At 57.8% G+C, this 112,320-nt stretch carries 110 protein-coding genes (2 of these 110 running past the window's edge); 65 read left to right on the top strand and 45 right to left on the bottom strand.

All coding sequences use genetic code 11. The features are described from left to right. Window positions 1-524 carry the beginning of a hypothetical protein gene (locus CFB02_RS02270; RefSeq protein WP_088556701.1) on the bottom strand. Its footprint begins 541 nt before the window's first position, so 524 of the gene's 1,065 nt are visible here — the first part of the coding sequence; the start codon lies at window positions 522-524; its stop codon lies beyond the left edge, outside the window. Between the two features lie 204 nt (window positions 525-728). Next, on the bottom strand, window positions 729-1,388 hold the full coding sequence (locus tag CFB02_RS02265) for a TetR/AcrR family transcriptional regulator (protein ID WP_088556700.1): 660 nt from the start codon (window positions 1,386-1,388) through the stop codon (window positions 729-731). Between the two features lie 106 nt (window positions 1,389-1,494). On the opposite strand from CFB02_RS02265, the gene CFB02_RS02260 reads away from it, so the two are divergent. The 8 genes from CFB02_RS02260 (at window position 1,495) to CFB02_RS02225 (ending at window position 13,286) form a co-directional block, all read left to right on the top strand. Next, window positions 1,495-3,291 carry an acyclic terpene utilization AtuA family protein gene (locus CFB02_RS02260; RefSeq protein ID WP_088556699.1) on the top strand — a complete coding sequence of 599 codons (1,797 nt, stop codon included), beginning with the start codon at window positions 1,495-1,497 and terminating at the stop codon, window positions 3,289-3,291. A 149-nt stretch (window positions 3,292-3,440) separates the two neighbouring features. After that, window positions 3,441-4,307, top strand: coding sequence for an SDR family oxidoreductase (locus CFB02_RS02255; protein WP_088556698.1), 867 nt, complete (start codon window positions 3,441-3,443; stop codon window positions 4,305-4,307). Between the two features lie 10 nt (window positions 4,308-4,317). Next, window positions 4,318-5,934, top strand: coding sequence for an acyl-CoA carboxylase subunit beta (locus CFB02_RS02250; RefSeq protein ID WP_088556697.1), 1,617 nt, complete (start codon window positions 4,318-4,320; stop codon window positions 5,932-5,934). A gap of 510 nt (window positions 5,935-6,444) precedes the next feature. Then, the gene (locus CFB02_RS02245) at window positions 6,445-7,605 is read left to right on the top strand and encodes an acyl-CoA dehydrogenase family protein (RefSeq protein ID WP_064228612.1); all 1,161 of its coding nucleotides are present in this window, start codon (window positions 6,445-6,447) and stop codon (window positions 7,603-7,605) included. Window positions 7,606-7,627: 22 nt separating this feature from the next. Then, window positions 7,628-8,449: an enoyl-CoA hydratase/isomerase family protein gene (locus CFB02_RS02240; RefSeq protein WP_088556696.1), complete on the top strand. Its 822-nt coding sequence runs from the start codon at window positions 7,628-7,630 to the stop codon at window positions 8,447-8,449. A gap of 152 nt (window positions 8,450-8,601) precedes the next feature. Further along, window positions 8,602-10,572: an acetyl/propionyl/methylcrotonyl-CoA carboxylase subunit alpha gene (locus CFB02_RS02235; RefSeq protein ID WP_088556695.1), complete on the top strand. Its 1,971-nt coding sequence runs from the start codon at window positions 8,602-8,604 to the stop codon at window positions 10,570-10,572. Then, on the top strand, window positions 10,569-11,396 hold the full coding sequence (locus CFB02_RS02230; RefSeq protein ID WP_088556694.1) for an SDR family oxidoreductase: 828 nt from the start codon (window positions 10,569-10,571) through the stop codon (window positions 11,394-11,396). Before CFB02_RS02235 ends, CFB02_RS02230 begins: the two co-directional genes overlap by 4 nt. A gap of 63 nt (window positions 11,397-11,459) precedes the next feature. Next, window positions 11,460-13,286: a long-chain-acyl-CoA synthetase gene (locus tag CFB02_RS02225; RefSeq protein ID WP_088556693.1), complete on the top strand. Its 1,827-nt coding sequence runs from the start codon at window positions 11,460-11,462 to the stop codon at window positions 13,284-13,286. A gap of 402 nt (window positions 13,287-13,688) precedes the next feature. Here the strand turns inward: CFB02_RS02225 and CFB02_RS02220 are convergent, their stop codons facing one another. Together CFB02_RS02220 and CFB02_RS02215 are read right to left on the bottom strand one after the other, a co-directional pair. Next, the gene (locus CFB02_RS02220) at window positions 13,689-14,669 is read right to left on the bottom strand and encodes an NADPH:quinone oxidoreductase family protein (RefSeq protein WP_088556692.1); all 981 of its coding nucleotides are present in this window, start codon (window positions 14,667-14,669) and stop codon (window positions 13,689-13,691) included. Window positions 14,670-14,815: 146 nt separating this feature from the next. Next, window positions 14,816-15,382 carry a BLUF domain-containing protein gene (locus CFB02_RS02215; protein WP_088556691.1) on the bottom strand — a complete coding sequence of 189 codons (567 nt, stop codon included), beginning with the start codon at window positions 15,380-15,382 and terminating at the stop codon, window positions 14,816-14,818. Between the two features lie 193 nt (window positions 15,383-15,575). Between CFB02_RS02215 and CFB02_RS02210 the strand changes: the two genes are divergently transcribed. From CFB02_RS02210 to CFB02_RS02190, 5 genes are all read left to right on the top strand, one after another. Next, on the top strand, window positions 15,576-16,193 hold the full coding sequence (locus tag CFB02_RS02210; protein WP_088556690.1) for a trimeric intracellular cation channel family protein: 618 nt from the start codon (window positions 15,576-15,578) through the stop codon (window positions 16,191-16,193). 151 nt (window positions 16,194-16,344) lie between these two features. Then, complete coding sequence (locus tag CFB02_RS02205) at window positions 16,345-17,643, top strand: NCS2 family permease (RefSeq protein ID WP_088556689.1); 1,299 nt, start codon at window positions 16,345-16,347, stop codon at window positions 17,641-17,643. 30 nt (window positions 17,644-17,673) lie between these two features. Next, window positions 17,674-18,216: an adenine phosphoribosyltransferase gene (locus CFB02_RS02200; protein ID WP_008174054.1), complete on the top strand. Its 543-nt coding sequence runs from the start codon at window positions 17,674-17,676 to the stop codon at window positions 18,214-18,216. A 23-nt stretch (window positions 18,217-18,239) separates the two neighbouring features. Beyond that, complete coding sequence (locus CFB02_RS02195; RefSeq protein ID WP_088556688.1) at window positions 18,240-18,902, top strand: fumarylacetoacetate hydrolase family protein; 663 nt, start codon at window positions 18,240-18,242, stop codon at window positions 18,900-18,902. Between the two features lie 49 nt (window positions 18,903-18,951). After that, window positions 18,952-20,259 carry an ABC1 kinase family protein gene (locus CFB02_RS02190; RefSeq protein ID WP_088556687.1) on the top strand — a complete coding sequence of 436 codons (1,308 nt, stop codon included), beginning with the start codon at window positions 18,952-18,954 and terminating at the stop codon, window positions 20,257-20,259. Window positions 20,260-20,262: 3 nt separating this feature from the next. On the opposite strand, the gene CFB02_RS02185 is transcribed toward CFB02_RS02190, so the two are convergent. Together CFB02_RS02185 and CFB02_RS02180 are read right to left on the bottom strand one after the other, a co-directional pair. Continuing rightward, window positions 20,263-20,940 carry an SIR2 family NAD-dependent protein deacylase gene (locus CFB02_RS02185; protein ID WP_088556686.1) on the bottom strand — a complete coding sequence of 226 codons (678 nt, stop codon included), beginning with the start codon at window positions 20,938-20,940 and terminating at the stop codon, window positions 20,263-20,265. Continuing rightward, the gene (locus tag CFB02_RS02180; RefSeq protein ID WP_088559135.1) at window positions 20,940-22,343 is read right to left on the bottom strand and encodes an FAD-binding oxidoreductase; all 1,404 of its coding nucleotides are present in this window, start codon (window positions 22,341-22,343) and stop codon (window positions 20,940-20,942) included. Before CFB02_RS02180 ends, CFB02_RS02185 begins: the two co-directional genes overlap by 1 nt. 190 nt (window positions 22,344-22,533) lie before the next feature. Between CFB02_RS02180 and serA the strand changes: the two genes are divergently transcribed. After that, window positions 22,534-23,763 (top strand): phosphoglycerate dehydrogenase, encoded by a 1,230-nt coding sequence (serA, locus tag CFB02_RS02175; protein WP_088556685.1) that lies wholly within the window; start codon window positions 22,534-22,536, stop codon window positions 23,761-23,763. 66 nt (window positions 23,764-23,829) lie between these two features. Here the strand turns inward: serA and CFB02_RS02170 are convergent, their stop codons facing one another. Continuing rightward, window positions 23,830-24,477: an OmpA family protein gene (locus CFB02_RS02170; protein WP_227507921.1), complete on the bottom strand. Its 648-nt coding sequence runs from the start codon at window positions 24,475-24,477 to the stop codon at window positions 23,830-23,832. A 47-nt stretch (window positions 24,478-24,524) separates the two neighbouring features. Next, window positions 24,525-25,532 carry an alpha/beta hydrolase gene (locus tag CFB02_RS02165; protein ID WP_088556684.1) on the bottom strand — a complete coding sequence of 336 codons (1,008 nt, stop codon included), beginning with the start codon at window positions 25,530-25,532 and terminating at the stop codon, window positions 24,525-24,527. Window positions 25,533-25,626: 94 nt separating this feature from the next. On the opposite strand from CFB02_RS02165, the gene CFB02_RS02160 reads away from it, so the two are divergent. Continuing rightward, a complete protein-coding gene (locus CFB02_RS02160; protein ID WP_088556683.1) occupies window positions 25,627-26,520 on the top strand; it encodes an alpha/beta hydrolase in 894 nt (297 codons plus the stop codon). On the opposite strand, the gene CFB02_RS02155 is transcribed toward CFB02_RS02160, so the two are convergent. Next, window positions 26,498-26,752: a GIY-YIG nuclease family protein gene (locus CFB02_RS02155; RefSeq protein WP_088559134.1), complete on the bottom strand. Its 255-nt coding sequence runs from the start codon at window positions 26,750-26,752 to the stop codon at window positions 26,498-26,500. The genes CFB02_RS02160 and CFB02_RS02155 overlap by 23 nt on opposite strands. A gap of 13 nt (window positions 26,753-26,765) precedes the next feature. Next, window positions 26,766-27,671 carry a DMT family transporter gene (locus CFB02_RS02150; protein WP_008174034.1) on the bottom strand — a complete coding sequence of 302 codons (906 nt, stop codon included), beginning with the start codon at window positions 27,669-27,671 and terminating at the stop codon, window positions 26,766-26,768. 128 nt (window positions 27,672-27,799) lie between these two features. On the opposite strand from CFB02_RS02150, the gene dctP reads away from it, so the two are divergent. Next, on the top strand, window positions 27,800-28,921 hold the full coding sequence (gene dctP / locus CFB02_RS02145; protein ID WP_227519292.1) for a TRAP transporter substrate-binding protein DctP: 1,122 nt from the start codon (window positions 27,800-27,802) through the stop codon (window positions 28,919-28,921). A gap of 9 nt (window positions 28,922-28,930) precedes the next feature. Here dctP and CFB02_RS02140 read toward each other — a convergent pair whose 3' ends face one another. Then, window positions 28,931-29,770 carry a 23S rRNA (adenine(2030)-N(6))-methyltransferase RlmJ gene (locus tag CFB02_RS02140; protein WP_088556682.1) on the bottom strand — a complete coding sequence of 280 codons (840 nt, stop codon included), beginning with the start codon at window positions 29,768-29,770 and terminating at the stop codon, window positions 28,931-28,933. 192 nt (window positions 29,771-29,962) lie between these two features. Here CFB02_RS02140 and CFB02_RS02135 point away from each other — a divergent pair, with 192 nt between their 5' ends. From CFB02_RS02135 to CFB02_RS02115, 5 genes are all read left to right on the top strand, one after another. Then, complete coding sequence (locus CFB02_RS02135) at window positions 29,963-31,249, top strand: imelysin family protein (RefSeq protein ID WP_088556681.1); 1,287 nt, start codon at window positions 29,963-29,965, stop codon at window positions 31,247-31,249. Between the two features lie 2 nt (window positions 31,250-31,251). Next, the gene (locus CFB02_RS02130; protein ID WP_088556680.1) at window positions 31,252-32,658 is read left to right on the top strand and encodes a di-heme oxidoredictase family protein; all 1,407 of its coding nucleotides are present in this window, start codon (window positions 31,252-31,254) and stop codon (window positions 32,656-32,658) included. A 9-nt stretch (window positions 32,659-32,667) separates the two neighbouring features. After that, entirely contained in the window at window positions 32,668-33,702 is a 1,035-nt protein-coding gene (locus tag CFB02_RS02125; RefSeq protein WP_088556679.1) for an imelysin family protein, read from the top strand. A 13-nt stretch (window positions 33,703-33,715) separates the two neighbouring features. Then, complete coding sequence (locus tag CFB02_RS02120; RefSeq protein ID WP_088556678.1) at window positions 33,716-34,810, top strand: DUF1513 domain-containing protein; 1,095 nt, start codon at window positions 33,716-33,718, stop codon at window positions 34,808-34,810. 83 nt (window positions 34,811-34,893) lie between these two features. Further along, window positions 34,894-36,207 (top strand): MFS transporter, encoded by a 1,314-nt coding sequence (locus tag CFB02_RS02115; protein ID WP_088556677.1) that lies wholly within the window; start codon window positions 34,894-34,896, stop codon window positions 36,205-36,207. A gap of 13 nt (window positions 36,208-36,220) precedes the next feature. Here CFB02_RS02115 and CFB02_RS02110 read toward each other — a convergent pair whose 3' ends face one another. From CFB02_RS02110 to CFB02_RS02090, 5 genes are all read right to left on the bottom strand, one after another. Next, window positions 36,221-36,586 (bottom strand): DUF4870 family protein, encoded by a 366-nt coding sequence (locus CFB02_RS02110; protein ID WP_088556676.1) that lies wholly within the window; start codon window positions 36,584-36,586, stop codon window positions 36,221-36,223. Between the two features lie 68 nt (window positions 36,587-36,654). Then, complete coding sequence (locus CFB02_RS02105; RefSeq protein WP_088556675.1) at window positions 36,655-38,295, bottom strand: methyl-accepting chemotaxis protein; 1,641 nt, start codon at window positions 38,293-38,295, stop codon at window positions 36,655-36,657. Window positions 38,296-38,514: 219 nt separating this feature from the next. Then, window positions 38,515-40,527 carry a PhoX family protein gene (locus CFB02_RS02100; RefSeq protein ID WP_088556674.1) on the bottom strand — a complete coding sequence of 671 codons (2,013 nt, stop codon included), beginning with the start codon at window positions 40,525-40,527 and terminating at the stop codon, window positions 38,515-38,517. A gap of 179 nt (window positions 40,528-40,706) precedes the next feature. Then, entirely contained in the window at window positions 40,707-41,003 is a 297-nt protein-coding gene (locus tag CFB02_RS02095; protein WP_088556673.1) for a hypothetical protein, read from the bottom strand. A 90-nt stretch (window positions 41,004-41,093) separates the two neighbouring features. Next, on the bottom strand, window positions 41,094-41,345 hold the full coding sequence (locus CFB02_RS02090) for a hypothetical protein (RefSeq protein ID WP_041645413.1): 252 nt from the start codon (window positions 41,343-41,345) through the stop codon (window positions 41,094-41,096). A 183-nt stretch (window positions 41,346-41,528) separates the two neighbouring features. Between CFB02_RS02090 and CFB02_RS02085 the strand changes: the two genes are divergently transcribed. After that, window positions 41,529-42,797: an alkane 1-monooxygenase gene (locus CFB02_RS02085; protein WP_088556672.1), complete on the top strand. Its 1,269-nt coding sequence runs from the start codon at window positions 41,529-41,531 to the stop codon at window positions 42,795-42,797. 230 nt (window positions 42,798-43,027) lie between these two features. Here the strand turns inward: CFB02_RS02085 and CFB02_RS02080 are convergent, their stop codons facing one another. Both CFB02_RS02080 and CFB02_RS02075 read right to left on the bottom strand, forming a co-directional pair. Continuing rightward, window positions 43,028-43,807: a crotonase/enoyl-CoA hydratase family protein gene (locus tag CFB02_RS02080; protein WP_088556671.1), complete on the bottom strand. Its 780-nt coding sequence runs from the start codon at window positions 43,805-43,807 to the stop codon at window positions 43,028-43,030. Further along, on the bottom strand, window positions 43,807-45,609 hold the full coding sequence (locus tag CFB02_RS02075) for an acyl-CoA dehydrogenase (protein WP_088556670.1): 1,803 nt from the start codon (window positions 45,607-45,609) through the stop codon (window positions 43,807-43,809). The genes CFB02_RS02080 and CFB02_RS02075 overlap by 1 nt, the downstream gene beginning before the upstream one ends. 114 nt (window positions 45,610-45,723) lie before the next feature. On the opposite strand from CFB02_RS02075, the gene CFB02_RS02070 reads away from it, so the two are divergent. Beyond that, window positions 45,724-46,719 carry a GlxA family transcriptional regulator gene (locus tag CFB02_RS02070; RefSeq protein WP_088556669.1) on the top strand — a complete coding sequence of 332 codons (996 nt, stop codon included), beginning with the start codon at window positions 45,724-45,726 and terminating at the stop codon, window positions 46,717-46,719. Window positions 46,720-46,829: 110 nt separating this feature from the next. After that, window positions 46,830-46,994 (top strand): hypothetical protein, encoded by a 165-nt coding sequence (locus CFB02_RS18145; RefSeq protein ID WP_014577861.1) that lies wholly within the window; start codon window positions 46,830-46,832, stop codon window positions 46,992-46,994. Window positions 46,995-47,009: 15 nt separating this feature from the next. On the opposite strand, the gene CFB02_RS02065 is transcribed toward CFB02_RS18145, so the two are convergent. After that, window positions 47,010-48,032 carry a CNNM domain-containing protein gene (locus CFB02_RS02065; protein ID WP_088556668.1) on the bottom strand — a complete coding sequence of 341 codons (1,023 nt, stop codon included), beginning with the start codon at window positions 48,030-48,032 and terminating at the stop codon, window positions 47,010-47,012. Continuing rightward, window positions 48,029-50,083 (bottom strand): NADPH-dependent 2,4-dienoyl-CoA reductase, encoded by a 2,055-nt coding sequence (locus CFB02_RS02060; protein WP_088556667.1) that lies wholly within the window; start codon window positions 50,081-50,083, stop codon window positions 48,029-48,031. The genes CFB02_RS02065 and CFB02_RS02060 overlap by 4 nt, the downstream gene beginning before the upstream one ends. A 353-nt stretch (window positions 50,084-50,436) precedes the next feature. On the opposite strand from CFB02_RS02060, the gene CFB02_RS02055 reads away from it, so the two are divergent. The 15 genes from CFB02_RS02055 (at window position 50,437) to CFB02_RS01985 (ending at window position 64,286) form a co-directional block, all read left to right on the top strand. Beyond that, the gene (locus tag CFB02_RS02055) at window positions 50,437-53,238 is read left to right on the top strand and encodes a monovalent cation/H+ antiporter subunit A (protein WP_088556666.1); all 2,802 of its coding nucleotides are present in this window, start codon (window positions 50,437-50,439) and stop codon (window positions 53,236-53,238) included. After that, entirely contained in the window at window positions 53,238-53,606 is a 369-nt protein-coding gene (locus CFB02_RS02050; RefSeq protein WP_088556665.1) for a Na+/H+ antiporter subunit C, read from the top strand. Before CFB02_RS02055 ends, CFB02_RS02050 begins: the two co-directional genes overlap by 1 nt. Continuing rightward, window positions 53,603-55,120, top strand: a complete 1,518-nt coding sequence (locus CFB02_RS02045; protein ID WP_088556664.1) for a monovalent cation/H+ antiporter subunit D — start codon at window positions 53,603-53,605, stop codon at window positions 55,118-55,120. The genes CFB02_RS02050 and CFB02_RS02045 overlap by 4 nt, the downstream gene beginning before the upstream one ends. Continuing rightward, the gene (locus tag CFB02_RS02040) at window positions 55,120-55,608 is read left to right on the top strand and encodes a Na+/H+ antiporter subunit E (protein WP_088556663.1); all 489 of its coding nucleotides are present in this window, start codon (window positions 55,120-55,122) and stop codon (window positions 55,606-55,608) included. Before CFB02_RS02045 ends, CFB02_RS02040 begins: the two co-directional genes overlap by 1 nt. Then, window positions 55,605-55,874 carry a K+/H+ antiporter subunit F gene (locus CFB02_RS02035; protein WP_008173972.1) on the top strand — a complete coding sequence of 90 codons (270 nt, stop codon included), beginning with the start codon at window positions 55,605-55,607 and terminating at the stop codon, window positions 55,872-55,874. Before CFB02_RS02040 ends, CFB02_RS02035 begins: the two co-directional genes overlap by 4 nt. Before the next feature lie 15 nt (window positions 55,875-55,889). Further along, window positions 55,890-56,222, top strand: a complete 333-nt coding sequence (locus tag CFB02_RS02030; RefSeq protein WP_088556662.1) for a Na+/H+ antiporter subunit G — start codon at window positions 55,890-55,892, stop codon at window positions 56,220-56,222. 121 nt (window positions 56,223-56,343) lie between these two features. Beyond that, a complete protein-coding gene (locus CFB02_RS02025; protein WP_197694032.1) occupies window positions 56,344-58,653 on the top strand; it encodes a putative monovalent cation/H+ antiporter subunit A in 2,310 nt (769 codons plus the stop codon). Continuing rightward, entirely contained in the window at window positions 58,650-59,075 is a 426-nt protein-coding gene (locus CFB02_RS02020) for a Na+/H+ antiporter subunit B (protein ID WP_088556661.1), read from the top strand. Before CFB02_RS02025 ends, CFB02_RS02020 begins: the two co-directional genes overlap by 4 nt. A gap of 34 nt (window positions 59,076-59,109) precedes the next feature. Beyond that, on the top strand, window positions 59,110-59,457 hold the full coding sequence (locus CFB02_RS02015) for a Na+/H+ antiporter subunit C (protein ID WP_088556660.1): 348 nt from the start codon (window positions 59,110-59,112) through the stop codon (window positions 59,455-59,457). After that, a complete protein-coding gene (locus CFB02_RS02010) occupies window positions 59,454-60,968 on the top strand; it encodes a Na+/H+ antiporter subunit D (protein WP_088556659.1) in 1,515 nt (504 codons plus the stop codon). Before CFB02_RS02015 ends, CFB02_RS02010 begins: the two co-directional genes overlap by 4 nt. Further along, window positions 60,965-61,438 (top strand): Na+/H+ antiporter subunit E, encoded by a 474-nt coding sequence (locus CFB02_RS02005; RefSeq protein WP_088556658.1) that lies wholly within the window; start codon window positions 60,965-60,967, stop codon window positions 61,436-61,438. Before CFB02_RS02010 ends, CFB02_RS02005 begins: the two co-directional genes overlap by 4 nt. A gap of 9 nt (window positions 61,439-61,447) precedes the next feature. Continuing rightward, window positions 61,448-61,720: a monovalent cation/H+ antiporter complex subunit F gene (locus CFB02_RS02000; RefSeq protein WP_088556657.1), complete on the top strand. Its 273-nt coding sequence runs from the start codon at window positions 61,448-61,450 to the stop codon at window positions 61,718-61,720. Beyond that, window positions 61,713-62,123, top strand: a complete 411-nt coding sequence (mnhG, locus tag CFB02_RS01995) for a monovalent cation/H(+) antiporter subunit G (protein WP_088556656.1) — start codon at window positions 61,713-61,715, stop codon at window positions 62,121-62,123. The genes CFB02_RS02000 and mnhG overlap by 8 nt, the downstream gene beginning before the upstream one ends. A 69-nt stretch (window positions 62,124-62,192) precedes the next feature. Next, on the top strand, window positions 62,193-62,474 hold the full coding sequence (locus CFB02_RS01990) for a pyrimidine/purine nucleoside phosphorylase (RefSeq protein WP_014577877.1): 282 nt from the start codon (window positions 62,193-62,195) through the stop codon (window positions 62,472-62,474). Between the two features lie 168 nt (window positions 62,475-62,642). Beyond that, on the top strand, window positions 62,643-64,286 hold the full coding sequence (locus tag CFB02_RS01985; RefSeq protein ID WP_088556655.1) for a fatty acid--CoA ligase: 1,644 nt from the start codon (window positions 62,643-62,645) through the stop codon (window positions 64,284-64,286). A gap of 53 nt (window positions 64,287-64,339) precedes the next feature. On the opposite strand, the gene CFB02_RS01980 is transcribed toward CFB02_RS01985, so the two are convergent. The 4 genes from CFB02_RS01980 to CFB02_RS01965 all read right to left on the bottom strand — a co-directional run bounded on the left by CFB02_RS01980 (window position 64,340) and on the right by CFB02_RS01965 (window position 67,342). Beyond that, on the bottom strand, window positions 64,340-65,593 hold the full coding sequence (locus tag CFB02_RS01980) for a D-amino acid dehydrogenase (protein WP_088556654.1): 1,254 nt from the start codon (window positions 65,591-65,593) through the stop codon (window positions 64,340-64,342). Between the two features lie 143 nt (window positions 65,594-65,736). Next, window positions 65,737-66,093, bottom strand: coding sequence for a translation initiation factor Sui1 (locus tag CFB02_RS01975; RefSeq protein ID WP_088556653.1), 357 nt, complete (start codon window positions 66,091-66,093; stop codon window positions 65,737-65,739). 34 nt (window positions 66,094-66,127) lie between these two features. Continuing rightward, window positions 66,128-66,655, bottom strand: a complete 528-nt coding sequence (locus CFB02_RS01970; RefSeq protein WP_172835845.1) for a DUF4136 domain-containing protein — start codon at window positions 66,653-66,655, stop codon at window positions 66,128-66,130. An 81-nt stretch (window positions 66,656-66,736) separates the two neighbouring features. Then, on the bottom strand, window positions 66,737-67,342 hold the full coding sequence (locus CFB02_RS01965) for a YigZ family protein (RefSeq protein ID WP_088556651.1): 606 nt from the start codon (window positions 67,340-67,342) through the stop codon (window positions 66,737-66,739). 12 nt (window positions 67,343-67,354) lie between these two features. Between CFB02_RS01965 and CFB02_RS01960 the strand changes: the two genes are divergently transcribed. After that, complete coding sequence (locus tag CFB02_RS01960) at window positions 67,355-67,555, top strand: hypothetical protein (RefSeq protein WP_088556650.1); 201 nt, start codon at window positions 67,355-67,357, stop codon at window positions 67,553-67,555. On the opposite strand, the gene CFB02_RS01955 is transcribed toward CFB02_RS01960, so the two are convergent. Next, window positions 67,511-68,833 carry a sensor histidine kinase gene (locus CFB02_RS01955; RefSeq protein WP_088556649.1) on the bottom strand — a complete coding sequence of 441 codons (1,323 nt, stop codon included), beginning with the start codon at window positions 68,831-68,833 and terminating at the stop codon, window positions 67,511-67,513. The genes CFB02_RS01960 and CFB02_RS01955 overlap by 45 nt on opposite strands. Then, a complete protein-coding gene (locus tag CFB02_RS01950) occupies window positions 68,830-69,516 on the bottom strand; it encodes a response regulator transcription factor (protein ID WP_008173941.1) in 687 nt (228 codons plus the stop codon). The genes CFB02_RS01955 and CFB02_RS01950 overlap by 4 nt, the downstream gene beginning before the upstream one ends. 174 nt (window positions 69,517-69,690) lie before the next feature. Between CFB02_RS01950 and CFB02_RS01945 the strand changes: the two genes are divergently transcribed. Both CFB02_RS01945 and CFB02_RS01940 read left to right on the top strand, forming a co-directional pair. Then, a complete protein-coding gene (locus CFB02_RS01945) occupies window positions 69,691-70,857 on the top strand; it encodes a GNAT family N-acetyltransferase (protein ID WP_088556648.1) in 1,167 nt (388 codons plus the stop codon). Between the two features lie 48 nt (window positions 70,858-70,905). Beyond that, window positions 70,906-71,571, top strand: coding sequence for a hypothetical protein (locus CFB02_RS01940; RefSeq protein ID WP_088556647.1), 666 nt, complete (start codon window positions 70,906-70,908; stop codon window positions 71,569-71,571). Window positions 71,572-71,582: 11 nt separating this feature from the next. On the opposite strand, the gene CFB02_RS01935 is transcribed toward CFB02_RS01940, so the two are convergent. Beyond that, a complete protein-coding gene (locus CFB02_RS01935) occupies window positions 71,583-71,798 on the bottom strand; it encodes a dodecin (protein WP_008173934.1) in 216 nt (71 codons plus the stop codon). Between the two features lie 192 nt (window positions 71,799-71,990). On the opposite strand from CFB02_RS01935, the gene CFB02_RS01930 reads away from it, so the two are divergent. After that, a complete protein-coding gene (locus CFB02_RS01930) occupies window positions 71,991-72,761 on the top strand; it encodes a DUF3750 domain-containing protein (RefSeq protein ID WP_088559132.1) in 771 nt (256 codons plus the stop codon). Window positions 72,762-72,894: 133 nt separating this feature from the next. Here the strand turns inward: CFB02_RS01930 and CFB02_RS01925 are convergent, their stop codons facing one another. The 3 genes from CFB02_RS01925 to CFB02_RS01915 all read right to left on the bottom strand — a co-directional run bounded on the left by CFB02_RS01925 (window position 72,895) and on the right by CFB02_RS01915 (window position 75,347). Beyond that, window positions 72,895-74,211: a hypothetical protein gene (locus CFB02_RS01925; RefSeq protein ID WP_088556646.1), complete on the bottom strand. Its 1,317-nt coding sequence runs from the start codon at window positions 74,209-74,211 to the stop codon at window positions 72,895-72,897. An 88-nt stretch (window positions 74,212-74,299) separates the two neighbouring features. Next, on the bottom strand, window positions 74,300-74,611 hold the full coding sequence (locus CFB02_RS01920; RefSeq protein ID WP_008173928.1) for an AzlD family protein: 312 nt from the start codon (window positions 74,609-74,611) through the stop codon (window positions 74,300-74,302). Further along, the gene (locus tag CFB02_RS01915; RefSeq protein ID WP_088556645.1) at window positions 74,601-75,347 is read right to left on the bottom strand and encodes an AzlC family ABC transporter permease; all 747 of its coding nucleotides are present in this window, start codon (window positions 75,345-75,347) and stop codon (window positions 74,601-74,603) included. Before CFB02_RS01915 ends, CFB02_RS01920 begins: the two co-directional genes overlap by 11 nt. A gap of 371 nt (window positions 75,348-75,718) precedes the next feature. On the opposite strand from CFB02_RS01915, the gene CFB02_RS01910 reads away from it, so the two are divergent. After that, a complete protein-coding gene (locus CFB02_RS01910) occupies window positions 75,719-76,816 on the top strand; it encodes a Glu/Leu/Phe/Val family dehydrogenase (protein WP_088556644.1) in 1,098 nt (365 codons plus the stop codon). Window positions 76,817-76,906: 90 nt separating this feature from the next. After that, entirely contained in the window at window positions 76,907-78,319 is a 1,413-nt protein-coding gene (locus CFB02_RS01905) for a sodium-dependent transporter (protein ID WP_088556643.1), read from the top strand. 50 nt (window positions 78,320-78,369) lie between these two features. On the opposite strand, the gene CFB02_RS01900 is transcribed toward CFB02_RS01905, so the two are convergent. The 4 genes from CFB02_RS01900 to CFB02_RS01885 all read right to left on the bottom strand — a co-directional run bounded on the left by CFB02_RS01900 (window position 78,370) and on the right by CFB02_RS01885 (window position 82,550). Next, entirely contained in the window at window positions 78,370-79,272 is a 903-nt protein-coding gene (locus CFB02_RS01900) for an NAD-dependent protein deacetylase (protein WP_088556642.1), read from the bottom strand. A 15-nt stretch (window positions 79,273-79,287) separates the two neighbouring features. Continuing rightward, complete coding sequence (locus CFB02_RS01895; protein WP_088556641.1) at window positions 79,288-80,019, bottom strand: spermidine synthase; 732 nt, start codon at window positions 80,017-80,019, stop codon at window positions 79,288-79,290. Between the two features lie 209 nt (window positions 80,020-80,228). Then, window positions 80,229-80,783 carry a DUF1415 domain-containing protein gene (locus tag CFB02_RS01890; RefSeq protein ID WP_088556640.1) on the bottom strand — a complete coding sequence of 185 codons (555 nt, stop codon included), beginning with the start codon at window positions 80,781-80,783 and terminating at the stop codon, window positions 80,229-80,231. 180 nt (window positions 80,784-80,963) lie between these two features. Continuing rightward, on the bottom strand, window positions 80,964-82,550 hold the full coding sequence (locus tag CFB02_RS01885; protein WP_088556639.1) for an ABC-F family ATPase: 1,587 nt from the start codon (window positions 82,548-82,550) through the stop codon (window positions 80,964-80,966). A 183-nt stretch (window positions 82,551-82,733) separates the two neighbouring features. Between CFB02_RS01885 and CFB02_RS01880 the strand changes: the two genes are divergently transcribed. Together CFB02_RS01880 and CFB02_RS01875 are read left to right on the top strand one after the other, a co-directional pair. Next, window positions 82,734-83,012 carry a peptidylprolyl isomerase gene (locus CFB02_RS01880; protein ID WP_088556638.1) on the top strand — a complete coding sequence of 93 codons (279 nt, stop codon included), beginning with the start codon at window positions 82,734-82,736 and terminating at the stop codon, window positions 83,010-83,012. After that, window positions 83,012-83,962, top strand: a complete 951-nt coding sequence (locus tag CFB02_RS01875) for a succinyl-CoA synthetase subunit beta (RefSeq protein ID WP_088556637.1) — start codon at window positions 83,012-83,014, stop codon at window positions 83,960-83,962. Before CFB02_RS01880 ends, CFB02_RS01875 begins: the two co-directional genes overlap by 1 nt. Here the strand turns inward: CFB02_RS01875 and CFB02_RS01870 are convergent. Further along, window positions 83,959-85,140 (bottom strand): M24 family metallopeptidase, encoded by a 1,182-nt coding sequence (locus CFB02_RS01870; protein ID WP_088556636.1) that lies wholly within the window; start codon window positions 85,138-85,140, stop codon window positions 83,959-83,961. The two genes, CFB02_RS01875 and CFB02_RS01870, sit on opposite strands and share 4 nt — an antisense overlap. A gap of 97 nt (window positions 85,141-85,237) precedes the next feature. On the opposite strand from CFB02_RS01870, the gene CFB02_RS01865 reads away from it, so the two are divergent. After that, window positions 85,238-86,317: an MBL fold metallo-hydrolase gene (locus CFB02_RS01865; protein WP_088556635.1), complete on the top strand. Its 1,080-nt coding sequence runs from the start codon at window positions 85,238-85,240 to the stop codon at window positions 86,315-86,317. Here CFB02_RS01865 and CFB02_RS01860 read toward each other — a convergent pair. Then, on the bottom strand, window positions 86,289-87,119 hold the full coding sequence (locus CFB02_RS01860) for a DUF2059 domain-containing protein (protein WP_088556634.1): 831 nt from the start codon (window positions 87,117-87,119) through the stop codon (window positions 86,289-86,291). The genes CFB02_RS01865 and CFB02_RS01860 overlap by 29 nt on opposite strands. Before the next feature lie 99 nt (window positions 87,120-87,218). Here CFB02_RS01860 and CFB02_RS01855 point away from each other — a divergent pair, with 99 nt between their 5' ends. Further along, a complete protein-coding gene (locus CFB02_RS01855) occupies window positions 87,219-87,926 on the top strand; it encodes a lysozyme-like domain containing protein (protein WP_088556633.1) in 708 nt (235 codons plus the stop codon). Window positions 87,927-87,932: 6 nt separating this feature from the next. On the opposite strand, the gene CFB02_RS01850 is transcribed toward CFB02_RS01855, so the two are convergent. After that, complete coding sequence (locus CFB02_RS01850) at window positions 87,933-88,832, bottom strand: LysR family transcriptional regulator (RefSeq protein ID WP_088556632.1); 900 nt, start codon at window positions 88,830-88,832, stop codon at window positions 87,933-87,935. 148 nt (window positions 88,833-88,980) lie between these two features. Here CFB02_RS01850 and CFB02_RS01845 point away from each other — a divergent pair, with 148 nt between their 5' ends. Further along, window positions 88,981-89,175, top strand: coding sequence for a hypothetical protein (locus CFB02_RS01845; RefSeq protein ID WP_014577913.1), 195 nt, complete (start codon window positions 88,981-88,983; stop codon window positions 89,173-89,175). Window positions 89,176-89,292: 117 nt separating this feature from the next. Here CFB02_RS01845 and CFB02_RS01840 read toward each other — a convergent pair whose 3' ends face one another. Then, the gene (locus CFB02_RS01840; protein ID WP_088556631.1) at window positions 89,293-90,975 is read right to left on the bottom strand and encodes an AMP-binding protein; all 1,683 of its coding nucleotides are present in this window, start codon (window positions 90,973-90,975) and stop codon (window positions 89,293-89,295) included. Between the two features lie 341 nt (window positions 90,976-91,316). Then, window positions 91,317-91,745: an Lrp/AsnC family transcriptional regulator gene (locus CFB02_RS01835; RefSeq protein WP_088556630.1), complete on the bottom strand. Its 429-nt coding sequence runs from the start codon at window positions 91,743-91,745 to the stop codon at window positions 91,317-91,319. A 118-nt stretch (window positions 91,746-91,863) separates the two neighbouring features. On the opposite strand from CFB02_RS01835, the gene CFB02_RS01830 reads away from it, so the two are divergent. Both CFB02_RS01830 and CFB02_RS01825 read left to right on the top strand, forming a co-directional pair. Next, window positions 91,864-92,985 (top strand): arginine N-succinyltransferase, encoded by a 1,122-nt coding sequence (locus CFB02_RS01830; RefSeq protein WP_227519291.1) that lies wholly within the window; start codon window positions 91,864-91,866, stop codon window positions 92,983-92,985. Then, a complete protein-coding gene (locus tag CFB02_RS01825) occupies window positions 92,975-93,781 on the top strand; it encodes a DUF1338 domain-containing protein (RefSeq protein WP_088556628.1) in 807 nt (268 codons plus the stop codon). The genes CFB02_RS01830 and CFB02_RS01825 overlap by 11 nt, the downstream gene beginning before the upstream one ends. 22 nt (window positions 93,782-93,803) lie before the next feature. Here CFB02_RS01825 and CFB02_RS01820 read toward each other — a convergent pair whose 3' ends face one another. Continuing rightward, window positions 93,804-94,460 (bottom strand): protein-L-isoaspartate(D-aspartate) O-methyltransferase, encoded by a 657-nt coding sequence (locus CFB02_RS01820; protein WP_088556627.1) that lies wholly within the window; start codon window positions 94,458-94,460, stop codon window positions 93,804-93,806. 190 nt (window positions 94,461-94,650) lie between these two features. Here CFB02_RS01820 and CFB02_RS01815 point away from each other — a divergent pair, with 190 nt between their 5' ends. Next, complete coding sequence (locus CFB02_RS01815; RefSeq protein ID WP_088556626.1) at window positions 94,651-95,316, top strand: hypothetical protein; 666 nt, start codon at window positions 94,651-94,653, stop codon at window positions 95,314-95,316. 17 nt (window positions 95,317-95,333) lie between these two features. On the opposite strand, the gene CFB02_RS01810 is transcribed toward CFB02_RS01815, so the two are convergent. Then, complete coding sequence (locus CFB02_RS01810) at window positions 95,334-96,110, bottom strand: TSUP family transporter (protein WP_088556625.1); 777 nt, start codon at window positions 96,108-96,110, stop codon at window positions 95,334-95,336. A 96-nt stretch (window positions 96,111-96,206) separates the two neighbouring features. Between CFB02_RS01810 and CFB02_RS01805 the strand changes: the two genes are divergently transcribed. The 6 genes from CFB02_RS01805 (at window position 96,207) to CFB02_RS01780 (ending at window position 102,839) form a co-directional block, all read left to right on the top strand. Next, window positions 96,207-98,084 carry a methyl-accepting chemotaxis protein gene (locus CFB02_RS01805; RefSeq protein ID WP_088556624.1) on the top strand — a complete coding sequence of 626 codons (1,878 nt, stop codon included), beginning with the start codon at window positions 96,207-96,209 and terminating at the stop codon, window positions 98,082-98,084. 85 nt (window positions 98,085-98,169) lie between these two features. After that, the gene (locus CFB02_RS01800) at window positions 98,170-99,231 is read left to right on the top strand and encodes a PA0069 family radical SAM protein (protein WP_088556623.1); all 1,062 of its coding nucleotides are present in this window, start codon (window positions 98,170-98,172) and stop codon (window positions 99,229-99,231) included. Between the two features lie 63 nt (window positions 99,232-99,294). Beyond that, complete coding sequence (locus CFB02_RS01795; RefSeq protein WP_088556622.1) at window positions 99,295-100,983, top strand: L,D-transpeptidase family protein; 1,689 nt, start codon at window positions 99,295-99,297, stop codon at window positions 100,981-100,983. 32 nt (window positions 100,984-101,015) lie between these two features. Further along, a complete protein-coding gene (locus CFB02_RS01790) occupies window positions 101,016-101,468 on the top strand; it encodes a hypothetical protein (protein ID WP_008173883.1) in 453 nt (150 codons plus the stop codon). A 6-nt stretch (window positions 101,469-101,474) separates the two neighbouring features. Further along, the gene (locus CFB02_RS01785) at window positions 101,475-101,765 is read left to right on the top strand and encodes a SelT/SelW/SelH family protein (RefSeq protein WP_062781607.1); all 291 of its coding nucleotides are present in this window, start codon (window positions 101,475-101,477) and stop codon (window positions 101,763-101,765) included. Between the two features lie 288 nt (window positions 101,766-102,053). After that, window positions 102,054-102,839, top strand: coding sequence for a ZIP family metal transporter (locus CFB02_RS01780; RefSeq protein WP_008173877.1), 786 nt, complete (start codon window positions 102,054-102,056; stop codon window positions 102,837-102,839). Here the strand turns inward: CFB02_RS01780 and CFB02_RS01775 are convergent. Continuing rightward, window positions 102,826-103,734: a LysR family transcriptional regulator gene (locus tag CFB02_RS01775; protein WP_088556621.1), complete on the bottom strand. Its 909-nt coding sequence runs from the start codon at window positions 103,732-103,734 to the stop codon at window positions 102,826-102,828. The genes CFB02_RS01780 and CFB02_RS01775 overlap by 14 nt on opposite strands. 186 nt (window positions 103,735-103,920) lie before the next feature. Here CFB02_RS01775 and CFB02_RS01770 point away from each other — a divergent pair, with 186 nt between their 5' ends. The 3 genes from CFB02_RS01770 to CFB02_RS01760 all read left to right on the top strand — a co-directional run bounded on the left by CFB02_RS01770 (window position 103,921) and on the right by CFB02_RS01760 (window position 107,842). Beyond that, a complete protein-coding gene (locus CFB02_RS01770) occupies window positions 103,921-105,432 on the top strand; it encodes a CoA-acylating methylmalonate-semialdehyde dehydrogenase (RefSeq protein ID WP_088556620.1) in 1,512 nt (503 codons plus the stop codon). Between the two features lie 28 nt (window positions 105,433-105,460). Further along, entirely contained in the window at window positions 105,461-107,131 is a 1,671-nt protein-coding gene (locus CFB02_RS01765; RefSeq protein WP_088556619.1) for a GMC family oxidoreductase, read from the top strand. A gap of 90 nt (window positions 107,132-107,221) precedes the next feature. Then, window positions 107,222-107,842: a LysE family translocator gene (locus tag CFB02_RS01760; RefSeq protein WP_088556618.1), complete on the top strand. Its 621-nt coding sequence runs from the start codon at window positions 107,222-107,224 to the stop codon at window positions 107,840-107,842. Between the two features lie 5 nt (window positions 107,843-107,847). Here the strand turns inward: CFB02_RS01760 and CFB02_RS01755 are convergent, their stop codons facing one another. Continuing rightward, a complete protein-coding gene (locus CFB02_RS01755) occupies window positions 107,848-108,519 on the bottom strand; it encodes an NAD(P)H-binding protein (protein WP_014577933.1) in 672 nt (223 codons plus the stop codon). Window positions 108,520-108,656: 137 nt separating this feature from the next. Between CFB02_RS01755 and CFB02_RS01750 the strand changes: the two genes are divergently transcribed. Together CFB02_RS01750 and CFB02_RS01745 are read left to right on the top strand one after the other, a co-directional pair. Next, a complete protein-coding gene (locus tag CFB02_RS01750; RefSeq protein ID WP_088556617.1) occupies window positions 108,657-109,448 on the top strand; it encodes a M48 family metallopeptidase in 792 nt (263 codons plus the stop codon). 69 nt (window positions 109,449-109,517) lie between these two features. Then, window positions 109,518-110,030: a DUF2244 domain-containing protein gene (locus CFB02_RS01745; RefSeq protein ID WP_008173864.1), complete on the top strand. Its 513-nt coding sequence runs from the start codon at window positions 109,518-109,520 to the stop codon at window positions 110,028-110,030. 23 nt (window positions 110,031-110,053) lie between these two features. Here CFB02_RS01745 and CFB02_RS01740 read toward each other — a convergent pair whose 3' ends face one another. Further along, window positions 110,054-110,836, bottom strand: coding sequence for a substrate-binding periplasmic protein (locus CFB02_RS01740; RefSeq protein ID WP_088556616.1), 783 nt, complete (start codon window positions 110,834-110,836; stop codon window positions 110,054-110,056). 211 nt (window positions 110,837-111,047) lie between these two features. After that, complete coding sequence (locus tag CFB02_RS01735) at window positions 111,048-111,956, bottom strand: diacylglycerol/lipid kinase family protein (RefSeq protein ID WP_088556615.1); 909 nt, start codon at window positions 111,954-111,956, stop codon at window positions 111,048-111,050. 79 nt (window positions 111,957-112,035) lie between these two features. Between CFB02_RS01735 and CFB02_RS01730 the strand changes: the two genes are divergently transcribed. Then, window positions 112,036-112,320, top strand: partial view of a haloalkane dehalogenase gene (locus tag CFB02_RS01730; protein WP_088559131.1) — the 5' end (the start) only. 606 nt of this gene lie beyond the right edge of the window; only the first 285 of its 891 coding nucleotides appear in the window; the start codon lies at window positions 112,036-112,038; its stop codon lies off the right edge, out of view.

Below are 112,320 nucleotides of genomic sequence, written 5' to 3'. Positions count from 1 at the left end.
GTGATTTCGTCCTGTTCGGTGAACAGAAAGGGGCACTCAAGGGGTTCAGCAGCGGGCTCAAACTCGTAGGCGGCCATCGCTCGTTTGAAGGAGGCATACCGGCGCTTCGCGGTCAGCGCATTCAATCGTTTTGCCACTTCCCTGGCGTCCTTGGCCGCTTCCACATCTCCCTCATAATCCGCTCTGAGATAGGCGAGCTCAGCCTCCCAGGCCTCGTACTCCGCACAATTGCCTGCCAGAAGCATCAAAAGAGAGCCGGTGCTGTCAGGTGCATCGGTGACCCGCGAGAAGGAATAGAGCAGCGGATCCACGCCCTCCCCCAGCGCACACGCCATCTGGGTGTCGGACATCTGCAACACGTAGGGCGTGGCTTCGCCCTCCGAATAATTGGAGAGCACAACGCCGGTGGTGGTGTAGATGGGGTTGGCCGAGCAACCTGTGAGTATGGCAACGGCTGCCAGCGAGAGAGCCTTGAGGCGAGCCGCAAAGACATGCGGTCCGAGCTTTGCCAGAGAGGAGATCATATTTCACCCTGCATCACGTTGTTTTTGTTTGCCCGATCTGAACTCGGTTTTTGTCAACGGGTGCAAGAATGCGGTGAAAACTGTCCTACAAAAATGGCTCGAATGCCGATTTTGTTATGCCGATCGGGCCAATGGCCCGGAAGGAAAGAAATTGGCCAGAATATTGTTGATATAAAACAATGACTTTTGAAAACGCCAATCCGCTTACAGAGCCATCATCGCCATTACCTGATCGGTCAGGCCATCCAGTGTCAGCCCTCCCCGCTCCGGTTTGTACCAGGTTACTGTCCAGCTGAGAGCGCCAGTCAACATCCGTCGAACAACGAAGGGATCCGCCTCCAGCGCGCCCTCGCGCTTCAATGATTCCAGCACATCCAGCCAAAGTTTCTCGTAGATGTCCCGAAGCTCCAGCACGTCGCCCTGGGACGGGGCCGACAGGCTCCGCCATTCAAATACCAGGACCGCCATCGCTTCGCCGGTCTGGCCATTGATAGATTCAAGTTCCGCGCGGATCAGTCCACGAAGCTTCTGCCTGCTGGTATCGGCGGCCTCCAAAGCCGCCTGCATGAGCCCGGTGTTCAGCCGGATGGTTTCTACCATCACTGCCTTGAGGATCTCTTCCTTGGTTCGAAAGTGGTGGAACAGGCTGCCAGACTGAATACCCACGGCAGCGGCAAGATCACGAACTGTAGTGCGCTCGTAGCCTTTTTCCCGGAAAAGCCGTGCAGCCTCAGTGAGCAGACGGCCGCGAGCGCCTTTGGGGTCTGACACAAGGTTTTCTGCGATCAGGGACTGGAGGATCTGGTTCTGGCTCACTACGGCTACCCGGTTGGCATAAGAGGCCTGTAATTCTACCTGAAACATGCTTGTTTACAAACCAAGCGCTTGCTTGGTATTGTCATCTCCATCATGTGGCAAAACCGCCACCGCTCCCGTTTTCAATCAGCAATCATTTACAGGGCACAGGAAGATGGCTGAATCCCCCAACACTGTTCGCATCGGATGCTCCGCCGCCTTCTGGGGCGACACGGAAACGGCTGCCGCGCAGCTGGTCCGCAAGGGCAATATCGACTATCTGGTAGCCGATTATCTGGCCGAAATCACCATGTCGATCATGGCGGGCCAGAAAATGAAGGACCCGTCCCAGGGGTATGCGCGGGATTTCGTACAGACGGTCATGGGCCCCTTGCTCGGAGACATCAAGGAAAAGGGCATTCGGGTGCTGGCCAACGCCGGCGGCGTCAACCCGGTGGCCTGTCGTGACGCCCTTCAGGCTCTCTGTGAAAAAGCCGGCGTGGACATGAAGATCGCCCTGGTTCTGGGCGACGACCTACTGATGAAGAAGAAAAATCTCGCCGATATGGGCGTCAAGGAGATGGGTTCCGGCCAACCGATGCCGGCAATGATGGTCAGCCTGAATGCCTATCTGGGAGCGCCAGGTCTGGTTGCGGCTCTGGAACAGGGAGCGGACATCGTTATTACCGGCCGGGTCGCGGACAGTGCCCTGGTATTGGCACCGCTGGTGCACGAATTCGGCTGGAGCTGGCAAGACTACGACAAACTGGCCCAGGGCAGCCTGGCCGGGCATCTGCTCGAGTGCGGTGCCCAGGCCACCGGCGGCAACTTCACCGACTGGGAAGCGGTAGCTGGCGGCTACGCCAACATGGGATTCCCGATAGCCGAAGTGAGTGCCAACGGCGACTTTTTTATCACTAAGCCCGAAGACACCGGCGGGCTGGTTAGTCGTGGCACAGTTGCGGAACAGCTGGTCTACGAAATCGGTGACCCAAGGGCCTACCTGCTGCCTGACGTTACCTGCGATTTCACAGGTGTAGAGTTGGAGGAAACCGGTAAAGACCGTGTACAGGTGCGGGGCGCACGGGGGCTGCCACCCACCGACAGTTACAAGGTATCGGGCACCTGGCCGGATGGTTTCAAGTGCACGGTCACCTTCCTGCTGGCAGGCATGAATGCCAGGGCCAAGGCCCAGACTGTCGCACAGGCCATTCTGGCCAAGACCTCACGCATGTTCAGCGAACGTGGCCTGCCTGATTACAGCGAAACCAGCATTGAGCTTCTGGGTACGGAAACGACCTACGGTGCACATGGCCGTGGCGAGGATTGCCGCGAAGTAGTGGTCAAGATCAGCACCGCCCATGCCAAGAAAGAGGCCCTTGTGCTGTTTTCCCGCGAGATTGCCCAGGCAGCCACGGGTATGGCACCGGGCATCACCGGGATTGTGGGTGGCCGGCCGACCGTGTGGCCGAAGATCCGGTTGTATTCATGCCTGGTGCCGAAAACGGAAGTCGATGTGTCCGTGGATCTGGGCGGCGAGCGGCAAACCATTGAGGTTGAGACAAGCGGCGGTTTCGATAAAAGCGACCTCCAGCCCCAATCGTTCACACACGAGACAGGCGACACGGATACCACTGTGCCGCTGGTGAAGCTTGCCTGGGCCCGCAGCGGCGACAAGGGCGACCACACCAACATTGGCGTGATCGCCCGCAAACCGGAATTTCTGCCGTTCATTGAAACCGCGCTAACGGAAGCGGCGGTTGCGGACTGGATGGCCCATACCCTGAATCCGGACACCGGCCGGGTGACCCGCTGGGCCATGCCCGGGCTGCAGGCCATCAATTTCCTGCTGGAGCACAGCCTTGGCGGCGGTGGCGTGGCCAGCCTGCGGATTGATCCCCAGGGAAAGGCGTTTGCGCAGCAGCTATTGGAGTTTCCGGTGCCTGTTCCGTCAAAAATCATCAACGAATAAACCATGGAGCACGCGCTCGGGCCGCTGGCCCCTCCCGGGACACGCTGTAAATACGTCCCTGTAAGCTTGATCGCAGCATCCCTGCTGCTCACAGTCCCGGGAGGGGCCAGCGGCCCGAGCGCCCGAAAATTGGGAAAGGTCTTCGAGATATGAGCTATCAATCTGTTTTTCATCCGGACCTGTTCAAAGGCCAGGTGTTTATTGTTACCGGCGGCGGTTCTGGCATCGGCCGGTGTACGGCCCATGAACTCGCTGCCCTGGGCGCGCGGGTTGCTCTGGTGGGCCGCAAGGCCGAGAAAGTGGAATCTGTGCAAGCAGAGATCACCGAGGACGGCGGCATTGCGTCCGCCCATGTCTGCGATATCCGGGAAGAGGAATCGGTCAAGGCCACGGTAAAGGCGATCATTGCCGAACACGGAGGCCTGAATGGTTTGGTGAACAATGCCGGCGGACAGTTCCAGGCGCCGCTGACCGGGATCAACCAGAAGGGCTGGGAGACGGTGGTTCGAACCAATCTGACCGGCGGCTTTCTGATGGCACGGGAAGCCTACACCCAGGCGCTGTCCAAAACCGGGGGCGCCATCGTCAATATTGTCGCCGACATGTGGGGCGGCATGCCCGGCATGGGACACTCTGGCGCCGCCAGGGCCGGCATGGTGAATTTTACCCAGACAGCTGCCGTTGAGTGGGGCGCGTCCGGGGTTCGTGTAAACGCGGTCGCTCCGGGCTGGATTGCCTCCAGTGGCATGGATAACTACCCCGTACACATGAAGCAGTGGATCCGCAGTCTCGGCGATAACGTGCCCATCAAGCGTATGGGCACCGAATCCGAAGTCAGCTCGGCAATCTGCTTTTTGCTCAGCCCGGGCGCGGCGTTCATTAGCGGGGATTGTCTGCGGATCGACGGCGGTGCGTCACAGGGAGGTCGAGTCTGGCCGCTACCGAAAGCCAAGAACAACGAACCCTACAACGGCTTTCACCGGGCCATCACCCCGAAAGTTCTGAGCGACGACTGAGGAGCCGACCATGCAGGTACTTGAATCCACGGTAAGCTCCACGTCCGAGGACTTCCGCACCAACGCCGAAGCCATGGACGCCCACATCACCACGTTCCGGAACGTTGAGCAAAAGGTTCTGGATTTGGCGGAAGCCGCCCGGGAGAAGTTCACCAAACGGGGCAAGCTGCTCCCAAGAGACCGTATTAACCGGTTGCTGGACCGCGGCACGCCCTTTCTGGAACTCTGCTCCCTGGCCGGCTACAAGATGCACGACGACAAGGACGGCAGCCTTGCCGGCGGCGGGATCATCGCCGGCATCGGTTATGTGAGCGGCATCCGCTGTCTGGTGGTGGCCAGCAACAGCGCCATCAAAGGCGGCACTATAACCCCTGCCGGCCTGGACAAGACGCTGCGCCTGCAGCAGATCGCCATGGAAAACAAGCTGCCGGTGGTATCTCTTTCCGAGAGCGGCGGCGCCAACCTGAACTACGCCACCGATATTTTCGTGCTCGGCGCCCGGGGCTTTGCCAATCAGGCGCGGATGTCGGCTGCGGGCATTCCCCAGGTCACCGTGGTTCACGGCAATGCCACTGCCGGCGGCGCCTATCAGCCCGGTCTGTCCGACTACGTCATCGTGGTGCGCGAGCAGGCCAAGATGTTCCTTGCAGGCCCGCCACTGCTCAAGGCGGCGACCGGCGAAGTCGCCACCGACGAAGAACTCGGAGGCGCCGAGATGCACGCCACTGTTGCGGGCACCGCCGAATACCTGGCCGAAGACGACGCCGACGGCATCCGCCAGGCCAGAAATATCCTCGAAGCCCTGCCCTGGAACGAGCAGCTGCCGCCCCGGCGCGAGCTTCAATGGGAGGAACCGCTCTACCCGGCTGACGAACTGTTGGGCGTGATTCCGGCAGATTCCAAGAAGCCCTACGACGTTCGGGAAATTCTTGCCCGAATCGCCGACGGTTCGAAGTTCATGGACTTCAAGAACGATTTCGACGACCAGACCGTGTGCGGCACCATCCGCATCGAAGGCCACTCGGTTGGCATCATTGGCAACAACGGCCCGATTACACCGGCAGGCTCCGCCAAGGCCGCCCAGTTTATCCAGCTCTGCGACCAGGCCGGAACGCCCCTTTTGTTCCTGCATAACACCACCGGTTTCATGGTGGGAACTCACTCGGAGCAGAACGGCATCATCAAACACGGTTCGAAGATGATCCAGGCGGTGGCCAATTGTCGGGTGCCAAAGGTCGCAATTGTCATCGGCGGTTCCTATGGTGCAGGTAACTACGCCATGTGCGGGCGGGGTCTGGACCCGAGGTTCATCTTCGCCTGGCCCAACAGCCGAACCGCAGTTATGGGGCCGGCGCAGGCAGGCAAGGTGATGCGTATCGTAGCCGAAGACAAGCAGCGCCGCGGCGGCATGGAGCCGGATCCGAAGACACTGGATTTTCTGGAGCAGGCCACGGCGAAGAAACTGGAGGAAGGCTCAACGGCGCTGTTTGGAACGGCCAGATTGTGGGATGACGGGCTGATCGACCCGCGGGATACGCGGCGCGTTCTGGCACTGGTTCTGGACGTTTGCCGGGAAGCCGAGGCTCGGCAGTTGCGGCCCAATACCTTTGGTGTGGCCCGCCTGTAGGTCTGCTTGTTTTGCGGGAGGAACCGGTTGGGACACCCTGTCCAAAAAACGCTACGAGCACATCCATGTGCGCTTGGCGTCGGCCATCCATGGCCGCCGACATTTTTGGACAGGGTGTCCCAACCGATTCTTCAGGATTCGGAGTTAACGCCTTCAGTGAGAGCGCTTTTCAGAAGTATGCGAGAAACAAACGTAGGTCGGATTAGCCAAAGGCGTAATCCGACAAAAAAAGCCAGGCCACCCCGCCAATCTGTCGGGTTACGCCTTTGGCTAACCCGACCTACAAAAACAACAAAACTGCCAGCAGGCAGCAACCAGTTTGCAGACATAAGCGGCTGTGTGGGATCGGTTTCAGAAAATGTCGGCGGCCAAGGATGGCCGACGCCAAGCGCACATGGATGTGCTCGTAGCGGTTTTCTGAAACCGATCCCACACAGCCGCGTTCCAAGCTAACAAACGTGCACCAACACCAAGAAGGCACGGACTCTCTACCAGCAGGAGAACAAAAACGTGAAATTCACAGCCGAACACGAAGCCCTTCGAAAAACCGTCCGCGATTTCGTGGAGAAGGAAATCAATCCTCACTGCGACGAATGGGAAGCCGCCGGGGAATTCCCGATTCATGAACTGTTCAAAAAGCTCGGAAACCTCGGAATCCTGGGTATCCAGAAGCCCGAAGAATACGGCGGTATGGGGCTGGATTACAGCTACAACCTGGTGGCTGCGGAAGAGCTTGGCATGGCCCATTGTGGTGGTGTGCCGCTGGCCATCGGGGTCCAGACCGATATGTGTACCCCGGCCATTTCCCGGTTTGGTTCCGATGAACTCAAACGCAGCTTTCTCGCGCCGGCCATTGCCGGCGACATGGTGGGATGTATTGGCGTCAGTGAAGTTGGCGCAGGTTCTGATGTGGCGGGCATGAAAACAACCGCCAAGAAAGACGGCGACGACTACATCATCAATGGCTCCAAGATGTGGATTACCAACAGCCCCAAATCCGACTTCATCTGCTTGCTGGCCAACACCTCGGACGACAAGCCCCACAAGAACAAGTCTTTGATCATCGTGCCCACGAAAACGCCGGGCATCTCCTTCAGCCCGCATCTGAACAAGCTCGGCATGCGCTCTTCCGAAACCGCCCAGATCTTCTTTGACGACGTCCGTGTGCCCCAGCGCTACCGGATCGGCGCCGAGGGCACCGGTTTCATGATGCAGATGTTGCAGTTCCAGGAGGAGCGGATCTGGGGTGCTGCAAACGTGATCAAGGCGCTGGAGAACTGCATCACCAAGACCATCGAGTATTGCCGCGAGCGGAAGACCTTCGGTCAGCCACTGATCGACAACCAGGTAATACACTTCCGACTGGCCGAACTGCAAACCGAAGTCGAGGCACTGCGAGCCCTCACCTATCAAGCCTGTGAGCTGCACGTTGATGGAAAGGATGTCACCCGCTTGGCCTCCATGGCCAAGCTCAAAGCCGGGCGTCTTGGACGTGAGGTTACAGACAGCTGCCTGCAGTATTGGGGCGGTAACGGTTACATGTGGGACAACCCGATTTCCCGAGCACACCGGGATGTTCGGCTGGTGTCCATTGGCGGTGGTGCCGACGAAATCATGCTCGGGATTATCTGCAAGATGATGGGGACTCTTCCCGGTAAGAAGCGCGACTAACAAATGGACGGTGGAGTCACTTATGGACCAGGTACCGCATTGCGAAACACTGCTTCTGGAAAAACAGGGTCCCACCCTGTTTATCACCATCAACCGACCGGACGTACGCAACGCCATGAGCCTCGAGATGGTGGCGGAACTGTCCGCGGTGTTCACCCAGATTGAAAACGACCTGCACATTCGCGCCGTCGTCATCCGGGGCGCCGGTGGGCACTTCTGCGCCGGTGGTGATATCAAAGACATGGCCGGAGCCCGCGGCCAGAAAGCGGCCGAGGGTGAGGCGGACCCGTTCTATCGTCTGAACCGCGCCTTCGGCCAGATGATTCAACAGGTCAACGAATCCTCGAAAGTGGTCATCGCGATCACCGAAGGCGCTGTCATGGGTGGTGGATTCGGTTTGGCCTGCGTTTCCGACGTCGCCATCGCCGGGCCGAGCGCCAAGTTCGGCATGCCGGAAACCTCTCTCGGCGTGATTCCCGCCCAGATTGCGCCGTTTGTGGTTGAACGAATCGGCCTCACTCAGGCCCGGCGACTGGCCTTGCTCGGTTTGAGAATCGATGCGAACGAAGCATGCAGTCTTGGCATCGTTCACCAGGCGGCTTCTTCAGAGGATGAACTGGAAGAGATGCTGACAAGCGCTCTGGATCGTGTCCGCCACTGCGCACCGGTTGCCACGGCAGAAACCAAAGCGTTGCTACACAGGGTTGGCCATGAACCTATGAGCGGTTTGCTGGACAGCGCGGCTGAAAAATTTGCGGAAGCCATCCGGGGAAGCGAAGGAACGGAGGGCACCATGGCCTTCATGCAAAAACGTCCACCAGCCTGGGCAGGCGAATCCGAATGATGCGGAGCGAGGTTGTGAGCCGTCTGGCTTCCAGAAAATGTAGAGGGCCATGGATGGCCCGAAACAAGCGCACATGGATGTGCTCGTAGCGGTTTTCTGGAAGCCAGACGGCTGCCGGCCTCGCGGCGAACTCCACAGGGGAAAACAAGAACATGCTAAAAAAACTGTTAATAGCCAACCGAGGCGAAATCGCAGTCCGGGTGATCCGCACTGCGAAAGCCCTGGGTTACCGCACCGTGGCCGTCTACTCAGAGGCCGACGCCAGGGCCATGCACGTGGAACTCGCCGACGAGGCCGTCTGCATTGGCCCGGCACAGGTATCCGCCTCCTACCTGAACAGCAATGCAATTCTTGAAGCCGCCCGCAAAACCGGCGCCGACTGCATCCACCCGGGTTACGGCTTCCTCTCCGAGAATGCCGGCTTCGCGAATGCCTGCAAAGACGCCGGTATGGTGTTTGTTGGCCCTCCCGCCTCGGCTATCGAGCTCATGGGCAGCAAGCGCCGCTCCAAAATCGCCATGCAGGAAGCCGGCGTGCCAGTGGTGCCTGGCTATGAAGGCGACAACGCCAACGACGACGAACTGATCGCCGCCGCCAAAGACATCGGCTACCCCCTCATGATCAAAGCCTCCGCCGGCGGTGGTGGCCGCGGCATGCGCCTGGTTGAGAGTGAATCCGAACTGGCCGACAACATCAAACGGGCCCGTTCCGAATCAAAACAGGCTTTCGGCGACGACGAACTGATCCTGGAGAAAGCCGTGATGGAGCCCCGCCACGTGGAAATCCAGGTGTTTGCGGATCGCCACGGCAATGCGGTCTACCTCGGCGAACGGGACTGCTCGGTACAGCGCCGACACCAGAAAGTAGTGGAAGAAGCACCCTCCCCCTTTGTCACGCCGGAACTCCGCCAGGCCATGGGTGAGGCTGCAGTCAAAGCGGCTCTGGCCTGCAACTACGAAGGCGCCGGCACCGTCGAGTTCCTGGTCGACAAGCACCGAAACTTCTACTTTCTGGAAATGAACACCCGCCTGCAGGTAGAGCATCCGGTCACCGAACTCATTACCGGTCAGGACCTGGTGGCCTGGCAGCTCAACGTGGCCGAGGGACGCCTGCTGCCGCTCGGCCAGGACGATATTCACCTAAATGGCCATGCCATTGAGGTTCGACTCTATGCAGAAGACCCTGCCCACGGATTCACACCCCAGACCGGACCGCTATACGCCTTTGAACCAGCCGAAGGCGAAGGTTTACGGTTTGATACCGGGGTACGATCTGGAGATGCTATCACTCCCCACTACGACCCGATGCTGGCAAAAGTAATTGCCTGGGGCCAGAACCGAGATGAAGCCCGCCGGCGGCTGATCCGCTCGCTTGAGGACACGACCGTGTTCGGTGTGACCACCAACCGCCATTTCCTGAGCCGGATTATCGCAGACGAAACTTTCGGGGCCGGCGGGGCGACCACGGCCTTCCTTCAGCAGGCCTTCAAGGACGATCCGTCCCTTCAGCCGCAAAACCTGACCATTCGCCAGTTGGCCCTGGCCGCCTGCGTGCTCGACCATGGCATTTCGGGCCAGAGCGCCTGGAGCAATGCGCCGGCCACCATGACGCCGATCAAGCTGGAAACCGGCGACACCACTGTCGAACTATTGGTGACCCGCAGCGGCAGCCGGTTGTCTGTGAGTATGGGCGAAACCCGGCATTCCCTGGTACTTGAAAGCCAGAGGGATGGCCATTTGTGCATTATCGACAACGGCGTTCGTCAGGCCTGCCAATATCACCGCCAGGGCGATTCCCTATATTTGCAGGCGTTCGGGCAATCCTGGTCGGTGCGCGATGTTACCCACCAACCAGCCAGGACTGCTGGCGGCGCGGGCAGCGGTCGCATCCAGGCGACCATGGATGGCGCCATCATTGATGTGTTAGTTGAGGCTGGTCAGAGCGTTCACCAGGGCGATACGCTGGTGATACTGGAAGCCATGAAGATGGAGCATCCGGTAAAAGCAGACCGCGACGGCAGAGTCGCCGAGATTCTTGCGAGCAAGGGCGACCAGGTGAAGCGCAGTCAGTTACTGGTCCAGATAACCGCCAACGAGACGGCCGAACAGGAGAACGAGGCATGAGTACCATGCGTGATCGTACCGTTTTTATCACCGGCGCCAGCCGTGGCATCGGCCGGGCCATCGCCCTCGCTGCCGCCCGTCAGGGCGCGAACGTGGTGATTGCTGCCAAATCAGACACGCCTCATCCGAAGCTGCCAGGCACGATCCATACGGTGGCGGAGGAAGTTCGGGATGCTGGAGGCAAAGCGCTACCGCTGGTTCTGGATGTCCGGGATGAAAAGCAGATCCGCCAGCGCATTGATGAGGCCGGCGAGCATTTTGGTGGCATCGACGCACTGGTAAACAACGCGGGCGCCATTCGGCTAACCGGTGTGGAAAACCTCAAGGTCAGCCGGTACGACCTGATGCATCAGGTCAATGCCCGGGCCGTCATGGCCTGCAGCCAGGCCGCACTGCCCTGGCTGAAACAGTCGGACCGGGCTCACATCCTGAGCCTGTCGCCGCCTCTGAATCTGAATACCCGGTGGTTCGCCCAATATGGCCCCTATACCACCACAAAATACGCCATGACCATGCTGAGCCTGGGCATGGCGGAGGAGTTCAGGCGGTACGGCATTGCGGTTAACACGCTGTGGCCAAAAACGCTGATTGCCACGGCAGCCATCGAATTTGAGGTTGGCGGGCCCCAGATGATGGCCCAGGGCAGGAAGCCGGACATCATGGCCGATGCTGCTGTCAGCATCCTCAACCGGTCGTCTGAGACCATGACTGGTCAGAACCTGATCGACGAGGAGCTGCTACGGCAGGACGGTATCACCGACTTCGATCATTACCGGTATGAGCCGGGCGATAAGCCCCTGATGCCGGACCTGTTTCTGGACTGAACCCGAGGCATGCGTTGTTCCGGGCTCAACGTCCACACAATAAAAGGGACCAATGGAAACACCATGAGCCAAGACAACGTATCCGCACTGGACATTGCCCGCAGCCTGCCCGGAATATTCCGGCGCTTGCCGGCCATAACCCGGGGGCTGTATTACTATGCCCTGAAAAACGAGAACCGTGAGCTTACGCTCGGCACACTCATCGAGAACAACGCCCGGAACCTGGGAAGCCGGCCCGCCATTCTGTTTGAAGACCGCTCGATCACATGGAGCGAATTGAATGGCTGGGCTAACCGCATCGCCCGCTACCTGCAGGACCAGGGGCTTGCCAAAGGGGATGCCATTGCGATCTTCCTTGAAAACCGCCCCGAATTGCTGGCCGTGGTAGCCGGCGCAGCCAAACTCGGCGTCGCCTGCGCCATGCTCAACACCTCCCAGAGAGGCAAGGTACTCGAACACAGCATCAACTTGATCGAGCCCAAAATGGTGGTGGTTGGCGAGGAACTGATCGAAGCGTTCGACGGCATAAAGACAGATCTCAAGACCGCCCATCCCCAGCCATTCCAGTTTCTGGCAGACACCAACACGCTGAACGCCTTTGGGGACGCACCGACCGGTTACGCCAACATGGCCGCGCAGGTCAGCACCTTCAACAGCGACGCCCCGGTTCTGAGCGATGCGCCGAAAATGGGCGATACCGCCATCTACCTGTTCACCTCCGGCACCACCGGCCTGCCCAAGGCCGCCCCGGGCTCACACCGCAAATTTATAATGGCCTACGGCGGATTTGGCCTGATGTCTCTGGCCATGAAGCCGGAGGACGTTCTTTACTGCACGCTCCCCCTTTATCACGGCACCGCACTGCTGGTCTGCTGGGGCTCCGTCCTGGCCGGCGGCTCCGCCATTGCCCTGCGCCGCAAGTTCTCCGCCAGCGCCTTCTGGGACGACGTTCGCTATTACCACGCCACAACCTTCGGCTACGTCGGCGAACTCTGCCGCTACCTGCTGAACCAGCCACCCAGCGAACAGGACCGGAACCACAGCCTCACCAAAATGATCGGCAACGGCCTCCGCCCGTCCATCTGGAAGGAATTCAAGCAGCGCTTCGGGATAGAGACAGTCGCAGAGCTCTACGCCTCCAGCGAAGGCAACATCGGCTTCAGCAACTTCTTCAACATGGACAACACGGTAGGCTTCTCTACCGCCCCCTACAAACTGGTGAAATTCCACGACGGCACACGGGATCCAGTTCGTAACGAAAAAGGCTTCATGCAGGAAGTGGCTAAAGGCGAGCCCGGCCTGTTGATCGGCGAGATCACCAAAAAATGGTCGTTCGAGGGCTACACCCAAAAAGAGGCCACGGAAAAATCCATCCTCCGCAACGCCTTCAAGAAAGGCGACGCCTGGTTCAACACTGGCGATGTCCTGAAGGAAATAGGGTGCGGCCACCTGCAGTTCGTCGACCGTATGGGCGATACCTACCGTTGGAAGGGCGAGAATGTCTCAACGACGGAAGTGGAAAACATCATCGACGGCTCGGGAATGGTCGAGGAAGCCATCGTCTACGGCGTCGAGATTCCGGGCACCAACGGCAAGGCTGGCATGGTGACACTGGTTCCCCACAGCAATGGCCGAGAGTTCGACGTGAACAGTTTGTTCGCCTATCTGAGGGACAATCTGCCGACCTATGCGGTTCCGGTATTCGTAAGGGTAACCCACGCCATCGAGAAAACGGGGACGTTCAAGTACCGGAAGGTGGACATCCAGAAGCTCGGGTATTCGCTTCGGGACGGCGAGGAAGTATACGCCTGGCTCCCCGGGGCTGACGGGTACACCTTGCTGACGCGGGAGCTGGTTTCCGAGATTGACACAGGTGGGGTCCGGTTCTGACTTTTTCGCTTGGCTTTTAGTCCTGACCTAGCCTTGAAGCTTTGAGGGCTGCATTGGTGGGGAACACCGCCCAAAAACCGCTACGAGCACATCCATGTGCGCTTGTTTCGGGCCATCCTTGGCCCTCTACATTTTTGGGCGGTGTTCCCCACCAATGCATTCGCACAGTCTAGATATCGCGTGAAAAGCCACCCGACTCATTCATGCTAATGCCTAAAAAACCCCTCGCCTATTTCTCCAAAGTTGGACGGCGAGGATGGGTGGCCCCTCCCAAAAATGTCGGCGGCCATGGATGGCCGACGCCAAGCGCACATGGATGTGCTCGTAGCGGTTTTTGGGAGGGGCCACCCATCCTTGCCACCCCCGGGTCTGGCAGGTTAGGGGCAGAGTGCGACCGATGCCTCAGGAGCCAACCTTTAGCACAACCTTCCCAGTCGCCTTGCGCTCGGTCAAAGCCCCCAAGGCCTGTGCGTAATCCTCAAAGTCATAGACAGCACTGATCTTCGGATCAATCTTGCCCTCTGCATAGAGCTTCATCAGTTCCATCATGTTCTGGGCACTGGCCTCCGGCTCGCGTTGTGTGAAACTGCCCCAGAATACGCCAACAACGGAACAACCTTTCAGAAGAGTCAAATTTGCCGGGATTCTTGGAATGTCGCCGGCGGCGAAACCGATGATCAGGTGGCGGCCATTCCAGCCCATGGCGCGGAGGGCCTGTTCGGTGAAGTCACCGCCAACGGGGTCGTAGATGACATCCACGCCTTTGCTGTGAGTGAGCTTCTTCACCGCGTCTTTGAGCGGCTCTTCGGCGTAATTGATCAGCTCATCGGCGCCTGCTTCCTTGGCAACCGCTAGCTTTTCAGCCGAACTGGCGGCTGCAATAACCTTCGCGCCCATGGCCTTGCCGAGCTCAACCGTTGCCAGGCCCACGCCACCGCTGGCGCCCAGAACCAGAAGCGATTCGCCAGGCTGAAGGTTGCCGCGCTGCTTAAGGGCGTAATAGGAAGTTCCATAAACCATGGTGAAGGCCGCAGCCTTCTCGTCGGACATGCCATCGGGGACGGGTAGAAGATTCTGCTCCGGCACGATGACTTCTTCAGCAAAGGCGCCATAACCCGTCAGCCCGGCCACACGGTCGCCTACCTTGAAGCGGGTTACCTTATCGCCAACCTCGATAACCTCACCTGCCATTTCGCCACCCGGAGAAAAAGGCAGGCTCGGCTTCAACTGATATTTGTTCTCGATGATGAGGGTGTCCGGAAAATTCAGGCCGGCGGCTTTAACGCGCACTTTGACACCGCGGCCTTTCACTTCGGGACTGGGGACTTCTTCGATGACCAGCTTCTCGGCCGGACCATATTCCTTGCAGAGGATGGCTTTCATGAGCGCTCCGTTTTTGTTTGATCGGATTCCAGGCGGCAGGCGCCTGTGATTGTTATCCGTCAAGCTAAACAGAGTCTTATCATGAAGCAAATAAAGTTCTTTTATCTAAACGCATAAGCGGCGCTTATTTCTCAGAGCGAGTCCATTCAGAGCATGGTTCCGCCGATCACCAGAGCGCCAACCAGAACCACCCCGGCCACAATCAGGCCCGTTTTCATTCCTGAGGAGAGTACCTGCGGCGCATCACCGACGGACTCGGAATCTGCCCGATTCACCAGATTCTGTTCCTGGCTGGAGTTGCGAACGAGCTCGATCATTTTCTCACACTGTTCAGAGGTGAACGCGGCCGGATCAAAGGATTCAAGTCCCTGATCATCCAGAAATGCCCGAACGTCCCTCGAAAGCGGCACGTATTTCATGGACCAGTTACTGAACGTTCGGCTCTTAAGGGGCTCCTCTATCAAGGTGACGATGTTGCGGTGGCGATCGTCCTTCAGGATCCTGTCATACGTGCGACGGACGGCGTCCTCTTCACCTTCCAGATACTGGAAAAACCGGTCGTTTCCGTAGTAGAGGCCACCGACCAACTGGTCTTTGGCATTGTTCTTACGGGAGGTCATCAGAATTCGTGCAACGTGGGGTTCAACACCCTTTTCCACCGGTTTGGCTTCAAACGTGGCTTCACTGGCATAGGCCAGGCGCATCAAGGACATAGCAACTCCGTACAACAGGATACAGGTAAGTTGAATGCAAGATACGTTCAGAACTGTCGCTATGGATCACAGTCCGGAGGCCCGCGCTTTCTAACACCTATCTGGCCTCAGGTGAAAGCCATCCGCTTTTTCGCTATCCTGCGCGCTTTGACTATAGGCATCCGGCCACTCCTGGCCTATCTCGGGGCTCGCCATGATCGACATCATCTACGTGCTTGAAATGGTTGGAATCGTCGCGTTTGCGATTTCCGGCATGATCGTGGCGCGCTCCAAAAATATGGATCCTGTGGGCGTATTTACCATCGGCTTCATCACGGCACTCGGGGGTGGCACCCTGCGCGATCTGATCATGGACAACCACCCTCTTTACTGGATCAAGCACGAAGAGCAACCGATGCTGATTCTGGCCATGGCGGTTGTCTTCAGTTATTGGAAAAAGGCAGAGCGGCTGCGGGAGTCAAGAATTGTGTTCCCCGACGCCATCGGGCTCGGCGTTTTTTCCATCCTTGGCGCCCAACTGGCCCTGGATCTGGGACATTCCTGGTTTGTCGCTTCCCTGCTGGGAGTGATGACAGGCACCTTTGGCGGCGCCCTGCGGGATACCCTCTGTAACGAGGTCCCGTATATCTTTCGCAAAGACCAGATCTACGCCTCGATCTCCTTTGCCGGATGCTGGCTGTATTTTGTCTGCCAGTGGTTCCTCGACAACGAGGTCCTGCCGCTGACCGTTGGCCTGCTTTTTATCGTCATCGTGCGGATGCTGGCGGTCCGCTTCGATATCCGGCTCCAGCGTGACTCTCACAGCAACTAACGCCTCATTCGCTTTGACGAAGTGTCAATCATCCCTTGGCCTCAGGAGGCTGAGCCGGTAATATTGCCGTTTTTTCACGCAATTCAAGAATTCCGTCCAGACCAGATCCCCAAACACAAACTTTCAGCATCCTGTGAGGCAGACACCCGTCATGCTTGAACGACTGTTCCAACTCCAGGCCCACGGCACCACTGTTCGTAAAGAAGTGGTTGCGGGCATTACCACCTTCCTGACCATGGCGTACATCATCGTGGTCAACCCGAGCATCCTGTCATCGACCGGCATGGATTTCGGGGCTGTCTTTGTTGCTACCTGCCTTGCAGCCGTGATCGGCACCTTGATTATGGGGCTATGGGCCAATTACCCGATCGCCATGGCACCAGGCATGGGGCTCAACGCCTTTTTCTCTTTCACGGTCGTCGGCAGCATGGGCTACAGCTGGCAGATAGCGCTCGGAGCGGTCTTCATTTCCGGCTTCCTGTTCTTCCTGCTGAGCATCTTCAAGGTGCGGGAATGGATCATAAACAGCATTCCCATGTCCCTGCGGTTCGGCATCTCTGCGGGCATCGGCTTTTTCCTGGCCCTGATCGCCCTGAAGAATGCTGGCATTGTTGTGGATCACCCGGCCACGCTTGTGGGCCTGGGCGAAGTGAAGGTTGCGGAGAGCCTGTTGTTTTTCGGCGGCTTCGTGCTGATTTGCGCACTGTCCTTCCGCCAGGTAACCGGCGCGGTCATGATTGGTATTATTGCGGTTACCGGCGTTGCCATGGCACTGGGAATGGTGGAGTACAATGGTCTGGTTTCAGCACCCCCGAGCATAGCGCCGACGTTCATGCAGCTGGACCTGGCGGGCGCCCTGAATATCGGCATGATCAGCGTGATCTTTGCGTTTCTGTTCGTGGATCTGTTTGATACATCCGGCACCCTGATCGGCGCCGCACAGCGCGGCGGCCTGCTCGACAAAGACGGCAAACTGCCGCGCCTCGGCCGGGCCCTGATGTCGGACTCGGTTGCGACCATGTCCGGTGCCGCCCTCGGTACCTCAACCACCACCAGCTACATCGAATCCACCGCGGGCATATCCGCCGGCGGCCGAACCGGCCTGACCGCTGTGGTTGTTGCCGCACTGTTCCTAGCGTGTCTGCTGCTATCACCAATCGCCAGCATCATCCCCGCCTACGCCACCGCCCCGGCACTGCTTTATGTGGCGGTTCTCATGGCCAGCGGCCTCAAACTGATTGATTGGGACGATGTCACTGACGCAGCCCCGGCTGTGGTCACCGCACTGATGATGCCTTTGACCTTTTCCATTGCCAACGGCATCGCGCTGGGATTCATTACCTATGCCATCCTGAAGGCACTCAGTGGCCGCTGGGCAGATCTGAACGCCAGTGTTGTTATCATTGCGGTTGTGTTTGTTCTGAAATTCATTTTCCTGGATGCGGCCTGATCCGCCTCCAGGGCATTAACCGGAACGTTTATGGATTATTTTTCTGAAAGCATCAAAAAGGCCATTCGCACGGTCCCAGACTGGCCAAAGCCGGGCGTGGCCTTTCGCGATATAACCACGGTACTGCAGGACAAGACTGCCTTCCGGAAACTGATTGATGCCTTCGTACACCGCTACCACGGCCACAAGATTGATGCCGTGGCCGCGGTGGATGCGCGCGGCTTTATCATTGGCTCGGCACTGGCCTATGAGCTCAACGCCTCCCTGGTACTGGTACGCAAGAAAGGCAAGCTGCCGTTCGATACGCTGGTGGAGGACTACGAGCTTGAATACGGTACCGCCTCCGTGGAGCTACACAAGGACGCTTTCAAGCCGGGCGACAACGTGGTTCTGGTAGATGATCTGATTGCCACTGGCGGCACGATGCTCGCCGCGACCCGTCTGATCCGCAGGATTGGCGCGGAAATTGTGGAAGTGGCAGCCATGATTGATCTGCCCGATCTCGGCGGCTCCCGCAAGCTGCAGGACGAAGGCCTTCAGGTTTATACTGTTTGCTCGTTTGAAGGGGAATAGTCGACAGCAATCAGGAGGCGACCATGCCGGATTACCAACACCACTGGAAGGATGGCACACCCATCCATCTGCCACTGGGAAAAATCGTCTGCATTGGTCGCAACTACGCCGAGCATGCCCGGGAGCTCAATAACCCGGTGCCGGATGAACCCCTACTGTTCATCAAACCCGCAACCTCGGCGGTGCATATCACCCGCCCCCTGGATTTTCCAAGGGACCAGGGGGCGGTTCACTTCGAGACCGAACTGGCGGTTCTGATCGGTCGACCCTTGACCCGGGCTTCAGCCAGCGACGCCGAATCCGCGATACTGGGCTACGGTCTGGCACTGGATCTGACTCTGCGGGATCTGCAGGGCAAACTCAAAGAAAAGGGCCAGCCCTGGGAGAGAGCGAAGGGGTTCGATGGTGCCTGTCCGCTTTCGCCGTTTGTCGCGGCCGATAAGTTTCCCGATGCTCCCATTCACTTCACAATGGACATTGATGGCAACCGCCAGCAAATCGGCGATACCGGCGATATGCTCAACCCCATTATTCCCCTGATCGCTCACATCAGCAGCCAGTTCACGCTGCTGCCCGGCGACGTGGTGCTGACAGGAACACCAAAAGGCGTGGGCCCGCTGATTTCTGGCCAGACCCTGTCACTTGAACTGGAAGACCTGCTGTTCGTGGAGACCAAAGTGGTTTAACGTGCAGGGCCGGCTAAACCCAAATCCGGTCAAAGGCGTACATCTGTTTATGACAAAGAAACCGGTAACCTCCCGACGTGGTCGCTTCTTCAAGCTCGCTGGCATGACTGCCTCTGTGGCAGGGCAATATGCCGGCCAGCGTGCGCGCCGCCTGTTCCGCTCAGAAAATGACGAGGGCGCCCAGAGCGAAAGCTATACCCGCATGGCCGACCAGATCGCCGATACCCTGGGCGAGCTGAAAGGGGCGGTCATGAAAGTCGGGCAAATCGCTTCCCAGACCCAGGACTTTCTGCCCAAAGAATTCTCGGACGCGCTCGAGAAGCTTCAGAAAGAAGCCCCACCCATGCCTTTTGAGGTCATTGTGGGGCAGATCGAATCGGAACTGGGCAAACCGGTCTCCGAGCTCTTCGAGTACCTGCAGGAGACACCCTACGCCGCGGCTTCCATCGGCCAGGTGCATCGCGCCCGACTCCACGATGGCACCGATGTCATTGTGAAAATCCAGTACCCCGGCGTGGACGAATCCTGCGATTCAGATCTCAAGCAACTGCGCATGGCACTGAGATTGGGCGGCCTGCTGAAAATGCCCAAGGAGTCGGTCGACCGGCTGTTCGCCGAAATCCGGGAGCGACTGAAAGAAGAGCTGGATTACGAGAACGAAGCACGAAATATCGAACTCTTTCGGGAGTTCCACAAGGATCAGCCCTGGGTGCTCATCCCATCCGTGGCGACGAGCCACTCAACCCGACGTGTCCTGACGATGGAACTGGTTGAGGGAGATCACGTCAGCAAGGTTACGAGAGACCGGTACGACCAGGACACCATTAACCTGATAGGGCACCGGATCTTCATGCTCATGGCGGACCAGCTTTTCCGCTTCCAGTGCATCCATGGCGATCCCCACGCCGGCAACTTCGCCTACCGGCCTGATGGCTCCATCGTGATGTACGACTTCGGCTGTGTAAAGAAGCTGAAACCGGAAATCATCGCCGCCTACCGCAACGCCCTGGTCTCTGCCCTGGAGGAAGACTATGAAGCGCTTGACCGTCATTTGATTGATCTGGGCGCGCGTGTCGGAAGCCAGCCAGCCGTGGATGAAGCCTACTACGCTATGTGGCGGGACATTCTGGTGGTGCCCTTCGAGGATCGGGAGGTGCCCTATAACTTCGCAGAAGCCGACATCCACAAGCGCGTGGCCGAGAAAACCAGCACCGTGTTCAAATACCTCGACTACTTCAAGCCGCCGGTGGAAAGCATCTTTATCGACCGGATGATTGCCGGTCATTACTGGATGCTGAAGCGGCTGGGTGTTCAGGCCGCTTTCAGGGAAGAACTGGAAAGGTACCTGAAAGCCTGAGCACTACAGGTAAGTGGCAACCCATTCGGCAACACCCTCGACGGCACCCTTGCGAATAAACCGGGCCCTCGACACTGACGCCGGCTCGCCCGGGTCAATCACGGTGATGGGGACATCTCTGTCCACTTCATAAACCAGCCCTGCAGCCGGGTATACCTGCAGAGACGTTCCCACGATCAGCAGGTGATCGGCCGTGCGGACAACTTCGGCAGCCTTGTCGAGCATGGGCACTTCCTCGCCAAACCAGACAATATGAGGACGAAGCTGGGCGCCACGGTCGCAGGTGTCGCCCGGGTTAATATCACGATAACCGATGTCATAAACCAGCTCCGGATATTTTGAACTGCGCGCCTTGGTAAGCTCTCCGTGAAGGTGAATAACGTTGCTCGCGCCACCCCGTTCGTGAAGATCGTCCACGTTCTGGGTGACCACGGTGACCCGGTAGCGCTGCTCAAGCTCCGCCAGGAGCTGGTGGGCCCGGTTCGGCTGGGCAGAGGCGAGCTGGCGGCGGCGGTCATTGTAGAACCGCAGCACCAGCTCCTGATTGCGCGCAAACGCCTCGGGCGTGGCCACATCGTAGACGCTGTGCTGCTCCCACAACCCACCGTTGTCCCGGAAGGTGGAGAGACCGCTTTCGGCGCTTATGCCCGCGCCTGTCAGCACTACGATATGATCCTGCATCAGTCGAAAATCTTGCCCGGGTTCATGATTCCGTTGGGATCGAATACCTGCTTGATACCTCTCAAGTAAGCGATTTCTGCATCGCTACGGGTGTACTGCAGATACGGCTTCTTGGTCATACCCACGCCGTGCTCGGCAGACACGCTGCCCTGGTAGCGCTCGACAATCTCGAAAACCCATTTGTTGACCTGCTGGCACTTCTCGAAGAAATCCTCGTTGGCCATGTCCTCTGGCTTGAGGATATTCAGGTGCAGGTTGCCATCGCCAATGTGACCGAACCAGATAATCTCGAAATCCGGATAGTGCTCGGTGACCACGGCATCAATTTCCTGCAGGAAGCCCGGCACCTTGGATACGACCACGGAAATATCATTCTTGTAGGGCGTGCGGGGTGCGATGGACTCGGAAATGCGCTCGCGCAGCTGCCAGAGGTTCTGGGCCTGGGTTTCGCTCTGGCTGATCACGCCATCCAGCACCCAACCGTTCTCCACGCATTGTTCAAACAGAGCCATGGCATCGTCCATCACCTGATCGGAGACAGATTCGAACTCCAGGAGCGCATAATACGGCGCCTCGGTTTCAAACGGCGCCTGAACCTGACCGTGGGCCAGCACGTGTCCCATGGCTTGATGGGAGAAAAACTCGTAGGCGGTGAGATCAATCTTTTTCTGGAAAGTCTGCAGCACATCCATGGTGTTGGTCAGATCATTCAGACCCAGCACCAGCACCGTCAGGTTATCCGGCTTCCGGGACAATTTCATGGTGGCTTCGGTAATGAAGCCCAGCGTGCCCTCCGCGCCGATGAACAGATGACGCAGATCGTAACCCGTGTTGTTCTTCTCCAGATCCTTGTTCAGATCCAGGATATCGCCCTTGCCGGTCACAACCTTGAGGCCGGCAACCCAGTCCCGGCTCATACCATAGCGAATTACCTTGATCCCGCCGGCGTTGGTAGAGAGGTTGCCACCGAGCTGGCTGGAACCGGCGGAGGCAAAATCAACCGGATAGTAAAGACCGTTGTCTTCAGCACAATTCTGCAACTGCTCGGTCACAACACCGGCCTGACACCGAACCGTCCTGTCGCTGGCATTGAAGTCCAGAATCTGGTTCATGTTGTCGAACGCCACAACCACCTCACCATTGGCGGCCACAGCACCGGCACTCAGACCTGTCCGGCCGCCAGAGGGCACAAGTGCCACCTGATTCTCGTTGGCGAACTTCACCAGCGCCTGAACCTGCTCGGTGGTCTTGGGTAACGCGATCGCCAGGGGTTTGGGCGGGTAGATCTTGGTCCAATCCTTGCCGTAGGTATCCAGATCTGCCGGGTCGGTCAGCACCTTGCCGGGCGCGTCGCCGGTGGCCATCAGGTCTTTGAGGGAAGCAATGATCTGTTCAGAATTCATGAATTTTTCGGTCTCGTCAGGTTTGGGCCGGAGCATCCTGCAACAGGAATCACAGACAGTTGATTCAGGCAAACCGGCGCGCTGTGAAAATCTTTGTTTATGGTATCATACCGCCCCTGTTCTGTGAGCCAGCCCCGACGATCACTGGCCACGGGTCATTTCACGTGACGAAAGGTTCGGAAGCAAGCCCATGTCAAATACGTCTCTTGAGAAGAGCAAAATCCGTATCCTGCTGCTGGAAGGCGTGCATCAATCTGCCATTGATACGCTGAATGCTGCGGGCTATACCAACATTGAGTACCTGTCTCACTCGCTGGCCGAGGAAGAGCTGATCGAGAAGATTGCCGATGCGCACTTCGTCGGTATCCGCTCCCGCACCCAGCTGACCGAGAAAGTATTTGAAGCCGCCAAGAAACTGGTGGCCGTGGGTTGCTTCTGTATTGGCACCAACCAGGTGGATCTGCAGGCGGCCACCCGGCGCGGCATTGCCGTTTTCAATGCGCCTTTCTCCAACACCCGGAGCGTCGCGGAACTCGTTCTCGCCCAGGCCATTCTGCTCCTGCGCGGTGTCCCGGAGAAAAACGCCAAGGCCCATCGCGGCGAGTGGCTGAAATCCGCCAAGGACAGCTATGAAATCCGTGGCAAAAAACTGGGCATTATCGGCTACGGCAACATCGGCACCCAGTTCAGCGTCCTGGCCGAGGGCCTGGGCATGGATGTGTATTTCTACGATGTCGTCTCGAAACTGTCGATCGGCAACGCCACCCAGGTAGGTACGCTCCAGGAGCTGCTCAACATTGCCGATGTGGTCAGCCTGCACGTACCGGAAACCCCGGCCACCAAGTACATGTTCAAGGCCGAGCAGTTCGCCCAGATGAAACCCGGCAGCATTCTCATGAATGCCTCCCGCGGCACCGTGGTGGACATCGAAGCCCTGGCCGATGCTCTGGGCAGCGGTAAACTGCTGGGTGCTGCCATTGACGTATTCCCGGTTGAGCCCAAATCCAACGACGAAGAATTTGTCTCTCCGCTGCGGGAGTTCGACAATGTCATCCTGACCCCGCATGTCGGCGGCTCCACCATCGAAGCCCAGGCAAACATCGGTCGGGAAGTGGCGGAAAAACTGGCCATGTACAGCGACAACGGCACTTCGGTTTCTTCCGTGAACTTCCCGGAAGTCGCTCTGCCGTCACACCCCAATCAGCACCGTCTGCTGCATATCCACGAGAACGTTCCCGGGGTGATGTCAGAGATCAACCAGGTGTTTTCAGAGAATGGCATCAACGTTTGTGGCCAGTATCTGCAGACCAAGGAAGACATCGGCTATGTTGTCGTCGACGTGGACAAAGAGTACGGCGAACTGGCACAGGAAAAGCTGCTCAAAGTAAAAGGGACCATTCGCTGCCGCGTACTGTTCTGATTCACTGACGGAAACAAAAAAACCGGAGCTTTTGCTCCGGTTTTTTTATGGCTGCGAACGCCCTGCTTACTGCATGGGCACCAGCGTCAGCTCAACACGACGGTTCTGCTCACGGCCGGCCGCGGTATCATTGGAGGCCACCGGGTAGCGTTCGCCGTAGCCAACAGCCCGAGTACGCTTCGGCTCGATACCCTGGTTCAGGAGGAAGTCACGCACTGAAGAAGCACGACGCTCGCTGAGCAGCTGGTTGTAGCTGTCTGAGCCGGAGCTGTCGGTGTGACCCTCGATCTGGATAATGGTCTTGTCATACTCCTTCAGAACCAGAGCCACAGACTCCAGCGTTCCGCTGAATGACGGCTTGATGCTCGATTCATTCAGATCAAAGGTGATATTGCCTGGCATCACCAGTTCAATCTCATCGCCGTTGCGCACCACGCGAACACCAGTGCCCTCCAGCTGGCGACGCAGCTCGGCTTCCTGTTTGTCCATGTAGTAACCAACGCCACCGCCAATGGCCGCGCCGCTGGCCGCACCAATCAGGGCACCTTTCCCGCGGTCACTCTTGCTGGAGGTTGCCGCACCGATAGCCGCACCGCCAATAGCGCCGATGATGCTTCCCTTGGTCGCATTCGAAGTCTTCTCTTCACCGGTGTAGGGGTCATAGGTCATACAACCGCCGAGACCGAAAGTTGCCACCATAAATACAAGAATCATCTTCTTCACAGCTTTCTCCTGTGCCTGGTTTCTTCAGCCAACCCGATTTAACGGGTCTTTTCCGCCGAGTTCGTGAATGTATCAATAATGGTATTGAATACGGTTGCCTGCAAATCCTGAGCTTCGTTCACAAGATGATGACGTCCGTCAGGGATTTTCCGTTCCTCAACCGAGGAAAATTTATTCCGGATAATACGCAAATTGTGTTGCCAGTCGACTGTCAGATCCTTCTCACCTTGCACGACGGTCACCGGAAAGTCGACCGGCCGCGCAGATTCGATATGGGGGACCCATTTTCGGAGTGCACTCACCCAGTCGACATGCACTGCCCTCGCCTGAAGCGGGTCGTACTCCCGCAAGAACCTGAGGAATCGACCGTTGCCACTGTTCTCTGCAAACACCCTGCGCCAGCGGGAAATAAACGGCTTCACCATGCTATGCAGAATTTTTGCGCCCAACCAGCCGGCCGGCCTCACCAGGGGAGCCAGAAGCACCACTTTCCGGAAGTCGGAGGTTTGCTGGCTGTGCTGGTTGGACAACAGGTAATCAATCAGGATCGCTCCACCGGTGCTCTGCCCAACCGCGAACCAGGGCTGACGCAACTTGTCCCTGACCTGAGCCATCACGTCTGACAGAACGCCCTGATACTCAAGAAAACTGCCAATGGCTGCGGGCGTGCCGCTGGAAAGGCCATGGCCGGGCTGATCGTAGGCCAGCACATCAAACCCGGCTCCCAGGCATCGATCGATCAACTGGCTGTACAACCCGACGTGGTCGAAATAGCCGTGCAGAATGAACACCGTCCCACGCTCTGTTGACTGGTCCGGCAATCGGAAATAATGCACCATGACTTCATGACCGCAGGCTTTGACGTAACCCTGATGATAAGCGACGTCAGGATGTTCCACCCAGAGATCCAGCCCATAAAAACGACAATAGGCCACCATCTCATCACTGAGATCACGCGAGCAGGTCGGGTCGAAGGGTTCGAGCCTGTCCAGGAGTGAGTGCCTGTCCCAATCCGGTATTTCTATGGTATCCGTTTTCCAGTACACGTAGAGTTAAACGCCTGTCATGAATGAGTTATCTATTTTGGGGCTTCAATCCTAACCTATAGCGGGCCTAACCCATAGCAAGGGAAAGACACAGATGTTGCAACACGTTTTAGAGAGTGCGTTGCGCCAAACCATGAACCGGCTGGTCAGACCGGTTCTCAACCCGGCGGTACCGGTGCCACTTCAGCGACGCATTGTGCGCCAGGCTTATCGGAGTTCGACACCACCGAGAGGCGCGAAATTCGAGAACATAACCATTGGGGGAGTGCCAGCAACCAGGACAACTTTCGGCAATGATCCCCGGGGCGCCGTTCTCTATCTCCACGGCGGAGGCTACATCATCGGGTCCTCGAGTACCCACCGTGGCATAACCGGGCATCTGGCGAAAACAACCGGCTGCGCCATCGTTACGCCGGATTACCGGCTGGCGCCCGAGTTTCCGTTTCCCGCTGCGCTGGATGATGCCGAAGCCTGTTGGAACGGGCTTCTGGAGGCTGGCCTGAAACCGGACCAGATTGCCGTCGCCGGCGATTCCGCTGGAGGGGGGCTCTCCGTTGCCCTCGCGATGCGACTGCGAGATAAGGGCCTGCAGCTTCCGGCATCGCTCACGGCGTTTTCACCCTGGATAGACCTCACTCAGGAGCAGCTTTATGCGCCGGAAATTGAGCCGGTACTTCAGGCCAGCTGGACCAGCAAGGCCGCCAGGCTGTACGCCGGAAAGGAACCCCTTACCAACCCGTTGATCTCGCCGATCTTCGGGGATTTGAGCGGCCTGCCACCCTTGTTGATCCAGGTAGGCAGCCAGGAAATCCTGCTGAACGACGCCGAACGGCTGGCCGAGGCCGCAAACCGGAACGATGTGGAAACCCGCCTTGAGGTCTATAACAGTCTTTGGCACGTTTTCCAGGTACACAGTGGTCAGCTGGATCGAGCCACTGCCGCGTTGGAAACCGCAGGCGAACACATCAAACGTCATCTGGCAGACTGAGCTCGCCCCGGGCCAGGGCCTCTTTCCTGGGCCGGGGCCATTGCTTGATGCGCCACTCCAACCGTGAAGCCCGGCTTCTGTCTCCGGCTGGCGCGCTGAACACCAGTTCCAGTGGCCCCTTCCCCCTCAGACTACGCGCCCCCCGGGGAGCGCCTACCTGATGTTCATTGAAACGCCGCCCAACGTCAGTGGTTATGCCGGTATAGAGCGAACCTTTGGCGGTTCGAACCATGTAGACAAACCAGTCAGCCAAGATTCAGGGCCTCTTCCCGATCCTTCACTTTTTTCTGCTGAATCCATAGCCCCATCATGATCAGAACCAGGCCAATGTATGTGGAGGGCAGGATATGCTCGCCCAGAATAAAGTAGATGAATACCAGCGAAAGGAACGGAGATATAAAAATCAGGTTGCTGACTTTCGAAGTGTTCTCCGCTTTTTTCATGGCATAGGACCAGAGCACGAAAGCGATGCCCATCTCGAACACGCCTACATAGAGCGCTGCAGCCAGCGACGTGCCCGGAGCAAAACTGAGCCCCTCTGTCCACCAGCAAATGAGCAGAATCACCGGCAATCCACACAGGAAATTAAGGAACAGGCCAACCACCGGATCCCGGGTATCCCGTGTGGCGATAATCCAGTAGGACGCCCAGACCACTGTGCTTCCGAGGGCGAGAGAAACGCCAAGTGGATCCTCGAAGCTCAGCGACGTGACAGCCCCGCGGGTGGCAATCACCACGACCCCGGCATAACAGATCAGGCCCGCGACAATATCCAGTTTGCGTAGCCGGTGCCCCAGAAAGGGTACCGACATATAGGCCAGCACCAGAGCCCAGGTGTAGTTCAGCGGTTGCGCTTCCTGGGCGGGCAGTCGGTCAAAAGCACCGAACAACAGGAAATAGTACAGACAGGGATTGATCAGCCCCATGCCAAAAGACTGGGCATACTGTTTGCGACTGAGCGAGAACACCAGGTGCCAGCGCCCCTGAAGCATCAGGATGACGGCCATCACAACCACCGACGCACTGCACGCAATCAGCAGCATCTGAACGGGCGCGAGCTCTCTGAGCGAGAGCTTGAACGCGGTTGCCACGGTAGACCACAACAGCACCGTGCCAAGGCCATAGAGCATCGCCTGCTTCTGGTTTGTCATTCCCGGCCTCCTGCCCACCACTGAAACTCCATGAACTGTCTCCTATATGCACTTGATCGTCTGGGTCGACAGTGTAATTCAATCCAACCCCGTAACCCACGGCAGTGCGCATTCTTGTGTTACCTTGTATGGCAATATCAACCAAGGATCGAGAAAACTGGAGTTCCCGTTATGCCCACCGTCCGTTTCAGGTTCTGGCCATTGAGCCTGGCATTGGCCATTGCACTGACCGGTTGTTCAGACAGCCAGACCAGCGGTGGGGACGAGACCGCCGATGTCCCGGCCCCCCCGATTACCCGGTTACCTGGCGTTTTGCCCTTGAGGAGATTGAGGGTAGCGTTCAGCATGCTTATGCCGAAGCGTTGAAGGAACGGATCGAGGAGCGTTCCGACGGCAGGATTGAAATCGATATTTTTCCCTACGGTTCTCTGGGAACCTCGGCCCAGCTTACTGAACTGGTCCGCAATGGTTCCATAAGCCTGGCGTTCGCCTCCCCCGGGCATCTTGCCAACACCATCCCGGAAGTCGGTCTCTTCACGCTGCACTATGTTCTTCCGGACGACGCCGAGGTTACACGAGAGATTCTGGCCAGTGCAGAATTGCTCGAATTGTTTGAATCACCCTATGCCAACCAGAACATGAAACTGCTGGGTTTCGTGCCTGAAGGCTGGATGGCCTGGACAGCTAACAAGGCGCTGCGGTCGCCGGAAGATTTCACCGGACAGCGAATCCGAACCATGACCTCCGACATGGCGGAAGAAACCTTCCGGGCCTATGGTGCCGAGCCCAGCCAGATCCCCTATTCCCAGGTATACAGTGACCTGCAGCTGCGCAAGATCGATGGCCAGAGCAATCCGGTTTTCGCCATCGAGGAAATGGATTTCTACGAAGTGCAGACCACCATGACCCTGGCGCGACCGGCCCAGTTCGTCGCTTCCGTGGTTTCAAATCTTGACTGGTACAACGCCTTGCCCGAAAACCAGCAACAATGGCTCGACAACGGGCTCAATGACGTCGCGCAGATCGCCTGGGAGACTCAGGAGGAGCTGAATCAGAGCCGGCTTGAACAAATGCTGGAAGGGGGTCACATGAAGGTGGTCCGCCTTACCGCTTCAGAACGCGAAGCGTTTCAGGAGGTCAGCATGCCCGTGCGCGACATCTATCTGGAACGCACAGGAGAAAGTGGCCGACTTATACTTGATCGGTTGCAGCAGCTGATCGAAGAGATGGAAGCCAACAAACCTGAGTAGGCTTCTGGATTACTCCGGCACCAGCCACCCGATATCATGGGCCAGATTCAGAACATCTAGCCCGGCAACATCGCTCATCATTGCGGCAAACCGGGAGTCAAAACCCCAGGGTGGGTTCACCACCAGCATGCCCGATCCGACCATGCCTCGCTCCGGCGGATTATTCAGGTGCACCTCACTGCAGAGTATCTTTCGCGCATCGGTGCCCCTGACCGCCTCTTTCAACTGTTCCTGCAGGCCACTGGTCAGGATCGGGTACCAGACAAGAAAAATGCCATGACGACACTTATGCCATGCTTTCCCCAGAGTTTTCGCCACTTCAATATAGTCGGTTTTGACCTCGTAGGAGGGATCAATCAGCGTCAGCAGGCGGGGCTGTCTGGGAGGCAACTGCCGTAGCAGACCTGCCAGGCCATCCTGTCTCAGCACACGAATCGAGGCTTCGGAAGCCCAGCCCGCCAGTTGCTCTCCCTCAGACGGATGAAGTTCAAAGAGCGTCAGCGCATCTCCAGCCCGGAGAAAATGCTGAAACCACGCAGGAGAACCGGGATAAACAGACAGCGCGCCACCGCCGGCATTGAATCCTGTCAGCACGTCCAGAAACGGTTTCCAATCCTCAGACAGCAGCCGATCTCTGGCGCCCCAAAGTCTCTGGACACCGTGGTCGGCTTCCCCTGTCTTACGGGCCCGCTCACTCCGCAAATCGTATATGGCACTCCCGGCATGGGTATCGAAACAGGCAATACCGGAGGCCTTCGCCCGCATCATGGTCTGGACCAGTGCCAGGGCTCCATGTTTCTGGACATCGGCGAAATTGCCGGCATGAAAGGCGTGCAAATAACTCAACATACAAGAATAGCTCCTGGTGACGGGGCCATTAAGCCCGATCACGGTTGCCCGGGGCAAGAGCACTATCGTCAATCCTGATCGATCGAGTCCGTTTCCCGCTTGCGTTTCGATAAAACGGAACTCATAATATTTAATGAGAATGTTTATTATTATTACTACTATTAACAGAACTTGGAGAAAGGAATGACGTCCATGTTTCGCCCAGCCCCCCTGGCATTGACAGTAACCGCTCTGCTCACTGCAGGCTGCGCTAATCATCCCTGGTCCACCAAGGATCATCAGCCGGCAACCAAAGACTCAGTGGTCGATCACTACGCCGATCTGGCTCATGCCAACTACGAAGATGCGCTGATCACCGCCCGCGCGCTGGACGAAGCAACTGACCGCTTGATCGCCAATCCGACCGAAGCCAATCTGGCGACCGCAAAAAAAGCCTGGCTGGCAGCGCGGGTTCCTTATCAGCAAACAGAAGTGTTCCGGTTCGGCAATGCTATTGTCGATGACTGGGAAGGCCAGCTGAACGCCTGGCCGCTCGATGAAGGCCTGATCGATTATGTGAAGGCAGACGGGTACCAGCACGAGCTGGGCAACGCCGGTGCCAACGCAAACATCATCGCAAGCAACAGTATCAATGTGGGTGGTGAGACACTGAATGTGGCATCTCTTTCCCCTGCACTGCTCGCAGATCTGAACGAAGTTGGCGGCTCTGAAGCCAACGTTGCTACCGGCTACCACGCGGTTGAATTCCTGCTGTGGGGTCAGGATCTCCACGGTTTTGAAAGCGGCGCCGGTGAGCGTCCGGTCACGGATTACGCGAAGGGCGCTGATTGCACCAATGGCAATTGTGAGCGTCGTGGCGAATACCTGGATGCGGTAACAGACCTTCTGGTATCCGACCTGGAGTGGATGGTGGCCCAGTGGGCGCCGGGCGACAGTGACAACTACCGGGCGCAATTGACCGCTGCAGACGCCAATCAGGGTGTTCAGAAAATGCTGTTCGGCATGGGTTCACTGTCTCTGGGCGAGCTGGCCGGCGAGCGAATGAAGGTTGCTCTGGAAGCCAATTCCTATGAGGACGAGCACGACTGCTTCAGCGACAATACCCACAATTCGCACTACTATAACGGCCAGGGTATCCAGAACGTCTACACGGGCACCTATCGTCGCGTGGATGGCAGCCTGGTGACCGGCCCTTCCCTGTCTGATCTGGTTCAGCAGAGCGACCCAGAGCTGGACGCCCGTCTTAACAACCAGCTGGACGCCTCCATGGAAGCCCTGGCGCTAATGAAGGCTCGCGCGGATAACAGCGAAAATCCCATGGCTTTTGACACCATGATTGCACCCGGGAATGCCGAGGGAACTCGTATCGTCAACGGCGCTATCATGGCGCTGGTCGCACAGACCGGTTCCATTGAGCAGGCTGCGCGCGACCTGGGTATTGAAGCCCTGTCTCCCAATGATGCCGGCCACGCGTTCTGAGCATGATGAAACCGCTTGCCTTAATCGGGGCGCTGGCGATTGCCAGCGCCCACGTTTGCGCCGAGACTCACGCGGGCTATCCGATCCAGACATCTCCGGCCTCCGGTGGTGAGGGCACCGTACAACAGTCAGATACCAATGCCTACTCGCTTCCCCAGGGCAATCTGTCCATGACCAAACGTCTGGATTTCAGTGTCGGCAACAGTTTCTTCCGGAACCCCTGGGTCGAAGCCCCGGCAAGCACTGACGCCCGTGACGGCCTGGGCCCGCTGTTCAATACCAACTCCTGCCAGGGATGTCATATCAAGGATGGTCGCGGACACCCACCCGGTGTCGACGAGTCGCCGGTCTCCCTGTTTTTGAGACTGGCAGTCCCTGCTGATCCGGAGCTGGACGCAGATATTCTGCGCAAACACGGTTTCAAACCGGCGCCAGTATATGGCAGCCAGCTCCAGACAGCCGCGCTTCCTGCAGCGAAACCAGAGGCTGATTTGATCGTCGAATGGACGTCAGTGAAGGAAACTCTTGCGGATGGGACGGTGGTGAAACTGCGCAAGCCTGTATACCGCATTGAGAACCCAAATTATGGGCCACTGCCGGAAAACCTGCTGGTGTCACCCCGGGTAGCACCCCAGATGATCGGAATGGGTTTGCTGGAAGCCATCCCCATCGAAGACTTACAAGCTCGCCATGACCCTGACGATGCGGACGGAAACGGCATCTCCGGAAAGCTTAACCAGGTCTGGGATCTGGCAACGGAACAGACAGTGCCCGGTCGATTCGGCTGGAAGGCAGCCGAGCCCGATGTCCACCAGCAAAGCATGGGAGCGTTCGCCGGAGATATGGGGCTGACCTCTACTCTGAAACCTAAAACCGACTGCATGCCCGAGCAGAATTGTGAGCGGTTTACCCATGGCGGTGAACCGGAGGTAAGCGACAAGGTCGCCAACTTCGTGACCTTCTACGCCAAGAGTCTGGCAATACCCGCGCGTCGAGATATTGGGTCTGAATCCGTCCGGCAGGGAGCAAGGCTGTTCAACGAAAGTGGCTGCGCTGGCTGCCATACGCCGAGACATCAGACCGGCGAGGTTTCCGATCGCCCGGACCTTAGCAACCAGACTATCTGGCCCTATTCGGATCTGTTGCTGCACGACATGGGTCCTGCCCTGGCCGACGGCCGCGATGAATTCCAGGCCAATGGCAATGAATGGCGAACCCCGCCGCTCTGGGGCATTGGCCTGGCCCAAGTGGTGAATCCACAAGCCGGGTTCCTGCACGACGGCCGCGCCCGCACTCTGGAAGAAGCCGTGCTCTGGCACGGAGGCGAGGCTCAGGCGGCCGCCGACCGATACCGCCAGATGTCGCCCGAAGATCGTTCCGCTCTGATCGATTTCCTGAATTCACTCTGAGGATCAGTCATGCAAGGGATCACCAGACTGCTGTGCACATCTATCCTGGCTCTAACCTCGCCCCTGGCGTGGGCAAGCGATGCCAACACCCAGGCCCGCCAGCAGTGGTATGAAGGCATTGCGACCGGCTATCAATCGTTGACCACAGAAGCGGGAGAGCTGGCTGAATCCGCCCGTGACTACTGCCAGAATCCAGCCGAGGGAAGCCGGGAACACGTGGAAGCCGCCTGGCTGAATGCCTTCCTGGCCTGGCAGAAGGTGCGCTTAGTCGATTTCGGCCCGGTCGAAAACAACAACCTTTCCTGGCAGTTCCAGTTCTGGCCGGATCCGAAGAATCTGATCGCACGGAAAGCGGCTTACCTGATCGGAAACGACGAACCGATCACCGCGAGCGTGATCAATCAGTCCGGTGTCGCTGTGCAAGGCTTCCCGATGATCGAATATCTGCTGTTCGACCAAGAGTTCAATGCCGGGGAAACTTCACTCCCAGTCGCCCGGACCTGCGAGCTGCTAACGAACGTCGCGGGACACTTGAAAAGCAACAGTGACGCATTGATGGCTGGCTGGCAGGCTTTCAGACCGCACTATCTGGAGACCGAGCAGTACTTCGACACCACTATCCGAGCGGGTATGGCAACACTGGAAATTCTGGAAGAAAGAAGGCTGGCCCAACCCATGGGTCTTCGCGGCAGTAACAAACGCAATCCTTACATCGCGGACGCCTGGCGCAGCGGCAAAAGCCTGCAGACTGTCGCGGCGACTGTCGACGGCCTGAACCGGTACTTTTTACCAGGGCTCGAAATTTCGCTGGAAGCAAAGGGGGCGTCCGACCTGGCAGACCGCATTCGCAAACAATTCAACGAGGTTCAGCAGAACTTTCCCGGAGCCCACCTACCCCTGGCAACGGCTTTGAAAGAAGAAGACCAGTTCCGGGCTCTGCAGAGCCTTTACGTTGATATTTCCCAGTTGACCACGCTGGTGAATGACCAGGCGGCAGTGGCACTTGGCGTAGTACGAGGCTTCAACTCGAGCGATGGCGACTGAGGAACCTGATCCTATGCTTTTGAACCGGAGAGCCCTTCTCAAGGTGTCCATTGCCGGCGGCGTTGCCGTGGGCCTGACCGGCTGTTCCCTGCTGCCCCGAAAAGCGTCAGTCCAACCTGATGGCTATGCCGGCGCCGTCGGGTTCCCGGATGGCAGTTTTGGAGTCAGCGCATTCAACCGCAACGGCCGGATAGTGTGGCAGGCGCCTGTCGATTCCCGCTGCCATAGCGGCTGCAACCGACCGCACCAGCAAGAGACCCTGTTTTTCGAGCGCCGCCCGGGTTGGTCATTCTACGTTTTCGATAGCACTACAGGTGCCCGGAAACACCATATTTCAGCCGAGCCGGGCGAACACTTTGTTGGCCACGGTGTGTTCTCGACCGATGGCCGACGCCTCTACGTCACCGCCAGCCGGTACGATCAGGGCGCGGGGATCATCGCAGTCTACGATGCCGAAAAGGGTTATCGGCGGACAAAAACCTTTGATCTGGCGGGAATCGGCCCCCATGAGCTGACCTTGCACCCCGACGGCGAAACCCTGGTGATCGGTCTCGGAGGCATCCTCACTCACCCGGATTACGACCGCATGAAACTGAATCTGGACACCATGGATCCAGCCCTGGTACTTGTGAATCGTCACTCCGGCAAAATCGTTGGCCGTTTCAGGCCGCCTCATCATCAGCAAAGCGCCCGCCATGTCAGCGTCAGCGGCGATGGCCGCGTGTATGTGGCCTATCAGCACCAGGGCCCACTCTACGAAACGCCGCCTTTGTTGGCACGTCTTGAAGAGGGAACTTTGCGGGAGTACCGGTTCGATGAGGACACCCGGACAGCGTTGGCCAACTATATTTCCAGCGTGGTTGCGCATCCGGAAAACGACCTCGTGGCTGCGGCTTCGCCGATTGGTGGAACGGCCATTATCTTTCGGGGCAAGACCGGTGAGCTGGTCAGCCGCGCACACATCGCCGATTGCGCGGGCATCCAGACCCTTGCCGGAGGGGATTTTCTTGTTTCCTCTGGACGGGGAAAACTTATCCGGCTCGGCGCCGGCAAACCCGCCAGAGAACTCGCAGATCTATCCGTTCACTGGGACCACCATCTGGTCTGATCGCTCGCAGTTGCCGTAATCCGGACTTAAGGATACCGCGCCACACTGGTATCCTTTCGACACATTTTTCGGAGGATAGCGGTTTGCCTGAGAGCAGAAAGGACACCATCGAACAACTTTATGGCCTGATTGCCAACGAAGAAGATGCCCGGGTCTGCAAGGATATTCCTGAGGAGGCCTGTCGCGAGGTACCCCGCAATTTTTTCCTCATTCTCGCCAGTAACGTACTGACCAAGCTGGGCGATCTGCTGATCAGCCCGAAAACCGTGCTGGCCTGGTTGATGAGTACCATAGGTGCTCCCGCCCTGGTGGCCTGGCTGGTTCCGATCCGCGAATCCGGCTCTCTCGTTCCACAAATGGTCATCGCGGCCTGGGTGCGCCGCAAACCGGTTCGCAAGTGGTTCTGGACGTTGGGCAGTTTCGGACAGGCCGCCAGCGTGGTGGCGATGGCAGCCAGTGTCTGGTTCTTCGAGGGTTATGCAGCCGGCTTCGGGATCATTGCCGCTCTCATTGTGTTTTCCCTGGCCCGCGGCTTTTGCTCCGTCTCCATGAAAGACGTTCAGGGCAAATGCATTCCCAAGACCCGCCGGGGAAGGCTTGGCGGACTGGCGTCCACCATCGGTGGCACGGCAACCGTCGTTTTAACCGGCCTTTTATTCTGGGAACGTGGCGACCCCACGATTGCCTTCTACACCGTGTTGCTGCTTCTGGCAGGGGCACTCTGGGTAATTGCCGGTTTTCTGTTTGCCGGAGTTCAGGAGCATGAAGGCGAAACCGGTGGCGGTGGAAACGCCATCAACGAGGCGTTTCAGAGCCTTTCTCTGCTCCGCGATGATGTTCCCTTCCGACATTTCGTGATCACCCGGGCCCTGCTTCTCTGCTCTGCCCTGGCATCTCCCTATTTCGTGGTCCTGGCACAAAAGGAGTCGGATATCGGCTGGATGCTGGGCATTTTCCTGCTCGCCAGCAGTCTCGCAAGTTCCCTGAGTGCCAGTTTCTGGGGCTGGGCGGCGGACACGTCCAGCCGGAGGGTGATGATCCGTGGCGCGGCAATGGCCAGTGGCACCTGCCTGATCGTCGGCACTGCAGCACTTACCCTGGGGCAAGACCTGGGCAGCGTGTGGTTTTATCCGGTGGCTTTCTTCGTGCTCAGCATCGCACATGCTGGCGTCAGGCTGGGGCGCAAAACCTATCTGGTGGATATGGCCGGGGGCAACAAGCGCACCGATTACACTGCCGTGAGCAACACGGTCATTGGCGTTTTGCTGCTTGTCACAGGCGGCCTGACCGCTCTGGTATCAATGATCTCCCCAGTCGCGGTCATTATGGTTCTCGGCCTGATGGGCCTGGCCGGGATGTTCAGTGCGATACGACTCAAAGAAGTTACGGAGGACTGATCGAGGCGCGCAGTCAGGAGGGCGCCTTGCCATCGTTCAGAGCGAGCGCCCCCTTTACAATCCGGTAGATAATCCAGATCGAAATACCGAGAAGAATAAACCAGCCTATGATCAGTGGCGTGGTAACAATACCGATCACGGTCCAGAGCAGGCCTATCCAGAACGTACGAATCTGCCAGCGGAAATGCCTTTCCACCCAGGTATTACGCACGTCATCCAGTTTGACGTAATTGATGATCACGCCCACCAGACCGGTAATGCCTCCAACAAAGAATGAAAGCGCCTGAAGGATGTAGACTACTACCGCCAGGTTCCGGGCAGGCTCTGAGCGACGGGACGCGGGGTCCGCGTCGGCAGGAATAAACTCCGGTTCAGTCAAAGCAGGTCTCCTATTTGACGATTAACCGGAGTCTACCACAGCGCCCATCGCCGGAAATCCGCGGGCGGTCAGTGATTGTCCGGACGATAACCCAAACGGAACCCACCCCAGTGTTTGCCATTCACATAGATTGGTACGGAGAGGTCATGCATGATTTCGCCGGTATCCCGACGGTAGGTTTGCAAGAGCATGGTCTCGGTATGCTGGCCACAGCGAATACCGGTACGGTCGTTGAACAGCCGCTTGCTCCTGCTCTTGACCAGATCCACCTTGGGATCGCCTGTTGGCGCGTGGGCGAAATCGCGGTTGTGGGTGGGCACGTATCCGTCGGGGGCAGCGGCAATGGCAAAGACAATGGCCTCGTGAGCATTTTTCACCTGCTCCTGAATAGCAGGCAGATATTGGTCGGTAAACTTGTCAAAGGTGCTGGAGTACTTTGGCGGATGAGTATTCGGGATCGGCGTACGGGACTTGTCGAACAGCGCGCTTTCGGAGAGTTTGCCGTCGCGGATGGCCTGCTCGAACATCTGACCAATCTGGTCCGCGCCGGCCCGGGCCTGATCGAAGAACGGCCGGTGATAACTGGCTTCGCTGTTCAATGCGAATGACGCGTTAGCTTTCTCTGCAAGCTCCATCAGCGTAGCCGCCTGCTCCGCAAGCGATGAAACGCTGGTATCACTCTCGGAGATCTGGTCGCGCACGGTTTCAATCGCGGAGAAAACCTGGGCCAGACTCTGCTCGTTGTTCTGGTCAATCTCGGCTATCCGTGCAACCTGCTGCTGTACACGTTCCGACTGATCGCTGATCTGTTCCAACCTCTCTCCAACGCTCTCCACAGAAGTCAGCCCCGCCTCGATGCTGCGGGCCAGGTCTTCAATACGGGAAACGATCAGCGTAGTGTCCGAGCGTATTTCCTCCAGGGTTTCTGCAACTTCACCGGTTGCCTGGGCAGTCCGACCAGCGAGCTGGCGTACTTCATCGGCGACGACCGCGAACCCGCGCCCCTGGTCACCAGCCCTCGCCGCCTCAATGGCGGCATTGAGTGCAAGCAGATTGGTCTGTTCAGCGATACCCTGGATGGTGGTGGTCACACCCTGGATCTTGTTGGACTTCTCGTTCAGCTCCTGGATCAGCCGCAGGTTTTCCCCGGACTGCTGGTGCACCTCCCTAACACTGTCGATGGCGGAGATCAGGGCTTCACGACCCTCGGTGCTTACCTGTTTGTTCTGCAGCGCCATGGTGGCTGCATCGGTGGCCTGCTCCGAGGATTCCCGCACGGTTTCGGTAATCTGCCCCGCGTAATCGGCCATTTGTGCAGTTTCTTCAACCTGGCGATCCAGCCGCAGCTTCAACTGGTCGGCCGCGAAAGACACCTGGGCGGCGGAAATCGCGTTCCTGTCAGCGCTACCGGAAAGCGTTTCGACGAGCGCGCGCCCCGCCCTCGCATCAGCTAGCAACTGATGACATTGCGCATGCAGTGGATGATCTTCAGCCAGGGTGCCGTTATTCAAGGCCTTGAGGCCACGCTCAGTCGGCTCCAGGACACGAACAATCATGAACCCGCCGGCAGCAACGAGACCTACGACAAGCCCGATGAGCATTGAGGTAATTTCAAGACCTAGCAACGGCGCCACCGCTGCGCAGACGACTGCAAGAAGTCCGGCAACCGCCATCCCCCATAAAACTGAAGCCCTATCCAGTAACCCCATGGAAACCTCTTCTTTTTTGTTGTTTCTGCAAGCATCTTGTTATTAAAGGCCATTGTGGAGACTAAAGAATTGACATGAGTTTATAACTCATACTTTAGTGTATTTAATAACCCTATCGGCGGGGAATAGCGTTTCTGAAACAAAAAACCGCAAACCCGACTCACTCTGTAACCGAGTGGGCCGGGTTTGCGGTGTTCAGATGACTACTTTGGCGTTGGCTCAGGCGCCGATCACGCCACCGTCGTCCTTGGTAACGATCACGGTTGCATCGCGGGGGCGAGGATCACTGGAGTCCGGCCAGTTACCTTCCGGATGCTGGATGTTGACGAACATGGTTTTCACATCCGGCGTGGAAACAACCCCCGTCACCTCACAACCCTGGGGACCTACGAAGAAACGCTTGATTTCGCGAGTCTCCGGATTGGCAGCCAGCATCATGTTGTTCTGGTAGGGTGCAGCGTCGGAGCCATCGGTCTGGATCCAGAGACGACCGTTGTAGTCGAACCAGAGGCCATCCGGGCTGTTGAAGATATTGTCGTCGGTCAGCGAAACGATAACTTCGTCACCCACTACGGTTTCCGTACCCTGCTCACCGGCAAAGACGAAAATGTCCCAGTCGAAACTGGTCGCGGTGTGATCATTACCCTCCTCGCTCCAGCGGATGATATGACCTGTACGGTTATTCGCGTTGGGGTTGGCCGCGTTAACCTGATCTTCAGTACGACGGGAATTGTTGGTCAGGGTGAAATAAACCTGGCCTGAATTCGGGTCAACCGCACCCCATTCCGGACGGTCCATCGGGGTTGCACCCGCGATATCGGCAGCCAGGCGTGTATTCAGGAGAACGTCAGCCTGGTTCTCGAAGCCGTCGAAGGCAATGTCGCCAACGGTCGTACCCACGGCAGCATCAACCTTGGCCTTGAATTCAGCATCATTGAGGTCCAGCGACAACCAGTCGCCGGAGCCGTCGTCATTGAAGCGGGCTACATACAGAGTGCCTTCGTCGAGGAGGTATCCACCGGCTGTGGCGGCATAGTAAGGCTTCGACGATACAAACTTGTAGATGTACTCGAAACGGGAGTCATCGCCCGAGTAACATACCACCGGCTCGCCTTCCTTGGCCGGCGCGAAGATGACACCCTCATGACCGAAACGACCCAGGGCAGTGCGCTTCTGCGGCTTGCTTTCCGGGGTAAAGGGATCAATCTCGACCATGTAGCCATAGGTATTGGCTTCATTTCGGTAATCATCGGCAGCGGATGCGCCGATAGAGCTTACATTGAGTCGAACGTACTGATCCTCACCACTATCAGCCAGTTCCCAGTCATAACGGCTGGAGCTTCCAACACCATGGCGGGTCTGCTCCCGGGGCTGCGTGGCGTCGCTGTTTGCAAAGTAGCCGTGCCAGTTTTCCTCAGCAGCCAGGTAAGTGCCCCAGGGTGTCGGCCCCATCGCACAGTTGTTAAGCGTGCCGCGGGTCTCGGTGGCGTCCGGGCTGTATTTGGTGATCAGCTTGCTGTAGCCACGAACCGGACCCCGAATGTCCATTTCGGTATTGCCGGTGATCCGACGGTTGAAGGGACTGCCAAAGACAATGTCCCACTTGCCGTTGGTGTCACGTTTGATGTGAACCACGGAAACACCGTGTGCTGCGATTTCCTTACGGACTTCATCCGCCGGACGTACGCCACCGTTATCCGATGCCTTGGTGGCACCATTGGCATGCAGAGCGCCCTGATTGATGTACTCATGGTTCATCACCAGAAGGCCTTCGGTTGAGCTGTTGCCGCCAGCCTTCTGGTCAATCGGGAAGAAGTGCACGCCGTCGTGGTGCATGCCCATCTGTTGTTCCTGCTCCGCACCGGTGTTCGTGCCATCCGGCTTGTAAGCAGGATAAGACCCGGTGATAGGAGTGCCCCAGGGGAGGAATGTTTCGGAGGAGTAGCCTTCCGGAACAACCACCTCGTTGGCCGTTGATGTCGGTACCGCCTTGAAGCCGATATCGGTACTTGAAACATTGCTGCTGGTGGTGCCGTCGTTGCTGTCGCTGCCACAACCTGCCAGGCCCAGTCCCATCACACTGGCAAGGGCAGCACCAACGCTGCCTTTCATCACGGTACGGCGCTGCATGCGAGCGGCAAGGACCTGGTGGAAGGGGGTGTTTTCAGTGTGGTTAACTACCGGCTCGTAGTTGGGATCCAGGTAATTGGGATCAAGGTCGTGCTTAGCCATGTTTTTGCCTCTCTCGAAGAACAGCGGGTCGATGTTGTTGAGAGGACAGTTTCGGCGGGAAATATGACAGTAAGGGTAAGTTTAAAAGACAAATTCGTTAACATTGCTTTACAAGGGCGGCCACTGGAACACCGACCGCCTCGCAAAGACTGTTGCTGCGAAGCGGTCAGCCCACCCGGTTACTGCTGGGTGGCTTCTTCGTAGCCTTCTTCAATGGAATCGCCGGCTTCTTCGGCGGCATCAGTCATGGCATCACCAGCTTCCTCTGCGCCTTCCTGCAACTCGCCCATGGCACTTTCATCCTGGCCGGTGGCTTCTTCCAGGGTTTCCTCGGTGGAATCCGCCGCGTCTTCCATCATCTCTCCGGCGTTATCCGCAGCCTGCTCGACATCCACGCCTTCGTTGTCTTCCGAACTGCAGGCTGCAAGGCCGAGCGTCAGAACCATCAAAAGTGCACTCAGTGTGAGCTTGTTCATACCATATCCCTCTGTTGGTAAGCATTTACAACGGTGCACAGGGTACGGCGCGGTTGGCCCCGGGGCAATTACCGGCCCATTACCCTTTCGTTAACCGGCACTGTCCGAGAGCAACTGGCCATCGATGGTAATAACGTGATCGAACGGGAGCATGGTTCCGCGCCCGAGCAGCAGAAAATCCTGCCCGGCGCGACTGAAAAGATCGCGAATAACATCATGAACCAGACAAATCTGACCGGCGCTGTCACGGTAAACAACTTCGGTAAGCCTGCCGGAAGACAAGTACTCCCGAATGATTCCCTGAACAGAATATGAGGCGGTCGCAGACGACGGATTGGGCATGGCTGATTCTTCCTTGTGATCAGACTCTTGTTGTTCAGATGAGTTTGGTCCAGAAACCGGCTTTCTGCCAAAGAAATGGTAATTGTCATTTTGAGCCAAGGTTCCAGACAGCTGTCGACGCCCGTTGCATTGTTGGATTGTCCGACATAAATTGCAGGTACGCGCACTGCAAGGGAGACAACAATGAACGCCAAAACCCCGGATAACCTGCAATCACACAAAATCTCGGCGCCCGCTGCAAAAGACGCCTCTGGCAACTGGAAAGACCCGAAGCGTTACATGTGGCTACTCGGTCCCGCACTGCCAGGAATCGGGCTGGCCGCACTGACCGGCTATGCCCTGGCTCCAAAAAAACTGAAAGCCCTGGCATGGACTGGCCCGGCGCTGGTACACGGCATCATTCCTGCCCTGGATCGGGCTATCGGCGAGGATAAGAGCAATCCACCGGAATCGGCGGTGAAGACACTCGAGCAGGACAAGTACTACGACCGGATTGTGAAAGCATTTATTCCGACCCAGTACGCCATGACCTTCATGGGTGCCTGGCTTGCCAGCCGCAAAAACACACCCCTGGATGACAAGATAGGGCTCACGCTGACGGTTGGCGCTATCAATGGCGTCGGGATCAATACCGCCCATGAGCTCGGCCACAAATCCAACAGACTGAACAAGCTGCTGGCCATGGCAGCCCTGGCGCCCACCGGCTACACCCACTTCGTTGTTGAGCACAACTTTGGTCATCACAAGCGGGTAGCCACGCCGGAGGATCCTGCCAGCAGCCGTATGGGCGAGAGTTTCTGGAAATTCCTGCCACGCACGGTGCTCGGTGGTATCAAATCATCCATCAAGATCGAGAAGGCGAGGCTTGCCCGCAAGGGCAAGAGCTTCTGGAGCCTGGACAACGAGCTGCTGCAGGGATGGGCCATGAGCGCCGGGTTCTTTGGCGCCACAACGCTGGTTTGCGGCCCGAGGGCGGTTCCGTTTCTGGCGGCCCAGGCGGTTTACGGTGCCAGTTTGCTCGAGAGTGTGAACTACATCGAGCACTACGGCCTGTTGCGCCAGAAAGACAAGAACGGCAAGTATGAGCGCACCCAACCAGAGCACAGCTGGAACAGCAATCACATTGTGACCAATCTGTTCCTGTATCAGCTCCAGCGGCATTCAGACCATCACGCGCATCCGCAGCGCAGTTACCAGGCTTTGCGGCATTTCGAGAAGGCTCCACAATTACCAGGTGGTTATGCCTCGATGCTTCTGCCGGCCTATCTGCCCCAGTGGTGGTATGAAACCATGGATAAGCGTGTGATTGATCACTACGAGGGAGATCTGAGCAAAATCAACTGGGATCCGGACCGGAAAGAGGAGCTGATGGCCAGGTATGCGGACTACGCTGCTGAGGTAGCTGCTGAAGCGAAAGCTCGCCGAGAATTCGCGAATTCCGAGGCTGCCTGAATATTGCCGCCTGCCAGCTCGGGCCCCAACCTTCAGGCTCGAGTGCAGGCGGCCGACCGGCGTCTTCCTTCCGGGAGACGCCGTGAACCCATCCATGGGGGCTTGATCGCAGCATCCTTGCTGCTCACACTCCCGGAAGGAAGACCCCGGTCAGCTGCCCTGAGCTCTGGCGATATAGTCAGGTTTCTTTATAAGCGCTAAAACCCGTGATTTCTGACCAAGCTGAGCCGTTACTTACCTTTGAAAGCGGCCTCTCGACGTTCCAGGAATGACTGAATTCCCTCCTTTACATCCTCACTGGCCATAACCGGCTGAAGGTCCGGGAACAAACGCTGCTTCGCAGCCTCCTGCCCTTCGCTGACAGCAATTTTTGAGGATTTAAGACTGCCCTGGACACCCAGTGGCGCCGCCCTGGCAATTTTCTCGGCAATTTCCAACGCGACGTTGAACTGCTCGCCGGGTTCCACCAGTTCCTGGATCAAACCCCACTGATACGCCTGATCGGCGGTCCACTCATCGCCGGTCAGCAGGTATCGCTGGGCATTACCCCAGCCAATTTCCCGTTGCAGGCGGATCGTGGCACCACCACAGGCGAAGATGCCCCGCTTCACTTCCAGTTGGGCGAAGCGCGTTCCTTTCGCAGCGACGCGCACGTCTGTGTTGAGCATCATCTCAACGCCGCAGGTGAAGCAGATGCCCTGTGCCGCAAAGACCACCGGTTTGCTCAGAGCCTTGCCAGTGATGTGAAACGGATCCAGTTCGCCTTCACCCGGCTCGATGCCCTTCCCGTTAGCGAACACGCCTGCCCAGTCGTCTAGTTGCAAGCCGCTGGTGAAGTGGTCGCCCTCGGCGTACATCAGCCCGACCCGTAGCTCCGGGTCGTTCTCGAGCTTGTAATAGGCTGCCGCGATCTGGTGGTACATCTCGCGGTTCATGGCGTTCATTTTTTCAGGGCGGTTTAGCCCGATCAGCAAGATGTGGTTTTTCTTCTCAACATTTACCAGAGCCATCAGAACCACTCCGATTTCATGTTCAGGCAGGTATCGTCCTGATTGCGCAGCAGAACCAGATCCTGAGCCACGGTTGGCAATTCCCAGTGGAAGAAGTACTGGGCCGCCTGCAGTTTGCCCTGGTAGAAATTGCGTTCATCATCGGTATTCGCGGAACCCAGGGCATGGGAGGCCGCATTGGCCTGACGCAGCCACATCCAGGCCACCATAATGTGCCCGAACAGGTGCAGGTAGCACGAGGCATTGGCCAGGGTTTTGTCGGGATCGCCTTCCATCAGGGATTTACCCAGGCTTTGGGTAACCTTCACTGCCTGCTGCAGGGTTTCACTCAGGGACAGGGCCCATTGCTGGCAACGATCGGTGGTGGCTGCCTGCAGATCCACCTGCATCTCCTGCATGAGCAGCTGCAAACCGTGGCTCTGATCCTGCCAGATCTTACGGCCCAGCAGGTCCATGGCCTGGATACCGTTGGTGCCTTCGTGAATCGGGTTCAGGCGGTTGTCACGCCAGCACTGCTCTACCGGATACTCTCGGGTATAACCGGCACCGCCGTAAACCTGGATAGCCAGGTCGTTAGCCTTGGGGCCGTATTCGGAAGGCCATGCTTTGATCACCGGAGTGAGCAGGTCCAGCAGCTTTCCGGCTTCCTGGCGTTTCTGCTCATCGGGATGGGTGTGCTGGTCATCCATCAGTCGGGCGCCGTAGAGGCACAAAGCCAGGCCTCCCTCACTGTAGGCTTTCTGGGCCAGCAGCATGCGACGGACATCGGCGTGATCAATAATCGGCACCTGCGGGCTTTCCGGATTCTTCTCGCTGGCCTTACGGCCCTGTAGGCGATCTTTGGCGTATTCGAGGCTGTGCATGTACCCGCGATACCCGATCACGGCGGCGCCGAAACCCACACCTACCCGCGCCTCGTTCATCATCTGGAACATATACTTCAGGCCCTGGTGGGGCTCGCCAACCAGATAGCCGTGACAGGGAGCATCATCACCGAAGCTCAGGGCGGTGGAGGTGGTGCCACGGTAGCCGAGCTTGTGAATCAGGCCAGCGAGGCTGACGCCATTGCGTTCAGTGGGATTGCCTTCGTCATCCACCAGAAACTTGGGCACGATAAACAGGGAGATACCTTTCACGCCCGCCGGCGCCCCTTTGATCTTGGCCAGCACCATGTGAACGATGTTGTCAGTGATGGACTGCTCGCCACCGGAGATATAAATCTTCGCGCCCTTGATCAGGTAGTGCCCTTCATCTGTGGGCGATGCCGATGTCCGGATATCCGCGAGGGAGGAGCCGGCGTGAGGCTCGGTCAGGGCCATGGTGCCGCTGAATCGACCGCTGAGCATGTTCGGAAGGAAGGTGGTTTTCTGCTGTTCGTTGCCGAAAACCCGGATGAGGTTGGCGGCAGCTGTGGTCAGAAACGGGTAGCCGGCGGTACCAGGGTTGGCAGCTGTGAAGAAACCGTTGCAGGCGGCCATGACCGATTCAGGCAACTGCATGCCACCCAATTCATAGTCGTAACGTCCTGCAATAAAGCCGGCTTGCGCATAGGCGTCGAAGGCTTCCTTCACCTGCGGCAGCATCTCGACCTGGCCGTTGACGAACTTTGGTTCGTCCTTGTCGGCGGCGCTGTTATGGGTGGCAAACTTTTCCCGGGCCATCTTGTCTGCGGTTTCAATGACGGCATCGAAGGTGTCGCGGTTGTGTTCGCTGAAGCGCTCGCGGGTGGTGAGGTTTTCGGTATCGAGAACTTCGTAGAGCTGGAACGCCAGGTCGCGGCGGTCGATCAGGGTGTCGGTCATGCTTGGTCTCCTGTTTGTTGTCGATAGCCTCTCACAACTGGTTTTTTCTGGAAACCGGCGTTTATGACATAATTATGGTCAATATTGCCACTGGTGGCCTAATTTGGAGAATGTATGCGAACGGTCTCTGTTATCGGTTTTGATGGCGCTTTAGCCAGCGCTATCACTGGCATTATTGATCTTTTCCGTCTTGCCGGCGTTACCTGGGCGCGGATTAACGATGAAGCCCCGACACCCCGGTTCACAACCCGGCTTCTGACGAAGGACGGAGCGCCCTGCCGTTGCATTAACGGACTGACCATTCAGCCAGACGGAGCCTGGAACGATTTGTTACCGGGTGGCAACGACAGCGATCTGGTGGTGATACCGACTATTGGTGGCCCTATCGAAGTCGTTCTGGCCGGGAATTCGGAGCTTATTGATTGGCTGAGCGAATTTCGGTCTTCAGACGCCGGGCAGGTCCGGGTAGCCAGTAACTGTACCGGTGCGTTCATGCTGGCCGAGGCGGGGCTGCTGGATGGTCGTCAGGCGACGACGCATTGGGGCTTCAGCCATCAGTTCCGCCAGCGCTTTCCGGCGGTGAACCTTCAGCCGGACAAGCTGGTAACGGTGGATGGTGACGTTGCCTGTGCCGGGGGCGGCATGGCCTGGTGGGATCTGGGGATCTATCTTGTCGAGCGTTACGCGGGGGCTCAGGTGGCGCGGGAGCTGGCGAAGGCGTTTGTGATTGATGCGGGGCGGACGAGTCAGGCGCCTTACAGCGCCCTGCAGGCGCGCCGCTACCATTCTGACGCAGCTATTCTGAAGCTGCAGGACTGGCTGGACAGTCATTACCGCAAACCTGTTACCCTGCAACGCCTGGCTTCACTCAGCGGACTCACCGAGCGTTCTCTGATTCGCCGATTCAAGGCAGCCACTGGTGACACGCCCACCGGGTATCTGCAACTTCTACGGATTGAGGTGGCACGCCAGCATTTGGAGAAATCGCGGTTACCGATTGATGAAATCACCCAGTTGGTGGGATACGAAGACGTGAGTTCGTTCACGCGTCTGTTCCGCAAGCATACCGGGCTTTCACCCGGTGCCTACCGCTCTCGCTTTGTCAGGTAATGTCCGGTCGGTCCTGCATGGCCCGGGTTATGCATCGGTTTCCAATCAAGGCCAATGTTCGGCCTTAAACGTAAAGAATACCGACAGGTGTCACTATGGGGAGGTCCGCCATGAATGCACCGATCAGACAAAGCCAGGCAGAGATTCTGAGCAGGCTGTACGACATGAAGCGCAAGCAGATCGAGCAGGCACTGCAACAGGGAAACAGCCTTCGAAGTCAGGTACTTGAAGCTGAAGCCGAGGCGATTTCAAATGCCTTGAAAGCCGCCCGCTAACCAAACTAAACCCTTCTATCCGGAGCCATACTTCTTCAGACGGCGGCTCCAGCGCTGCTTCGCATACCGGCGGAGGTTCGAGACATTATCGGTTTCATCCATGATTTCCGTGCCCAAAAGTGTCTCCAGTATGTCCTCCAGCGTCACTATTCCCAGCCAGGTTCCCAATTCGTCATAGACAACGGCCAGGTGTTGCCGCTCTCGCAGCATGTCTGAAAACAGGAATTCGATGTTGGTGTTGCCTTTCACTCGCTTGATCTTGCGCATGTGATCGAGCAGGTCGACATCGGAATCGAGGTTGATCAGATCTGCCCGATGCAGGTAGCCGAGCGCCTCGCCTTCCTCATCGATTACCGGGTATCGGGAGAACGGTGATTTTCTGACCTGCTCCCGGAACTGGTCGTAAGTGATGCCCGGATCAACGTATTTGCAGACCGTCCTTGGTGTCATCACAGAACTGACCTTGATCTCGTGGAATCGCAGGACGTTGTGAATCATGCGCCGTTCTTCTTCGTCCAGGGCCTGCTGATCCTTGCCTATCTCCGCCAGGGCGCTGATCTCCGCACGGATATCAACGTCGGCCTCACCAGACCCAATTCGGCGGGTGACCTGTTTGGACAACCAGATGAACGGCAGCAGCGCCTTGATCATGAACCCCAGAATAGCTGGCAGCCGTGGCGCAATACTCCGCCAGTATTTGGCGCCAATGGTTTTAGGAATAATTTCCGAGAATATCAGGATAGCCAGGGTCATTACCGCAGAGGCAATGCCGAGCCAGGCTTCCCCAAAAACCACAGTCACCTGGGCGCCAACGCCGGTCGCGCCCACGGTGTGGGCAACCGTGTTCAGTGTAAGGATTGCAGACAGCGGATCGTCCACATTATCTTTCAGTTTTCGCAAGCGCGCGAAAAGCTTCGGCTTCTCTTTTTTTAGTGAGGCGATATAGCTCGGAGTCACCGAAAGCAAGGCCGCCTCTAGAATGGAGCATAAAAAGGAGAAGCCAATCGAAAGCACTGCGAAGGCAATTAGTAATGTCATAATTTGGCTGCGACTTCCGTTCCCTGCCGGATGGCCCGTTTGGCGTCCAATTCTTCGGCGATGTCTGCACCGCCGATCAGATGCGCGGTCACCCCAGAGTCCGATAACTCGTCGAAAAGTTCCCGATAAGGTTCCTGGCCTGCACAAATAATCACATTGTCCACAGCCAACACCCGACTCTCCGTGACCTTGCCATCTTTGTCGGTCAGGGAGATATGCAGCCCCTGGTCGTCAATCCGCTCATAGCGACAGCCCCTCAGCATCTCGACTTCACGGTGCTTCAGGCTGTTGCGGTGCACCCAACCCGACGTCTTGCCCAGACCGCCGCCGACCTTGCCGGTTTTTCGCTGCATCAGGTAAATCTTTCGGGGCGACGGTGTTGGCTGGCGCTCGGCCAGGCCCCCGGGGCCATCGAAGTCCGGGTCGACGCCCCATTCCGCCTGCCAGTCGGCAACGCTGACCTGCTCGCCTTCGGGATGGTGGCTGAAGTCGTGTGTCAGGAACTCGCTGACATCGAAGCCTATACCGCCGGCACCAATAACCGCCACAGTCTCACCAACCGGTTTGTTGTGACGGAGCACATCGAGGTACCCGAGCACCTTGGGATGATCGATGCCTTCAATTGCCGGTGTTCTCGGCTTCACGCCAGTGGCGATCACCACATCATCAAATCCGTGGGCCTTGAGTGAGTCCGCGTCCACGCGTGTGCCCAGCTTCAGGTCGATCTCCAACAGCTCTATCTGGCGCTGGTAATAACGAAGGGTTTCGTAGAATTCTTCCTTGCCCGGGATGCGTTTGGCGTAGTTGAACTGACCGCCAATCCGATCGTCCGCGTCGAAAAGGGTCACCTTGTGGCCCCGTTTCGCGGCGGTGGTCGCTGCTGCCAGCCCCGCAGGTCCGGCCCCCACCACTGCCACCCGGCGCACAACCGGCGCTACCGTCAACACCAGCTCGGTTTCGTGGCAGGCCCTCGGGTTTACAAGGCACGATGCCCGCTTGGCCTGAAAGGCATGGTCAAGACACGCCTGGTTGCAGGCAATGCAGGTGTTGATTTCGTCACTGCGCCCCTGCTCGGCTTTGCGAACAAACTCACTGTCTGCCAACAGAGGCCGGGCCATCGACACCATATCCGCCTTTCCGGCGGCAAGAATCTCTTCTCCTTTTTCGGGGGTGTTGATGCGGTTGGTGGTACACACCGGGATATCCACTTCGCCGTAGAACTTGGCGGTGACATCGGCGAAGCCGCCCCGGGGAACCGAGGTAACGATGGTGGGCACCCGGGCTTCATGCCAGCCGATCCCGGTATTGATGATGGTGGCTCCTGCCTGCTCAATGGCCTTGCCCAGCGTCACAATCTGATCCCAGGTCTGGCCACCCTCGACCAGGTCCAGCATGGACAACCGGTAGATAATGATGAATTCAGGCCCAACAGCTTCGCGCATACGGCGGACAATCTCCACGGGCAGGCGCATACGGTTCTCGTAAGGGCCACCCCACTTGTCCGTTCTCTTGTTGGTCCGCTCACACAAAAACTGGTTGATGAAATAGCCTTCGGAGCCCATCACCTCGACGCCATCATAACCCGCAAACTTTGCAAGTTTTGCGGCATTGACGAAATCGTTGATCTGCCGCTCTACCCCTTTCGAGGAGAGGGCGCGGGCCTTGAACGGGCTGATCGGCGCTTTGGTTGCCGACGCCGAGACAATGAGAGGCTGGTAGCCATAACGCCCTGCGTGCAGGATCTGCATACAGATCTTACCGCCTGCCTCATGCACCGCGCCGGTCACATGCCGATGCAAAAGAGCCGTAGCCCGGTTGTTCATGGTGGAGGCAAGGGGGGCCAGCTGCCCAACCAGATTGGGCGAGAAACCGCCCGTCACCATGAGCCCAACGCCGCCTTCTGCGCGCTCGGCAAAATAGCGCGCGAACTTGTGGATGTTCCAGAACCTGTCTTCCAGGCCCGTGTGCATGGACCCCATCAGCACCCGGTTCTTGAGTTCAGTAAAGCCGAGATCCAGGGGTTTCAGAAGGTTGGGATAGGTATCGCTCATGGAAGTCTCTCAATAAATATTTATCGCGAGTATACACCTGATCAATGGCATGTTGACTTGACCTTACGAACGGGCCACGTATCATCGGCAATCAAGTTTGACTGACGGAGCAACCATGACCGCAAGGTCCTTCGGCTGCACAAGAGTTACCCGCCCACCTGTTACCGCTGACATCGCGCGGCACCGGGGCCGTTTACCGTACTTTCCGGACCCGCCTGCTCTCCGCTGATCCACCCCAACTTCGATGCCGAAGGAGCATCGGTGCTTAACAGGCAGGGTGGCCGGCCGGAGACTAGACTCAGGCAAACATGCCTTCGATACTCACGTAAAAGAAAACCAATAACGAGGTTGCGATGTCGCTACCGCTGGTTGTTTTACTGCCTTTTCTGGGTGCCATAGCCGCGCCCCTTTTCGCTCAAGGCGGCAGAACGGCGATTGCCGTTGCATCTTCTGTACCCGCGCTGATCGCGCTCGCAGCCCTTTTTCCTCATTGGGAAACACTGGCCGATGGCGGCGTGGTCCTGCATAGCTACGAGTGGCTGCCGGCACTTGGCCTGTCCCTGAGTTTCCGGCTGGACGGCCTCTCGCTACTGTTCGCGCTGCTGATCCTGATTATCGGGCTGCTGATCATTCTCTACGCCCGCTATTATCTGAAGGCATACGAGAACGTTGGCAAGTTCTATGCCCTGCTGCTCTGCTTCAAGGGCTCGATGCTCGGCATCGTGCTCTCAAGCAACCTGCTCCTGATGATGATTTTCTGGGAACTGACCAGCCTGACCTCGTTCCTGTTGATCAGTTTCTGGACCCATAAACAGGACGCCCGCCGTGGTGCCCGAATGGCACTCGCGGTAACCGGCGGCGGCGGCCTTGCACTGCTCGCCGGCATTCTGATCATCGGCAACATTGTTGGCAGCTTCGAACTTGATGACGTGCTGGCAGCCGGAGACCAGATTAAGGCTCATGCCATGTATCCGGTCGCTCTGACCCTGGTTCTGCTGGGCGCGTTCACCAAATCGGCCCAGTTCCCGTTCCATTTCTGGCTGCCTCACGCCATGCAGGCACCGACACCGGTCTCGGCCTACCTGCACTCTGCCACCATGGTCAAAGCCGGTATTTTTCTCATGGCCCGGCTATATCCCACCCTGGCAGGCACTGAACAGTGGTTCTACATGGTCAGCTTTACCGGCATGGCCACCCTGCTCATTGGTGCCTATGTGGCCATGTTCAAGCACGACCTGAAAGGCCTGCTTGCCCACTCAACGGTTAGTCACCTGGGCCTGATCACCCTGCTGTTCGGCATGGGCACCCAGCTTGCCGCCGTGGCTGCGGTTTTCCACGTAATTAACCACGCCACCTTCAAAGCCTCCCTGTTTATGGCCGCCGGTATCATCGACCATGAAACCGGCACCCGGGATATGCGGCGCATCAATGGCCTTTGGCGCTACATGCCACACACCGCAACCCTGGCCATGGTGGCCGCCTCATCCATGGCAGGCGTTCCACTGCTGAACGGCTTCCTGAGCAAGGAGATGTTCTTTGCCGAATCCCTGGAGCTGAACCTGCCAGGGCTCTGGGCCTGGCTACCACCGATCGTTGCAACACTCGCGGGTATTTTCGCTGTGGCTTACTCAGCACGTTTTGTCCACGATGTATTCTTCAACGGCAAGCCCGTGGATCTTCCCATTTACCCGCCGCATGAACCTCCCCGCTATATGAAATTTCCGGTGGAGATCCTGGTGTTCGCCTGCATTATGGTTGGCCTTTTCCCTGCGGTGGCGGTGGGACCGCTACTCTATATTGCCGCTTCGGCCACGCTTGGCGGCGATGTGCCCGAATATACCCTTTCTGTCTACCACGGCTTCAACCTTCCGCTGCTCATGAGTTTTGTCGCATTCTTTGGCGGCCTGCTCATGTACAGCCAACGTCAGCGCTTCTTCGATTTCCACGCCCGCTTCAAGGAAATCGATGAGAAAGCCGTATTCGAGAGCGTTGTCCTGAAGGTCGTCGACCTTGCCAACCGCCTCACATCGCGCGTTGAGAATGGTTCGCTGCAACGCTACGCATTACTGTTGTTACTCAGCGTGATCGTCGTTGCAGCCATGCCGCTGCTCGATCTCGGGATTTTTATCGGTGAAAACGGCTTGAGCCCGGTGGACGCCCCAACGGCGATTGCGGCCGCGGTACTGATACTCTGCGCTTTCGCCACAGCAGGACTTCATCGACAGCGCTTCTATGCACTGGTTCTCCTGAGTGTTGTCGGGCTAGTCGTGGCTCTGGCCTTCGCCCGCTTTTCGGCGCCGGACCTGGCTATGACCCAGCTCTCTGTGGAAGTTGTCACCATCGTCCTGCTGATGCTCGCAATCTATTACATGCGCCCCTGGACGCCCATCGAAGCAACGATTGGGCGTCGTATGCGGGATATTGCTATTGCGGCAGTCGCGGGTATTGGAATGACCCTTGTAACGCTTGCCATGCTGACTCAGCCATTCAGCTCTATCTCTGAGTTCTTCCTGGAGAACAGTAAACCCGGTGGCGGTGGCACCAATGTGGTCAACGTTATTCTCGTCGACTTCCGTGGCTTCGACACCCTGGGTGAAATTACAGTCCTCGCCATTGCCGCCCTTGGCATCTACGCCATGCTCAGGGACACCGCGTTGACGCCACCACCAAGCGACGGCGCCGGTCACGCATGGGCACGGGATGCTCACCCTCTGATGCTGAGTCTGATTGCCCGGCCAATGCTACCGCTTGCCCTGATGGTGTCCGCTTTCATTTTCCTGCGCGGCCACAACCTGCCAGGCGGTGGCTTTATCGCCGGTCTGATCACCTCCATTGCCCTGATTCTTCAATACATCGCCAACGGCATGGAGTGGACAGAGGATCGAATCCGACTCCGCTACCATAACGTCATCGGTCTGGGCCTGTTATTTGCAACGATTGCCGGTTTGGGCAGCTTCGCCTTCGGTTACCCGTTCCTTACCTCTACCTTCGATTACATAACCTGGCCGGTAGTGGGCAAATTCGAGGTCGCCTCAGCGCTGATCTTTGATCTGGGCGTCTATCTCGCGGTCATCGGTGCCACGCTGCTGTCACTGGTGACGGTCGGGCGTCTGTCTCCTCATTCTGCGATCAGGCCCAAACAGGAGGGTGCGTAATGGAGCTGGTATTCGCATTGGTGATCGGCGCACTGACAGCTTCCGGCGTCTATCTGATTCTGCGCGCTCGCACCTTCCCCGTGGTTGTTGGCCTGACGCTGCTGTCTTACGGCGTCAACCTGTTTCTGTTCTCCAGTGGCCGCCTGGCTACAGGCCAGCAGCCGATCATCGGTACTGCCAGCAGCTACGCGGATCCGCTGCCGCAAGCGCTGGTGCTTACCGCTATTGTCATTGGCTTTGCCATGACCGCATTTGTTGTCGTGCTGTCCCTGCGCAACCTGGCAGACAATGAGGACGATCATGTGGATGGCAAGCAGCCCTACAAATCACCCGCACCGGAGGAAGAATCGGAGGTTACCGGTAAATGAACCACTGGCTTACCGCTCCTATTCTTATTCCCCTGCTCGGCGGCATTCTCCAGGCCTTTATGGGCTACGCGCCTATCCGCCTGAGGCGGACGCTGGCTCTGGCCACAACGGTACTGATGCTGGTATCCGCCATCGTGCTCCTGGTCATGGCAAGCGATGACAGTTATCGGATCTATGCATTCGGCAACTGGCAGCCCCCGTTCGGGATCGTGCTGGTGCTGGACCGATTGGCTGCCCTGATGCTGATCATGACCGCCATTCTGGCCCTTTTCTGTCACCTCTTTGCAATAGGCGGTGCCGATGAAGGGAACCGCCAGTTCCACGGCCTGTTCCTGTTCCAGCTCATGGGGCTGAACATTGCTTTCCTCACCGGCGACCTGTTCAACCTGTTTGTTGCTTTCGAGGTTCTGCTCATCGCGTCATATGGTCTACTGATGCATGGCGGCGGAACAGTCAGAACGGTTCCGGGCCTGCACTATGTCGTGCTGAACCTGATCGGTTCTGCGGTGTTCCTGATCAGCGTCGGCATGATCTACAGCGTCACCGGCACACTGAACATGGCGGATCTCGCGGTGAAGGTTCCCCAAATCTCCGGAGAAGGCCTGAACATCGTCAAAGCCGGAGGCATGATGTTACTGGTAGTCTTCGGCCTTAAAGCCGCCATTCTGCCCCTTTGCTTCTGGCTCCCAAGGGCCTATTCAAAAGCGACGGCACCGGTTGCGGCATTGTTTGCGGTTATGACCAAGGTTGGCATTTACGCCATCTTGCGAGTCTATCTGCTGGTCTTCGGCGACGATGCAGGCAAGCTCGCCAACCTCGGCATGGACTGGCTGTTCCCGATTGCCCTGGCTACCCTGGCCATGGGCGTTATCGGGGCACTGGGGTCCGGCACTCTGAAGACACTGGTTGCCTGGCAGGTGATCATTTCGGTAGGCACCTTGCTGGCTCCAATTGCACTTGGCTCCGAAGCCGGACTGTCTGCCGCCCTTTTCTACCTTCTAAGCACGACCTGGACGGTGGGCGGCCTGTTCCTTGTTGCTGAGCTGGTCGCTAACCAGCGAGGTTCAGCGAAAGACCGCATTGTTACAGCGCCTAAAATGCAGAGCCGGACCTTCCTGAGTGTTCTGTTCCTGGTTGGTGCCGTCGCTGCGGCCGGTCTGCCGCCTCTGAGTGGTTTCTTTGGCAAGGTGCTGATTCTGCAGTCTGTTGAATCGGGAGCCGAGATGGCCTGGCTATGGTCAGTACTGCTGATCGGCAGCTTCCTGACCCTCATTGCCTACAGCCGCGCTGGTAGCATCGTGTTCTGGCGCACCGTGGATGGTCATCTGGAAAAACCGGATCCGCTCAATGGCCGAATTTCCGTGGCAGCGGGAGCACTCACTGCCATGGCCATTGTCATGGTTGTACTGGCCGGCCCCATTATGAACTATACCGATGCAACGGCAGCGCAACTGCACAACAGCGACGCTTACATCGAAATCTTGCAGACGCCCATGGTCGGGGAGGACAACTAATGCTTGATCGCCTCAGTTTTCCTCAGCCCTGGCTAAGCCTGACCCTGTTCGTCACCTGGCAGTTTCTGAGTGACGGCATAAGCGGGGGCAGTGTCGTAATGGGCATTATACTTGCCTGGGGGATACCCCAACTGACCCGGGGATTCTGGCCCGACCGCCCCGCTGTAATCAGGGGTTGGCGGGCGCCAGCCTACGCGTTGCGAGTTCTATGGGATATTATTGTTGCCAGTGTTGAAGTGGCAAAGCTCATACTCAGCCCCCGGCAGCCGCGCCCGATGTTCATCTGTTATCCTCTGGAACTGGATCACCCCCTCGCCATCAGCATTCTGGTCAGCACTATCTCATTGACGCCCGGAACGGTAGGTGCCGATGTCAGTGATGACAACAAACTGATCCTCATCCATTCACTGGACGCCGAGGATGAGCAGGAAGTCATCGATACGATTCGAGCCCGTTATGAGAAGCCACTGCTGGAGATGTTCCGATGATTCTTATTGCGCTCTACATCACCATCGCCATGGTCACGCTGGCAGCCTTGCTGAACGTTTATCGCGTGATCAAAGGGCCGGATGCGCCCGATAGAGTGTTGGCACTCGACACTCTTTACGTCAATGCCATCGCACTTATCGTGCTGCTTGGTATAACGCTACAAACACGGATGTACCTCGAGTCCGCCCTGCTCATTGCGGTGATGGGATTCGTCGGAACCGTTGCAATGGCAAAATACCTCAAGCGCGGCAGCGTCATTGAATAACCCGGAGAAAACCTGATGAGCACCTTCGCAGAATACGCCATTTCCGCTTTGCTGCTTGTCGGTGGCGCCTTTACTCTTATCGGGGCGATTGGCCTGGCCCGCCTGCCGGATTTTTACACCCGCTTGCACGGCCCGACCAAGGCAACCACCGTCGGCGTGGGCGCCATTGTTGTCAGCTCGGTGATTTATTTCAGTACCCTCGGCAAGGGCATCGGCGTTGAAGAGGTCCTGATCACTGCCTTTCTGTTCATGACAGCGCCCGTAAGCGCTAACTTCCTGGCCAAAGCCGCCATGCACCTGGAGGTCAAGACTACCAAAAACACCCGCGGCCAAACCTGGGATCAATGAAGCTTTCGCTGCCGCAACATGTTGTATCGATTTTCGCTTAGCAGCGTATGATCTAAGTGCAAAGGCCGGAGTCTGATAACTGCATAACACTGAGAACCGGGTTCTAACGGAGCACCCTTAAATGATGTTACTGGCTGTACTATCTGGTTTTTTACTGGCATTTGCGGTGCCGGCGCTCCGCCGCTTGGCCGGCCAGCACATCGGATGGCTTCTGGCGCTTCTGCCCGCCTCACTTACCGTTTATTTTGCCAGCCTGATTCCCGCAATCAGCGATGGTGAAAAGCTCCTGATCGAGTACCAGTGGATGCCTGGCCTCGATATAAGCCTCGATTTCATCGTTGACGGTCTGTCTCTGGTCTTTGCCCTGCTTATCAGTGGCATCGGTACGTTCATCCTGATTTATGCCGGCTCCTATCTGAAAGGTCACAAGGATCTGGGGCGGTTCTACGTCATCATGCTGTCGTTCATGGCGTCGATGCTGGGGCTGGTTTTATCCGATAACCTCATCGCGTTCTTTGTGTTCTGGGAGTTAACCAGCATCACCTCCTACATGCTGATTGGCTTCAACCACGAGGACGAGGAAGCACGCAAGTGTGCACTCCAGGGACTTTTCGTAACCGCCGGGGGCGGCCTCGTCCTGATGGCCGGCTTGATATTGCTCGGCTTTATGACCGGAAGCTATTCGTTCGCTGAGATCCTTGCTTCCGATCTGCAAATTCAAGAACACGCCCTTTACACCGCAGCGACAATTTGCATTCTCATCGGCGCTTTCACGAAATCAGCTCAGGTGCCGTTCCATTTCTGGTTGCCCAATGCCATGGCGGCCCCCACACCGGTCTCTGCCTACCTGCACTCGGCAACGATGGTCAAGGCAGGCGTTTATCTATTGGCCCGTCTCAATCCATCCATGGGCGGGGACGCGCTTTGGAGTGGCTCACTGATGCTTTTCGGGGCTGCAACTATGCTGACCGGAGCCTATCTGGCGTTCAGCAGCACTGGCATCAAGAAGGTGCTGGCCTACTCCACGGTGATGGCCCTCGGTACCCTGACCATGCTGATCGGTGTTGGTACCGAGCTGGCCATCACCGCTTTCATCTGCTTCCTGCTTGCCCACTCCTTGTACAAAGGCGCCTTGTTCATGCTCGCCGGTGCTCTGGACCACGAGACCGGCACCAAGGACATTACAAAGATGGGAGGTCTCAGGCAAAGCATGCCTCTTACCGCGGCAATCACCTGCCTGGCCGCACTCTCGCTGGCAGGCCTGCCACCCCTGTTTGGTTTCGTCGCCAAGGAACTGATGCTTGAGTCATTGCTCAAGGCGCCCTTGTGGTCCATGGGCCTGCTGGTCATGGCCGTCGCTTCTGCCATTCTGGTGGTCGCGGTGGCAGGTCTGGTTGCAATAAAACCGTTCTTCGGGGAAGTTCGCAGAACGCCGAAAAAACCGCACGAAGCCCCTTTTGGAATGCTGGTCGGCCCGGCAGTGCTTTCCCTGTTAGCGCTGATTTTCGGTGTCGTTCCCTTTGTACCCGCCAGCATTGTACTGGATTCTGCAATCTCCTCAGTCCACGGCGGCTCCGTCCAGACAGCCTTGGCGCTTTGGCATGGCATAAATATTCCGCTGATTCTTTCTGGGACCAGCCTTCTGATCGGGTCGCTACTGTTCTACAAATGGCAGCGGCTGCAGCCAAACCTTTACGCCATAAACAGCGCAGGCAGCCGGATTGGTCCGGAAGCAGGGTATTTCCGGTTTATGCTGGGAATCACGCAAGTTGCAGACTGGCAAACCCGGCTACTTCAAAATGGTGTTCTTGGCATTTATCTGCTGATCCTCGTGCTGGTTACTTTCGGCCTCACGGGCTACACCCTGTTCAGCCGGGAAGGATTTCATCTGGATTTTGATTTCAGCGACGGCTATTTCTACGAGTTCGGCATCGCCCTTCTGCTGGTCGCATCAACCATCTTCGCCTGCGCAACCAAATCCCGGCTGGGCTCCGTTGCCTCCGTTGGCGTGCTCGGTTTTGGCGTCGCCCTGATCTTTATCCACTTCAGCGCTCCGGACCTGGGAATCACTCAACTGCTCGTTGAAACGCTCACAGTCATACTTCTGGTCCTGGTGCTCTTCAAACTGCCTCCCTTCGTTAACCTTTCGTCACCGTGGGAACGCTACCGGGACCTGGCGGTCGCAGTGTTTGCCGGCATTGTAATGACATTCCTCATCCTCGCAGTGCTGGATATCCAGTACTTTGAGAGCATTTCCAGCTACTACGTCGAGAACAGCGCTGGACTGGCATTTGGCAAAAACATCGTCAACGTGATTCTGGTGGATTTCCGGCAGCTCGATACCTTGGGGGAAATTTTTGTTCTGGCCCTGGCTGCTGTCGGCGTCTACTCCATGCTCAAATTGAAGGCGGAGGATCAGAATAAATCATGAAGTCCAGCACCCTGATCCTGAACACCGCAGCACTGGCGATCGTCCCGCTGCAACTGATGTTTTCGATTTTCCTGCTTTTGCGCGGCCACGACGAGCCGGGCGGCGGTTTTATCGGTGGCCTGGTCGCCGCAAGCGCTTTCGTGCTCTATGCATTTTCCTTCGGCGCCGAATCAACCCGCAAACTTCTGCGGGTCACCCCTCGCGATATTCTGGCTGCAGGGTTGTTGTTCGCCCTGGCGTCGACGCTTCCCGCCCTTTGGTCCGGTCAGCCAATGCTTACCGCTCACTGGTGGGAACTTCCCCTGCCCGGCGAAAGCTATCTGAAACTGTCGACAGTATTGATCTTCGACATCGGCGTATACCTGACTGTGCTGGGAACGCTGATGACCTTTGTGATCGGCTTGATGGAGGCCGAAGAATGACTCGATCATTGATCTGTAGGGAGGGAGGCCACTAATGGCAACCTTGATGGCTTACGTAATCGGTCTGCTGTTTACCGCCAGCATTTACATGATGCTGAGGCGATCTATCGTGAAACTCGTCATAGGCCTGATCATTCTGAGCAACTCAGCCAACCTGCTGATTTTCGTCGTCGCAGGCCTGACACGAGGTGCCCCACCCCTGATTCCAGAGGGTGCAGACCAGATCGTAGGCGCAGTGGCAGACCCCCTGCCACAAGCACTCGTCCTCACTGCCATCGTAATCGCCTTCAGCGTTCTTGCTTTTGCCGTCGTTTTGATCCGGCGCGCCTACGAAGTGGTTGGAACCGATGACCTGGACAAGATGAAGGATACCGATACTTGAACCTGGCACCTGTTCTCCCGATTCTGATCCCCTTGGTGGCCGGGGCACTCTCCCTGGCCTTTTGGCGCTCCATACGCATGCAGCGGGTCATTGCCGTCGCTGGCACAGGATTGCTGCTGGCGGCGAGCATCTGGCTGATGCGCCTGACCGTCGAGCATGGCTTTCTGGTTGTTGAAATGGGCAGCTGGCCCGCGCCCTTCAGCATCGTGTTTGTCTCGGATGTGCTGGGCGCCATCATGATTTTGCTTACCGGCATCATCGGGCTGGCCATTGCGATTTATTCCCTGGCCTCGACTCCGGAAGGCCATGAAAAATTCGGCTATTATCCCCTGATGCATCTGTTGCTCGCCGGCGTCGCAGGCGCCTTCCTGACCGGCGACATATTCAACCTGTTCGTTTGGTTCGAGGTGATGCTGCTCGCTTCCTTCGCTTTGCTAACCCTTGGGGGAGAGCGCGCGCAAATGGAGGGTGCTATCAAGTATGTCACCCTGAACCTGTTCTCGTCGGCCATTTTCCTTTCGGCAGTGGGCTTGCTCTACGGCATGGTCGGCACCCTGAACATGGCGGACATCGCTCAAAAGGTAAACAGCGTCGATGACCCCGGCATGGTTACGGTGGTTTCCCTGCTGTTCATGGTGTCCTTTGGCATCAAGGCGGCAGCGTTCCCGCTGTTTTTTTGGCTTCCCGCTTCCTATCACACCCCTCAGGTTGCCGTTTCGGCACTGTTCGCAGGACTGCTCACCAAGGTGGGGGTGTACGCGCTCTATCGGGTTTTCACACTGATTTTCACGCAGGACGTCGGCTATACCCACACGATACTGCTCTGGGCGGCCGCCCTGACTATGCTGACAGGGGTGCTTGGTGCCGCGGCACAGTTCGAGTTCAGGCGCATACTCTCTTTTCACATCATCAGCCAGATCGGCTATATGATTCTCGGGCTAGCCCTGTTCACACCCCTGGCGCTGATCGGCGGGGTGTTCTACATCATGCACCACATCATCGTGAAAACGAATCTGTTCCTGGTCAGCGGCATTACCTATCGCCTGCTCGGCAGCTACGAGCTGAAAGATCTTGGAGGCGTTTATCGCCAGCGCCCCTACCTGGCTCTGTTATTCCTGATTCCTGCCCTGTCTCTTGCCGGGATTCCGCCCTTATCGGGTTTCTTCGCCAAGTTCATTGTTGTAAAGGCAAGCCTGGAGGCCAGTGAATACGTCGTCTCGGGGATCGCTCTGCTGGTTGGCCTGCTGACACTGTATTCAATGATCAAGATCTGGGCGGAAGTGTTCTGGAAGAAGCTGCCAGAACACGTGACCGATACGCGCAGGCTAAACGGCGAAGTCCGGGACAAGCAGAGCTGGGCTTTCTACGTGCCTGTTGTAGGCCTCGCGATATGTACGATGATTATCGGTCTTTATGGCCAGCCTATTTACATCCTGGCCGAAACGGCCGCTGACCAGTTAATGAACCCCCAATTGTATATTGAGGCGGTTCTGGGAGGGCAGTCGCAGTGATCGGTCTGTTCTGGAATCTGCTGTTGGCTCTGGCTTGGGTGACCCTGACCGGCAGCGTAACTGCGATGAACCTGTTGGCGGGTTTCTTGTTCGGATACGGCGCACTCATGGTGCTGCAGAAGCAGGTACCGGTTTTGAAGGGTTACTCTCGCAGGATTCCCCGCGTTGCCGCTTTCCTGATCTTTTTTCTGAAAGAACTGATCAAATCCAATTTTAAAGTTGCTTACGACGTTGCCACACCTGTCTGGCATATGAAGCCCGGTGTGATTGCATTTCCTTTACGTGCAGAAACGGACATGGAAATTCTGTTTGTCAGCAGTGTGATATCTCTCACTCCGGGCACACTGAGTCTGGATGTATCGGATGATCGGAAGGTTCTGTTCATCCATGCCATGTTTCTTCATGATGAGGAGCAGCTGAGGGATGATCTCAGAGAACTGGAACGTCGCATTCTGAAGGTTATGCGCTAGGGGATCGCCATGCTTGCCGTTTCGATTAATATCGTTTACTTCATGTTGTCGCTGGCGCTGCTTTTCGCCTTTATACGGCTAACCCGCGGCCCCTCCTTACCAGACAGGGTCGTTGCGCTGGAACTGATTGCATCCGTTGTCGTTGGCTATGTCGGAGTGCATGCGATTGAAACTGGCGTCGCCAGTCTCCTCGACGTTGCGATCGTGATCGCGCTTACGGCCTTCCTCGCAGCGATTGGCTTTGCCCGATTCGTGGAAAGAGGAGGAGTCAAAGATGACTGAGGTGCTGGTTTCCGTTCTGCTGCTTGCGGGCGCTTCTTTTATGGTTCTGGCAGCTATTGGGATTCTGAGGTTGCCGGACCTTCCCACCCGAATGCATGCCACCACCAAGGCGGGTGCTCTTGGGGCAATGCTGACCATGGGTGGCGTTGCATTCTATTTTGCAGACAGCACCGTGGTGGCAAGAGCGATCGCCATTGTCGTGTTTATTCTTCTGACTGCCCCTATTGCCGCTCATGTCATCGGCAGGGCCGGGTATTTCACCGGCATAGAACTCTGGGAAGGGACCGTAAAAGATGAGCTGCGCGAGCGCTATGACTCCGACAGCCATGAGCTCAGGAGTGGACTCGATACCAGCGAGGAAAAGATAGAGCCTCAGAAGGAGGAGGAAGACCGTCCCGGCTGATCATTTTGTCATTGGAAGTGCACGAAATTCCCGTATAGTAGGCTGCCCACTTATTCGAGGAGCCAGCATATGCTGCAAGTAAATGAATATTTCGAAGGCCAGGCCAAATCCATTTCCTTCCAGACCTCGACCCTGCCAGCCACCGTTGGCGTGATCAGCCCGGGCGAGTATGAGTTCGGCACCAGCAAGAAAGAAACCATGACTGTCATCAGCGGTGCGCTCACAGTCCTGCTCCCGGGCATGGAAGAGTGGATGACCTACGGTGCCGGCGAGAGTTTTGACGTAGCGGGCCAGGCCAGCTTCAAGGCAAAGACCGACATCGATACCGCTTACCTCTGCACTTACGAGTAATACTGCCGGCCTGACGGACACGTCCGCAGAGCGAAACGGAGCTTGCATCTAAGCCACCGTTCGCTCTGCATTTTTTCACTCTTACCGGTTCCTGTTTCAGCCAATCTGTGTCAGATTTATTCCTGTTTCTCGTGATAACACAAACAACTGGGAAAGAGGAAACAAGCAATGGCACAGACCCGCATTCTACCCCCGGCTGAAAACGCCTATGAGTACCCGCTGCTGATCAAACAACTCCTACTCTCGGGCCCCAGGTACAATCCCGACCAGGAAATTGTCTACTCCAACCGCAGCAAGTACACCTATACCGATCTCGTCGAGCGCATTCACCGCCTGGCAAACGCATTGACCGATGCCGGCGTGAAACCGGGCGATACCGTTGCGGTCATGGACTGGGATACCCCCCGGTACCTGGAGTGTTTCTTTGCCATTCCAATGATTGGCGCCGTTCTGCACACCGTCAACATCCGGTTGTCACCGGACCAGATCGTTTACACCATGAACCACGCCGAAGACGATGTTGTCCTGGTTCACGACGACTTCCTCCCGATCATCGAGGCCGTCAAAGACGAGATCAAAACGGTCAAGACCTGGATCCAGCTCACCGACAGCGATACCGCACAACAGGCACCCGTTGAGGCTGTCGGGGAGTATGAGGACCTTCTCGCCAGGGCCAATGACAAGTTCGACTTCCCCGATTTCGACGAAAACAGTGTAGCGACCACCTTCTACACCACCGGCACCACCGGCAATCCCAAAGGCGTCTACTTCAGCCACCGCCAGCTGGTCCTGCATACACTTGCCATGACGGGCACCGTGGCGTCGTTCGATGAGATGCCGCTGATGCGTTCCTCGTCCGTTTACATGCCGGTAACGCCCATGTTCCACGTTCATGCCTGGGGTGTGCCCTATGCCGCCACCATGATGGGCATCAAGCAGGTCTACCCCGGCCGATATGAGCCCGAGCTGCTGGTCGATCTGCTCAAGGAACACAAAGTGACTTTCTCCCACTGCGTGCCCACCATCATGCAGATGATGATGGCCACCGAATCCATCAAGACGGCAGACCTGAGCAACTGGCACGTGTTGATCGGCGGCAGCGCACTCACCAAAGGGCTTTGCGACGCCGGGGCCAAGCTCGGCATCAAACTTTACACCGCCTACGGCATGTCTGAGACCTGTCCGCTGCTCTGCGCGTCGCACCTGAAACCCGAAGACCTGGAACTGCCTCTTGAGCAGCAAACTGCGATCCGGGTGAAGACCGGTATTGCGACGCCCATGGTTGAGCTGGAAATTGTGGACCCCGAAGGCAACCCGGTCCCCCATGATGGCGAGGCCAAGGGAGAGATCGTGGCCCGTGCGCCATGGCTTACCCAGGGATACTTCAAGGAGCCCGAGAAAGGCGAACAGCTCTGGGAAGGTGGCTGGCTTCACACCGGCGACGTGGCTTCCATGGAGCCGGACAACACCATCACCATCAAGGATCGCATCAAGGACGTGATCAAGACCGGTGGTGAGTGGCTGTCTTCACTGGATCTGGAAAACCTGATCAGCCAGCATTCCGCTGTCGCCGGTGCTGCCGTGGTTGGCGTGCCCGATGAGAAATGGGGCGAACGCCCGCATGCTCTGGTCACCCTGAAGCCGGGCGAGCAAGCCAGTGCCGAGGATATCCAGAACCATCTGAAGCAGTTTGTGGAAAGCGGCGAGATCAATAAATGGGCGATCCCGGAGCATATTGATTTCGTGGAAGATATTCCGAAGACCAGTGTTGGCAAGATCAACAAGAAACTGATTCGGGATCAGTTGCAGTAATCAGTGAGGCGTTTGGGAAGGGGCCAGATGACACACCTCATCTGGCCCCTTTTTTATAGACCGGAGAACGTAAAATCCACCTCAGGATTGCGGCCGTCAATAATATCCGCAAGGGCCGCGGCGGAACCACAGGAATGGGTCCATCCAAGGGTACCGTGTCCGGTATTCAGGTAGAGGTTGGCGAAGTGGCTTTTTCCGATGTACGGCACGTTGGAGGGCGTCGCAGGCCGTAAACCGGTCCAGAACTCGGCCTGATCCCAATATCCTGCTTCGGGCATGACTTCTGCTGTGCGGCGCACGATAGCGCGGCAGCGGGTGTAGTTCAGTTTCCGGCTGTAGCCGTTTAGTTCGGCCGTGCCAGCCACGCGCATACGATCACCCAGGCGGGAATAAACCAGCTTGTACTCGTCGTCAGTGAGGCTGACATTGAACGCCGCCTCCTCGTTCTTCACCGGTACCGTAATTGAATAGCCTTTGGCCGGGTAAATGTTGAGGAAAATACCGAGCTGCCGGGCGAGCGCCGCGCTGAAGCTGCCCATGCTCAGGACATAGGCATCCGCGCGCAGCGTCTCATGATGGCCGTCACGGAGGGTCTGGATCCCAAGTACCCGCTCGCCGGCGCGTTCGAAGCTCAGGATTTCAGTGCCGTACCGGAACTCTACGCCGGCCTCCGCGCAGCGTTTTGCGAGGTTCTGGGTAAAGAGCCGGGCATCACCGGATTCATCTTCCGAGGTGTAGGTTGCCCCGGCAATCCGGTTGCGGATCGGCTTGAGTGCCGGCTCCAGCTCTACCGCCCGGTCTGCATCGATAATCTGACGGTCACATCCCAGATCCTGCATGATCCGGGTCGGCTCCATGGCACCGTCAAACTCTGCAGGATTGGTGTAGAAGTGCAGGATGCCCTTCTCGAGATGGTTGTACTCTATGCCCGCTTCCTTACGCAGGGCCTGCAACTGGCTGCGGCTGTAGGTGCCAAGATTTACCATCTGGCGAATGTTGTGGGCAGCCCGCGCCGAGGTGCACTGCCCCAGAAAAGAGAGCGCCCAGCGCCACTGGGCGGGATCCAGTCTTGGCCGGAACAGCAAGGGCGCGTCGGGCTGGAACAGCCATTTCATGACTTTCAGAGGGGCTGACGGGTTGGCCCACGGCTCAGCATGGGAAACGGAGATCTGACCGCCGTTGGCATAACTGGTTTCCAGGCCGGCCTGGTTCTGACGATCAACCACAGTTACCTGGTGCCCCTGCTTCTGCAGATACCAGGCCGTGGTAGTGCCCACAACGCCTGCGCCCAAAACCAGTATATGCATGCTTGCCTCCGGTCGAACAGAATCCGCCATCCAACGGCATAATTGCAGGGATTTCTGGCCAGATTCCGGTTGGTATGAAACTCGGGATTTGTTAATGCGGGCTCTATTGTAACGTGAGCGTGGGGGATTTGCGTGTTATACCATCAGCCACCGGCGCGCTTCACCGTCCACCCCTTTTGCTCAAGCAGCGGAACCAGAAGGTCCCGCTGGTCACCCTGGATTTCGACCACACCATCTTTTACTGTGCCACCGGTGCCGCATTTGGCTTTCAGCACCTTGGCATAGGCTTTCAGTTCTTTGTCGTCCAGTGGAATGCCGGTAATCAGGGTGACACCCTTGCCCTTGCGGCCCTTTGTCTCCCGGCTTACCCTGACAATGCCATCCCCGACAGGCCGTGATGATGTACCGCAGGTACATTCATTCACGGGGTTACGGCAATCCGGGCACATGCGCCCCTGCTCGGTCGAAAAAACCAGACCGCCCTCAGATCGCTTCTTCATTCTGTCTCCGTGCTATTCCTGCCTTGTAACGCCTTCAATCGAGACCAGGAGGATACTTGGTAAACATTTCGGCCACGACCTCGTCGATCAGTTCTCTTCGAGTCTCGGGTGACTGGTTTTCATTGAGATAGCGCCGGCTGGCGGCTCGCCAGACAACTTCTTTCGACTTGCTGTCTGCCAGCTCTACAACCAGCTTGCCCTCTTTAATTTCACGTACCGGTGGCGGCGCAGACAGGGCCCAGCCGAAATTCCCGCTACCAAAACCAAATCCGAGTCCCACCCCCGTCTGCTCAAGACGCTCTTCGGGCACGATCTGCCAGCTAACCAGCAAGTCGGCCTCTGCTTCAGGGACCTGTTTCAGCGCTTTGCGATTCAGCTCTCGCTCAACGGCACTGCGCACCCGAGTGCCGTCGAGTGAGGTAAAGGAAGACGAATCGGTGCCTCCGGCAAACGCCCAGGAGGAATAATTACCGAAAACTACGGAAGAGTTGTAGTCGGTCACCACGTTGCTGGCACAACCGGTCATGGCCAGTGCAACAACCGCTAACATCAGAAAACGCATCATGATTCCTGTCCTCGATTGAGACTCAGATTTACGAATAGTATACGCCTCGCAGACGCACAACGATGCCCCCGGGATCCGTCACCTTTCAAAACTGTAATCCAGTTTATGGGCATCGCAGAAAGCTCCGAATGCTTCGACCTGGTCCTCGGGAACCAGAACACCAGCCCGCACCGCGGCCCCGTAATCCACCGATTCAACCGATGCCCCGTTCATCTCACACCAGTGCCGCAGCGGTTGCTCGTCAGCAAAAGACAGGAGCACCAGCGCGTACACCAAGGGTTTCTGGACCACCCGGTCAACAGCCGACAGCACGCTCTCTGCAGCTCCGGCATAGGCTCGCACCAGGCCACCGGCACCCAGTTTGATGCCGCCAAAGTACCGGATCACCATCACCAGCACATCCCCCATATCCTTGTGCTGAATCACGTTGAGAATCGGCTTCCCGGCCGTTCCGGACGGTTCACCATCATCGTTCATGCCAGCTTCGGCGGCAGAACCGGGACGCCCGATCTGGTAGGCCCAGCAGATATGCCGGGCATCCGGATGGTCCCGGTGAGCCTGTTCCAGCCAGTCCTTCACCTCCTCCCGCGAACTCACCGGGGCTACCCGGGCAATGAACCGGCTTTTCTTCACTTCCGTTTCACGCTCAAGGTATCCTGCGGGAACGGGGTAATCTTTTTTCATGGACAACGACCTATGGCCTCTGAAGACGAATACAACAACCCGGGCACGGCAAAGCCCGCGAAGATTCGAAAAGCGGCCTGCGGAATCCGCTTTGACGAAGACGAGCTGCAGGAGGGTATCGACTTTTCCGGCGCCGAAAAACTGAAACCTTCCGACCCGGAGCCGGAGTCAGCCGCCCCCGAAAAACACCGGAAGGCGAATCGTCACCCGTAAGCCGCCAGTTTCTCCCGCTGCTGCCCCGATCATGCCATCGTGGGCCGCTACGATGTCTCTGGCAATGGCCAGGCCAAGCCCCCAGCCCGTGCCCCCGCGAGACTTGTCTGCGCGGAAGAACGGCTCGAAAAGCTGGCCGATCAGCTCATCCGGAACGCCCGGCCCCTCGTCATCAACCGCTAGCGTCAACCAGTCATCGGCCACCGTCACGGCCAGATGAACAGCCCTGCCAGGTGGCGTGTGGTCGAGGGCATTCTGCAGGATGTTGTCGATGGCTCGCTGTAAAAGCCCTTCATCACCCAGCACCGACGCCCTTGAACTTTCCGGCGACACCACGAGTTTGCAGTCCACACCCTGGTGTTCGGCATAGTCCGCTGCATCCTTGAGGACTTGATTGATCACATGCACCAGCCGGAGGGGCTCGCGCTCGATATCGCCGCCGGCTTCGGTAACCCGGTATAACGTCAGTATCTGACCAGTCATGGTTTCAAGCCGTTCGTTCTGGCGCAGAATGCTGGCCATCAGCTCTTCATCTGCACCGGCCTCGTTTGCCAGCTCAATGGCGATACGCTGGCGGGTGAGCGGCGTTCGCAAATCGTGGGAAATATCCCGAAGCAGATGTTTCTGGCGTTCCAGCAGACTGCAGAGCTGTTCGGTCATGGCATTGAAAGCCGTGGCCAGTTGCCCCACCTCATCCCGGCGTTGGGCGATCTTTTCGCTGACTCTCAGAGAATTATCACCGGCCGCAATCGCCTGGGCGGTGCTTTCCATGTGTTTCAACGGTCGCGATACCAGGCGGGCGATCCACCAGCACGCCAGTGAAATCATCAGCAGGGCCAGCCCGAGCTCGATGGCCCTGAAGAATCTCGGGTTGAGCCAGCCTGCGCCCTGCACCCGTGGCCAGGCCACCAACCGGTAACCGCCGCCAACGTCCAGTACCGCGGGTTTCTGCGGGTACCAGCCAGACTTCATGCGGTCGCGGATGAACGAGGGCAGCTTGCCATCGTTTTCATCCTGTTCGAGCAACACCAGAAACAGTTCAAGACGCTCGCCTTCGTCCCGCAGAAAGCGCCAGGCTTCGCCACGGTCGCCGGCGTCGCGGATTGCGATAGCTTCTTCGGCCAGATCCCTTAGACCTGCCTGGCGCTCTATGGCTTCCCGCTCCCGGTCCAGAAGCATCCTGGTTGCAAGGTTACTGGCCACCACGGTGACCGCCATAGCCAGCCAGATCGACAGGAAGATCCGCCAGAACAGAGGGAACATGGGCCGCTGTTTCATTCCGGCACCCTATAGCTGTAACCCAGCCCCCTAACGGTTTCGATACGGGGCGGGTCGTCGTTGCCCAGCTTTTTGCGAAGGTTACTGATGTGCATATCAAGGGTGCGGTCGTAAGCTTCAAGGCGTCGGCCCAGCGCCCATTGCATGAGATCGGTTTTGCGGACCACGCTGCCTGCATGTGCCAGAAGAACCTGCAGAACCTCGTACTCGGTGGCGGTCAGCTCCATCGCCACATCATTCTGGTAAATTCGGCGATGACCCGGCTCGACACGGAGGTCGCCATAGGTCCGGGCCGCATTGACTTCGGTTTTCTGGTCCCAGGCAATCCGCCGCAAAAGCGCCTGCAGCCGGGCCACCAGCTCGCGCGGATTACAGGGTTTGGGAATATAGTCATCGGCACCAACCTCGAAACCGACGATCCGATCCGTTTCGTCGCCCCGGGCAGTCAGCAGTACCACGGGCAGATGGGTCTCTGCCCTCAGTTCCCGCAACACCTCGAGGCCGCTGATATCCGGCAGCATGATGTCGAGCACCACAATGTCGCAGTCCTGACCCAGCGCCAGGGCGAGGCCGTCCCGACCATTGGCGGCTTCCCGAATGGTAAATCCCTGATTGGTCAGGTAACGGGCAAGCAATTCCCGCAATTCATCATCGTCCTCGACCAGTAACACCCTGTTCTGCATGTTGCTTCTCCACCTGTCGTGCCGGCCACGGTTGCTGCCTGAAGTCTAACACGTCAGCCGCAAGCCACTGATTCGGGCCAGGCCACTTTGCAGAACCTTTACACTGGCTCCGGGGTGATCAAATGCCGTCTTCTGACGTATGGTATCGGGTACATAAAGGAGTTTTCCCTCACCATGTCAGAACCCGGACCAGCGACTCTCACACTGGAAACCTGCACCAGCATCAACGACATTCCCGCCCCTGAGTGGGAGCGGCTGGCTGGGCATAGCAATCCATTTCTTCGCTACGAGTTCTTCCAGGCACTCGAAGCTTCCGGCTGCACATCTGCAGAGACCGGGTGGTCGCCACGTCACCTCGTGTTCCGAAAGGCTGGCAAAATCGTCGGCCTTGCGCCGGCTTTTCTGAAGAGCCACTCCATGGGCGAGTATGTGTTTGACTGGGCCTGGGCCGAGGCATACCAACGGCATGGGCTGACGTACTATCCAAAATTACTGATCGCCATTCCCTTCACGCCATCCGCAGGGCCAAGGCTGCTGCTGGATCCGGAAATTCGACAACAGCTGGTACCGGAACAGGTTCATCACCTGTTGGACAGGCTGACCGATGAACTGGGAGCCCACTCCTGGCACCTGCTGTTTCCCGGCAAAGAGGATCAGAAGCTGCTTCACCACGAGCAGGCCTTACACCGCATCGGATGCCAGTTCCACTGGCATAACCATGATTACCGTAATTTCGAGGACTTTCTGGCGGCGCTGACTTCCCGCAAGCGCAAGTCCATTCGCAAGGAACGTCGCCAGGTTGCGGACCAGGGCATTTCCTTTATGCGCTTTCATGGCCGGGATATTCCCGAGCACGTGCTTTCCGCGTTCTACGTATTTTACCAGGCGACTTATCTGAAACGGGGCCAACGACCTTACCTCAACAAGCGATTCTTTGAGCTGCTTCTGGAACAGCTACCCGAACACGTACATCTGGTGATGGCAGTGCGCGAGGGCGAAATGATTGCCGGTGCCCTGTTCCTGGCGGGCAAAACCACCCTTTACGGGCGTTACTGGGGTTGCCTTGACGAATACAACCACCTGCACTTTGAAACCTGCTACTACCAGGGGATCGAACTGGCGATGGACCTCGGCCTCAGCCATATTGATGCCGGCGCCCAGGGCGAACACAAACTGGTACGTGGGTTTGAGCCAGTCATCACCCACTCCTGGCATGGTGTTCTGCACCCCGGCTTCCGCGAAGCCATAGAAAACTTCACCCGAGAGGAGGCAGACCACGTGCGTGCTTATTTCAGCGATGCGGAATCCGCCTTGCCCTTCAGACAGCAGACGCCGGATTAACTTCTATACTGATAGACCCAAACCGGATTTACGCGGGGGTCAGACACTATGGATACGGACCCATTGTGGAGCATGTTATCGGCAGGTGGCTTGCCGCTTCTGCTTTCGGCGGCAGCCCTGGGCCTGGCCGTGATTGCCCTATTCATCGGATCGGGCGCTCGCCGGCGTAGCGAGGACCAGTTGACCGCATTGCGAGAGCGTTCCGATACGCTGTGGCGGGAAGTTGACGACATACGGGTGGCACAATTCAATCGACCGGGTGAGTCCGGCAATGGCGCTTCGGGTTCTCCAGTTGAAGAAGCCCGTTATCAAACAGAAGTAGAAGCCTACGCCAAGATCTGGCCCCTGGTATGGAATCTACATGAACGCCTCGGCATGTTCCTGAGAGCGGTTGAAGGCGGCGAGGCGCCGGGCGAACTGAGATTGGAAGCTCGCAATGCCGCCCTGGAGGCCCGAGAGCTGCTTAACCGGAACCGCCCCTTCTGCACAGAGTCCGTCGATGAATTGGTTACCCGGCTGATTGATGCCGAGATCAAGGCGCACCTTTCGGCCTGCCAGTATCTGGAACTGCTAAAAGATGTCCCCAGTGACTCCTCCAATCACGACCGCCGGGTCTTGCAGGACAAATGCCACAGCCTGCATGAGGGCGAAGCCCGGGAGCTGATGAACCAGCTGGTTTCATCCATTCGGCACCGGGCAATCCGAAGCAACTGAGGGGTATCGGTTCAGCTGTTTGCGATACGGAACCCTACTTTCATTACCACCTGGTAGTGGCCCACCTTGCCATCAACGATATGGCCGCGGGTTTCGGTGACTTCAAACCACTCCATGTTGCGAACGCTTTTACCACATTCCTCAAGTGCATTCTCAATGGCGTCTTCAATGCTTTTCTTGGAAGACCCGACAATTTCCACTTTTTTGTACACGTGATGGTCAGACATTAAAGCCTCCTGGGAATTGCGATTTGTATTTCTGAGCCTAGAAGACAAGCGTCCTCACGGCAAACCACAGCCCGTTACAAGCCTCATCCGCCAACCCACGGCTGGCGTATCTGTCCCCTATAATCCAGGTAGTCGTGCGGAACTTTCTGTCACTCAGAGGGTCCCGTCTACCCCATGCTTCGGACTGAGTTCATGAAACGATTTTTCAGATACACCGGCTGGTTCTTCGGCGCCGTGCTCCTGCTGCTGGTTGGCCCGATTCTGCTTGCCACCAGTGGCAGCCTGCAGGGAGCCGAGAGCTGGCAAACAGCCACCCGGGAAAGCGCCCGAATTGCCCCTCTGCCAGAACAGGCCGAGGAAGCCATCGTCCAGGTATACGGCGCCCGGGCCTGGAGCTGGCGAGGTTACTTTGCCGTCCATACCTGGATAGCCACCAAGGAAAAAGGGGCCAGCCATTATCGGGTTCATGAAGTGACCGGCTGGCGCAGCTACGTGGTCAATTCCCGGCCCGGTGAGCCCGATAGACACTGGTACGGCTCAAAGCCGAACCTCTATGCCGACATCCGCGGCGAAGAAGCCGAACAGCTGATTCCCGACATCTACCAGGCAGTGGCGTCCTACCCCTACCCGACCGAATACGAAGCCTGGCCCGGCCCCAACAGCAACACCTTCGTGGCCTGGGTAATCAGGGAGGTTGAGGGTCTCGATGTGGCTCTGCCGAACCACGCGATCGGCAAGGACTACCTCGGCGACAGTATTATCGCAGAGGTTCCGGGTGGTGCGGGTTATCAGGTCTCACTGGGTGGGTACTTTGGTGTGCTGGCGGGTGTCCGCGAGGGACTGGAGCTGAACCTTCTGGGCCTATCCTTCGGTATCAACCCGTTGGCTTTGGGGATCAAACTGCCAGGCATCGGCGAGTTAGCGCTTAGAAACCCCAACCCGATAGCTGAAAATTCCCCTTAGGTTCGGGAAACAGGCGGGCAGGGGTTCCCAAAAATGTGCGGAGCCAGGGATGGCGGAGCCAAGCGTACACGGACGTATTTACAGCGTTTTTTGGGAACTCCTGCCCGCCTGTTTCGTGCTCCAAATCCAGACATCAAAGACTGGCAAACTCCAGATACCGGCTCGCCGCCTGCTTCTTCTCGTCCTGGCTGTTCAGCATTTCCAGACGCATCTTGTCGATCAGTTTCAGGTAATCATCAAGCGGTGATTCAGGCTTGCCGGCGTCTTTCGATTCTTCGATAAACGCCTTCTGCTTTTCGCGGATCTCGTTCAGCTTCTCGAGCGCCGAACGTATTGCCTCCACCCGCGCTTCTACCAGACCATTAGCGCCACGGTCGGGTGAGCCACGATCATTGCTCAGCACGGTCTCGACAGCCGGCGCATCGGCAGTGTTCTGCTCGGCCAGATCGATTTCTTCCAGGGTGCGAACCTCGCCGTCGGTGCTCAGATAGATGCCGGAACCCTTGATCTGGCCCAGCGGCACACCCTGACTGTTGGCCAGCGTGAAGCGGTCTTCTACATTGTCCACATAAAGCGCCTGAACGCCGACTTCTGAGAGGGATTTCAGAGCCTGTGAGCCCTCCGCAGTTTGCACCCACACGGACAACGACGCGAAGATCTCATCGTTGGCGTCAATCCAGCGGTTACCGTCGTCATCAAAACGGGCCAGCTCCCCAAAGCCGGAGCCGCTCCGGGGACCAAACAGTTCAGAGCCATCGTCCACCTTGCCGTTGCCATTTCGGTCCAGCACCAGGTAGCCGCTACCGCTGCCCAGGGTGGCAAACTGCCCGGTTTCACCGTTACCGTTCAGGTCGAACTCGAAGAGGGTATCGGTCAGGCGGGCTGTGGCAGTGCCGAAGTTGATCACCAGAGGGTCGGTGAGTGGCCGTTCCTGAATCTGCACCAGTTCCGAGTACTCGTAGGTCCGGGACTGGGACTGTCGCAGTGACAGGGTGAAGTCGATGGTCTCGCCATTCTCCAATGCGATGGTGCCAGTGGAAGCAAAGCTTCTGGATTCGCTCTCCGAGTAAAACATATAGCGTCCGGCAGAAACCGAGAGACTGCCCCGACCCTCGACACCCGCATCACCACCGAGGGCGGCACGGCTAACGCTCAGTGCCTGCTGGCCCATCAGAAACAACTCCGAGGTTTTCTCGGCAAGCTGCGCACTGGTAAAGACGCTCTGCTGACCGCCATCCGTCACGGTGCTGCTGCCGCTGAAGGCGAGCTGCTCCTGGCTGCTGTAACGATAGGCAGCCTGGCGCATGAGCGTAAACTCTGAGCCAACCGCGTTCTCATTGGCCTGCGGCGCAGCAGCAGATTGCCGGTTGATGCGGAGCTGCGTGCTTTCAAAAGCCGATACCTGGCGGGAACTGTCCTGGAAAAGCGAAATCTGGCTGGAGGAAATCATGGCTCTGGGCACCTGTAATTACTACACAGGTATATCGGCCGCAGCCCCCCGGACTTGAGCGCTTTTTAATCACTTCAGATTCGAGAGGTTAGGCCAGAAACCGCACGATTCCGGCAGCGGCAATCCCGGCGGCAATGGCCGGGAGAGGTTTACGCAACGCGAGCATGGTAACCGCCGTCGTGGTCAGGGCCGCCAGCGCACCAGCGTCCCCCGTCACTGCCATGGGCACAATGATGGCAATCAGGACCGAGCTGGCCATGGTGTTGATAAAGCTCTCGATACGAGGATTGATCTTCACGAACGACATGATGAACACGCCGCCAAAACGGGTTACCAGTGTAACGGCGGTCATGATCGCAATCAGGAACAGAATACCGGCTGTGGTGGTCTCAACGGTCATGGGTGCTGTCCTCCGCGTCAGAAGCGGGCGCAGGCTTTCGCTCGAGCCAGAAGAACCCGATCGCACCACCAGCGAGCGCGCCCACGACGACGTGGGTATTCGCCGGCAACCATTTCCAGGCCGCCAATGAAGCCAGCGCTGCAACGGTCCAGGCCACGAGCACTCTCGGGGATTTCTTGCCGCCCAGTGCCATGGCCAGGAGGAAGCAGCCGAGAACCATGTCCAGGCCCAGGGATTTGGGATCCTGCAGAAGGCCACCAAAATAGACGCCCAGACCGGTCCCGATGATCCAGGCCAGCCAAAGAGCCAACCCGCCACCAAGGATAACCTCCAGGTTTCGTCGGCCACTCTGGTATTCCTGGGCCGAAACCGCCCAGTTGGCATCGGTCAGCAACAGCAAGAGACCATAGCGCTTGCCCGGCGAGACATCTTTCAACATCGGGTACAGCGAAGCGCCCATAAGCAGATGGCGGGAATTGATGGCAAAGACCACCGCGATCATCGGAAGTACAGATACCTCGGTGCCCCACATATCGACGGCGGCAAACTGGGAGGCCCCGGCAAACACCGTCGCACTCATCAGCACCGCCTGAAGCGGCTCAAGGCCTTTCTGGGTAGCTGCCAATCCAAAGGCAGCGCCAAACGCCACCACGAATAACGAGATGGGAAGCAGCCGGAAAAACTCCACCCGTACCCGGGCCGGCTGAAGCTGATAAGAATAGGAAGCGACAGACATCCGGGGAAACTAGGTCAGTTTCCCCGATCCGCGTATAGGTAGTTTCCGCAGAATGGGGCACATCTGCGACTAATGGACCAGATCCGCGCAACGCATGACGGCATTTAACCTCATGATTGACTCAAATGTTTACCGGGGAGGCGCCTGAATCCGGGGATGAGCCTTGTATCGGATAGTTCACTTTCGCATGTTGACGTTAACGTCAATTGCCGCTAGTTTGTTTTTCGTCCAGCCCCAAAAGGGCACTTTCGGTGGGCCACCCCCCAGCGGATATACCGGACACCTGAAATCGGAACGCCGGCCACAAGCCGGCAGACAAGAACAAGATACCCGCTCATGCCGAGATCCGGCCGGTGGGAGAGGATTTCACAATGCTATTCAGCCATCCCGAGTTCGATAACCACGAACATCTGTCCTTTTTCTGCGATCCCGAAACCGGCCTGAAGGCCATCGTTGCCATCCATAACACTTCCCGCGGCCCCGCATTGGGAGGCTGCCGAATGTTTCCCTATGCCTCCGATGAAGAGGCAGTTCGCGATGTCTTGCGCCTTTCGCGGGGCATGACCTACAAATCGGCCCTCGCCAACCTGGATCTGGGTGGCGGCAAGTCCGTGATTATTGGCGACCCGCGCAAACAGAAAACCGAAGCGCTGATGGAGGCCATGGGCCGCCATCTGGAAAGTCTTGGCGGGCAGTACATTGCGGCGGAAGACTCGGGCACCAGCGTACCCGACCTCAAGGTCATGGGCCGACACACCGGCCACGTTGCGGGAATCGCCTCGCGCACCGGTTTCGACGGCAACCCAAGCAACGGCGACCCGTCACCGGCGACAGCCTACGGCACCTTTATCGGCCTCAAAGCAGCAGTAAAACACAAACTTGGGCGGGACGACCTCAACGGTTTGAAGGTAGCCATTCAGGGCATCGGTAATGTCGGTTTCCGGTTGGCCAGACACCTTAAGGATGCCGGCGCTGATCTCTGGATCTATGACATCCATGACGACAATATGCGGCGGGCCGTGGACCAGCTGGGAGCCAAGCCAGCGGCTGCCGAAGACATTTTGTCACTGCCTGTGGACGTGGTAGCGCCCTGTGCCATGGGGGCAGTACTGAACGATGACAGCATTCCCCAATTGAAGGCCCGGATCGTCGCCGGCGCCGCCAACAATCTGCTGGAACACCCTGAGCACGATGCCATGCTGCAGGACCGGGGCGTTCTCTATGCACCGGACTTTGCCATCAATGCAGGTGGCATCATCGATGTGTTCTACGAGCGCGCCGGCGCCACACCGGAAACCGTTCGCGCCCACGTCGATACCATCGGCGATACCCTGACCGAAATCTTCAACCGTTCCGACCGCTCGGGTCGCCCCACCGGGGAGATTGCCAACGAGCTTGCCGAGGAACGGTTCAAAAAGCACACCGCCGGAGCCGGACAGGCGTCCGAGCGATTGGCCCGCACCGGCTGAGCTGACACCGGCGCACCCCCAGGAAGCTGCAGACAGCTGCGGCTTCCCTCTTAAACCCTGATACAAAAACAAATACTTCGGGAGATAGTTATGTCCGTCACTTCTTCAGATTCCGCCGCTTATTCCGGGGCGCTTGAAGGTTCAAACGCCCAACGCGGGCTCTGGTCATCACGTCTGGCCTTTATTCTCGCCGCTACCGGCTCTGCCGTCGGCCTGGGCAATATCTGGAAATTTCCTTATGTCACCGGTGAGAACGGTGGCGGCGCCTTCGTGCTGGTGTATTTGCTGTGCATCGCGGTCGTCGGGATTCCTATCATGATGGCGGAAGTCATGATCGGTCGTCGCGGTGGCAGGAGCCCCGTCAAGAGTCTGAGCCTGATCGCCGAGCATGACCGACTCAAGCCGGCATGGAAGCTGGTTGGTGCCATCGGCATTCTGGCGGGTTTTCTGATTCTGTCGTTCTACTCGGTCATCGGCGGCTGGGCCATTTCCTATGTAGGCACAACCGCCAGCGGCCAGCTTGCCGGGCAGTCTGCCGACGCCGTAGGCGCCATCTTCTCGGGCCTTCTAAGCGATCCCACCAAACTGCTGGCCTGGCATACCCTCTTCATGGCTATGGTGATGGTTGTGGTAATGCGAGGCGTTCGCTCGGGGCTTGAGCGGGCTGTCAGCATTCTCATGCCGGCCCTGTTCGTGCTGCTATTGATCGTGGTCGGCTATGCAATGACAACCGGGCACTTCGGGCAAGCCGCCGCCTTCCTGTTCCAGCCCGATTTCTCCAAGCTCACGACATCCGGAATACTGGTAGCCCTGGGGCACGCGTTCTTCACCCTGAGCCTTGGTATGGCGGTCATGATGGCTTATGGCTCTTACCTGCCCAAGAACATTTCCATTGCCAAGACCTCGATCACCGTATCGGTCATCGACACCGGCGTGGCGCTGCTCGCAGGCCTGGCCATCTTCCCGATTGTGTTCGCGAACGGCCTTGAGCCGGGAGCGGGGCCGGGGCTGATCTTCCAGACCCTGCCGCTGGCCTTCGGCCAGATGCCCATGGGCTCCCTGTTCGGCACCCTGTTCTTTGTACTTCTGATCTTTGCCGCCTGGACGTCGGGGATTTCGCTGTTGGAGCCGATTGTGGAGTGGCTGGAAGAACGTAAAGGCATGAACCGCACCGTCAGCACACTGGGCGCCGGTTTTGTCTGCTGGGGCCTGGGCATTGCCTCGATTCTGTCCCTGAACCTCTGGTCCGACTTCGCACCGCTTGGCTTTGTCCCCATGCTGGAAGGCAAGACCATTTTCGACCTGCTGGACTTCTTCACCGCCAACATCATGCTGCCCCTGGGCGGACTGCTGGTGGCCCTGTTCGCGGGCTGGGTGATGTCACGTCAGGCCATGGAGCGTGAACTGGCACTGTCACCGGCCATGTTTAACCTGTGGCTGATCACCGTGCGTTTCATCACTCCGGTTGCCGTGGCAGTGGTGTTTATCTACAACCTGATGTGAACAGCGTGAACTTGGGGTCAGATGAACGCTTTCATCTGACCCCGTCTTCGTCAAAGTTGCTTGAGAACCGACGCCAGCGTCTCCCCGATACGGGCATTCAGTTTCAAATCCACCAGATCTTCAGCCCGCGTCCGCCCCAGGTTCAGGGTGGCAATGGGCTTGTTCCACTCGTTGGCGTACCGGCAGAAACGGAACCCGGAATACACCATCAACGACGAACCGATTACCAAGAGGCCATCACTGGCCTTGAGCGTGTCCAGGGCGGAGTAGACCCGGTCTTTGGGGACGAAATCTCCGAAGAACACCACATCCGGCTTCAGAATCCCTTCGCACTTCGGGCAATCCGCCAGCCGGAAATCCTCGAAATCCACATCCAGATCGGCATCGCCATCCGGCGCTGTCTCGGCAGTATATTTCTGGAAGCCCGGATTCAAATCGGCGCATCGATCGTGCACCTCGTCGCGCGGGCAACGGTAGCCGCAACTCATGCACACCACCTCATCGGCCCGCCCATGCAGATCCGTCACTGCCCGGGTGCCTGCCTTCTGGTGCAAGCGGTCCACGTTCTGGGTAACCACCAGACTGCTGTGGTTGAGCAGTTCCAGGTCAGAGATGTAATGGTGGGAAGGATTGGGTCTGGCATTACGCATGACCGGCCAGCCAATCAGGCTCCGGCCCCAGTAGCGCTGGCGGGTGTAGACGTCTTCCATGAACGCCTTGTGCTGAACTGGCTGCTTGCGCTTCCAGGCGCCATCGCCGTCCCGGTAGTCCGGGATGCCCGAATCGGTACTGACCCCTGCGCCAGTCAGGATCAGCAAGCGAGGATGGCGCTGGATAAACTCCGCCAGCAACGCCCCGGCCTCCTCCGGCTCATGCAACACCGGCGGCTGCTCCGGCTCGGGCAGGCGCTGGCTGGAGCTGAAAGGTCGGCTGCGGTGCGTGGTTAAAGACATACAGACTCCGGTTTCTCAGCCCGGCTTACGGGCCACATACACGGTGTTGAACGATTCCCTGTTCTGAAATGGATTGAAGAAGGATACGACATGGCAGTCCACATCGGTGAACACCTCGTTGAGAACGGCCATAAACTCGTCATTTTCGCCCTCGTTCGACCACATGGCAAAAACCCCTCGGGGCTTCAGTTGCCGGGCCATCAGCCTCAGGTTGTTGGCGGTGTAGAAGCTGGCACTGGAATCGTGCAGCAGCGCCCGGGGGGAATGGTCGATATCCAGAAGAATGGCATCGAATGGCTTGCCGGGGTTCTCAGGATCGAAACCACCCTCTGCCGGATCGGCAATCGCCAGGTCGAAGAAACTGCCATGGACGTAGCGGTTCCGGGGATCAGCATTCAGATCTTTACCAAGAGGCACCAGCTCCTGCTGATGCCATCCGATCACGGGTTTCAGATACTCAACCACCAGCAGTTCGGCAACACGCTCGTGCCGGAGCGCCGCCACCGCGGTGTAACCCAGGCCCAGGCCACCAACAACCACCCGGAGATCATCGCCCTCGGTTTCGCCCAGCCCGATATCAGAGAGAGCCACTTCGGCATCCACGAACATGCTGGACATCAGGAATTCCTCGCCCAGCTTCACCTCGTAGATATCCCTGTCGCCAATCGCCGGAATCCGGCGCCGGCGCAGAGTAATCTCGCCGATGACCGACGGTTGGCTGTCAATTTGCTCGAAAAGCAGTCCCATTAATTCCAACTCTTATGTTTTAGCTGAAAACGATACACCTGAGTTCGTCGCTACCAGCCTTAAAGTCCGTGCCAGGAGCGGCTAGGAGGACCCTTTCAAAACACGCTCCTTGCGGCACATCCATGTGACGCTTGGGCTCCGCCATCCCTGGCTCCGCACAGTTTTGAAAGGGTCCTCCCAGCCGCTCCTACCGCATACTCCCAAGTCCGCTATGGATTAGGCACCTCAAGACACGACTTTAAAATCCGCTGCATCTTCTCCGCTCCCAGTTTCTCCATCAACTCGATGTTTCTTTGGGGTATTGCATCCACATCGGGATAACTGTCAATCGCCGCTTCCAGACTGGCTTCCCGCAAGAGGTGCAGCATGGGAAATGGCGACCGATTGGTGTAGTTCTCCGCCGCATCGGGCTCGGTGCCCGCAAACTGGTAATCCGGGTGGAAACTGGCGATCTGGTAAACCCCTTCCATCTCCAGATACGCCAACAAACCATCTGCCGCATCAAGAAACTCATTGTAGGGCCCGAAATCCTGCAATACGCCCGGATGGATCAACAGCGTGGTTTCAATCTCCGGCTCATCTTCCAGACGCTGAAGCTCCGAGTGCAAGGCCTGTAAGAGCTCGTCTTCCGTTTCGGCTTCCGACACCACAAACCGAACCCGGTTCCGGACCAGTTCCCGTTTTGCGAACGGGCACAAGTTGTAGCCGACGACGACGTCTTCAACCCATTTGCGGGTAGCACTAATGACTTCAGTCTCGCCCATTTTTCCGTATCCGTTGTTTTGTTTGAGGCTCACTCACAGGTTAGAGCGGGCGTGTGGGACTGGCTTTCCAAAACTGTGCGGAGCCAGGGATGGCGGAGCCCAAGCGTCACATGGATGTGCCGCAAGGAGCGTGTTTTGGAAAGCCAGTCCCACATGACCGCCTGCACCCAACCCTGAGCATTAGAAGTACCCCTGGCTCCGAAGATAATCATCGTAGGAACCGCTGAAGTCGGTCACCCCGTCGGCCTTAAGCTCTATAATTCGAGTCGCAAGGGAAGAAACAAACTCCCGATCATGGCTGACGAAAATCAGTGTACCCGGATAGTTCTCCAGCGCCAGGTTCAATGCCTCGATGGACTCCATATCCAGGTGGTTCGTGGGCTCATCCATCAGCATCACATTGGGCCTCTGCAGAATCAGCTTGCCGAACAGCATCCTGCCCTGCTCGCCGCCCGAGATCACACGCACCGATTTCCCGATATCGTCACCCGAGAACAGCATGCGGCCCAGGGTACCGCGCACCAGCTGTTCGCCGCCCTTGGTCCACTGGGCCATCCAGTCGGTCAGGGTTTCATCCTCGGCAAAGTCCGCCGTGTGGTCCTGGGCGAAATACCCCACTTCCGCACTGTCGGTCCACTTCACCTCGCCACTGTCGGGCGTATAGGCCCCTGACATGCACTGCAGAAGCGTGGTTTTGCCGATGCCGTTGGGACCGATGATGGCGATTCGCTCGCCGGCTTCGACCTGCAGGTTCAGATTCTTGAACAGGGGCTTATCATCAAAGCCCTTGGTCATGTTCTTGAGAGTCACCGCCTGGCGGTGAAGTTTCTTGCCCTGTTCAAAACGGATAAACGGGCTCACCCGACTTGAGGGCTTCACCTCTTCCAGCTGGATCTTGTCGATCTGGCGGGCACGGGAGGTGGCCTGCTTGGCCTTGGAGGCGTTGGCCGAAAAGCGGCTGACGAACTGCTGCAGCTCGGCAATCTGCGCCTTTTTCTTGGCGTTGTCCGACAGCATACGCTCGCGGGCCTGGGTGGCGGCGGTCATGTATTCGTCATAGTTGCCCGGGAACAGGCGCAGTTCGCCATAGTCCAGGTCCGCCATGTGGGTGCACACGCTGTTCAGGAAGTGACGATCGTGGGAAATGATAATCATGGTGCTGTTGCGGGCCACCAGTATGTTTTCCAGCCAGCGGATGGTGTTGATGTCCAGGTGGTTGGTGGGCTCGTCCAGCAGCAACACATCAGGATCGGAGAACAGCGCCTGGGCCAGCAACACCCGCAGCTTCCAGCCCGGTGCCAGCGCGCTCATTGGGCCGTTGTGCTGCTCCAGCGGAATATCCAGGCCAAGCAACAGCTCGCCGGCGCGGGCATCCGCGGTATAGCCGTCCATTTCAGCGAACTGGACTTCCAGGTCCGCGACGGCCATCCCGTCTTCTTCGCTCATCTCGGGCAGGGAATAGATCCGGTCCCGCTCTTTCTTGACCTGCCAGAGCTCCTCATGCCCCATGATCACGGTATCGATAACCGAGCAATCCTCATAGGCAAACTGGTCCTGGCGCAGTTTACCCAGACGGACATTGGGCTCCAGCATGACCTGGCCGGCGGAGGGCTCGAGATCGCCACCCAGGATTTTCATCAGTGTGGACTTGCCACAGCCATTGGCCCCGATCAGGCCATAGCGGTTGCCGTTACCAAATTTGGCGGAGACGTTTTCAAACAGGGGTTTAGCCCCGAATTGCATGGTGATATTGGCGGTGGAGATCAAGAAACAAACCTGTCGATGTGGGGCCGGGCATGCGCCGGCGAAAAGAAAGCCGGCATTGTACAGGTTTGCCCGGTGGACTGTGAGGCCGCAGAAACACGGATAAAAAGGGCTTGCCTCTGGCGAGCTCTGAGGGCAGCATTCCGGTTCTGATGTATACATTCATCCGACACAAGGACATTGATCATGGCACAGGCTACAGCGCGCCACATTCTGGTAGACAGCGAAGCGAAATGCGAAGAACTGAAAAAAGCGATTGAAGGCGGACAGGACTTTGCCGAAGTGGCAAAGCAGCACTCCTCCTGCCCCTCCGGTCGCAACGGCGGAGATCTTGGCTCCTTTGGCCCGGGCCAGATGGTTCCCGAGTTCGACAAAGCGGTTTTCAACGGTGAAGTGAACACCGTTATCGGTCCGGTCAAGACCCAGTTTGGTTATCACCTGCTGGAAGTGACCAGCCGCAGCTAATGATTCCTGGTTCCATACCGGGACTGCAAACCACTGGCCGGCGGCTACCGCTGCTGGCCGGTGCCGCTTCTCTGCTCATCGCGCCTTTTCTGTTTGTCGGCGGGCCTGACTGGGCCTCGGGGCCACTTCTCAAATCGGCCTGGAACCTTGGCCACATCCTTCTGTTTGCACTACTCACTCTGGCGGTCAGACCCTGGCAGTGGCTAAGTGGCTGGCGTCTATGGCTCGCGGTTACCGTCGTCTTGCTGGTGCTCGGAATTGGTATCGAGTTGATCCAGGGCGGACACAATCGCGACATGGATGGGCGGGACCTCCTGCGCAACCTGATTGGCAGTTGGCTGGTTATCGCATGGCGCCCCTTGCTTACATCAGAGCGGCGAAACTCTCTCGGCGAAGGCCTGGTGGCCGCATCCGTTGCGCTGCTACTGTGTTTTGAGCTGGGAGCTACCGGCATGGTGGCTGCCCGGCAATGGCAGGTACACGAACAACTCCCTCTGCTATACGATTTCACCCATCAGAATCCCGGCGCATTCTGGACCGGCAGGCTCACGGTCTCTGCCGACCACTCGCTGAATAATGCGCAGAGCCTGAAACTTGATCTCGGCACTGAAACCTACTCGGGGGTCTCACTCAACAATCTCCCGGCCGATTGGCGTGATTACGAAACACTGAGCATTACCCTGTTCAATCCCTCAACCGCTCCCCTGACGCTGACGCTGCGAATCAATGACGTAGCCCATGACCGCAGCGATCATGCCTACAACGACCGCTACAACACCCGTCTGACCCTGAGCCCTGGTTCCAATACCTTCACCCGGAAACTGGCCGACATCGAAAACGCTCCCGATGGCCGGTCCATGGATATGTCCCAAGTCAGAAGAATGGGGCTTTTTTCGGTTCGCCTGCCCGAGCCCCGCACTGTTTATCTGTTGGATCTGAGACTGGACTAACCGAGCGTCCAGGGATTATCAGTTATCGGTTCGGCGCCAGCGTCGGTGACCAGAATCGTTTCGCTACACCCAATGCCCCATTGCCCGGGAATACGCAAACAGATGGGCAGGTGGAAAACCATTCCCGGTCGAAATTCCACATTGCCACCCCTGGCAATGAAGCCCGAGCCCTCCACCCAGGATGGCGGGAACTGGGCGCCCACCGTGTAGCCAAATACCCCGGAGAAAAACACCTTTCCGGCCAATGGCTGGAGCGACTTCTCGGCGTCCTGGGCGGCCTGGTCGAAAGTGACTCCCGGACGGATCGACGTCAGCAGGGTATCCACAATCCGACGACAGCCGTCATGGACCCGACGCATTTCAGCCGACGGCTCGCCACCAGCAACCACGGTCTGCATCATGGGTGCCGTGTAGCGGTTCCAGGCTGAGCCGAATTCCAGAAAAACAGGGTCGCCTTTCTGCACCACCGTACGTTTGTGATTGCAGTGGATCACGCTGCTGCGACGACCGGTAACAACAATGGGCTGCATGCTCATGAATTCACTGCCGGCCGCCAGCAGCGCCCTCGCGCCTTCGGCGGCAATGTCATTATCAGTGACGCCCGGCTGGACCGCGGCCACGGCCGCCCTGAAACCTTCGGCTGTTATCCGGGCGCTTTCACGCAGGCACCGGATTTCGGCATCGGACTTGACGATCCGGATCTGCTTCAACAGACCGCCGTTATTCAGAAATCTTACTCCGGGCATCCGAGCTTGCAGGCCTTCCAGCACGCCCTGGCGCAGAGAGCCATGCCAGGCATCAATACCCACGGTCTCCACGCCGTCGTTCAAGGCCTGAACCAGTGGTTCCAATACCTCGCCGATGCCTTCCCACCGGTATCCGCTGACCCGGGCGACCCGGGTTGTCATCATCGCAGGCCCCATCTCGATAGACGGCACCTGCAAAAGCAGGTCCTCCTGGGTAACCACCAGGGCCACGTGAACGGATACTTCAAAAGTGCTATAGCCGGTCAGGTAAAAAATATCCGAAGGATCGGTCAACAGCAGGGCGCCAAAATCCTCCCGGGCCATCCCATCCCGGACACGAGCAAGACGCTCGTCGAACTCCTGCTCCGGAAACGGACACTCCAGCCCCCTCAGTTGTGAGGACAAGGCTTCCTGATAGGCATTGAAATCCATAACGACACTCCTCACTCGCATATACTAGGGAGATTGGACCCTATTCTGGCTTTGCACAAATCGCACTCACCAAATAATTCAACAATCGGGAGAGCCTATGGACCGCGAGCAACAGGGTAACGGTGCCGTCCAGGTCAGTGTTGAATTGGGAGCGCTGACCAGCGTTGCCAACGACCCGCAAGTGGCAGTCCGTGTCGGCCCCGTGGTTGCCTCCCTGGTGAACGGTGTGTGTGGCGACCCGTTGTTGCAGCTCCGGCTTCTGCACCAATCCCGCAGCCTGCTGTTTGATCTGGGAGATACCGGTCGGATGCCGCTCAGGTCCGCGCATCAGGTGACCGACATTTTCATCACCCATTGCCACGCCGATCACATTGGCGGTTTCATGTGGTTCCTGCGCAGCAGGATCGGCTACTTTCCGCCCTGCCGGCTGTTCGGCCCGCCCGGCCTGATGCGGCACATTGCCGGAATGATCAGTGGCATCCTGTGGGATCGTGTGGAAGACCGTGGCCCCAGATTCGTGGTGCACGAATGCCATGGCGACCACCTGAAACGCTGGAAAATCACCGCTGGCGACACTGCTCCCACGCCTCTGGAAGACCAGGCCACACCAGACGGAGTTTTGCTCCGGGAACGGGACTTCCAGATTCGTGCAGCCATGCTCGACCACGGCACGCCTGTTCTCGCTTTCGCCTGGGAACCCTTTGGCAAGCTTCAGGTTCGCAACGACCAGTTGCAGGCTGAGGGCCTGAAACCCGGCGCCTGGCTGCACGATTTGAAAATGGCTGTGCTGCGCCAGCGGCCGGACGAACTGATCTCGCCGGACGCAGGGCGCACGCTGCGCGCCGAAGACCTGGCCAGGAAGCTGCTGATTCAGGCGCCGGGGGAAAAGGTGGTCTACGGAACGGATTTCGCCGATACGCCAGAGAACATCCGAAAAATGACGGAATTGGCGGGAGGTGCCCACACGCTGTTCTGCGAGGCCTCATTCATGGCGGCAGATGAAGCGCAGGCCCGGCACACCCATCACCTGACCACGAGGGCCTGCGCGCGCATCGCTGAAGCGGGACAGGTCCGGCAACTGATTGCCTTCCACTTCTCACATCGTTATGACCGAAAGCGGGAAGAAGTTTACCGTGAACTGAAGGGATTCACTGACCGCCTGGTGATTCCGGACTGAGGAACCGCGACATCTGCTTGCCTATGCTTTCCACCGGCTCGGTAATCGCCTGCTGGATGCTGTTGGTTACAACTTTCGAGAAAGCCGAGCCGGCAGAGCTCTCCAGGAACTCCAGGTAGAGATCCATCTCCTGGTCACCGATGTTCTGGTAGGTATACAGATAGCTGTCGTAAACCTGCTGACCCACCACGCCCCTGAGCATGCTGCGCTGGCTTTCAATGCGTTGGCGCAGCTGCTCGTAATTGGCCGAATCACTGCTGAACGCCGCCATTGCCGTTGCCAGGCCGAGCTGCACTGCGATCGTTGTATCCACCGCGCTTTCTGTGGCCCGCGCAGCCCGATCAAACCGATCGAACATTTCCGCTTTGCGCGTGCCCTTGTAACGGCTGTTCAATTCCATGGCACTGGATTGGATTTTCGGCCAGGCCGAGGGTTCCGAAGCTTTAATCTCGGCCGAAGAAATCTTTCTGGCCACAGGGGTTTCGTACCAGTCATGGACTGCCTGGAGCTGCGAATCCGTAAGTTTGGCTTGCAGATCGTTAATGATCTGCTGCTCGATATCCACGGAATTGAAACCGCTGCTCACGATGTTCCCGATGGTATTGGCCATCATTGGTGGAAGCTGACCATTCTGTTTGAGCCCTTCCCGGATTCCCTGGCTCATCATGGCCGGGTAACGGGCCACGATATCGTCAACAGGCGATACTTCCAGCACCTGGCGCGCGTCCGGCGCTGCCTGGGCAGTACCAGTAACAAGAAGTGCTGTGATTAAAAGAGGTTTAATTATGGGAAATCGCGTCATTTACCTATCATCCCGAGTGAATCATTGATCCCCTTATGCCATGGGTTCGAGGCAGGCAGCAAGCAATCCCTCGGCCCTGGAGATGACGGTTTGGTAGGAATGCGAAAGAAACGTCCCCGTAAGACCAAAAGTCGGCAACTGGCTCTGGAAACCTGGAAAAGCCGGGCAAGATGGTATGGGCTTCCAATGCTGGGGTTGCTGATGGGACTCTGGGCAACGCTCCGCTTCAGCCTTTTGGCACCGGATCCTCCGGCAAACCCGGAGAACATCTGTGAAATCTTCCGGGAACACCCGGTGTGGTATGACTACGCCAACGAATCCAGGCAACGCTGGGGCACACCCATCGCCACCCAGTTAGCGTTTGTCTATTACGAGTCGTCATTCCGCAGCCATGCGCGTCCACCACGCACACTGCTCTGGGGCTTTATTCCCTGGACCAGGCCCACAACCGCATACGGTTATGCCCAGGCCCTCGACCCGGCCTGGCGGGAATATCTGCAGGCCAATGGCGAAGGCTGGTTCACCGTTCGCACCGACATGGAACACGCGCTGGATTTCGTGGGCTGGTACAACCAGCTAAGCCACCGGCAGCTTGGCATTCCCTTCTCGGCGCCCAGAAAGCTGTACCTTGCCTACCACGAAGGCCGGGGCGGATATGCCCGCAGAAGCTTCGAAGAGAAACCGGACGTGATGGATCTGGCCGCCCGGGTACAGACCCGGGCTTTCCGATACGACAATCAGCTGAAAACCTGCGAGCAGGAATTCCAGTGCTGGCGCTGGTACCAGTTCTGGCCGTTCTGCGGCTGACGCTCGTCAGAAAGCGGAAGAAATCTCCATCTGGGACTCCAGCGACTGCAGGCGTTCCACCAGATACTCCATAACGATACGGACCCGGGCCATTTGCTGGGTATCCTGGTTTACATGTAGCCAGAGATCCACGCTCTCACCCTCCAGCGGGTCCGACAGGCGGCGGAGTTCACGAGTGCTCTCCCCCAGATAGCAGGGCAAAACCGCCAGGCCGGCACCGGCTTTCGCCAGCGCGTGCATGGATTGCAGGCTGTTGCAGCGAATGAAAGAGGTAACGTTCTTCAACTGTTTTCTGTACCACCGGCCCGTCGCCAGATGGCTGAAGGTTTCATCCGGTATGATCCAGAGGCAACCTTCCGGACGGTTTTCCACGTCCATGTCACGATGCCGCCGGCAATAGCGGGCCGCCCCGTAAACGGCGGATTCGATGGAGGCGATTCGCTCGCCTTCCAGAGTTGCCTGCGGCTTGTTCTCGGGCCGCAAGGTGAGATCCGCTTCCCGATGGCTGAGGTTCGCCACATCGTTATCAGTAAGCGTCTCCAGCTCGATATCCGGGAACTCCCGAACCAGCTCGGCCAGGATCGGGCTGAGCAACGCGCTCATCATTGCGTCTTCCGCCGCCAGCCTGACTTTACCCACCGGCGCCGAATCCTGCCCGACCAGTTTGCGCTCGAGATTTTCCATCTCGATGGCCAGCCGATCCGCCTCCCGGAACGCGGTCTCCCCCACGGGGGTGAGCTGAAGTCCATCCCGGCTGCGTTCAAAAAACTGCACACCCATCGACTCTTCCATCTGGTCGAGTCGCCGTAAAACTGTGGTTTGGTGCACACCCAGTAATTCGCCGGCCTTGGCTAGCGTTCCGCCTATTGCCAGCGCCCGTATATATCGAAGATAATCCCAATCCATAGTTACTGCATATTTGCAACGTGAGTACGGATTTTAACGTATTCAAACTGCAAATAAGAACCCTTAGAATCGCTTTTAAATTAAAGGTAGATCCCTAACTAACCTACCTACCAAAATCAATACACTCATTAAAAAGGAGGAAGGCGCTATGACTCAGAACCATATCGCAACCGTAAACCCGCTGCCGTCCAGTATCCTCCACAACAGTGCTGAGGTCAGGCGCCAGTATACCCGTGCTGCGGCAAAGCAGGCGGTACAGTTTTTCAGTCGCAAGGTGCGGAGCTTCAACCGGAAAGCAGCAAACGTTGCTCCGGACATGAGCCAGATGCAGGGCGGCCACTAAAACGGCAGCTGAATCTGGCATGAGCGGGGAGATCGCTCAGGCTGAGAACAGAAAGAACATAAGGATTTGAAAACGCCGTTGGCTCCCAGGGAACCAACGGCGTTTTACGTTAGCGGATCAGAATTCCCAAACGACTTTTTTCTTCTGGCTGAACCAGTCGTCCATCTTCTGGTTGTAGAAATCTTCTATCACATTCCGCTTGATCTTCATGGTCGGCGTCAGCATGCCGTTTTCCATAGTCCAGGGCTCCCGAACCACCACGACAAAAGCGACCTTCTCGTGGGACTCGCACTCCGCGTTCACCGCCTCCAGTTCGGCCGCAAGTTCCTGCTCGAGCTCACCGCGATCCATTCCGGTCTCCAGTTCATCCCTGGCCTCTTCCGACAGCAGGACCATCAGGCAAGGCTGCGGCTGGTTGGCACCGGCCACACAGACCACTTCGGCCTTTGGATGATTAAACCGGTTTTCGATGGGCACCGGCACCACGTATTTGCCTTTGGAGGTTTTGAACAGATCCTTTACCCGGCCTGTGATGCGGAGGGTGCCGTCCCGATCGATCTCGCCCATATCTCCGGTTTTCAGGAAGCCATCCTTGGTGAGGTCTTCCTTGGTTTTCTCTTCATTCTTGTAGTAACCCAGCATCTGGCCCGGGCTTTTCACCTGGACTTCTCCGCCCTCTCCGATGCGGTGCTCGACCCCCGGATTCGCCATACCTACCGAACCGGCGCGAGCCTGGCCTGGTCGGTTGGCGTGGGAATAGCCGAAGTTTTCCGACATCCCGTACACTTCCAGAAGCTCCAGCCCAAGGTTGCGATACCAGTTAACGATGTCCGCTGACAGCGGCGCTGCGCCGGTCAGGGCTGCCCGACAATAATCCAGCCCCAGCTGTTTCAAAACCTTCTTCTTCACCAGGCCGCTGATAATGGGAAGACTGAAGAGCAGCTTCTGCTTTTTTGGCGGCAGTTTGGCGTTTACACCAAGATAGAACTTCATCCACAGGCGCGGCACCGAGAAAAACAGCGTCGGCCTTGCCCGCTGCAGGTCCTCCTGGAAGGTGTCCAGGGAATTCGCAAAATAGAGATGAAAGCCATAGTAGAGGGACTGCGTTTCGACGGCTGCCCGCTCAGCCACGTGAGCCAGTGGCAGGTAAGAGAGCATGCGCTCGTCAGAGGAAACCGGGAACAACTGCTGCAGGCCATCAGCAACTGAAATCATGGTCCGGAAGCTGTGCATGACGCCCTTGGGGCGGCCGGTGCTGCCGGAGGTATAGACAATCGTGGCCAGGTTATCCGGATCCGGCAACTTGGGCTGCGCAGGCGACTGTTCGGCCACAATCTCCGACCACTTGGGCGTATCATCCCGTGGCGATAGGGGCAGCGAAACGAGCGGCAAATCTGCTGGAATGTGGTTCTTGATGTCGTTCCAGCCGTCCGCGGTGCCATCCAGTTTCCCGAGGAACAGGAGCTTTGCCTCACTGTGCTCGAGAACGTAGGCAGCAGTATCTCCGTTGAGCGTGGGATAAAGTGGCACCGAAACATGGCCTGCCGCCCAGATCGCCAGATCGGCCAGGATCCAGTGCGCGCTGTTTTTGCCAAGGATACTGATATTGCTGGGTTCCGGAAGCTTCAGGCTGTCCAGGTAAGCCGCCATGCGGGATACCTGATCGGCTGCTTCCCTCCAGGTAATATCTTCCACCCGGCCATCCGGGTAAGGCTGGGTAAGGTAAACGTTGTCGGGGGTTTCCTCTGCCCAGTAATACAGGCAGTGGAGTGAGGTCTGCTTCCGGGGGTCTACCGCCATAAACGGCTCCTTTTTGTTATTGTACTTCGTGTTTAGGTCATGCCATTGCGATTCATACTAGCGTCATTTCAGACCTGCTCAATAGCAATTAGTGCCCGCGCCATTGGCAAATTAATCCTCGTCCGAGAACTGTTGCTCAAAACTTTTCGTAATAAGTTTCAAGTTTGAGCTAGTGTGAAGGGTGTACACCCTCCTTTTCGAGCAAATTGGATGTAGCCATGAGCAAACCAAAACGTTCGTTTTTAATCTTTCCGGCCTGGGGCATCATTCTTCTGGGTTCCGGTGGCTTTTTCTACAGCGCCTATGCGGGCATGCTGGGCACCTGACCCCGGAAAACCGTTTTAACGCCGAAACCGGGTTTCGAGGACAACGGCAGAGTTGGTTCTCTCAACTCCCTCAAGGTTGCCAATGGCATCCAGCACGGCGCTCAGTTCCTCAAGGGACTGGGCCTGGACAATGGCAATAAGGTCGTACTCTCCACTGACGGAAAACAGCTGCGATACCTGGCTGATTTGCTCCAGGGCTGCATTGGTTCTGCCGGTGAGCTTCTGGAACACCTTGATCGATACGTGAGCCTCCACCTGGTTCGCCGAAAACTCACCCCCCAACTGAACCGAGTAACCACGGATGACACCGCTGGCCTCCAGCCGCGCGATACGGTTCTGCACCGTCGACCGTGACACATGCATGGCTTTGGCTAGCTCGGTGACACTGGCCCGGGCATTCTGCCGCAGCAGCATTAGCAGTTTCTGGTCCCGTGAACTGATCATATTGACATACCTGCTTTACAATTTGCATCCATTATAGATCATTTCGATCATTCTGCAGCTGCATTATGGCGCTGACGGCTTTCATACTGAGCCCAAAACAATGCCCAGGAAGATCGCCATGATAATTCGACCGATTACCCCCAACGATCTTGATGCCCTGATGACGATCGCAGTGGAATCCGGCCCCGGCTTCACCTCACTGATGCCGGATCGCGATGCCCTGAGCCGCAAGATTGATCATTCAGTCGCGAGCTTTGCACGGACTGTGACCAAGCCCGGCGATGAGCATTATCTTTTTGTGCTTGAAGACAGTGCGACCGGCCAGATTATGGGGACCACCGGCATTGAAGCCGCTGCAGGCTTGTCCCGCCCGCTCGTGCATTTCCGCCGTAACGCGGTTATCCATCACGAGGAAGATCCCCGGAAACGTCACGCCGAGGAAAGCCTTACCCGATGCCAGCATTACACCGGCTGCACCGAGGTATGCTCACTGTATCTTCGGCCCGGATTTCGCCGGGCCAATGCGGGCAAGCTCCTGTCACGGGTTCGCTTTCTGTTCATGGCACTGCACCCGGAGCGTTTTGCGGACACCGTTATTGCAGAAATGCGCGGCGTTTCAGACCATGCCGGCCAATCCCCGTTCTGGGATTGGCTCAAACATCACGCAGCAGACCTTGATTTCATGTCGGCCACACAGCTGGCCTGCTGTGGCCAGAGCGGTTTTGTTGAACGCTTTATCCCCGCAACGCCATTGTTCACCCGGCAGATGACCGATGCAGCCAGGGCGGTTATCGGCCAGGTCCATGAAGATACGCGCCCTGCCCGACACATGCTGGAGCGCGAAGGTTTTCGCCACCGGGGCTTCGTGGATGTTCTGGATGGAGGGCCAACACTGGAGTGCGCCAGATCGGACATCGCCAGCGTGCGCGATACCCTTCTTACCCGGGCAAGGCCACAGAAAGGCAACCGGAGTCCCCGGAATATTGCTGGAAACACAGCGGGATCCGCTATAGTTGCCAATGCTGGCTGTTCAGGCTTCAGGGCTACGGTAACCGAGCAGGTCCTGCCGACCCCCGATGCCAATAGCCTGTCAGTGCCAGAGCAACTGGCGAACGAACTGAATCTTGGCGGATATAGCCTGGCCTGCTATCTCCCACTGAGCCAGTCCAGGGAAGAGTCACAGGGGCGTCAACAGCCCTGCCAAAAACCGGTTACTGAGGAGATTCGCTATGCACACTGATCCGGACACCCTGTTTGCGAGACTCTGGGAGTCCTACCGCCAGGTAACCCCTTCGGCCGATCGCATACGTAAAATCCTCGGCGCCGAAGAGGGGCAGGCTATCGTCAACGACCACATTGCGCTTCGCACCTTCAACCTGGACCCTGTTCGGCTGGACGCTCTGGCAGAGCACTTTCTCAGCCTCGGCTATGAAGAAGGCGGCGAATACCACTTCGAGGCCAAAAAGCTTTATGCCCGCCACTATGAGCACCCCTCCCGGGAACTGCCCAAGGTGTTTATTTCCGAGCTGCTTGTCGAGCAATGCTCACCGGAGCTGCAATCTGTGGTGAAGAATCTTGTCGGCCAGGTAAAGCCGGAGGCGGTTACTGCCGATGATTTTCTCTATTCGGGACGCCATTGGGAGGTGGGCTACGACACCTACCGCCAGCTGATGAAGGAAAGCGAGTACGCCGCCTGGATGGCCGCCTGGGGCTACCGCGCAAACCATTTCACGGTCAGCATCAACCATCTGGAACAGTTCGGTTCGGTCCCGGAAATCAATCAGTTGCTGAAAGATCATGGCTATACGGTGAATTCATCCGGCGGTGAAGTAAAAGGCTCCCCGGAAGACTTGCTGGAGCAGTCCTCAACCATGGCCGACCGGGTGCCGTTTACCTTTACCGACGAGACGGTAACCATACCCAGTTGTTTCTACGAATTTGCCCTGCGTTATCCAAAACCGGATGGCCGGCTCTACTCGGGCTTCGTAGCGGCATCGGCCGACAAGATCTTCGAGAGCACGAACGCCGGCAGCTGAGTCTGCGTGCAAAGACTCGCGGTCACGACCACCCCTGTTCACCGATCAGGGGAACGAACCGGACTGCGCCGAGGTCCTCGGTCCGGAATTCGTTATCCGTCAGCCGGGTAACACGTACCAGCGACTGAACCGAATGCTCCGACCCCACCGGTATGACCAGGTGCCCGCCAACCGCCAGCTGATGCTTCAATGATTCCGGCACCGCTGGCGCACCGGCAGCCACGATGATGCCATCGAAAGGCTGGTGCTCGGGCCAACCTATCGTGCCATCGCCACAGCGAACCCGGACATTGTCAAAACCCTCGGCGGCCAGCGTTCGGGCTGCGCGATCGGCGAGTTCCTGAACCCGTTCGATGCTGAACACCTCGCTTGCAATACAGCCCAGAACGGCAGCCGCATAACCCGAACCTGTGCCGATATCCAGAACCCTTTCTCCACCCTCCAGATCCAGGGCTTCCGTCATCAACGCCACGATGTAAGGCTGCGAAATGGTCTGCCCCGCGCCTATCGGAAGAGGACCATCATCGTAGGCGCAGTCCTTCATACGTTCTGGAATGAAGCGCTCACGCGGCACCCGACCCATGGCCTCCAGCACCAGCGGCGACCCGATTCCACGGGCTCGAAGCTGATAATCCACCATGGACGCTCTCTGCAACTCGAAGCCATTGTCCTGATTCATGGCGCTCTTCCTTCCCCTGGTCTGGCTGCTTACCGGCCGTTACAAAGCAGTAACTTTTTTACAACGGCGCGCTCGAGATTATCTGTCTACTTTTTAAACATCGGTAATGACACATACAACCACCGAATGCCAAAAACAACAAACGGACAACGGGTCCACGAACCGGCCAACCCGTTGCCGAGGAGGAGAAATGTCGACATCCGTAGACCACCTCGACGAACGCACGCGGGACTCCGCAGAGCTGCTCGAAGAGATCATGCCCTCTGCCATTACCCTGGCCATGATGCTTCGTCACCGTAAAATGGCTGCCTGGCTACGCACCGAATTTGATGGATATCAGGATGTTGCTGCCGCACCGCCTTATCGTAGGCAGCTACACGGGCACATTGTTGCCAAATCCCCCCAGTATGGCTGGATCCCCGCTCCAGTAGATGATCAGCAAAAAGAGGAGTTCGGCTACATGGATCTGCTCGAGGGCGTAAAAGCTCTTGAGAAAACCTGTGTGAGTTGCAAAAAGGGCAACGGCAACCGGGTTTTGCTGGAAAAAGACGAGATGGCCGTGTTGCAGAAGCAGATCAACCTGACCGCCGAGCTGGCCATCAACCTGAGTCGCGACGTTTATTGCCGGCTCCTCAGGACCGTTCGGGCTGCAATCTACCTCTGGACCCAGGAACTGATGGCCGAGGGCATTGCCGGGGAGCACAACCACTACAGTCCGGACGAGCGCGCTAAAGTTGCGCATCTGGACGACCCCGAGAAGTTCTGGCGACGGGCCATGGACGAAGTCGACAGCCTGCCGATACCAGACGTGCGGGTGACCGGTTTCTTTGAACGGGTATTCGGGCGCGCAGGCTGAGCCTCGCGCCCTGGCTGCTACCAGAGCACGCTGACAATACCGACGCTGCTCACAAGCAGCAGCACGGTTCCCAGCAGACGGAAGAACACCGGAGTCTCAGCCTGGAGAATGCGGTCATGGGCGTAGAGCCCGATGACGTGACCGACGGCTGCGCATGGCAGCAGCCAGAGGTGATGGATAAGTTGCAGATCGATGCCGGCCCAGACAAAAGCGGCCATCTTGATCAGCACCAGAATGAACCAGAGCGCGAACAAGGTATCCCGCAGTTTTTCTTTGGGCAGGTGCTGGGCTGCCACGGCAATGATCAGGGGCGCACCGATCAGGGAAGTGCCACTGATGTACCCGCCCACCATGAGGAATATCGCGTCGACCGTTTTGCTGCCACTGCGAAACGGTCGGTTGATGATGTAGGAAACAGAATACAGCGCCACGATAACGAAAATGATGGCACTCAGGATGTCACTGGGCATGGTAATCAACCCGAATACACCAATCAGCTTGGGCACAATCATGATGGCGAGGATCCGCCACAGGTATTGCCAGTCGACAGTGCCCGAGCCCGCCTCACGTCGCTTCCCTGCCCCGGTGCGATTGTTCATCCAGATTGTCAGGGATGAAAACACCAGAAGGTGGACCGCAATGATCGGCAGAAAGACGAGCGGTTGATCAAGAACCAGCAACAGAAATGGCAGGGACAGAACGGCGCCACCGAATCCCAGCCCGGAGCGGACAAAACCACTCCAGACGAAAATCAGGGCAATCAGCAGATATTGGTAAATCGCGAGATCAGACATGGATTCCCGGTTGTCGTCAAAAGGGCCGTCGTTTATCCGGAACTGGTCTAAGCTCAGTTAGTTGCGAAGAAAAACAACATTCCCCGGAGGATGTGAATGGCCCTGTCATGGAAACAGAAGTTCCTGCTGTTGATTGTTGCAACGCTGATTGGTCTGGCGATTGCCACTCTGGCCTCCCTGAGCGGGCTCGGCAAGGTATCTGACGCTTATGAGGCCCGAAGCGAAGCAAGAGCCTATGAATCCGCGTCCCTGACTCTGCTGAACGACTGGCTGGCACTCGAGAGAACGAGTGAAAATCTGGAACCTAACCAGGTTGAGAACTATCAGGAGAGACTGGCGTCGCTCGCGGCCCAGTCGTCGGCGCTCAGTGAATCCGCCGGAACCCTGCCGGGTGACGCGGTAAAGACCACTGCACAACAAATCCAGGAGCAGGTTGCGGAGTATACCCGACTTCGCACCGAATGGCTGGCCCTGAATCAACAGCTGGGCCTCACTCCGTCCAGCGGTTTGAGAGCAACAATGTCCGAAGCCATAAACGACAGGCTTCGGCAAATCAGCATTTCCATCTTTAACGACGACATCAACACCATCGCTTCCACCTACCGCGACTACCTGTCTACCTTCGATGCGACCTACGCCGAGTCAACCCGTGAGGCCCTGGCGCGGATGCAGACCACCGTCACGGAGATGGACTGGCAGGAAATTGACATCGGCCAGGCTGTCCAGGCGTTCGCCAATGCCTTTTCCGATGCCGAATCGCTCATCGCCAACCTGTCTGCCATTGAGAACCAACTGTCAGCCACCGGCACCCGTATTCGCGATCTGATTGCCGAGCAGAACACCCTGCTCCGCCAGGACATTATTGTGGCAACCAGCCAGCAGGCCGAAGAGGCCCGCGCCGCCTCAACCTGGCTGATCATTGCAACCGCTGCTGCGGTGGTCATTATCCTTACACTGACCCTGACGACCGCCTCAAGAACCCTGGTGAAACGACTCAATGAGACCGTAAACCTGCTCACCCGGGTCGCCGGCGGTGACCTCAGTCAGCGCCTTGAGCCAGGCAAGAATCCGAACGATGAATTCAATCGCCTGGGCGAAGCGGCCAACAAGATGCTGGACGATGTCTCGGACGTTATCGGGCAAGTCGTCGAGGGTAACCGCACGCTGTCATCGCTTCAGGTTGAACTGGATGCTCTGGTAGAACAAATGGGCAGAAACGGCGAGCAGGTTGAAGATGAGACCGAGCAGACCGCCACTGCGGTTCAGGAAATCTCCCACACGGCGGTCGATATTGCCCAGTACACCCAGTCAGTCAATGACGCTGTTCAGAGCGCCAACGGTGCCGCCCATTCCGGTGCCGAGGTGGTCAGGCGAAGCGCAAAAACCATGACCGAACTGGCCGAAAGAATCCAGAAAACCCACGATCAGGTCAGCCAGCTGAGCAAAACCGGCGAGAAGGTCAACTCCATCGTTGGCGTAATCAACGGCCTGGCTGAACAGACCAACCTGCTGGCATTGAATGCTGCGATTGAGGCGGCAAGAGCCGGTGATGCAGGACGCGGTTTCTCGGTTGTTGCCGACGAAGTTCGGTCCCTCGCAGAGAAAACCGTATCGGCAACCAACGGGATTGCCGAGATCGTGGAATCGCTTAACCATGAAACCCAGGCCATTTCCAGACTGATGAAAGAAGGCCTGACTTCCGCAGGTGAAGGAGAGGAAAGCTCGAGAGAGGCGGCGCACTCGATCGAACAGATCACCGGCTCGATACAACAACTGGCTGGCGACATGAATCAGGTGGTGTCCTCTGTTGAGGGGATATCAACGACCACCGAGGAGATCGCCCAGAAGGTGGAACAGATCCACGGGCACACCCGGGAAACCTCGGATATCCGCCAGAAGCTCAACGCCCATATCGGACGACTGTCATCCCAGGTAACCACCCTGACCCAGGCCTCACAGGGCTTCCGTCTGTAACAGCGGGCCCTGGACAGGTTGCACGGCAGGGTTCCAGGCGTTAGCATGCTCTATACTGTACATTTAAACAGTATCGAGCATGCCCATGAAAACTCGCGCCACGGCCCTGAATCCCCACAACCGGTTCCAGCCCATTGTCACTGACCGGGAGGCAGACCATGACTGGTATCACGACCCCGAAGACGACCTGAACCCCGATACGCTCGCTACGGAAGTCGTCCTTGAGACCGCAAAATCCATAATCAGTCGAAATTCGTCACCGGACGTACCGTTCGACCAGTCGATCAATCCATACCGTGGCTGCGAGCATGCCTGCATTTACTGTTTCGCCCGCCCTACCCACGCCTATTGGGACATGTCACCGGGGCTGGATTTCGAAACCCGGCTGATCGCCAAACCCAACGCCGCCGCCCGCCTGAGAGAGGAGCTCGACAGGCCCGGCTACCGGGTGTCGCCCATCGCCCTGGGCGTCAATACGGATGCCTACCAGCCACTGGAGCGGACCCAGAGGATTACCCGCCAGGTGCTGGAAGTTCTGGCCGAATATCGCCACCCGGTGTCGATCATTACCAAGGGCGCTCTCATCCTCAGAGACCTTGATCTGCTCCGCGAAATGGCTTCTGATGGGCTCTGCTCTGTGCGGATCAGCCTCACCAGCCTGAACAACGATCTGAAACGACGCATGGAGCCGAGGACAGCCGCACCAGCCACCCGCCTCAAGATGATCAGGCAGCTCTCGGAGGCCGGCATTCCCACCGGTATCATCCTCGGGCCGGTAATCCCCTTCATCAACGATCACGAAATCGAGTCGATTCTGGAAGCCGCTGCAGAGGCGGGCGCCACCCGTGCCAGCTGGATTATGCTGCGGTTACCCCATGAACTGGACGAGCTGTTCCAGGACTGGCTGCAGCGGCACTTCCCGCAAAGGGCCGAGCATGTGATGAACCGAATGCGCGACCTCAGGGGCGGCAAGAGTTATGACGCCACCTTCGGCCGCAGAATGACGGGCACGGGCCCTTACTCGGACCTGATTCGCCAGCGTTTCACCAAAAAAGCACGGCGTTTGGGGCTGAAGCTCCATGCAGAAGAACCGCTGCGAAGTGATCTTTTCCGGCGGCCAGGTGGGGAACAAATGCCGCTGTGGTAGCATCAGACTATTGCACCTTACCACCGCGAATAAGGCCTCTCAGGGATGAGGTGGAGAACACCCATGCATGGAATCAGACGTTTTTCCTTCGCCACAACATTGTTTGCCCTGCTGGGCACCGTCTGGCACCCCGCTTGCCTGGCAGCCGATGAAGCCATTGTTGCCAGGATTGAGGCCATGGAAGCCGGCTTCCCGGTTCAGGTGCTCGGAAGCCGGTTAATGGCCCACGAGGCACTGTCAGCCTTTTACGGGGCCAACGGATACCAGCCAGCATGGAAATCGGCTGAGCTTCGCCGGCAGTTGATTGATTCGGTTGAACAAGCCAGTCATGACGGTCTGAACCCGGCTGACTATCACGCAGATATTCTCTCGGGCCTGGCACTCAGACCCATGAGCGATTTCTCTGAAGACCTGAGGGCCGATCTGGACCTGCTGTTCTCTGACGCTTTTCTGATGCTCAGCTCACACATGCTGGTCGGCAAGGTCAACCCGCAGACGGTTCACGCCGAATGGACCGCCAACAGGCGCCAGCGCCAGATGGAATCCGTTCTGAAGGATGCGTTGCAGCGCTCGGATATCACCGGCACGCTGGATTCGCTGCGTCCGGCGGATCCCGCTTACCGGAAGTTGATGGCTGCAAGGCAGGACCTGACCAGACTGCTGGGCCAGCCCTGGTTACCTCTGGCGTTGAGCCCGACCATTCGCCCCGGCGACAGGGATGAGCGGCTCAATGAGGTCCGCCGACGACTCTCTCTATTGGGAGAGCTTGCAGAATCACCGGCAACGTTTTCAGATCCGCGTGACTACGACGCGGAGCTTGAATCTGCAGTCATGCGCTTCCAGGCCCGACATGGGCTTGAACCCGATGGCCTTATCGGGAAGGACACCCTGACAGCGCTGAACCTGATTCCGGTGGAACGCCTGCGCCACATTGACGCCACGCTCGAACGATGGCGGTGGCTGCCGGAATCCCTTGGCGACACCTATGTCCTGGTCAATATTGCCGGATTTGAACTGAAGCTGGTGGAAAACGGCAAAGAAGTACTGCGCAAACGAGTGATCGTCGGCCAGCCCTTCCGCCAAACGCCGGTGTTCAGCGATCGCATCCGGTATCTGGTGTTCAATCCCACCTGGACCGTACCGCGAACGCTGATGATTCAGGATCAATTGCCCCGGATTCTCCGCGATCCAGACTATCTCTCCCGACTCAACATCAGCGTTTACCGTGGCTGGGGCGCTGACCGGGAAAGAGTGGACCCGCTGGACGTTGACTGGCCATCACTGAATCGGAACAACTTCCCGTACCAGTTGGTGCAGGAACCCGGCCCCCAGAATGCCCTGGGGCAGATCAAGTTCATGTTTCCGAACCAGTACGATGTTTACCTGCACGACACGCCGGGGCGCGGCCTGTTCTCCCGGGCCGAGCGATCATTCAGCTCTGGCTGTATCCGGGTTGAGCAACCTTTTGATCTTGCAGAGCGGCTTCTGGCGTCGGCGCCCGACTGGTCCCGGGAAAAGATTGACCGGGTGGTTTCCGAGGCACAACCCCAGACTGTCGTGCTCCCGGAGCCGGTGCCTGTGCACATCCAATACTGGACCTCCTGGGTAGATAACGAGGGCAGGCTGCAGTTCCGCAATGATCTGTACAACCGCGATGCCCGCCTGATTGATCAGCTCCGTGGAACCGCCGAGGGAGATACGCGCTACAATACTCCGGTAGCCGGCTCGGGCCCGGCACAGGACAAGCTCTGAAACAGGATACGCGCATCAGTTGAGGAGATATCATGAAACAGACCCTGCTATTGGTTTTCGGGATACTCTTACTGCAGGGATGTCAGTCGCTGCCACCCGCCGAAGACGAAATTGACGGAGACACCGTTTTCGTCAGCGCCAACCATTGTCTCAACGAATACCTGGATGATCTTGAGAAGGTTCATTACGGTCCCTGTCTCAAGGTCATTGCGATAAATGGCAATGAGCCGGCTGTAAGAGAAGACGGATTCATTGAACTACCGGCAGCGACAGCGCTAACCATTGGCGTGAGCTGCGTTTATCGACACGCCGACGGCTCGCCTATTCCTGCAACCATGGAAAACGTAGACTTTGCCGTGAGCAAAAACACGTTCGCAAAAGCCGGCCAACGCTGGTATCTCCACGCTCACAAACAGGCCCGCAGAGTTGTCGGCTGTGAGCCCACCCTGTCGCGCTCGGTCTATCCCACGAATGACACGGACTGATTTTTCATGACCAACAAAATCGATATCCACTATTGCACCGGTTGCCGCTGGCTTCTGCGCTCGGCCTGGATGGCGCAGGAGCTGCTGACAACCTTCGAAGGCGAGATCAGTGAATTGAGCCTGCACCCCGGCACTGGCGGCATTTTCGAGGTATGGGTCAATGGCAAGAGGGTCTGGTCCCGCAAGCAAGACGGCGGCTTCCCGGAAATTACCAAACTCAAGCAATTGGTTCGCGACCAGGTTGCACCGGAACGCTCCCTTGGCCATTCCGACACCAAAACCGGCACCTCAGAATAATTATTCAAAAATACTGACAGGCCGTGTCGATATTCCTCGCTTTTAGAGAAGGCGCTCGCAAACCCGGACTTTGTGCAGCGCCTCAAAGACGGCAAAGAGATTGCAGACATTGATTTCACGATGCTGCAACCGAAGGCCACCATTTCCAACGAGCTGGCCTGGCGCAAGCAGAACGCCGCCTGATCGTCTTTCTCTCCCGAGAAATGCAGCCGGAGGAACCCACAGCGGGGCCTCCGGCGTAGCTACTTCAAGCTGCTATGCTGACATTACAAGCCAACGGGAGACTGAATGACTTCTGACATCAGTATTGTCTGGCTGGGAACCATTGCCAGCCTGCTGGCGGGCCTTGCCAGTGGCGTGGGCGCCCTGGGTGTGTTTCTTGTCCGTACCCTCACCCATAAACTGCAGGACGGTATGCTGGCTTCAGCCGCGGGCGTGATGTTGGCGGCTTCATTTTTTTCTCTGTTGCTACCTGGTCTCGAGTACGGCGAACAGATTACTGGCGAAACCTGGACCGCCGCGCTGATTGTCATTTTCGGTCTGCTCTCCGGTGCCGCTGCCCTCTACTTTGTGCACCAGAAGCTGCCGCATCAGCACTTCGAGCTGGGCCGGGAAGGATCGGACGCTTCTTACATCCGTGGCATTTGGCTCTTTATTGTCGCTATAACCCTCCATAACTTCCCCGAAGGCATGGCGGTGGGCGTCGGTTTCGCCGGCGGCGATGTCAATAATGGCTATGTTCTTGCCACCGGTATCGGACTCCAGAACATTCCAGAGGGGCTGGCCGTCGCTTTTTCGCTATTGGCCATCAACTACTCGCGAATCAAGGCCTTCAGCATTGCCCTGATGACTGGATTGGCCGAGCCACTGGGTGGTCTCTTCGGAGCGACGCTTGTCTGGCTTGCCGAGCCAATAATGCCCTGGACCCTGGGCTTCGCAGCGGGCGCCATGCTGTTCATCATCAGCAACGAAATCATCCCCGAAACCCATCACCGGCAGTGGAAAATCATGTCCACCTTCTGCCTGATGGGCGGTTTTGCCGTGATGATGTTCCTGGATGCTACGTTGGGCTAACCGCCCAGACACCCGCCAGGGCTTCCAGAGCCTCCGCGATCAGAGGCTCGCCCTGTCGGTCCTGGTGCCATACGAAACTGAGAGCGCAAGGCAACTGTAACCCGTCAACAATTTCCAGGCCGGTTTCCTGGCGCTCAGCCATCGCCAATGCATCCCGCGCGAGACTCAAACCCACACCTGCCCTGACCAGATCCAGCATGCACGCCTCCTGGTCGACCTGGGCTACGCCCCGGGGCATTAACCCCATGGGTTCCAGAGTGCCTTTAAGCAGCCGGTGATGAACGGAGTCTTCTGGAGTCACAATCCAGGGCATAGTTGCCAATTCGGACCACTGGGCCGACCGAAGCCTCGGCCCCCAACCCGCCGGCGCAACCACATAGTAGTGAAACCGGGTCAGCTCACGGTGAACCACGTCCGGCGCCAGTGCACCTGGCCCGACGCCTGGCGGCGCCAGAAAAAAACCGACATCGAGGCGGCCATCCCGCACCTGCTCCAACACGCTGCCACTCATACCCTGACGCAGTTCGGTTTCCAGTTGTGGCGCCCGTTCCACCAGGCGGTGCAGAAACGCCCCGAGACGGATAAATTCCGGATCCACGATGGTACCAATCCGCAAACGCCCTCGAAGGGTGTTATGCAATGCCCGGGCGCTCTGCTCAAACGCCGCCATGGCAGCGAGTGCTTTTTCAGCCGAAGGCAAGAGAGCCTGGCCATCGGGGGTCAACACCAGACCCTGGGGCTTGCGCAGGAACAGTTTGAGTTCCAGTTCGTCCTGCAGTTGCTTGAGCTTGAGGCTGACGGCGGGCTGAGTCAGATGGAGGCGAGTGGCGGCGCGGCTTACACTGCCCTCACGGGCGACAGTAACGAACGCCCGAAGGCTCTGAAGGGGGTACATAAGCGTCTCGTTTCAGGTTCCAGATATAAGATTACCTTATATCTGGCTTTTGAAAATCTCAATTGCTTTCCCCCTTTGCCACACCTAACCTGTATGGTCAGAAATTACCCAACGCTCCTTAAGGGCCCTTAGCAGAATGCATTTCTGCCATTTCGAGCGGCCAATCGCGAAAAGACAGAGGCATCCATGACCAACGCAACCATCCAGCATTATATCAATGGCGAAATATCTCTCGGCACATCCAGTCAGTCCCAGGACGTGTTCAATCCGGCCACCGGACAGGTCACGGGCCGAGTAGCGCTGGCCGGCCGTGAGGACGTAGACGCTGCTGTTGCTGCCGCCGATGCTGCATTCCCCGCCTGGGCCGACACACCGCCCATTCGCCGGGCCAGGGTCATGTTCAAGTTTCTGGAACTGTTGAACACCCACAAGGATGACCTGGCCCGCGCCATCACCGCGGAGCATGGCAAGGTATTCACGGACGCCCAGGGCGAAGTGGCCCGGGGCATCGACATCGTCGAGTTCGCCTGCGGCATTCCCCAGCTTCTGAAAGGCGATTACACCGAGCAGGTGAGCACGGGTATCGATAACTGGACCACCCGCCAGCCCCTGGGCGTGGTCGCCGGCGTTACCCCGTTCAACTTCCCGGCGATGGTGCCCATGTGGATGTTTCCGGTAGCCATCGCGGCTGGCAATACCTTTGTCCTGAAGCCCAGCCCCCTCGATCCGAGTGCTTCCCTGATGATCGCCGACCTGCTGAAACAGGCCGGCCTGCCCGATGGCGTGTTTAACGTGGTTCAGGGCGACAAGGAAGCGGTGAACGCGCTGATCGAGCACCCGGACGTCCAGGCCCTGAGTTTTGTCGGATCCACCCCGATTGCCAACCTGCTTTACGAGAAAAGCGCCAAGCACGGCAAGCGCATTCAGGCCCTTGGTGGGGCCAAGAACCACATGGTGGTGATGCCGGACGCCGATCTCGACAAAGCGGTCGATGCCCTGATCGGTGCCGCTTACGGCAGTGCCGGCGAACGCTGCATGGCCATCAGTGTGGCGGTGCTGGTGGGCGACGTTGCGGACAAGATCATGCCAAGACTGGCCGAGCGGGCCCGAAGCCTGAAAGTGAAGAACGGCGAACAGCTGGATGCCGAGATGGGGCCAATTGTCACGGCCGCGGCGCATCAGCGCATAACCGGCTACATTGACAAGGGAGTGGCCGAAGGTGCCGAACTGGTGGTAGATGGTCGCGAATTCGACGCATCGAACACCGGCGAAGGCTGTGCTGATGGCTTCTGGATGGGCGGTTCACTGTTTGATCACGTCACGCCCGATATGACGATCTATCGTGAAGAAATCTTCGGACCGGTTCTGGCCTGTGTCAGGGTACCCGATATCGCCACGGCGATTCGCCTGATCAACGACCACGAATTCGGCAACGGTGTCAGCTGCTTCACCGAGAGCGGCAGCGTGGCCCGGGAATTTGGCCGCCGAATCCAGGTCGGCATGGTCGGGATTAACGTACCCATTCCCGTACCCATGGCCTGGCACGGCTTTGGTGGCTGGAAGCGCTCGATGTTTGGCGACACCCACGCCTACGGCGAAGAGGGCGTGAAATTCTACACGCGCCAGAAATCCATCATGCAGCGCTGGTCCGATTCCATTGATGCCGGTGCGGAATTTGTGATGCCGACCGCCAAGTAACAACAGAACCAGCAGCGGAGAAAACGCCATGTCCGACAACAACAATGCGACGGGACATCAGGAGTTCGATTACATCATTATCGGCGCCGGCACTGCCGGCTGCCTGCTGGCCAACCGGCTGAGCGCAAACCCGGACAATCGGGTGCTGCTTATCGAGGCTGGCGGACGGGATAACTATCACTGGATTCATATCCCAGTGGGCTACCTGTACTGCATCGACAATCCGCGAACAGACTGGCGTTTCCGTACCGAGCCCGATCCGGGCCTGAACGGCCGATCCCTCATCTACCCCCGCGGCAAGACTCTGGGAGGCTGCTCCAGCATCAACGGCATGCTCTATATTCGTGGTCAGGCCCGGGATTACCAGCAGTGGGCCGAAATTACCGGCGAGGACGCCTGGAACTGGGACAATTGCCTTCCCGATTTCATGCGCCACGAGGATCACTACCGACTTGATGAGGGCGGCGATGCCGATCCGGAGCACCGCAAGTATCACGGTCACGGCGGGGAATGGCGTGTGGAACATCAGCGCCTGAAGTGGAAAGTGCTGGAGGACTTTGCCACTGCCTGCGTCGAGGCGGGCATACCCCGGACCCGGGATTTCAACCGTGGCGACAACGAGGGCGTGGATTACTTTGAGGTGAACCAGCGCTCCGGCTGGCGCTGGAACACGTCCAAAGCGTTCCTGAGGAACGCGGAAAAGCGTTCCAACCTGACCCTGTGGCACTCAACCCATGTATTAGGGCTCGAGACAGAAAACGCCGGTTCCGGACCTCGCTGTGTCGGCGTTCGGGTCGAGCGGTCTGGCGGAGATGACGTTATCGCCCGGGCAAAACGGGAAGTTATCCTGTCCGCTGGCGCCATTGGCTCCCCGCAGCTGCTGCAACTCTCGGGCATTGGTCCCGCCGACCTCCTTAAGGAACACGGCATTGATGTGGTTGCCGACCTGCCCGGCGTTGGCGAGAATCTCCAGGATCACTTGCAGATCCGGTCTGTGTACAAGGTGAAAGGGGTTACAACGCTAAACACCATGGCCAACTCCCTGATCGGCAAGGCCAGGATCGGCCTGGAATACCTGCTTACACGCTCGGGGCCGATGAGTATGGCGCCCTCACAGCTGTGTCTGTTTACCCGCAGTTCCGAGGAATACGATTACGCCAACATCGAATACCATGTGCAGCCCCTTAGCCTGGACGCCTTCGGGCAGCCGCTTCACAATTTCCCGGCCATCACCGCCAGCGTTTGCAATCTGAACCCCACCAGCCGGGGTACGGTGCGCATCCGCAGCAACGATCCAAAACAGGCGCCGGCGATATCCCCCAATTACCTGAGCACGCCGGAAGACCGGAAAGTTGCGGCAGACTCTTTGCGGGTGACGCGCCGTATTGCCGAACAGCCGGCCTTCATGCAGTACCAGCCGGAGGAATTCAAACCCGGACTTGAGTACCAGACCGACGACGAGCTGGCGAAGCTGGCGGGCGACATCGGCACCACGATCTTTCACCCGGTGGGCACTACCCGTATGGGGCGAGCCGATGATGAACAGGCAGTGGTGGACCCACACCTGAGGGTCCGGGGTGTGGCGGGATTGCGCGTGGTGGATGCCGGGATAATGCCTACCATCACCAGCGGCAACACCAATTCGCCAACCCTGATGATTGCCGAGAAGGCCGCAAGGTGGATTCTGGCGGGTGATTGAGCATTGAACTGATTGCAGTTTCCAGGTTTTTACCGGCGGACAGACTGCTAGAATCGGCAGCCTGTTTCAATTGCAAAGGACTGACCCACCATGACGCTTGCAACCTGGCTGACCGTGGTCACCATCTGCATTCTGGGCGCTATGTCCCCGGGACCCTCGCTGGCACTGGTGCTCAAGCAGACGCTCACCGGTGGTCGGCGCAACGGCATCATCACCGCTCTTAGCCATGGCATCGGTGTCGGCATCTATGCCTTTCTGAGCATCCTCGGGCTCGCCGCCATCATCACCGCCTCGCCAACGGCGTTTTCAATTCTGCAATGGGGCGGCGCCCTGTACCTGGCCTGGCTGGGCGTGAAAGGACTGATGGCAAAGCGGCAGGCGGATGACGAACTGCCCGAGCCGCCCACCACCAAAAGTGCTGCCCGTGACGGTTTTCTGATTGCCTTCTTCAACCCGAAAATCGCGGTATTCTTCCTGGCCCTGTTCAGTCAGGTCGTGGGCACCGACACCAGTCTGATGGCCAAGTTCGGCTATGCCGCAACCGCCCTTGTCATTGATACCAGCTGGTACCTGATCGTTGCCTGGCTGTTCTCCAACCCGAAATGGCTGACCCTGCTCAGACAGAAAGCCGTGTGGTTCGAGCGTATCTTCGGGGCCATTCTCATTGGCCTGGCCGGCCGTCTGGTTGTCGGCATTCTGAACGGGAAATAACCGGCTCAGCCCGCCAGCTGGACAATCTCATCGTACTCGCGCGTCTGGACCACCTGCTCGGCGGCGGGTTCTGCCGCCAGATGGCAGGCCTCATTGACCATGGCACTGGCCACTGTTTGCGCCTCAATGCCGCGGTACTTATCCAGGGGACCGATCAGCAGACGGTTCACCAGTGGCATCGCTTTTATGCCCAGGGCCTCGGCGGTGCGCTGTTCTTTGCGATCGCCCAACAACAGACTCGGGTGATAGATGGACAGGTAGGGATAGTCGAGATCTCTCAGGGCGTCTTCAAGCTCGCCCTTTACCCGGTTATAGAAAATAGTCGACGACGACGAGGCTCCAATCGCAGACATCAGGATGAACGCTCGTACTCCACGGGAGCGACCCAGCTCACCCGCTTTCATCGGGTAGCCCAGATCCACCTTCCGGAACTGATCCTGTGAGCCCGCTTTTTTGATGGTGGTGCCCAGGCAGCAGATAATCACATCCACATCGAACAGTTCGGCGTGATCCTCCAAGCGATCGAAATCGACTTCATGCTGTGCCAGTTTGTCATGCAGCGTCGGCAGTTTGTGCCTCACCAGCGCCACCACCTGCGTAACCTCTTCTCTGCCCAGCAAACCCTGTAGCACTTTGCCACCAGTCAGGCCGGTAGCGCCCAGCAACATCACCCTCATAACCGTTTTTCCCCCATAACCGACTTACCATCCTACCAAAGACCCGCAACAAACGCTGACAGGATGGCGTAAGTCTCCCCGACCGCGGATACTAACGATAAAATCAGAGTTTTACTTTACGGGTAACGGAGACCTGCTTGAAATCGCTTTTGCTTATCCTCGTGACTGTCACCTTCCTGACCGGCTGCCAGGAATCCCCCACTGGTCGGAACCGGCTGGCTCTGGTACCCGATGCCGTTCTGGCTGATATGGGCCAGGAAAGCTTCGCGCAGATAAAGCAGCAAAATGCCGTAATCACAAGGCCTGACATCAACCGCTTAGTGCAGTGCATTACGGAGGCCCTGGTCAGCGCCGCCCACACCCGATATCCGGACGCTCCAATGCCCCAGTCCTGGGAGATTGCCGTCTTTGAAAATGCCACGCCCAATGCCTTTGCCCTCCCCGGAGGCAAGATCGGCGTGCATTCAGGGCTACTTGAACTGGCCGAAAACCAGGCCCAACTGGCCACGGTCATTGGTCACGAAATAGCCCATGTTCTTGCCGACCACGGCAATGAACGCCTGACCCAGGAACTGGGCCTGCAAGCAGGAATGCTGCTGGTGGGCCTGTTCACCGAAAGTGAAATTGCGGAGAACCAGATACAGCAGGCTCTGGGCATTGGCGCCCAACTGGGTATTACGCTGCCGTTCAGTCGTGCCCATGAGGAGGAGGCCGATTTGATGGGCCTGGAAATCATGGCCCGGGCCGGTTTTGAACCGGGCCAGAGTGTCAGGCTCTGGCAGAACATGGCGCAGGCTTCGGGCGCACAACCGCTGGAATTTCTGTCCACCCATCCGAATCACGACACCCGCATTGCCTCCCTGCAAAATCAGCTGGAGACTGCCCGCTCGGTTTTTGAAACGGTTCCTCCAGCCGACTGTCAGATCTGATCAAGTCGCACTCACCGTATAATTGACTATCATCAAATCTAGCGGCGCGTTAAAACTGAGGCAGATTCCATGGTGGAACGCTTGCCACATCCGGATGGTTTCCGGCTGGTCCTGACACCTAACCGTTCCCTCAGCTGGCATGGCAATGTCCGGATCTGGGCCGCCCTGTTCGTGCTTTCAGCCCTTATCGCAACGGGCTTTACGCTTATGGGCGCCTGGGTGATTATTCCGTTTGCCGGGCTGGAGCTGATTGCGCTCGCTTGCGGCATCTACCTGACCTCGCGGGAGTGCCAGCGGCAGGAGGTGCTGTCCATCGACGACGAGGACATTCATCTGGAAAAAGGCAGAAAGCGCAAGCAGGCCGAGTGGACCCTTCCCACCCGTTATGCGCGGCTCAGGGTTGCCTCACCGCCGCACCCGTTCACACCGGCGAAGCTCTCTCTGACCCATCGGGATACCGAAGTATCAATTGGCGGCTTCCTGAACATCGAGGATACCGAAAAGCTCATTGGCATGCTTGAGAAGAACGGGTTGCTGATCGAACGCAAAGAGCCCGATCCGCAGATCGGGCTCTGGTTCTGAAAATTCCGCCCATCCCTGATTGCTTATTCGTAGCTGGCAGCGATTCTTTCGATCTCTCCAGCCTCACGAGCCTCGTCCAGAGCCTGCTGGAGATCCTCGATCACAGCCGGATCGGTGTTGTTGCTGAATGCCAGATACATGGGCGTCTCCCGGAATACCAGCACCGGCTGCAGCCCGGTGATACCGTGCTCTTCCTCTGCCATCAGGGGGCCCACCAGGCCGTCGGTAACCCACAGGTCGGCCTGGCCGAGGGTAAGGCGACGAGTGTTCACATCACCTGAAACCCCCATCACCACGTTGAATCCCTGATCAACCAGGTACTCGGACATCACATCGCCCTTGTACCCGGCGATTCTCAGGTCTTTGGCTTCTTCCAGGGAGTCCAGAGTGATATCGGAGTCTGGCGCGGCGAACAACGTCCACTTGATGGATGCCAGGGGACCTACCCATTGAAACTGATCTTCCCGTTCGTCGGTGCGCGCGGTGCAGAACAGACCATGATTTTCGCGATCCTGTACCCAGTTGTAGGCGTAACTCCAGTCCCGCATTTTCATCACGTAGTCATAGTCGACCCGGGACAGCATCGCCTTGACCATATCCGCACAGATGCCGGTTATGTCGTCTTCATTGTGGGCGAACCCTTTCCCGGTTTCAGAGGCATTATAGGGAGGGTAGTTTTCCGTAAAGATATACAGGCGCTCGGCCGCAAGGGCCGGGAGGCCAATGGCCGAGAGGGTCAACGCGATGAGGCCGGTTTTAATGCCTGTGATTAACTTCGAGGAGACCGGTGCAGTTTCTGTGGGCATTCTCTAGTCCTTTTCGACGATTCAGCTGGAACGGAAGTCAGGCGGCCGCATTGAGTGGCCATAAACCAGGGATATGATTGCAAAAGCGACACACTGGCATTTAATGTCAGCCTTCTTGGTTGATTATGCCAGCAAAACCCATGATTGCGTTTCCTGCAGAAAAAGTCAGTGACAAAACGTATCTGGAAAACCTGCCATCTTTCTGTAGAGCTCAGGTGCCACCAGAGATAACGTCTCCGGCGTCACCGTCGGCAGTACTGACAATCCTGTCACCAATCACACGCAGGCAGCCGCTCTTGCAGCCTACGTTGAGAGGCGTTCTGGAGACCACATCTCCGTCGGCCGTAACGGTTTTAGGTTTGCCGGTGTGAACCAGGCAGCGTTGGCTCCTGATATGGACCAGCGTGCTGGTGCGCCGAGGAGTCTGCCGGTTCAGGCGAACCATCAGAAACGTGAACAAAAGCTGAAGAATGGGGCGTGGCCGGACCGCGACAATAGCCAGCTGGCCATCGCTGACGGATGCCTCGGGAATCTCGTTGCCACCGCCAAAAAAAGCGCCATTGGCCACCGCGATGGAAAGCCACCGGCCCTTCACAACGCCCCGATCGCAACGGATGGTTGCCCTGAAGCCTCGCTTCGCATTCAGCCGGCGTAATAATTCGACCACATAGCTGAAACGCCCGAAGAGCTTTTTTTCGGTACTGCGGGATTCCCGTGCAGGGAGGGTTCCCATGCCGACATGGGCAACGTTCAAAAACATACCGTCACCATAATCCGCGACATCCACCATTTGCGTTCGGCCGCTGGCAATCAACTTACACAGCGCTCCCGGCTGGTGGGGAAGCCCCAGATTCCGGGCAAAGTCGTTGGCTGTACCAGACGGCAGGACAGCAAGGGTGGCCCCCTTCTCCCGGCAAACGGCGGCGGCCCGGCTTACCGAACCGTCTCCGCCCGCGACTATAAGCGTGTCCCGGTCGTCGAGCCTGGTGCTCCAGTCGGATTCCTCAAAGTCACGGCATCGAGGATCGTGGATACCTGCAGTTGCCAGGTGCTCCAGCCAGAAGTCCCGGCCTCGCTCACCATCGCCAGCACCGGAATTGCATATCAGCCAATAAGCCATGGCGCTTGTCTCTGCTCCCCTGCTCCAGCACAATCCTTTCGACCATTCCCTCACAATAATGAACAATAAGGCAAGCTCGATGGATTTTGTCAGAACCCCGGAAAAACGCTTTGAACGACTCCTGGATTACCCGTTTGAGCCCCACTACGTGGAGGTGGACGGGCTGCGAATGCACTTCGTGGATGAAGGGCCGGCCGACGCAAGTCCCGTTCTGATGATGCATGGCGAACCTTCCTGGTCCTACCTCTACCGGCATATGATTCCGATCTGCGCGGCGGCCGGCCACCGGGTTATCGCCCCGGACCTGATCGGTTTCGGCAAGTCCGACAAACCCACGTCCCTTGACGACTATTCCTACCAGCAG

Origin of the sequence: Marinobacter sp. es.042, from assembly GCF_900188315.1 — a bacterium.
GTDB lineage: Bacteria > Pseudomonadota > Gammaproteobacteria > Pseudomonadales > Oleiphilaceae > Marinobacter.
This window is presented reverse-complemented; position numbering and strand designations above follow the sequence as displayed.

Excerpts from the sequence above, each read along its gene's own strand:
- CFB02_RS02265 (WP_088556700.1), bottom strand. The coding sequence starts at position 1,388 with ATGTTTCAGGTAGAATTACAGGCCTCTTATGCCAACCGGGTAGCCGTA.
- CFB02_RS02260 (WP_088556699.1), top strand. The coding sequence starts at position 1,495 with ATGGCTGAATCCCCCAACACTGTTCGCATCGGATGCTCCGCCGCCTTC.
- CFB02_RS02255 (WP_088556698.1), top strand. The coding sequence starts at position 3,441 with ATGAGCTATCAATCTGTTTTTCATCCGGACCTGTTCAAAGGCCAGGTG.
- CFB02_RS02250 (WP_088556697.1), top strand. The coding sequence starts at position 4,318 with ATGCAGGTACTTGAATCCACGGTAAGCTCCACGTCCGAGGACTTCCGC.
- CFB02_RS02240 (WP_088556696.1), top strand. The coding sequence starts at position 7,628 with ATGGACCAGGTACCGCATTGCGAAACACTGCTTCTGGAAAAACAGGGT.
- CFB02_RS02235 (WP_088556695.1), top strand. The coding sequence starts at position 8,602 with ATGCTAAAAAAACTGTTAATAGCCAACCGAGGCGAAATCGCAGTCCGG.
- CFB02_RS02230 (WP_088556694.1), top strand. The coding sequence starts at position 10,569 with ATGAGTACCATGCGTGATCGTACCGTTTTTATCACCGGCGCCAGCCGT.
- CFB02_RS02225 (WP_088556693.1), top strand. The coding sequence starts at position 11,460 with ATGAGCCAAGACAACGTATCCGCACTGGACATTGCCCGCAGCCTGCCC.
- CFB02_RS02220 (WP_088556692.1), bottom strand. The coding sequence starts at position 14,669 with ATGAAAGCCATCCTCTGCAAGGAATATGGTCCGGCCGAGAAGCTGGTC.
- CFB02_RS02215 (WP_088556691.1), bottom strand. The coding sequence starts at position 15,382 with ATGTCCTTGATGCGCCTGGCCTATGCCAGTGAAGCCACGTTTGAAGCC.
- CFB02_RS02210 (WP_088556690.1), top strand. The coding sequence starts at position 15,576 with ATGATCGACATCATCTACGTGCTTGAAATGGTTGGAATCGTCGCGTTT.
- CFB02_RS02205 (WP_088556689.1), top strand. The coding sequence starts at position 16,345 with ATGCTTGAACGACTGTTCCAACTCCAGGCCCACGGCACCACTGTTCGT.
- CFB02_RS02200 (WP_008174054.1), top strand. The coding sequence starts at position 17,674 with ATGGATTATTTTTCTGAAAGCATCAAAAAGGCCATTCGCACGGTCCCA.
- CFB02_RS02195 (WP_088556688.1), top strand. The coding sequence starts at position 18,240 with ATGCCGGATTACCAACACCACTGGAAGGATGGCACACCCATCCATCTG.
- CFB02_RS02190 (WP_088556687.1), top strand. The coding sequence starts at position 18,952 with ATGACAAAGAAACCGGTAACCTCCCGACGTGGTCGCTTCTTCAAGCTC.
- CFB02_RS02185 (WP_088556686.1), bottom strand. The coding sequence starts at position 20,940 with ATGCAGGATCATATCGTAGTGCTGACAGGCGCGGGCATAAGCGCCGAA.
- CFB02_RS02180 (WP_088559135.1), bottom strand. The coding sequence starts at position 22,343 with ATGAATTCTGAACAGATCATTGCTTCCCTCAAAGACCTGATGGCCACC.
- serA (WP_088556685.1), top strand. The coding sequence starts at position 22,534 with ATGTCAAATACGTCTCTTGAGAAGAGCAAAATCCGTATCCTGCTGCTG.
- CFB02_RS02170 (WP_227507921.1), bottom strand. The coding sequence starts at position 24,477 with ATGATTCTTGTATTTATGGTGGCAACTTTCGGTCTCGGCGGTTGTATG.
- CFB02_RS02160 (WP_088556683.1), top strand. The coding sequence starts at position 25,627 with ATGTTGCAACACGTTTTAGAGAGTGCGTTGCGCCAAACCATGAACCGG.
- CFB02_RS02155 (WP_088559134.1), bottom strand. The coding sequence starts at position 26,752 with ATGGTTCGAACCGCCAAAGGTTCGCTCTATACCGGCATAACCACTGAC.
- CFB02_RS02150 (WP_008174034.1), bottom strand. The coding sequence starts at position 27,671 with ATGACAAACCAGAAGCAGGCGATGCTCTATGGCCTTGGCACGGTGCTG.
- dctP (WP_227519292.1), top strand. The coding sequence starts at position 27,800 with ATGGCAATATCAACCAAGGATCGAGAAAACTGGAGTTCCCGTTATGCC.
- CFB02_RS02140 (WP_088556682.1), bottom strand. The coding sequence starts at position 29,770 with ATGTTGAGTTATTTGCACGCCTTTCATGCCGGCAATTTCGCCGATGTC.
- CFB02_RS02135 (WP_088556681.1), top strand. The coding sequence starts at position 29,963 with ATGTTTCGCCCAGCCCCCCTGGCATTGACAGTAACCGCTCTGCTCACT.
- CFB02_RS02130 (WP_088556680.1), top strand. The coding sequence starts at position 31,252 with ATGATGAAACCGCTTGCCTTAATCGGGGCGCTGGCGATTGCCAGCGCC.
- CFB02_RS02125 (WP_088556679.1), top strand. The coding sequence starts at position 32,668 with ATGCAAGGGATCACCAGACTGCTGTGCACATCTATCCTGGCTCTAACC.
- CFB02_RS02120 (WP_088556678.1), top strand. The coding sequence starts at position 33,716 with ATGCTTTTGAACCGGAGAGCCCTTCTCAAGGTGTCCATTGCCGGCGGC.
- CFB02_RS02105 (WP_088556675.1), bottom strand. The coding sequence starts at position 38,295 with ATGGGGTTACTGGATAGGGCTTCAGTTTTATGGGGGATGGCGGTTGCC.
- CFB02_RS02100 (WP_088556674.1), bottom strand. The coding sequence starts at position 40,527 with ATGGCTAAGCACGACCTTGATCCCAATTACCTGGATCCCAACTACGAG.
- CFB02_RS02095 (WP_088556673.1), bottom strand. The coding sequence starts at position 41,003 with ATGAACAAGCTCACACTGAGTGCACTTTTGATGGTTCTGACGCTCGGC.
- CFB02_RS02090 (WP_041645413.1), bottom strand. The coding sequence starts at position 41,345 with ATGCCCAATCCGTCGTCTGCGACCGCCTCATATTCTGTTCAGGGAATC.
- CFB02_RS02085 (WP_088556672.1), top strand. The coding sequence starts at position 41,529 with ATGAACGCCAAAACCCCGGATAACCTGCAATCACACAAAATCTCGGCG.
- CFB02_RS02080 (WP_088556671.1), bottom strand. The coding sequence starts at position 43,807 with ATGGCTCTGGTAAATGTTGAGAAGAAAAACCACATCTTGCTGATCGGG.
- CFB02_RS02075 (WP_088556670.1), bottom strand. The coding sequence starts at position 45,609 with ATGACCGACACCCTGATCGACCGCCGCGACCTGGCGTTCCAGCTCTAC.
- CFB02_RS02070 (WP_088556669.1), top strand. The coding sequence starts at position 45,724 with ATGCGAACGGTCTCTGTTATCGGTTTTGATGGCGCTTTAGCCAGCGCT.
- CFB02_RS18145 (WP_014577861.1), top strand. The coding sequence starts at position 46,830 with ATGAATGCACCGATCAGACAAAGCCAGGCAGAGATTCTGAGCAGGCTG.
- CFB02_RS02065 (WP_088556668.1), bottom strand. The coding sequence starts at position 48,032 with ATGACATTACTAATTGCCTTCGCAGTGCTTTCGATTGGCTTCTCCTTT.
- CFB02_RS02060 (WP_088556667.1), bottom strand. The coding sequence starts at position 50,083 with ATGAGCGATACCTATCCCAACCTTCTGAAACCCCTGGATCTCGGCTTT.
- CFB02_RS02055 (WP_088556666.1), top strand. The coding sequence starts at position 50,437 with ATGTCGCTACCGCTGGTTGTTTTACTGCCTTTTCTGGGTGCCATAGCC.
- CFB02_RS02050 (WP_088556665.1), top strand. The coding sequence starts at position 53,238 with ATGGAGCTGGTATTCGCATTGGTGATCGGCGCACTGACAGCTTCCGGC.
- CFB02_RS02045 (WP_088556664.1), top strand. The coding sequence starts at position 53,603 with ATGAACCACTGGCTTACCGCTCCTATTCTTATTCCCCTGCTCGGCGGC.
- CFB02_RS02040 (WP_088556663.1), top strand. The coding sequence starts at position 55,120 with ATGCTTGATCGCCTCAGTTTTCCTCAGCCCTGGCTAAGCCTGACCCTG.
- CFB02_RS02035 (WP_008173972.1), top strand. The coding sequence starts at position 55,605 with ATGATTCTTATTGCGCTCTACATCACCATCGCCATGGTCACGCTGGCA.
- CFB02_RS02030 (WP_088556662.1), top strand. The coding sequence starts at position 55,890 with ATGAGCACCTTCGCAGAATACGCCATTTCCGCTTTGCTGCTTGTCGGT.
- CFB02_RS02025 (WP_197694032.1), top strand. The coding sequence starts at position 56,344 with ATGATGTTACTGGCTGTACTATCTGGTTTTTTACTGGCATTTGCGGTG.
- CFB02_RS02020 (WP_088556661.1), top strand. The coding sequence starts at position 58,650 with ATGAAGTCCAGCACCCTGATCCTGAACACCGCAGCACTGGCGATCGTC.
- CFB02_RS02015 (WP_088556660.1), top strand. The coding sequence starts at position 59,110 with ATGGCAACCTTGATGGCTTACGTAATCGGTCTGCTGTTTACCGCCAGC.
- CFB02_RS02000 (WP_088556657.1), top strand. The coding sequence starts at position 61,448 with ATGCTTGCCGTTTCGATTAATATCGTTTACTTCATGTTGTCGCTGGCG.
- mnhG (WP_088556656.1), top strand. The coding sequence starts at position 61,713 with ATGACTGAGGTGCTGGTTTCCGTTCTGCTGCTTGCGGGCGCTTCTTTT.
- CFB02_RS01990 (WP_014577877.1), top strand. The coding sequence starts at position 62,193 with ATGCTGCAAGTAAATGAATATTTCGAAGGCCAGGCCAAATCCATTTCC.
- CFB02_RS01985 (WP_088556655.1), top strand. The coding sequence starts at position 62,643 with ATGGCACAGACCCGCATTCTACCCCCGGCTGAAAACGCCTATGAGTAC.
- CFB02_RS01980 (WP_088556654.1), bottom strand. The coding sequence starts at position 65,593 with ATGCATATACTGGTTTTGGGCGCAGGCGTTGTGGGCACTACCACGGCC.
- CFB02_RS01975 (WP_088556653.1), bottom strand. The coding sequence starts at position 66,093 with ATGAAGAAGCGATCTGAGGGCGGTCTGGTTTTTTCGACCGAGCAGGGG.
- CFB02_RS01970 (WP_172835845.1), bottom strand. The coding sequence starts at position 66,655 with ATGCGTTTTCTGATGTTAGCGGTTGTTGCACTGGCCATGACCGGTTGT.
- CFB02_RS01965 (WP_088556651.1), bottom strand. The coding sequence starts at position 67,342 with ATGAAAAAAGATTACCCCGTTCCCGCAGGATACCTTGAGCGTGAAACG.
- CFB02_RS01960 (WP_088556650.1), top strand. The coding sequence starts at position 67,355 with ATGGCCTCTGAAGACGAATACAACAACCCGGGCACGGCAAAGCCCGCG.
- CFB02_RS01955 (WP_088556649.1), bottom strand. The coding sequence starts at position 68,833 with ATGAAACAGCGGCCCATGTTCCCTCTGTTCTGGCGGATCTTCCTGTCG.
- CFB02_RS01950 (WP_008173941.1), bottom strand. The coding sequence starts at position 69,516 with ATGCAGAACAGGGTGTTACTGGTCGAGGACGATGATGAATTGCGGGAA.
- CFB02_RS01945 (WP_088556648.1), top strand. The coding sequence starts at position 69,691 with ATGTCAGAACCCGGACCAGCGACTCTCACACTGGAAACCTGCACCAGC.
- CFB02_RS01940 (WP_088556647.1), top strand. The coding sequence starts at position 70,906 with ATGGATACGGACCCATTGTGGAGCATGTTATCGGCAGGTGGCTTGCCG.
- CFB02_RS01935 (WP_008173934.1), bottom strand. The coding sequence starts at position 71,798 with ATGTCTGACCATCACGTGTACAAAAAAGTGGAAATTGTCGGGTCTTCC.
- CFB02_RS01930 (WP_088559132.1), top strand. The coding sequence starts at position 71,991 with ATGAAACGATTTTTCAGATACACCGGCTGGTTCTTCGGCGCCGTGCTC.
- CFB02_RS01925 (WP_088556646.1), bottom strand. The coding sequence starts at position 74,211 with ATGATTTCCTCCAGCCAGATTTCGCTTTTCCAGGACAGTTCCCGCCAG.
- CFB02_RS01920 (WP_008173928.1), bottom strand. The coding sequence starts at position 74,611 with ATGACCGTTGAGACCACCACAGCCGGTATTCTGTTCCTGATTGCGATC.
- CFB02_RS01915 (WP_088556645.1), bottom strand. The coding sequence starts at position 75,347 with ATGTCTGTCGCTTCCTATTCTTATCAGCTTCAGCCGGCCCGGGTACGG.
- CFB02_RS01910 (WP_088556644.1), top strand. The coding sequence starts at position 75,719 with ATGCTATTCAGCCATCCCGAGTTCGATAACCACGAACATCTGTCCTTT.
- CFB02_RS01905 (WP_088556643.1), top strand. The coding sequence starts at position 76,907 with ATGTCCGTCACTTCTTCAGATTCCGCCGCTTATTCCGGGGCGCTTGAA.
- CFB02_RS01900 (WP_088556642.1), bottom strand. The coding sequence starts at position 79,272 with ATGTCTTTAACCACGCACCGCAGCCGACCTTTCAGCTCCAGCCAGCGC.
- CFB02_RS01895 (WP_088556641.1), bottom strand. The coding sequence starts at position 80,019 with ATGGGACTGCTTTTCGAGCAAATTGACAGCCAACCGTCGGTCATCGGC.
- CFB02_RS01890 (WP_088556640.1), bottom strand. The coding sequence starts at position 80,783 with ATGGGCGAGACTGAAGTCATTAGTGCTACCCGCAAATGGGTTGAAGAC.
- CFB02_RS01880 (WP_088556638.1), top strand. The coding sequence starts at position 82,734 with ATGGCACAGGCTACAGCGCGCCACATTCTGGTAGACAGCGAAGCGAAA.
- CFB02_RS01875 (WP_088556637.1), top strand. The coding sequence starts at position 83,012 with ATGATTCCTGGTTCCATACCGGGACTGCAAACCACTGGCCGGCGGCTA.
- CFB02_RS01870 (WP_088556636.1), bottom strand. The coding sequence starts at position 85,140 with ATGGATTTCAATGCCTATCAGGAAGCCTTGTCCTCACAACTGAGGGGG.
- CFB02_RS01865 (WP_088556635.1), top strand. The coding sequence starts at position 85,238 with ATGGACCGCGAGCAACAGGGTAACGGTGCCGTCCAGGTCAGTGTTGAA.
- CFB02_RS01860 (WP_088556634.1), bottom strand. The coding sequence starts at position 87,119 with ATGACGCGATTTCCCATAATTAAACCTCTTTTAATCACAGCACTTCTT.
- CFB02_RS01855 (WP_088556633.1), top strand. The coding sequence starts at position 87,219 with ATGCGAAAGAAACGTCCCCGTAAGACCAAAAGTCGGCAACTGGCTCTG.
- CFB02_RS01850 (WP_088556632.1), bottom strand. The coding sequence starts at position 88,832 with ATGGATTGGGATTATCTTCGATATATACGGGCGCTGGCAATAGGCGGA.
- CFB02_RS01845 (WP_014577913.1), top strand. The coding sequence starts at position 88,981 with ATGACTCAGAACCATATCGCAACCGTAAACCCGCTGCCGTCCAGTATC.
- CFB02_RS01840 (WP_088556631.1), bottom strand. The coding sequence starts at position 90,975 with ATGGCGGTAGACCCCCGGAAGCAGACCTCACTCCACTGCCTGTATTAC.
- CFB02_RS01835 (WP_088556630.1), bottom strand. The coding sequence starts at position 91,745 with ATGATCAGTTCACGGGACCAGAAACTGCTAATGCTGCTGCGGCAGAAT.
- CFB02_RS01830 (WP_227519291.1), top strand. The coding sequence starts at position 91,864 with ATGATAATTCGACCGATTACCCCCAACGATCTTGATGCCCTGATGACG.
- CFB02_RS01825 (WP_088556628.1), top strand. The coding sequence starts at position 92,975 with ATGCACACTGATCCGGACACCCTGTTTGCGAGACTCTGGGAGTCCTAC.
- CFB02_RS01820 (WP_088556627.1), bottom strand. The coding sequence starts at position 94,460 with ATGAATCAGGACAATGGCTTCGAGTTGCAGAGAGCGTCCATGGTGGAT.
- CFB02_RS01815 (WP_088556626.1), top strand. The coding sequence starts at position 94,651 with ATGTCGACATCCGTAGACCACCTCGACGAACGCACGCGGGACTCCGCA.
- CFB02_RS01810 (WP_088556625.1), bottom strand. The coding sequence starts at position 96,110 with ATGTCTGATCTCGCGATTTACCAATATCTGCTGATTGCCCTGATTTTC.
- CFB02_RS01805 (WP_088556624.1), top strand. The coding sequence starts at position 96,207 with ATGGCCCTGTCATGGAAACAGAAGTTCCTGCTGTTGATTGTTGCAACG.
- CFB02_RS01800 (WP_088556623.1), top strand. The coding sequence starts at position 98,170 with ATGAAAACTCGCGCCACGGCCCTGAATCCCCACAACCGGTTCCAGCCC.
- CFB02_RS01795 (WP_088556622.1), top strand. The coding sequence starts at position 99,295 with ATGCATGGAATCAGACGTTTTTCCTTCGCCACAACATTGTTTGCCCTG.
- CFB02_RS01790 (WP_008173883.1), top strand. The coding sequence starts at position 101,016 with ATGAAACAGACCCTGCTATTGGTTTTCGGGATACTCTTACTGCAGGGA.
- CFB02_RS01785 (WP_062781607.1), top strand. The coding sequence starts at position 101,475 with ATGACCAACAAAATCGATATCCACTATTGCACCGGTTGCCGCTGGCTT.
- CFB02_RS01780 (WP_008173877.1), top strand. The coding sequence starts at position 102,054 with ATGACTTCTGACATCAGTATTGTCTGGCTGGGAACCATTGCCAGCCTG.
- CFB02_RS01775 (WP_088556621.1), bottom strand. The coding sequence starts at position 103,734 with ATGTACCCCCTTCAGAGCCTTCGGGCGTTCGTTACTGTCGCCCGTGAG.
- CFB02_RS01770 (WP_088556620.1), top strand. The coding sequence starts at position 103,921 with ATGACCAACGCAACCATCCAGCATTATATCAATGGCGAAATATCTCTC.
- CFB02_RS01765 (WP_088556619.1), top strand. The coding sequence starts at position 105,461 with ATGTCCGACAACAACAATGCGACGGGACATCAGGAGTTCGATTACATC.
- CFB02_RS01760 (WP_088556618.1), top strand. The coding sequence starts at position 107,222 with ATGACGCTTGCAACCTGGCTGACCGTGGTCACCATCTGCATTCTGGGC.
- CFB02_RS01755 (WP_014577933.1), bottom strand. The coding sequence starts at position 108,519 with ATGAGGGTGATGTTGCTGGGCGCTACCGGCCTGACTGGTGGCAAAGTG.
- CFB02_RS01745 (WP_008173864.1), top strand. The coding sequence starts at position 109,518 with ATGGTGGAACGCTTGCCACATCCGGATGGTTTCCGGCTGGTCCTGACA.
- CFB02_RS01740 (WP_088556616.1), bottom strand. The coding sequence starts at position 110,836 with ATGCCCACAGAAACTGCACCGGTCTCCTCGAAGTTAATCACAGGCATT.
- CFB02_RS01735 (WP_088556615.1), bottom strand. The coding sequence starts at position 111,956 with ATGGCTTATTGGCTGATATGCAATTCCGGTGCTGGCGATGGTGAGCGA.